The 91,279-nt window shown below is 39.1% G+C and carries 88 protein-coding genes, 1 tRNA gene, 1 other RNA gene and 3 riboswitches (1 of these 93 running past the window's edge); of the genes, 66 read left to right on the plus strand and 24 right to left on the minus strand.

Annotated elements, in window-relative coordinates; all coding sequences use genetic code 11:
- On the plus strand, positions 1-1,007 hold the 3' portion of the coding sequence (gene ychF, locus G8Y84_RS00855; RefSeq protein ID WP_037575402.1) for a redox-regulated ATPase YchF. It extends 91 nt beyond the left edge of the window; 1,007 of the gene's 1,098 nt are visible here — the last part of the coding sequence; the start codon falls outside the window, past its left edge; the stop codon is at positions 1,005-1,007.
- Between the two features lie 206 nt (positions 1,008-1,213).
- Here the strand turns inward: ychF and G8Y84_RS00860 are convergent, their stop codons facing one another.
- Positions 1,214-1,849: an NAD(P)-dependent oxidoreductase gene (locus G8Y84_RS00860; protein ID WP_105963088.1), complete on the minus strand. Its 636-nt coding sequence runs from the start codon at positions 1,847-1,849 to the stop codon at positions 1,214-1,216.
- A 313-nt stretch (positions 1,850-2,162) separates the two neighbouring features.
- On the opposite strand from G8Y84_RS00860, the gene rpsF reads away from it, so the two are divergent.
- From rpsF to G8Y84_RS11485, 5 genes are all read left to right on the plus strand, one after another.
- Positions 2,163-2,459 carry a 30S ribosomal protein S6 gene (rpsF, locus tag G8Y84_RS00865; protein ID WP_037565086.1) on the plus strand — a complete coding sequence of 99 codons (297 nt, stop codon included), beginning with the start codon at positions 2,163-2,165 and terminating at the stop codon, positions 2,457-2,459.
- 23 nt (positions 2,460-2,482) lie between these two features.
- Positions 2,483-2,986, plus strand: coding sequence for a single-stranded DNA-binding protein (gene ssb, locus G8Y84_RS00870; protein WP_037575408.1), 504 nt, complete (start codon positions 2,483-2,485; stop codon positions 2,984-2,986).
- Between the two features lie 43 nt (positions 2,987-3,029).
- Positions 3,030-3,272 (plus strand): 30S ribosomal protein S18, encoded by a 243-nt coding sequence (gene rpsR, locus G8Y84_RS00875; RefSeq protein ID WP_037565082.1) that lies wholly within the window; start codon positions 3,030-3,032, stop codon positions 3,270-3,272.
- Positions 3,273-3,420: 148 nt separating this feature from the next.
- Positions 3,421-3,582, plus strand: a complete 162-nt coding sequence (locus G8Y84_RS00880; RefSeq protein ID WP_165806050.1) for a hypothetical protein — start codon at positions 3,421-3,423, stop codon at positions 3,580-3,582.
- A gap of 8 nt (positions 3,583-3,590) precedes the next feature.
- Positions 3,591-4,094, plus strand: a complete 504-nt coding sequence (locus tag G8Y84_RS11485) for a CPBP family glutamic-type intramembrane protease (protein WP_165806051.1) — start codon at positions 3,591-3,593, stop codon at positions 4,092-4,094.
- A gap of 90 nt (positions 4,095-4,184) precedes the next feature.
- Here the strand turns inward: G8Y84_RS11485 and G8Y84_RS00890 are convergent, their stop codons facing one another.
- Complete coding sequence (locus tag G8Y84_RS00890; protein ID WP_037575414.1) at positions 4,185-4,565, minus strand: iron chaperone; 381 nt, start codon at positions 4,563-4,565, stop codon at positions 4,185-4,187.
- A gap of 161 nt (positions 4,566-4,726) precedes the next feature.
- Here G8Y84_RS00890 and G8Y84_RS00895 point away from each other — a divergent pair, with 161 nt between their 5' ends.
- From G8Y84_RS00895 to G8Y84_RS00935, 10 genes are all read left to right on the plus strand, one after another.
- Positions 4,727-5,029: a PadR family transcriptional regulator gene (locus G8Y84_RS00895; protein ID WP_165806052.1), complete on the plus strand. Its 303-nt coding sequence runs from the start codon at positions 4,727-4,729 to the stop codon at positions 5,027-5,029.
- A 10-nt stretch (positions 5,030-5,039) separates the two neighbouring features.
- A complete protein-coding gene (chrA, locus tag G8Y84_RS00900) occupies positions 5,040-6,197 on the plus strand; it encodes a chromate efflux transporter (protein ID WP_105963090.1) in 1,158 nt (385 codons plus the stop codon).
- Between the two features lie 119 nt (positions 6,198-6,316).
- Positions 6,317-7,537: a glycerate kinase family protein gene (locus tag G8Y84_RS00905; protein WP_051604979.1), complete on the plus strand. Its 1,221-nt coding sequence runs from the start codon at positions 6,317-6,319 to the stop codon at positions 7,535-7,537.
- Positions 7,527-7,847, plus strand: a complete 321-nt coding sequence (locus G8Y84_RS11315) for a hypothetical protein (RefSeq protein ID WP_246864343.1) — start codon at positions 7,527-7,529, stop codon at positions 7,845-7,847. Before G8Y84_RS00905 ends, G8Y84_RS11315 begins: the two co-directional genes overlap by 11 nt.
- Positions 7,848-7,855: 8 nt before the next feature.
- Complete coding sequence (locus G8Y84_RS00910) at positions 7,856-8,920, plus strand: SLC13 family permease (protein ID WP_246864344.1); 1,065 nt, start codon at positions 7,856-7,858, stop codon at positions 8,918-8,920.
- A gap of 9 nt (positions 8,921-8,929) precedes the next feature.
- A complete protein-coding gene (locus tag G8Y84_RS00915; protein ID WP_037575423.1) occupies positions 8,930-9,607 on the plus strand; it encodes a response regulator transcription factor in 678 nt (225 codons plus the stop codon).
- Between the two features lie 4 nt (positions 9,608-9,611).
- Positions 9,612-10,982 (plus strand): HAMP domain-containing sensor histidine kinase, encoded by a 1,371-nt coding sequence (locus G8Y84_RS00920; RefSeq protein WP_037575427.1) that lies wholly within the window; start codon positions 9,612-9,614, stop codon positions 10,980-10,982.
- Positions 10,966-11,637, plus strand: coding sequence for a PepSY domain-containing protein (locus G8Y84_RS00925; protein ID WP_051604981.1), 672 nt, complete (start codon positions 10,966-10,968; stop codon positions 11,635-11,637). The genes G8Y84_RS00920 and G8Y84_RS00925 overlap by 17 nt, the downstream gene beginning before the upstream one ends.
- Before the next feature lie 160 nt (positions 11,638-11,797).
- The gene (gene bioB / locus G8Y84_RS00930) at positions 11,798-12,790 is read left to right on the plus strand and encodes a biotin synthase BioB (RefSeq protein ID WP_037575430.1); all 993 of its coding nucleotides are present in this window, start codon (positions 11,798-11,800) and stop codon (positions 12,788-12,790) included.
- Positions 12,791-12,950: 160 nt separating this feature from the next.
- Positions 12,951-13,901 (plus strand): DUF1002 domain-containing protein, encoded by a 951-nt coding sequence (locus tag G8Y84_RS00935; RefSeq protein WP_165806053.1) that lies wholly within the window; start codon positions 12,951-12,953, stop codon positions 13,899-13,901.
- Between the two features lie 59 nt (positions 13,902-13,960).
- Here the strand turns inward: G8Y84_RS00935 and G8Y84_RS00940 are convergent, their stop codons facing one another.
- The 4 genes from G8Y84_RS00940 to G8Y84_RS00955 all read right to left on the minus strand — a co-directional run bounded on the left by G8Y84_RS00940 (position 13,961) and on the right by G8Y84_RS00955 (position 18,153).
- Complete coding sequence (locus G8Y84_RS00940) at positions 13,961-14,434, minus strand: hypothetical protein (protein WP_037575435.1); 474 nt, start codon at positions 14,432-14,434, stop codon at positions 13,961-13,963.
- Positions 14,435-14,665: 231 nt separating this feature from the next.
- Entirely contained in the window at positions 14,666-16,189 is a 1,524-nt protein-coding gene (gene ahpF / locus G8Y84_RS00945) for an alkyl hydroperoxide reductase subunit F (RefSeq protein ID WP_165806054.1), read from the minus strand.
- 246 nt (positions 16,190-16,435) lie between these two features.
- Positions 16,436-17,005 (minus strand): alkyl hydroperoxide reductase subunit C, encoded by a 570-nt coding sequence (gene ahpC, locus G8Y84_RS00950; RefSeq protein ID WP_037575442.1) that lies wholly within the window; start codon positions 17,003-17,005, stop codon positions 16,436-16,438.
- 371 nt (positions 17,006-17,376) lie between these two features.
- Positions 17,377-18,153: a 2-keto-4-pentenoate hydratase gene (locus G8Y84_RS00955; protein ID WP_103158649.1), complete on the minus strand. Its 777-nt coding sequence runs from the start codon at positions 18,151-18,153 to the stop codon at positions 17,377-17,379.
- A 143-nt stretch (positions 18,154-18,296) separates the two neighbouring features.
- On the opposite strand from G8Y84_RS00955, the gene nfsA reads away from it, so the two are divergent.
- A complete protein-coding gene (nfsA, locus tag G8Y84_RS00960) occupies positions 18,297-19,052 on the plus strand; it encodes an oxygen-insensitive NADPH nitroreductase (protein WP_103158650.1) in 756 nt (251 codons plus the stop codon).
- Positions 19,053-19,174: 122 nt separating this feature from the next.
- On the opposite strand, the gene G8Y84_RS00965 is transcribed toward nfsA, so the two are convergent.
- The 5 genes from G8Y84_RS00965 to G8Y84_RS00985 all read right to left on the minus strand — a co-directional run bounded on the left by G8Y84_RS00965 (position 19,175) and on the right by G8Y84_RS00985 (position 24,026).
- Positions 19,175-20,566 carry an L-cystine transporter gene (locus G8Y84_RS00965; protein WP_165806055.1) on the minus strand — a complete coding sequence of 464 codons (1,392 nt, stop codon included), beginning with the start codon at positions 20,564-20,566 and terminating at the stop codon, positions 19,175-19,177.
- A 74-nt stretch (positions 20,567-20,640) separates the two neighbouring features.
- Positions 20,641-21,750 (minus strand): glycine oxidase ThiO, encoded by a 1,110-nt coding sequence (gene thiO, locus G8Y84_RS00970; protein ID WP_037575452.1) that lies wholly within the window; start codon positions 21,748-21,750, stop codon positions 20,641-20,643.
- Positions 21,751-21,855: 105 nt separating this feature from the next.
- A riboswitch (TPP riboswitch) is annotated at positions 21,856-21,958 on the minus strand.
- A 21-nt stretch (positions 21,959-21,979) separates the two neighbouring features.
- Complete coding sequence (locus tag G8Y84_RS00975) at positions 21,980-22,582, minus strand: hypothetical protein (protein WP_037575455.1); 603 nt, start codon at positions 22,580-22,582, stop codon at positions 21,980-21,982.
- A 112-nt stretch (positions 22,583-22,694) separates the two neighbouring features.
- Entirely contained in the window at positions 22,695-23,369 is a 675-nt protein-coding gene (locus G8Y84_RS00980; protein WP_037575458.1) for a hypothetical protein, read from the minus strand.
- A 246-nt stretch (positions 23,370-23,615) separates the two neighbouring features.
- Positions 23,616-24,026, minus strand: a complete 411-nt coding sequence (locus tag G8Y84_RS00985; protein ID WP_037575461.1) for a general stress protein — start codon at positions 24,024-24,026, stop codon at positions 23,616-23,618.
- 243 nt (positions 24,027-24,269) lie between these two features.
- Positions 24,270-24,372: riboswitch (purine riboswitch) on the plus strand.
- Between the two features lie 246 nt (positions 24,373-24,618).
- On the opposite strand from G8Y84_RS00985, the gene xpt reads away from it, so the two are divergent.
- The 7 genes from xpt to G8Y84_RS01020 all read left to right on the plus strand — a co-directional run bounded on the left by xpt (position 24,619) and on the right by G8Y84_RS01020 (position 33,888).
- A complete protein-coding gene (gene xpt / locus G8Y84_RS00990) occupies positions 24,619-25,203 on the plus strand; it encodes a xanthine phosphoribosyltransferase (RefSeq protein WP_037575465.1) in 585 nt (194 codons plus the stop codon).
- Positions 25,200-26,468: a xanthine permease PbuX gene (pbuX, locus tag G8Y84_RS00995; RefSeq protein ID WP_037575467.1), complete on the plus strand. Its 1,269-nt coding sequence runs from the start codon at positions 25,200-25,202 to the stop codon at positions 26,466-26,468. The genes xpt and pbuX overlap by 4 nt, the downstream gene beginning before the upstream one ends.
- Before the next feature lie 35 nt (positions 26,469-26,503).
- Positions 26,504-27,970 (plus strand): IMP dehydrogenase, encoded by a 1,467-nt coding sequence (gene guaB, locus G8Y84_RS01000; RefSeq protein ID WP_037575470.1) that lies wholly within the window; start codon positions 26,504-26,506, stop codon positions 27,968-27,970.
- A gap of 22 nt (positions 27,971-27,992) precedes the next feature.
- A complete protein-coding gene (gene guaA / locus G8Y84_RS01005; protein ID WP_165806056.1) occupies positions 27,993-29,534 on the plus strand; it encodes a glutamine-hydrolyzing GMP synthase in 1,542 nt (513 codons plus the stop codon).
- 861 nt (positions 29,535-30,395) lie between these two features.
- Positions 30,396-31,370 (plus strand): LacI family DNA-binding transcriptional regulator, encoded by a 975-nt coding sequence (locus tag G8Y84_RS01010; RefSeq protein WP_105965613.1) that lies wholly within the window; start codon positions 30,396-30,398, stop codon positions 31,368-31,370.
- 108 nt (positions 31,371-31,478) lie between these two features.
- Positions 31,479-32,441, plus strand: coding sequence for a carbohydrate kinase family protein (locus tag G8Y84_RS01015; RefSeq protein ID WP_037575479.1), 963 nt, complete (start codon positions 31,479-31,481; stop codon positions 32,439-32,441).
- A gap of 28 nt (positions 32,442-32,469) precedes the next feature.
- Positions 32,470-33,888: a sucrose-specific PTS transporter subunit IIBC gene (locus G8Y84_RS01020; RefSeq protein ID WP_119513091.1), complete on the plus strand. Its 1,419-nt coding sequence runs from the start codon at positions 32,470-32,472 to the stop codon at positions 33,886-33,888.
- Between the two features lie 53 nt (positions 33,889-33,941).
- Here the strand turns inward: G8Y84_RS01020 and G8Y84_RS01025 are convergent, their stop codons facing one another.
- The gene (locus G8Y84_RS01025; protein WP_119513093.1) at positions 33,942-34,196 is read right to left on the minus strand and encodes a hypothetical protein; all 255 of its coding nucleotides are present in this window, start codon (positions 34,194-34,196) and stop codon (positions 33,942-33,944) included.
- Between the two features lie 134 nt (positions 34,197-34,330).
- Here G8Y84_RS01025 and G8Y84_RS01030 point away from each other — a divergent pair, with 134 nt between their 5' ends.
- From G8Y84_RS01030 to G8Y84_RS01045, 4 genes are all read left to right on the plus strand, one after another.
- Positions 34,331-35,674, plus strand: coding sequence for a dihydrolipoyl dehydrogenase family protein (locus G8Y84_RS01030; RefSeq protein ID WP_105963121.1), 1,344 nt, complete (start codon positions 34,331-34,333; stop codon positions 35,672-35,674).
- Positions 35,675-35,707: 33 nt separating this feature from the next.
- Positions 35,708-36,139, plus strand: coding sequence for a MarR family winged helix-turn-helix transcriptional regulator (locus G8Y84_RS01035; RefSeq protein ID WP_105963122.1), 432 nt, complete (start codon positions 35,708-35,710; stop codon positions 36,137-36,139).
- Between the two features lie 152 nt (positions 36,140-36,291).
- Entirely contained in the window at positions 36,292-36,612 is a 321-nt protein-coding gene (locus tag G8Y84_RS01040; protein WP_037575490.1) for an antibiotic biosynthesis monooxygenase, read from the plus strand.
- A 517-nt stretch (positions 36,613-37,129) separates the two neighbouring features.
- The gene (locus G8Y84_RS01045; protein ID WP_165806057.1) at positions 37,130-38,800 is read left to right on the plus strand and encodes a coagulase domain-containing protein; all 1,671 of its coding nucleotides are present in this window, start codon (positions 37,130-37,132) and stop codon (positions 38,798-38,800) included.
- 43 nt (positions 38,801-38,843) lie between these two features.
- Here the strand turns inward: G8Y84_RS01045 and G8Y84_RS01050 are convergent, their stop codons facing one another.
- The gene (locus tag G8Y84_RS01050) at positions 38,844-39,386 is read right to left on the minus strand and encodes a hypothetical protein (RefSeq protein WP_133170499.1); all 543 of its coding nucleotides are present in this window, start codon (positions 39,384-39,386) and stop codon (positions 38,844-38,846) included.
- A gap of 175 nt (positions 39,387-39,561) precedes the next feature.
- Between G8Y84_RS01050 and G8Y84_RS01055 the strand changes: the two genes are divergently transcribed.
- The gene (locus G8Y84_RS01055) at positions 39,562-40,245 is read left to right on the plus strand and encodes a YjjG family noncanonical pyrimidine nucleotidase (RefSeq protein ID WP_037575495.1); all 684 of its coding nucleotides are present in this window, start codon (positions 39,562-39,564) and stop codon (positions 40,243-40,245) included.
- A 42-nt stretch (positions 40,246-40,287) separates the two neighbouring features.
- On the opposite strand, the gene G8Y84_RS01060 is transcribed toward G8Y84_RS01055, so the two are convergent.
- The gene (locus G8Y84_RS01060; protein WP_037575497.1) at positions 40,288-40,845 is read right to left on the minus strand and encodes a hypothetical protein; all 558 of its coding nucleotides are present in this window, start codon (positions 40,843-40,845) and stop codon (positions 40,288-40,290) included.
- 251 nt (positions 40,846-41,096) lie between these two features.
- Here G8Y84_RS01060 and cntK point away from each other — a divergent pair, with 251 nt between their 5' ends.
- The 13 genes from cntK to G8Y84_RS01125 all read left to right on the plus strand — a co-directional run bounded on the left by cntK (position 41,097) and on the right by G8Y84_RS01125 (position 52,563).
- Positions 41,097-41,906, plus strand: a complete 810-nt coding sequence (gene cntK / locus G8Y84_RS01065) for a histidine racemase CntK (protein ID WP_105996855.1) — start codon at positions 41,097-41,099, stop codon at positions 41,904-41,906.
- 9 nt (positions 41,907-41,915) lie between these two features.
- Complete coding sequence (gene cntL / locus G8Y84_RS01070) at positions 41,916-42,743, plus strand: staphylopine biosynthesis enzyme CntL (protein WP_037575500.1); 828 nt, start codon at positions 41,916-41,918, stop codon at positions 42,741-42,743.
- Complete coding sequence (locus tag G8Y84_RS01075) at positions 42,740-44,032, plus strand: opine metallophore biosynthesis dehydrogenase (RefSeq protein ID WP_105996854.1); 1,293 nt, start codon at positions 42,740-42,742, stop codon at positions 44,030-44,032. Before cntL ends, G8Y84_RS01075 begins: the two co-directional genes overlap by 4 nt.
- A gap of 29 nt (positions 44,033-44,061) precedes the next feature.
- Positions 44,062-45,660, plus strand: coding sequence for a staphylopine-dependent metal ABC transporter substrate-binding lipoprotein (gene cntA, locus G8Y84_RS01080; RefSeq protein WP_105996853.1), 1,599 nt, complete (start codon positions 44,062-44,064; stop codon positions 45,658-45,660).
- A gap of 12 nt (positions 45,661-45,672) precedes the next feature.
- On the plus strand, positions 45,673-46,605 hold the full coding sequence (gene opp1B, locus G8Y84_RS01085) for a nickel/cobalt ABC transporter permease (RefSeq protein WP_037575506.1): 933 nt from the start codon (positions 45,673-45,675) through the stop codon (positions 46,603-46,605).
- Positions 46,606-47,472: a staphylopine uptake ABC transporter permease subunit CntC gene (cntC, locus tag G8Y84_RS01090; protein WP_037575508.1), complete on the plus strand. Its 867-nt coding sequence runs from the start codon at positions 46,606-46,608 to the stop codon at positions 47,470-47,472.
- On the plus strand, positions 47,469-48,287 hold the full coding sequence (gene cntD / locus G8Y84_RS01095; protein ID WP_105996852.1) for a staphylopine uptake ABC transporter ATP-binding protein CntD: 819 nt from the start codon (positions 47,469-47,471) through the stop codon (positions 48,285-48,287). The genes cntC and cntD overlap by 4 nt, the downstream gene beginning before the upstream one ends.
- Positions 48,281-49,018: an ABC transporter ATP-binding protein gene (locus tag G8Y84_RS01100; protein ID WP_165806058.1), complete on the plus strand. Its 738-nt coding sequence runs from the start codon at positions 48,281-48,283 to the stop codon at positions 49,016-49,018. Before cntD ends, G8Y84_RS01100 begins: the two co-directional genes overlap by 7 nt.
- Before the next feature lie 14 nt (positions 49,019-49,032).
- A complete protein-coding gene (gene cntE, locus G8Y84_RS01105) occupies positions 49,033-50,244 on the plus strand; it encodes a staphylopine family metallophore export MFS transporter CntE (RefSeq protein ID WP_037575515.1) in 1,212 nt (403 codons plus the stop codon).
- Positions 50,245-50,928: 684 nt separating this feature from the next.
- Positions 50,929-51,033, plus strand: a riboswitch (guanidine-I (ykkC/yxkD leader).
- A 49-nt stretch (positions 51,034-51,082) separates the two neighbouring features.
- A complete protein-coding gene (locus G8Y84_RS01110) occupies positions 51,083-51,403 on the plus strand; it encodes a DMT family transporter (protein WP_037575517.1) in 321 nt (106 codons plus the stop codon).
- On the plus strand, positions 51,404-51,718 hold the full coding sequence (locus tag G8Y84_RS01115) for a DMT family transporter (RefSeq protein WP_037575519.1): 315 nt from the start codon (positions 51,404-51,406) through the stop codon (positions 51,716-51,718). It begins immediately after the preceding gene.
- Between the two features lie 27 nt (positions 51,719-51,745).
- A complete protein-coding gene (locus G8Y84_RS01120; RefSeq protein WP_037575523.1) occupies positions 51,746-51,934 on the plus strand; it encodes a hypothetical protein in 189 nt (62 codons plus the stop codon).
- A 77-nt stretch (positions 51,935-52,011) separates the two neighbouring features.
- Entirely contained in the window at positions 52,012-52,563 is a 552-nt protein-coding gene (locus tag G8Y84_RS01125; RefSeq protein WP_037575601.1) for a hypothetical protein, read from the plus strand.
- A 23-nt stretch (positions 52,564-52,586) separates the two neighbouring features.
- Here G8Y84_RS01125 and G8Y84_RS01130 read toward each other — a convergent pair whose 3' ends face one another.
- The gene (locus G8Y84_RS01130; protein ID WP_105996851.1) at positions 52,587-53,459 is read right to left on the minus strand and encodes an oxidoreductase; all 873 of its coding nucleotides are present in this window, start codon (positions 53,457-53,459) and stop codon (positions 52,587-52,589) included.
- Between the two features lie 66 nt (positions 53,460-53,525).
- Here G8Y84_RS01130 and panB point away from each other — a divergent pair, with 66 nt between their 5' ends.
- The 4 genes from panB to G8Y84_RS11550 all read left to right on the plus strand — a co-directional run bounded on the left by panB (position 53,526) and on the right by G8Y84_RS11550 (position 56,242).
- Positions 53,526-54,338: a 3-methyl-2-oxobutanoate hydroxymethyltransferase gene (gene panB, locus G8Y84_RS01135; RefSeq protein ID WP_103158715.1), complete on the plus strand. Its 813-nt coding sequence runs from the start codon at positions 53,526-53,528 to the stop codon at positions 54,336-54,338.
- Positions 54,331-55,188 carry a pantoate--beta-alanine ligase gene (gene panC / locus G8Y84_RS01140; protein ID WP_103158714.1) on the plus strand — a complete coding sequence of 286 codons (858 nt, stop codon included), beginning with the start codon at positions 54,331-54,333 and terminating at the stop codon, positions 55,186-55,188. Before panB ends, panC begins: the two co-directional genes overlap by 8 nt.
- The gene (gene panD / locus G8Y84_RS01145) at positions 55,185-55,568 is read left to right on the plus strand and encodes an aspartate 1-decarboxylase (RefSeq protein WP_037575534.1); all 384 of its coding nucleotides are present in this window, start codon (positions 55,185-55,187) and stop codon (positions 55,566-55,568) included. Before panC ends, panD begins: the two co-directional genes overlap by 4 nt.
- A gap of 404 nt (positions 55,569-55,972) precedes the next feature.
- A complete protein-coding gene (locus tag G8Y84_RS11550) occupies positions 55,973-56,242 on the plus strand; it encodes a DUF5079 family protein (protein ID WP_411756531.1) in 270 nt (89 codons plus the stop codon).
- A 382-nt stretch (positions 56,243-56,624) separates the two neighbouring features.
- On the opposite strand, the gene G8Y84_RS01155 is transcribed toward G8Y84_RS11550, so the two are convergent.
- Positions 56,625-57,476, minus strand: a complete 852-nt coding sequence (locus tag G8Y84_RS01155; protein WP_105996850.1) for an NAD-dependent epimerase/dehydratase family protein — start codon at positions 57,474-57,476, stop codon at positions 56,625-56,627.
- Positions 57,477-57,688: 212 nt separating this feature from the next.
- On the opposite strand from G8Y84_RS01155, the gene ppdK reads away from it, so the two are divergent.
- The 3 genes from ppdK to G8Y84_RS01170 all read left to right on the plus strand — a co-directional run bounded on the left by ppdK (position 57,689) and on the right by G8Y84_RS01170 (position 62,661).
- Complete coding sequence (gene ppdK / locus G8Y84_RS01160) at positions 57,689-60,313, plus strand: pyruvate, phosphate dikinase (protein WP_105996849.1); 2,625 nt, start codon at positions 57,689-57,691, stop codon at positions 60,311-60,313.
- Between the two features lies 1 nt (position 60,314).
- The gene (locus G8Y84_RS01165; RefSeq protein WP_103158727.1) at positions 60,315-61,121 is read left to right on the plus strand and encodes a pyruvate, water dikinase regulatory protein; all 807 of its coding nucleotides are present in this window, start codon (positions 60,315-60,317) and stop codon (positions 61,119-61,121) included.
- 211 nt (positions 61,122-61,332) lie between these two features.
- A complete protein-coding gene (locus tag G8Y84_RS01170) occupies positions 61,333-62,661 on the plus strand; it encodes a sodium-dependent transporter (RefSeq protein WP_165806059.1) in 1,329 nt (442 codons plus the stop codon).
- Between the two features lie 91 nt (positions 62,662-62,752).
- On the opposite strand, the gene G8Y84_RS01175 is transcribed toward G8Y84_RS01170, so the two are convergent.
- Both G8Y84_RS01175 and G8Y84_RS01180 read right to left on the minus strand, forming a co-directional pair.
- Positions 62,753-64,090 (minus strand): carboxylesterase family protein, encoded by a 1,338-nt coding sequence (locus G8Y84_RS01175; RefSeq protein WP_165806060.1) that lies wholly within the window; start codon positions 64,088-64,090, stop codon positions 62,753-62,755.
- 11 nt (positions 64,091-64,101) lie between these two features.
- Positions 64,102-64,524, minus strand: a complete 423-nt coding sequence (locus tag G8Y84_RS01180) for a GNAT family N-acetyltransferase (protein ID WP_105967320.1) — start codon at positions 64,522-64,524, stop codon at positions 64,102-64,104.
- Positions 64,525-64,677: 153 nt separating this feature from the next.
- Between G8Y84_RS01180 and G8Y84_RS01185 the strand changes: the two genes are divergently transcribed.
- From G8Y84_RS01185 to G8Y84_RS01195, 3 genes are all read left to right on the plus strand, one after another.
- Positions 64,678-65,589, plus strand: a complete 912-nt coding sequence (locus G8Y84_RS01185) for a PLP-dependent cysteine synthase family protein (protein ID WP_105967319.1) — start codon at positions 64,678-64,680, stop codon at positions 65,587-65,589.
- Positions 65,582-66,721: a bifunctional cystathionine gamma-lyase/homocysteine desulfhydrase gene (locus G8Y84_RS01190; RefSeq protein ID WP_165806061.1), complete on the plus strand. Its 1,140-nt coding sequence runs from the start codon at positions 65,582-65,584 to the stop codon at positions 66,719-66,721. Before G8Y84_RS01185 ends, G8Y84_RS01190 begins: the two co-directional genes overlap by 8 nt.
- Before the next feature lie 294 nt (positions 66,722-67,015).
- Positions 67,016-68,017 (plus strand): LysM peptidoglycan-binding domain-containing protein, encoded by a 1,002-nt coding sequence (locus G8Y84_RS01195; protein ID WP_037575557.1) that lies wholly within the window; start codon positions 67,016-67,018, stop codon positions 68,015-68,017.
- Between the two features lie 61 nt (positions 68,018-68,078).
- On the opposite strand, the gene G8Y84_RS01200 is transcribed toward G8Y84_RS01195, so the two are convergent.
- The gene (locus G8Y84_RS01200; protein WP_157946139.1) at positions 68,079-69,326 is read right to left on the minus strand and encodes a YhgE/Pip domain-containing protein; all 1,248 of its coding nucleotides are present in this window, start codon (positions 69,324-69,326) and stop codon (positions 68,079-68,081) included.
- 144 nt (positions 69,327-69,470) lie between these two features.
- Here G8Y84_RS01200 and G8Y84_RS01205 point away from each other — a divergent pair, with 144 nt between their 5' ends.
- Complete coding sequence (locus G8Y84_RS01205) at positions 69,471-70,082, plus strand: TetR/AcrR family transcriptional regulator (RefSeq protein WP_165806062.1); 612 nt, start codon at positions 69,471-69,473, stop codon at positions 70,080-70,082.
- Positions 70,083-70,317: 235 nt separating this feature from the next.
- Here G8Y84_RS01205 and G8Y84_RS01210 read toward each other — a convergent pair whose 3' ends face one another.
- Entirely contained in the window at positions 70,318-70,590 is a 273-nt protein-coding gene (locus tag G8Y84_RS01210; protein ID WP_037575566.1) for a hypothetical protein, read from the minus strand.
- A gap of 225 nt (positions 70,591-70,815) precedes the next feature.
- Here G8Y84_RS01210 and isaB point away from each other — a divergent pair, with 225 nt between their 5' ends.
- Positions 70,816-71,325, plus strand: a complete 510-nt coding sequence (gene isaB, locus G8Y84_RS01215) for an immunodominant staphylococcal antigen IsaB family protein (RefSeq protein WP_037575569.1) — start codon at positions 70,816-70,818, stop codon at positions 71,323-71,325.
- Positions 71,326-71,389: 64 nt separating this feature from the next.
- Here isaB and G8Y84_RS01220 read toward each other — a convergent pair whose 3' ends face one another.
- From G8Y84_RS01220 to gltC, 4 genes are read right to left on the minus strand one after another with little or no spacing between them, the layout of a single operon-like run.
- On the minus strand, positions 71,390-73,651 hold the full coding sequence (locus G8Y84_RS01220) for an ATP-binding cassette domain-containing protein (RefSeq protein WP_165806063.1): 2,262 nt from the start codon (positions 73,649-73,651) through the stop codon (positions 71,390-71,392).
- A complete protein-coding gene (locus tag G8Y84_RS01225) occupies positions 73,644-74,474 on the minus strand; it encodes a YibE/F family protein (RefSeq protein ID WP_165806064.1) in 831 nt (276 codons plus the stop codon). The genes G8Y84_RS01220 and G8Y84_RS01225 overlap by 8 nt, the downstream gene beginning before the upstream one ends.
- The gene (locus G8Y84_RS01230; RefSeq protein WP_165806065.1) at positions 74,471-75,583 is read right to left on the minus strand and encodes a YibE/F family protein; all 1,113 of its coding nucleotides are present in this window, start codon (positions 75,581-75,583) and stop codon (positions 74,471-74,473) included. Before G8Y84_RS01230 ends, G8Y84_RS01225 begins: the two co-directional genes overlap by 4 nt.
- Before the next feature lie 12 nt (positions 75,584-75,595).
- Positions 75,596-76,471 carry a glutamate biosynthesis transcriptional regulator GltC gene (gene gltC, locus G8Y84_RS01235; RefSeq protein ID WP_037575577.1) on the minus strand — a complete coding sequence of 292 codons (876 nt, stop codon included), beginning with the start codon at positions 76,469-76,471 and terminating at the stop codon, positions 75,596-75,598.
- 122 nt (positions 76,472-76,593) lie between these two features.
- Between gltC and gltB the strand changes: the two genes are divergently transcribed.
- The 12 genes from gltB to recR all read left to right on the plus strand — a co-directional run bounded on the left by gltB (position 76,594) and on the right by recR (position 91,005).
- Entirely contained in the window at positions 76,594-81,099 is a 4,506-nt protein-coding gene (gltB, locus tag G8Y84_RS01240; protein WP_165806066.1) for a glutamate synthase large subunit, read from the plus strand.
- Positions 81,100-81,112: 13 nt separating this feature from the next.
- Complete coding sequence (locus G8Y84_RS01245; protein WP_165806067.1) at positions 81,113-82,570, plus strand: glutamate synthase subunit beta; 1,458 nt, start codon at positions 81,113-81,115, stop codon at positions 82,568-82,570.
- Positions 82,571-82,636: 66 nt separating this feature from the next.
- Positions 82,637-82,729, plus strand: a tRNA-Ser gene (locus G8Y84_RS01250).
- Between the two features lie 112 nt (positions 82,730-82,841).
- A complete protein-coding gene (locus G8Y84_RS01255) occupies positions 82,842-83,012 on the plus strand; it encodes a hypothetical protein (RefSeq protein ID WP_157946214.1) in 171 nt (56 codons plus the stop codon).
- A 300-nt stretch (positions 83,013-83,312) separates the two neighbouring features.
- Positions 83,313-84,749 (plus strand): PTS system trehalose-specific EIIBC component, encoded by a 1,437-nt coding sequence (treP, locus tag G8Y84_RS01260; RefSeq protein ID WP_103158698.1) that lies wholly within the window; start codon positions 83,313-83,315, stop codon positions 84,747-84,749.
- 16 nt (positions 84,750-84,765) lie between these two features.
- Positions 84,766-86,406, plus strand: coding sequence for an alpha,alpha-phosphotrehalase (locus tag G8Y84_RS01265; protein ID WP_103158697.1), 1,641 nt, complete (start codon positions 84,766-84,768; stop codon positions 86,404-86,406).
- Positions 86,407-86,421: 15 nt separating this feature from the next.
- Positions 86,422-87,147 carry a trehalose operon repressor gene (treR, locus tag G8Y84_RS01270; RefSeq protein ID WP_103158696.1) on the plus strand — a complete coding sequence of 242 codons (726 nt, stop codon included), beginning with the start codon at positions 86,422-86,424 and terminating at the stop codon, positions 87,145-87,147.
- Positions 87,148-87,240: 93 nt separating this feature from the next.
- Positions 87,241-87,510: signal recognition particle sRNA large type (gene ffs / locus G8Y84_RS01275), an RNA gene on the plus strand.
- Positions 87,511-87,689: 179 nt separating this feature from the next.
- The gene (locus G8Y84_RS01280; RefSeq protein WP_037577441.1) at positions 87,690-88,223 is read left to right on the plus strand and encodes a GNAT family N-acetyltransferase; all 534 of its coding nucleotides are present in this window, start codon (positions 87,690-87,692) and stop codon (positions 88,221-88,223) included.
- Positions 88,224-88,288: 65 nt separating this feature from the next.
- A complete protein-coding gene (gene dnaX, locus G8Y84_RS01285; RefSeq protein WP_105963615.1) occupies positions 88,289-89,977 on the plus strand; it encodes a DNA polymerase III subunit gamma/tau in 1,689 nt (562 codons plus the stop codon).
- 109 nt (positions 89,978-90,086) lie between these two features.
- Positions 90,087-90,407, plus strand: a complete 321-nt coding sequence (locus G8Y84_RS01290) for a YbaB/EbfC family nucleoid-associated protein (RefSeq protein ID WP_037564914.1) — start codon at positions 90,087-90,089, stop codon at positions 90,405-90,407.
- 1 nt (position 90,408) lies between these two features.
- Entirely contained in the window at positions 90,409-91,005 is a 597-nt protein-coding gene (recR, locus tag G8Y84_RS01295; protein ID WP_037577434.1) for a recombination mediator RecR, read from the plus strand.
- The last annotated feature ends 274 nt before the right edge of the window (positions 91,006-91,279 follow it).

Below are 91,279 nucleotides of genomic sequence, written 5' to 3' on the forward strand. Positions count from 1 at the left end.
ACTATCCGTTTGCGACAATTGATCCAAACGTTGGAATTGTTGAAGTGCCTGATACACGTTTAACGGAATTAGAAAAAATCGTCAATCCGAAAAAAACAATTCCAACCACATTTGAATTTACTGATATTGCAGGTATCGTAAAAGGAGCTTCAAAAGGAGAAGGCCTTGGTAATAAATTTTTATCTCACATCCGTGAAGTAGATGCGATTTGCCAAGTGGTGCGTGCATTTGATGATGAAAATGTGACACACGTGGCAGGACGTGTAAATCCTATCGATGATATTGAAGTCATTAATATGGAATTAGTGTTAGCCGATTTAGAATCTGTCGAAAAACGATTACCACGTTTAGAAAAATTAGCTAAACAAAAAGATAAAACAGCAGTAAATGAAGTGCGCATTTTAACACAAATTAAAGAAGTCCTTGAAAACGGTCAACCCGTACGCAGCATTGACTTTAATGAAGAGGACCAAAAATACGTCAACCAAGCGCAACTCCTTACAGCGAAAAAGATGCTTTATATCGCCAATGTGGGTGAAGACGAAATTAATGACGCTGATAATGAAAAAGTCAAAACAATAAGAGAATATGCTGAACAAGAAGGCTCTGAAGTGATTGTCATCAGTGCCAAAATTGAAGAAGAAATTGCGACATTAGACGATGAAGATAAAGAAATGTTCTTGGAAGATTTAGGAATTGAAGAACCCGGCTTGAACATATTGATTCGCAAAGCGTATGAATTACTCGGTTTAGCAACGTACTTTACAGCAGGGGTGCAAGAAGTACGTGCTTGGACATTTAAAGAAGGCATGACAGCACCACAATGTGCGGGCATCATCCATACAGACTTCGAACGTGGCTTTATTCGTGCTGAAGTCACAAGCTACGATGATTATGTAGCTTACAACGGCGAACAAGGTGCGAAAGAAGCAGGTAAAATGCGTCTTGAAGGTAAAGAGTATATTATGAAAGACGGAGACGTTGTTCATTTTAGATTTAATGTATAAAAAATAGCCATCAAAAATTTATCTGAGCATAAATTTTTGATGGCTTTCTAATGATTGGTAATCTTTATTTCCCAACTCCCTAAAGATGTCTCTCGTATGAGGAGTGTAGAAATATAAAAAAATAAAAGAACACGCACGATGTGGGGGCATCGCACGTGTCTAGGTCTAATGATATCAGTCGTTGGTGGTCTATGTGGTAATTTTGCTTAAGCTTTTTCACTGACAACTGTGATATGTTGTTTAATGAAATCTGCATTTTGAATTTCTTTAACTAATGCCAAAGCATAATCTGGGTAGCTTACGTAGCTTTCACCTTCAGAATTTGTTAAGACAACATTCATTCCTACACGGTAGTTTCCTGTACGTTGACCTTCTGGATCAAAGAAAGATGAAGGGCTAATAAATGTCCAGTTGAGTTGATTTGAAGCTTTAATATCTTCAAGGTTTTTATTTTGCGCTTTCGCAATCGGCATTGCAAAATCTGGAACCATAGATTTGTCGATTAATGTTGTTGTTTTTGAGTCATCTGAATAAAGACTACCTGCGCCACCTACAATGATAAGACGCGTATCTGTACCTTCAAGCGCTTCGATTAAAACGCGTCCAAGTTGAATATGTTGATCTAAATCATCTAATGGTGCAGCAAAGGCATTGACTACAACATCGAATTGAGATAAATCATCACGTGTTAAATCAAATGCGTTTTTTTCAATAACTGGAACATCTGAATCTAATTTTGAGGCGTTACGAACAATTGCAGTCACTTCCATGTTTTCATTTAGTGCTTCATTCATAATTAAACGACCTACTTTACCAGTAGCGCCAATAATACCTACTTTCATGAAAAGACCTCCAAACATAATTTATATAATTTTAGTATCGATATATTAAATATACCAGTATGAACCTTTAAACGTTTAAAATCTGCTCATCAAAAAAACGACGGACTTTTGAATAGGTATACGTAAATGACTTTATACGCTATGTCTTAAAAGAAGAGCGCAGACGATAGGCATAGGGTATAAGTGTTAAATTTTTCGTTGTAATAAGTTACAGCTTATGGTAGAATACTGAAATGTGAGTAATGAAAATTATTCCTTGCTTAACGTAATTCTTCGTTAAGCCGTATAGACCACAAGGAGGTGCAAATATACAATGAGAAAATATGAAGTAATGTACATCGTGCGTCCAAACATTGAAGAGGATGCAAGAAAAGCAGTTGTTGAACGTTTCAACGGAATTTTAGCTTCTGAAGGCTCTGAGGTATTAGAAACTAAGGACTGGGGTAAACGCCGCTTAGCTTATGAGATCGAAGACTTCAAAGATGGTTACTACTACATCGTACGTATCCAATCTGAAAACAACGTTGCTACTGACGAATTCCAACGTTTAGCAAAAATCAATGATGATATCATTCGTTACATTGTTGTTCGTGAAGACGAAGACAAGTAATAGAATAGAAATGAGGCGTGAATATGCTTAACAGAGTTGTATTAGTAGGTCGATTAACTAAAGATCCAGAATACAGAACGACGCCCTCAGGTGTAGGCGTAGCGACTTTCACATTAGCTGTGAATCGTACGTTTACAAACAACCAAGGGGAACGTGAAGCAGACTTTATTAACTGTGTTGTTTTTAGAAAGCAAGCAGAGAACGTGAGCAATTTCTTGTTCAAGGGAAGTCTGGCTGGCGTTGACGGTCGCTTACAATCACGCAGTTACGAAAATCAAGAAGGCCGACGTGTCTATGTGACGGAGGTCGTTTGTGACAGTGTTCAATTCCTTGAACCCAAATCACAAAACCAACGTCATTCGAATAACCAAGGCAATGACTTCCAAAGTTATGGCCAAGGATTCGGTGGACAACAACAAGGTCAAAATTCGTCATATCAAAATAACAATTCATCATCTAACAATGATAACCCATTTGCGAATGCGAATGGTCCTATCGACATTAGCGATGATGATTTACCATTTTAAAATAATGAACGTATAAAAAAATGAAGCAAGGGAGGCACAAATCATGGCAGGTGGACCAAGAAGAGGTGGTCGTCGTCGTAAAAAAGTTTGTTATTTCACAGCAAACGGTATTACACACATCGACTACAAAGACACTGAATTATTAAAACGTTTCATCTCAGAACGCGGTAAAATTTTACCACGTCGTGTGACTGGAACTTCAGCTAAATACCAACGTCAATTAACGACTGCAATCAAACGTGCACGTCATATGGCGTTATTACCATTCGTTAAAGACGAAGCGTAAAACAGGGAGCCCCGTACCGAAAAGGTAGCGGGGCTTTTTTTGTTTTAGAAAATTAATTATTATTTTATAAATTGAAATTATTAAGTTTATCACCTATAATGTGTAGTAATTTAGCAACTTTAGACCATACATAAGAGGTGATTGATTCATGAAAAAGTGGAAACAATATTTACACATTCAACCATGGGAAAAACAAGAAAGCACGCCTGGGTCCTCGATTTCTCGGCGCAAACGACTAGCTGGTTTTGGTGTGGGCATTGCGTTACTCGTAGGTTTTTTAGCATCAATACTAATTCATTTTCCATCGTAGGCGGTGTTGTGGGTCTTGTCGCATTTTTAATGGCAGCTATTTTGTGGAGAGGTGCGAAATTAAAACTATTCACCTATAAACGTCTTAAATTTTCGGATATACTACTTGCGATCGCTGCCTTTTTACTCATCGCATGTCTTGACCAATGGTTGTTTTCTTTACTTGGGACAGATGCAACCGCAAATGATCATGCAATCGATGATGCCATTCAAATGCGCTCGACGTTGTGGCTTGTCCTATTAGGGACATTTATTGGGCCCTTCATCGAAGAAGTGGTCTATCGTGGAATGGGGCTGAAGTATATGTTTCACGGTTTTCCATGGGTTGGAGTTATTATATTGTCTGCACTATTTACATATACGCACGGACCATCGAATTTCATTGAGTTTTTAATTTATTTTCAGTCTGCGGTAATCTACAGTTTAGTGTATTTAAAAACAAAACGCATAGCGTTACCTTTACTGATGCATATCGTGAATAATGCGTTTACGTTTATCCCTTTATTATTTTAGTAATGAGCGTTCCTCAAAGATGTAGAAAATTGAAAAAGGAATGGGTTTAGCGGCCCATTCCTTTTTGGATTACTTTAAACTGTCTTCAAATTACTTCTCGCGCCAAAATTTAGTGGTGTCTTTTTTATCTTCTATATTTTTATCAATCATCCGATGAAGTAAATCATAATTGACTTCTTCCGTCCATTTGATTTTCATGAACATTTTAGTCGTTTGATAGCCTGCTTTTTTTATATCTTCATCAAAATAATCTCTTGTATATTTTTCGGGTGCCACAGCAAAATGGGGTTTGGCTTTACTAAATCCTAAAATAAATGTGCCATTTTCTTTTAACAATAACATCGGCTGGTTCCATTTGATTTCTAAAGTGAGCTCAGGATAATCAGCCAATAATTTTTCAATAACGTTTTTGAATTTTTCACGATGCTCTGGTTTTTCAATGGTCTCTAAAAAATCTTCAAATGTTTCCATCATATGCCTCATTTCTAAGTTTGATTTAGAACAATCATTTTTACAGGATTTGATTAACTCTATCATATTATTAATGAAAAGATATCGCAAAACATAAAGTTTTATGGTAGGTTAAAATCGAAATCCGATATCTAATTTCGATTTTAATAGGAGGTGAGAAGTTGAAAAGTAAATTAGAGAGACGTATGTTTTTAGGATTTATCTATATTCATATTTTACATCACGCACGCCAAATGCCGATTTATGGGAGTTGGATGATTGAGGAATTGCGGACACATGGCTATGAATTAAGTGCGGGGACATTGTATCCTTTGCTTCATCGTATGGAAGATGAAGGATTACTTGAAACTGAAAAAGTGACGGTAGAAGGGCATCAACGTGTGCTTTACCGTTGTACAGATTTCGGTGTTGAAATGCTTCGTGTAAGCAAAAATAAATTATCAGAATTACTAAATGAACTATAGGAGGAAAAGGATGAAAACGTACGTACAACTATTTTTCATTGCTTTAAGGTTGGGGTGTACTTCATTTGGGGGCCCCACTGCGCATTTAGGCTATTTTTATAATGAATACGTGAAACGGAGGCGATGGTTAACGGAGACACAATACGCCCATCTCGTGGCACTTTGCCAGTTTTTACCAGGACCTGCGAGCAGTCAGGTCGGATTTGGTATCGGGGTGGCGAAAGCGGGACTCATAGGAGGAATTATTTCGTTTGTGGGGTTTACACTGCCTTCCGTCTTAATTTTAATGATATTTGCCCTAATCCTTCATAAGACAAGCATGGAGATGGGATGGGTAAATGGTTTAAAAATTGTGGCGGTGGCTATTGTCCTTCATGCCATATTAGGAATGGCGCACAAATTATTGCCTGATGTCAAAACGAAATTGTTGGCTTTATTTACACTTGTCATCACGGTACTTGTAACGCACGCTTCTGCACAAATCGTGGCCCTCGTGATTGTTGGTATAATGGGGCTGTTTTTGTTTCAAGAGGAGCGCACTGAAAGTACTGCTGTGCGTTTGTTCAATATTCGAAAGTCTGTCGGTGGGGTTGCATTAATACTCTTTTTCAGTCTTTTATTCATTTTACCGTTTTTAAATGCAGTCTCACAGTCGGCGTGGATAGCGATGATTGATCATTTTTACCGTGCAGGTGCCCTTGTTTTTGGAGGGGGACATGTCGTGCTTCCGCTCTTAAAAGAAGGGTTCGTCGCAACAAATATGATTTCAGCAAATGAGTTTATTACAGGATATGCGTTGGCACAAGCTGTTCCAGGACCGTTATTCACATTTGCGACCTATATTGGCACTGTAATGGCAGGAGGATTAGGGGGTCTCGTTGCCACTATCGCTATTTTTCTACCGGCTTTTTTATTGCTTGTAGGAGTATTGCCATTTTGGGAACAGGTGCAAAGTAATGTCAAAGTGCGTCAAATGTTAAAAGGAGTCAGTGCAGGTGTCGTCGGGATTTTAATTACTGCATTTTACGACCCTATTCTCACTTCAGCGATACACACACGCATAGATTTTGTGTTTGCGGCAATATTATTTGTGCTGTTAGCGTATTGTAAAGTGCCCTCTTGGGCCATCGTTGTTCTAGGAATTGTTGGGGGGATTGTGCTTTATTAAAAGTAGTGAACGCCTATCTTTTAATCGTTTTTTAATTTTTCTTTAAGTTAATTTCAATTTCCGCCTATTAAAGTAGACCTATACAATTTATTAGGCCGTTAATAGGGGAGTGTTAGACGATGAAATATACAATTATACCTTCAGGATTTAAAGAGAGTTTAAGTGCAGGAGAAGTCGGCTATGCGATTGAAAAAGGGATTCGCAATGTTGTGCCGAATGAGGACATTCAAGTTATCCCGATGGTTGATGGGGGCGAAGGGTTTGTCGAAACGATGATTAAGGTGAAAAAGGGCTATAAAATTGAGACAGAAGTGACAGGCCCTGTAGGCGAACCTATTTCCTCATTTTTCGGGATTTTTAAAGAGAAAGGTCAAACCATTGCAGTGATTGAAATGGCAGCGATTGCGGGACTACGACATGTCCCACAACATCAACGTAATCCGCTGTATACGACGACGTATGGGGTCGGTGAAACACTCATTAAAGCATTAGATTATGGTGTAGACCGTATTTTAATTGGTTGTGGTGATTCAGGAACTTCTGATGGAGGTATTGGGATGGCGCAAGCGATTGGCGTCAAACTGTATGATCATCAACAAAATCGTATCCATATTCAAGGTGGAGCGGATATTCATAAAATTGCAGAAATGGATTTATCTCAAATTGATTCGCGCTTGCAAGAGATGCAAATTGATGTGGCCGTCAATTGGACGAATGTCCTATGTGGAGAACACGGGGTAGCCCGTGTGTTTGGCCCTCAAAAAGGTGCAACGCCTGAAGAAGTTGAACATTTATCTATGAACTTAGAACATTTAGCGACGTTGATTGAGCGTCAAACCGGGAAAAATCTTCGTACAGTAGAAGGCTCAGGTGCATCGGGTGGCTTAGGCGCTGGATTAATGGCTTTCGCGCATGCGCAATTACACCCGCGTTTTGATATTATTATGGATTACATTGATGTGGAAGAGGCGATTGCCCAAAGTGACATCGTGATTACTGCGGAAGGTTGTATTGACTACCAAACACCGAATGGCAAAATTCCGTCTGAGGTTGCGCGTATTGCTAAAAATTACGATAAACCCGTTATTGCTTTTGCGGGAACGATTGGGACAAATGCGAAAATTAATTATCAAAGTGGTATTGATGCCTTTTCTAGTATTATTCCATGTCCAGCGACGTTAGAAAATGCGATTGAAGATGCTGAAAAATGGCTTGAAGGCAGTGCAGAAAGTGCGATTCGTTATATTTCAATAGGTATGTCCATGTCTCAATCAATACAAGATGAAGACAATGACGATGTCTTTCAAGACGAGAAAGTAGCCGTACACGATGCAAGTTAATGTGTCTTTTACCCAGCTGATTGCTTGGTTGATTTTCCTACTTACCTCTTTATATATTTTCGGCGTAATGGAATTGAGTTACCTTGGTAAAGTCAGTCTTATGTGCTTTATATTGGCACTTGGTTTATTTGTCCTATCAAAAGTTCCGGCAGGATTAGTGGGCATGTTGTGTCTAGTCATCGCAATATTATTAGGTATACCAGAAACGATGTTGTTCCAAGCGTTCGAACAACCCATTGTGTGGCTTATGATTGGTGCTTTTATTATTAGTGCCGTCATTGAAAAGAGTGGTTTATTAGAGCGCGCTTAGTCGCATGGATGGCGAGACATTGTCAGACGCAATTACGTGCTGTCCTCTTTATTATCGTGACTGTATTATGTATGACATTTACCATTCCATCGACGTCCAGTCGTGCCGCGGCTTTTATGCCTATATTTCAAGCGTTACAAGTCCAATTCCCAAAATATAAAACATTTTTTGGGATGTTGATTCCGATAATGATACTGATGCTGACGAATGCCACGTTAATAGGTGCAGGGAGTCATCTGATTGGTGTGAGTATTTTGGAAGGACAAACGGAGCAACGCATAAGCTATCTGTCATTTTTAATATGGGGATTGCCTTTTGCGTTATTAATCAGTGTGATTACCGTTATGGTGTTGTGGTGGCATATTCAACCACAGTCCATATCACCTATTCAATCTTCAACTAAGACCGTACATACAGAGAAGCGTCCTTTAACGTCGAAAGAAAAAATGGCTGCTGTTCTCATTGGGATCACGATGTTGCTTTGGCTAACAGAATCAATCCACGGTTTCGATATTGCATTTGTCACCATCGCAATGAGTTTAATCATGCTTTTACCTCAATTGAATTTAATTGGATGGAATGAAGCACTCAAAAAAGTGTCATGGAGTTTAATCTTTTTTGTAGCGAGTGCCACAGTATTAGGAGAATTGCTTGTAAAATATCAAGTCGTTGATTATTTTCAAAACCAAATGATGCATGCGATAAAAGCGTTACCCATCGCACATGAATGGTTTTTAGTTTTATTGTTGAGTACGGTCAGTGTGCTTTCCCATTTGGTGATTACGAGTCATACGACAAGAGCGGTCGTTTTAATCCCTGCCTTTATATTATTGGCACAATTACTCAGTTTAAATCCTGTTGCCATTGTGTTTATTGTGCTCATAGGGATGAATTATTGTGTGACTTTTCCAGTAAGTTCTAAGGCGCTACTTATTTTTTATGAATTAGAACCACGTCCTTATACGACGAAACAATTGGCGCAAGTCAGTTTATATTTAATGCCATTATACATTGGCTTGATGATAATCATGTATTTCGTATACTGGCAATTTATGGGATTACATTTAAAGTAGGAGGCTACTATGAATCATATTTTAATTGTAGAAGATGATGAAAAAATTGCCCGCGTATTGCAATTGGAGCTTGAATTTGCAGAATATGAAGTCTCCATTGCATATACCGGTAAAGAGGCTTTACAACAATTTGAAGACCATCAATTTGACTTGATTTTACTAGATGTGATGTTGCCTGAACTTAATGGGTTAGAAGTGCTACGTCGTATTCGCAAAAAAGATACGCAAGTGAAAGTCATCATGCTCACTGCACGAGACGCGGTAATGGATAAAGTAGGCGGATTAGATTCAGGCGCAAATGATTATATGACAAAACCCTTTGAAATAGAAGAATTACTGGCGCGTATCCGTGTACATTTGAAAGATAGAGCGCCACACATGCAAGAAACGAAGCGCGTGTTCTCGCATCGTCATATACAGGTAGACACAAGTGCACGAGAAGTCTACCGAGAAGGCACGTTGGTCAACTTGACGCCGAAAGAATATGAATTGCTCGTGTACTTATTAGAAAATAAAAATCAAGCTTTAGAGCGAGACCAAATCATCGCCAAGGTATGGGCTTATGACTATCAAGGGGATACAAATGTTGTTGATGTATATGTACGCCATCTCAGAAAAAAATTAGACCAATCCAAACCGTCCTTGATTTCGAGTGTCCGTGGTTATGGATATATGATAAAGGATTGATCGAATGCGCTTAAGAACGCGAATACAACTTTACATTACATTAATGACGGTCATCGTCGTGATTTGTGTGAACATTCTTGTTTATTTCATGTTTAAACATTATGCGCTCGCTTCTGAATTGAATCAATTGGAAAATCGTAGCATCAACATTATGGAAGAAATTAAGTCGTCGGAAAATCAAACAAATGCAGAAATTATGAATCATGGTTATATTTTATCTGATGGTTATATCAGTGTCGTAAATCAAGATAATATTGCTATCGTCAAATTTGCAACCGACGTCTCGTATAACAATATGGAACAAGATTATCAAGCGAACCAATACAAAAAGACCATCGCTTATAAAGGGCATCATTTTGCGATGGTATCGTTACCGATTGTATGGAAAAATGGTGAAGTGGTTAATCTACAATTGTATGAAAACGTAGACTTCAAGTACGAGACATTTCAAATATTGAAATGGATTTTAATCGGTTCAACATTATTCATTTTGGTTCTAATTTTTTATATTAATAATGTGATGACGCGTATTATTACTAGTCCGATTTTAAAACTGATTCAACATATTAAAGAGACGAAAGAAACGAAAGATTATCGTCCTGTCCTAGTGCATAAAAACGATTCTTATGAATTAAAGGTGTTGTCGACGGCATTTAATGAAATGATGACAAAGCTAGGAGAACATGATGAGAAACAACGGGCTTTTATCATGAATGCTTCACATGAGCTCAAAACACCGATTACAGTAATCAGTTCCTATAGCCAAATGTTAAAACGCTTCGGTAAAAAAGATGCGAAAACTCTTGATGAAAGTATTCATGCCATTCACGATGAAGCGCAAAAAATGAAATACCTGACAGAACAATTGCTTTACTTTGCGCAAATTACAGAAAATAAGACGGAAAGACGTCTAGAAAAGGTGAATGTGGCAGATATCGTGAATGAATTAGTTAAAAGAATGGCCAACGTGTATCCACAAACATTAAAATTCTATAATCAAACACATTCGAGCGAAGTCTGTCTTGATGTCCCTTCTTTTAAACAGTTATTGCATATTTTTATGGACAATGCGCATAAATATGGACGGACATGTATCGCACTAACACTGACAGAAACAAAATCAAATTTGGTGTTATCCATAGCCGATGATGGGATTGGTATCCCTGAAGAAGAGTTACCACATATTTTCACACGTTTTTATCGTGTTGATAAAGCACGCTCACGTAAAACAGGAGGATCGGGACTCGGCCTCTCTATTGCTCGAGAAATCTCACAGCAACAGCACATTGACATTCAAGTGAAGAGTCAAGTGAATGTCGGCACGACGTTTACGTTAATCATTCCAAAAGGAGGCCCTCATGAAACCATTTATTAAAATTATTATTATCGTTATTAGTCTCATACTCACCCTCTTATTAGGAATGATGATTTACGCAAATGCGCATCAAAGTTACATGAGCAAAGAGAATGCACAAAAATTAGTCGAAAAACGTTATGAGGGGAAAGTTAAAGAAATACACCCTCGAAATGGTGATTCAGAATTCGAAGTTAAATTAGTGAGTGCAGATGCTGAATATCATATTGTGATTGATCGTAAAAAAGAAGCGGTGAAAAAAATAACAAAAATCAAATCCAGCCCTTCTAAAAAGACGAAACAAGACAAAGTTAAACAATCGAAAATAAATGAAAAACAAGCCAAAGACATTGCTAAAAAACATGTGGGTGGGACGTTTGTCGCCATTAAACGCCATCAATCTAAGCAAACAGAACATTATGCGGTGACTCAACATGTGAATACAGCTGAAGGGGCGAATGTTATGGTGAATCGAATGACGGGCAAAGTCACATCGGTTTCATGGTTTACGAGAGGAGACGCTACACCACAAGAAGAAGCAACTGTATCTTCTCCACAGAACAACCCAACTACAGTCGCTCCTTCAAACGAAATGGCACCTCCTCAAAATACATTACAGCCCCCATCAACACCTACAGAAGACGATGATGACGATGACGATTGGGACGATGATTAACATCGTGACGTTAAATGAGCAACCTATGCAAATGACAACCGAAATTCTACGGTAGACATGATTTGTATAGGTTGTTTTATATTGAATGGCCTATTGTAAACTTATTTATAATTTTGTTTACAATTATGCTATACTGTCCTATAGATGAGGAGGTTTTAATATGAATTTAGCAACGCGCATTTTACAAGGCATGCCCTTATCCCCACAAGAAGCCTATGACTTATTTGTTGATGATACATTGGATACGATGGAGCTTGTGCATGAAGCCTATCAACTCCGCAAACATTATTACGGTCATAAAGTAAAACTAAACATGATTTTAAATGCTAAAAGTGGGATTTGTCCTGAAGATTGCGGTTATTGTGGTCAATCACGTGAAATGAAAGAGAAACAACGCTATGCTTTAATTCCAGAGAACCAAATTACAGAAGGAGCTAAAGTAGCAGCTGAAAATGAAATAGGGACATATTGTATTGTGATGAGTGGTAGAGGTCCAAGTGATAAAGAGGTGGATCATATCACAGCATCAGTTGAACGTATCAAAGCAGAACATCCGCAACTAAAAATTTGTGCGTGCTTAGGGCTTGCAAACGAAAAACAAGCCGCACAACTGAAAGCGGCAGGTGTTGATCGTTACAATCATAACTTAAATACGAGTGCAAATTATCACGATGAAGTCGTCACGACGCATACATATCAAGATCGGGTGGATACCATTGAGACGATGAAAGCCAACAATATTTCTCCGTGTTCAGGTGTCATTTGTGGCATGGGAGAGACGAATCAAGACATCGTGGATATGGCATTTGCTTTAAGAGATATTGATGCAGACAGTATTCCGGTGAACTTTTTACATCCTATTAAAGGGACGAAATTCGGTGAGATGGATCAACTGACACCGATGCGTTGTTTACGTATTTTGGCGCTGTTTAGACTTATTAATCCTACGAAAGAAATTCGTATTGCGGGTGGACGTGAGGTGAATTTACGCTCATTACAATCTACCGCGCTCATGGTCGCAAACTCCATTTTCGTAGGGGACTATTTGATTACAGGTGGGCAACCGAATAAGATGGATTACGATATGATTAAAGATATGGGATATGAAATCGATTATCACCATGATTCTGCTCAACCTGTGAAAACTTTATAATATGCAAAGCTAAATGATTAAACTGTCGACATGAGGAAAGGTCGACAGTTTTTTTGTGAGAAAAAATCATGCTTTAAACCAACGATGTGTTACGTCTAAGGAATGATTAAATTGCGCGAAATTCATGTTAAAATGATGTTAATGTAAAGGAAGTGAAGACATGTATAAGAAACTACTCATTAGTGGAGTTGCAGCCGCTATATTAACGACGAGCGTCATTCAAAACGCAGAAGCTGCAAATGAGTACAAACCTAAAGAAGATATTTTTATTCAAGGGGCAGATTTAAATCAAAAGCAATTAGATGAAACCAAAGATCTTCTCGGTGTGGATAACGATGTGACGAAGTATAAAGTCGATTATAATGATGTGATCCGTTATACCGGAACAGAATATGATTTTATTCATTCAAGTGCGTACATTCAGCCGAAAACGTTTGGGCGTGGGGTTGATGTAGAAATAGAGACACCGGAAAACATTACACGAATCACACGTGAGCAATATATGAACGCAGCCATTACGGCAGGGATACAAGATGCGACGATTAAAATTGCGGCCATTGACCCAGTGACGGGCGAAGGCGCATTAACAGGTATTTATAAAGCATATGAAGCGCAAGGCAACACCTTAAACCAAAAAGATATTCAACATGCGCATCAAGAAATGAATGATTTGGCCAACATTAGTGAAGCTAATGCTCAAAAAGAAGGCTATTCTGATGAAGCCTTAAATCAAGCGATTGCGGATATGAAATCACAAATTGCTGAAGCCAAACAAAATAACCAGCAAATTAATCAAACGACGGTTACAAACATTGTGAATCAGACTATTCACGAAAATCATTTAAACAAAATTTTAAGTGATAATGATATTGCAATCATTCAGAATTTGATGATGAATGTGGCTCAATCAGACGTGATTAATCAAGATCCAAAAGCGTATCAAAAACAAGCCAACGCGCTTAAAAAGGATATCCAAAAACAAGCGAGCGATAAACTCGACGAACTGAAAAAACTGAATACAGAAGAATCACGAAATTTCCTACAAAAAATTTGGGATGCGATTGTAGAGTTTTTTACAAGTTTATATCATTGGTTAGTCTCTTTTCTATAAAAAATCATACGTCAACATCATCCATTGTGTATCATTCACAGTTGATTATGTTGACGTTTTTATTTGCATAACGTTTGAATAATAGGGCGACGGCTAAGGGCAGGATAGAGCGTACTTACAACCAAAAGTGTAAAGAGGACCCCAGGCAATGCATGCGCAACGAGTAAAATCGGAGGTAAGTGTAAAAACTCTGCTAAAATAATGCGTGAAATTAAAGTGCCGGCACAACTTGCGAGACATAGACTGCGTAATGAAACACCGGATATGTATACAATGAGTATTGCGATGAGGCGAAAAACAAATGAGATAAAAAGATGTAACGGATTAGCTGCTCCAATAATTAACAAAAGAACACTAGAAATTACGCCTCCAATAAAATAACGCTTTATTCCAAAAAATGCCAAAATTAATAAAGAAACCGGCGCAGATAGTTGAAATTCTAAACCGGGAAATAGTGCCGGTAGCTTAAATAACGAAAATAGGGTAAGTAGTGCAGCAATGACACTGATTTGGGTTATAGATTTTGTTGACATAACATTCAAACCTCAATGATTTAAATTTATAATATAATTTTATATTATAATAGAATGGAATATTAGAGGCAAATATTAGTAGAAAGTTATTGCTATGCATAATCATTAGGGTTCGTTTCGGACGAAAACGATTCGTTTAGAAAAGGGGTCGTCTCAAATTTAGCTCGCAAAAGAAAATTTCGTCGAAAGTAAAAAAAGAGTTGGGACGTTGGTCTCAACTCTTTTTGTATATTAGTTACGGATAAGGTAGTCAAAGGCAGATAATGCTGCACTTGCGCCAGATCCCATTGAAATAATAATTTGTTTGTAGCGTTGATCTGTACAGTCACCAGCCGCAAAAATACCTGGGACATTTGTTTGGTTAAGTCTATCCACTTCGATTTCACCCATACGGTTACGTTGAACAGCATCGCCAATCCATTCTGTATTTGGTGAAAGTCCAATTTGAACGAACACACCGTCAAGTTCAATGTGTTTAGACTCATCATTTTTACGGTCTGTGTACGTGATGCCGTTCACACGGTCAGTACCTGTAATTTCAGAAGTTGCTGCATTTGTAATGACTGTTGTATTTGGTAATGAATGGAGACGCTCTTGAAGTACAGAATCTGCACGCATCGTATCGCCATATTCGAATAATGTGACATGTTTACAAATTCCTGCAAGGTCAATGGCAGCTTCTACACCTGAGTTACCGCCACCTACAACAGCAACATCTTTACCTTCGAATAAAGGACCATCACAGTGAGGGCAGTAAGCGACACCTTTATTTGTAAATTCGCTTTCACCTGGAACACCAAGTTGACGCCAACGGGCACCTGTAGCGATGATTAAAGATTTTGCTTTTAAAGTTGCGCCGTTATCTAATGTGATTTCAGTACCTTCGTCTGTTTTCTTAATTTCATCAGCACGAACGCCTTTCATTACGTCAACATTATAATCAGTGATATGTTGTTCTAAGTTTGTTGAAAGTTCAGGACCTGTTGTTTTCTTAACACCGATTAAGTTTTCGATGTCTGCTGTATCGTTAACTTGACCACCGATACGGTCAGCGACGATACCTGTTTTTAAGCCTTTACGTGCTGAGTAAATCGCTGCACTTGCACTTGCAGGGCCACCGCCGACAACAAGCACATCAAATGTCTCTTTACCTTCAAATTCTGAAGCATCAGGACCTTCGCCTAATTCATTTAAGATATCTGAAACTGTCATACGACCATTACCGAATGTCTCACCATTTAAGAAAATAGCTGGGACCGCCATAATGTCTTCAGCTTCTTTTTTAAATACAGCACCATCAATCATTGTATGTGTAATATTTGGGTTAAGCACTGACATTAAGTTTAAAGCTTGAACGACGTCAGGACATTTTTGACATGTTAAGCTGACGAATGTTTCAAAATGTAAAGGTTTGTCGATCGCTTTGATTTGATCGATCACTGATTGTGATTCTTTTGGTGCACGTCCACTGACTTGTAATAAAGCAAGTACGAAAGAATTGAATTCGTGACCAAGTGGGACACCTGCAAATGTAATCCCTGTGTCTTCATTTGGACGATTGATACTGAAACTTGGTGTGCGTTTTAAATCAGCATTTTCTACTGTGATGCGAGGTGACATCTCTGCAACTTCTTGAACGAGGTTGCTTAATTTTTCAGAGTGTTCATCCGTGCCAGCACTTAATTTGAACACAACGTCACCTTCCATCAAATCAAGTAGTTGTGTTAATTGCTGTTTTAACTCTTGATTTAACATAAACATGGGCCTCCTAAAATAAAAATGGATTGAGAGCGGGACAACAATCTCATCCATTGGAAATTGCTGTCCCGCCCAGGCAAGAATGAGGCGTTTGAGCACCTATATAGATGAACAAACGCTTCATTGTCTACCTAAACGATATAAGTTTGATGAGAGTATTTGGGTTAATCTATTAATCTTTTAAGGAATGAGAGTAAATAACGTTTCCGTTCATCCTCCTCATTCCGGAATAGGTGATTGAGATTAGATTTTACCTACTAAGTCTAATCCTGGTGTTAATGTGTCGTTACCTTCTTCCCATTTAGCAGGACAAACTTCACCTGGATGTTGACGTACGTATTGTGCAGCTTTGATTTTGTGTACTAATGTGCTTGCGTCACGGCCAATACCGTCAGCATTAATTTCAGCTGCTTGAACAACACCGTCAGGGTCAACGATGAATGTACCACGTTGTGCAAGACCAGAAGTTTCATCTAATACGTCAAAATTACGTGTGATTGTTTGAGATGGGTCACCAATCATTACGTATTGTAATGTGCTGATTGCATCTGAATGATCGTGCCAAGCTTTATGCACGAAATGTGTATCTGTTGAAACAGAGTAAACATTTACGCCAAGCTCTTGTAATTTAGCGTATTGGTTTTGAACGTCTTGTAATTCTGTTGGACATACGAATGAGAAGTCAGCTGGATAGAATACAACTACACTCCAGTTACCTTTTAAATCTTCGTGAGAGACCTCGATGAATTCGTCTGTTTTTGCGTTGTACGCTTGTGCTGAAAATTCTTCAATTTGTTTACCGATTAAAGACATAATGAAATTCCTCCTAATTAAATGTGAGTCATAATTATTATTGATTAGAATTGATGTCGGGTGTTTCTTTGTCATCATTCCTTATTAATAATAATTCTAATCTTGGTTCTTATTATACATGAAAACGAGATAACGTCAAACGAAAATGCTCCTTTTTTAGTTTAAATGCAAATTAAATATAGGCTAACCCATCTCTTGAAAAGTGCAGTGATCGCTTAATAAAATACGTTTTCTCTTTCAAATTAATATCAATTAAATGGTGATTTTCTCAATTAGAAATAATTTGATAGTTTAAATAAAATGAAGGAGCATGTTTTCACATATAAAAAGAGCAAATCTGATTAATCATCAGATTCACTCTAGTTATAACATTATTCAAATGTAACTTCTACATTTCCGATGTGGTTATAGTGTGCCTGGAATGTACCAACTTCTGCGGGGACAGGCGCAATAAAGGTACCAGAAGAAATCACGTCGCCTGCTTTTAGAGATTTGCCATGAGTGGCTAACTTTTCGGCGAGCCATTGTACAGCTTTGACAGGATGACCTAAAACGGCAGACGAATTTCCGTTTCCGATGGTTTTATCGTCATGGGTTAAAGTCATGGCGATATTGCCAAGCGTCTCATAATCAGGAGGAGAGACGGATGGACCCACGACAACTAAACCCGTTGCCGTATTGTCAGCTAACAAATCACCAAGTGTGAAATTAGGAAACCAATTGAGATAACGCGCATCAGGCACCTCGATGGCAGGTGCGATTTTAGATTTTTCTAAGATTTCTTCTGCACTTGGATGAGGTGAAAGTGCGTCAGTTAACTCAAAAACGAGCTCTGGTTCAATTAAGGGTGAGAACAAATCGTGAAGCGGAATGGTCGCACTTGTATCTTTAACGACATGACTCAACAATGTCCCATATGCAGGTTCATGTGTATTGGCGTAAGCTTGAGTTTCCTTGCTCGTCATGCTGACTTTATAACCGACTTGTTTTGCGCCGTGACTCGCCTGAATGCGTTCGATGAGTGCTTCTTGTACCGCGTAACCTAAAGTTTCGTCTACAGCTGCTTCAGGATTTAAAAAAGGGATCGCCTGTTGATTAAGATAGGCTTGATGAAGTGTTTTAGCTAAATATTTGGTTTGATTTGTCATAATAAAGGCCCCTTTATTCAGAAAATTGTTACAATTATGATAACGGTAAATACTAATGAATGCAAGTGGGGTCAAACACCAGTCATGCGGGGGACGTATCATTTTGATAAAATAGAAAAAAAGGACAATAAGGGGTGTCAATCATGTCTGAACATGTTTATGAGTTAGCTAAAAAACATCATTCTGTACGTAAATTTAAGCCAAATGCCATTGATCGCGATATCGTTCGAAAGTTAATTGAGGCAGGGCAAATGGCGTCGACTTCAAGTTTTCTACAAACGACTTCTGTGATTGGTGTAGAAGATCTTGAAAAGAAAGAATCTTTAAGAGAAGTATCAGGACAGCCGTATGTGGTTGAAAATGGTTATTTGCTTGTTTTTGTCATTGATTATCACCGTCACAAGCTTGTAAGCCAAAAACGGGATGCAGAGTTAGAAAGCAGTTTTGAAACAGCGGAAGGATTATTAGTCGGAACTGTAGATGCTGCTTTAATGGCGCAAAATATTGCTTTAACTGCAGAAGATATGGGGTATGGTATCGTTTATTTAGGTTCTCTCCGTAATGATGTAGAACGTGTGCGTGAGATTTTAGGTTTACCTGAGTACACATTCCCATTATTCGGCATGGCCATCGGAGAACCGGCAGAGGACGAGAATGGCGCGCCGAAACCACGTCTACCGCTTGATCATGTTTTCCATATTGATGAATATGAGCGCGAGGATCAAAAACTTGCAGAACAAATTGAAGCGTATGATGAAACGGTCTCAAACTATTATAAAACACGCACGAACGGCGAACGTACGGAAACATGGTCAGAACAAATCGCACAATTTATGGGAAGTAAACAACGCTTAGAAATGCTTGAATGGCTTCAATTATCAGGCTTCAACAAAAAATAAACGATTGAAGAGAAAGATTGAGTTCTTAAAATGGCAGAAGTGCTTTAATATTTGCGTGAAGAGCGTTTAAAGAGATAAACAAAAAAAGAGGTCGCGAACGTAATGTCGCGACCTCTTTTTAATTAATGCTCAGAAGCAAGCTCATCGTAGTGGTTAGATTTGAATTGATTTTCATCTAATTGTTTTGTCAGTTTTGCGGTACCTGTCCCTGCAAGAATGGAATCGTTGACGTTGAGTGCGGTACGGCCCATATCAATTAAAGGTTCAACAGAAATTAAGACCCCTGCGAGACCTACCGGCAAATTGAGTGCAGATAGTACAAGGATGGATGCAAATGTAGCACCGCCTCCTACACCGGCTACACCAAATGAACTCAATACGACAACAACGATAAGTGTGAGGATGAATTGCCAGTCTACTTCAACGCCTGCGACAGGTGCAACCATGATGGCAAGCATGGCTGGATAAATACCCGCACAACCGTTTTGGCCTATCGATAAGCCAAATGAACCAGAGAAGTTAGCAATCGCTGATGGGACACCAAGGCGTTGTGTTTGTGTTTGGATGTTGAGCGGTAATGCGCCTGCACTGGAGCGTGACGTGAACGCAAATAAAATTACTTCAGCGGTTTTCTTAACATATTGTAGGGGATTGATACCTAACAATACTAAAATAATCATGTGAATCAAATACATCGTAATTAATGCAGCATAAGACGCAATAACGAATTTACCTAATGTCCAAATGGCCGCAAAATCACTTGTTGCAATCGTTGTAATCATAATCGCTAAAATACCATAAGGTGTTAAGCGCAAAACAAAAGTTACAATCGCCATGACAAGTGCGTAAATGGCATCGATACCCCGTTTAAGAATATGACCTTTTTCAGGTTCTTTACGTAAAACACGTAAAAAGGCAAAACCGATAAATGCAGCAAAAATAACAACCGCGATAGTCGATGTTGCACGTACGCCTGTGAAATCTAAAAATGGATTTGCAGGTAATAATTCTAAAATTTGTGTTGGTAAAGTTGTAGCTGTCATTTCTTTCGCCTGGCTCGTAATTTCAGAACTACGTGCATTTTCAGCTTGGCCAAGGTCGATAGAAGAGGCGTCTAAGCCAAAAAGCATCGCATAAACAATGCCTACGACTGCAGCAATGGCCACAGTTCCAATTAAAAACATAAAAATGAGTCCGCCCATTTTTGCGAACTTTTCGCCGATGTCAATTTTTGTAAATGCAACGACAATTGATACAAAAACTAACGGGATTACAATCATTTTTAATAAAGAAATATAACCATCTCCGACAATACTGATCCATTCAGTTGTTTGCGTCGTGATTTTACTACTTGAACCGTATGTGAGATGTAAGATTAAACCTAAAACAATCCCTAAACCGAGTGCGAGAAAGACGCGTTTAGGGAATTTAATATGTTTTTTAGCCATCCACCAAAGCCCGATGAGTGCTAAGACGAAAACGACTAAGTTAATAATAATGAATAATGTTGACATAATGTGTACGCTTCCTTCTAATTCCGATTTATATAATAAGGATAATCGGTAAGACACTTAAAAGCAAGCTCTTTTTATTTTTGTCGAATTTGTGGTGAAAAGGGCTGGAGCTCACGTAAGGCATCTGCCTCTCCTTGAATCGCTTGCGCTATGAGTTTCCCTACAATCGGGGATAGAAGAATACCATTGCGATAGTGGCCAGTTGAAACCCATAGCGTGTCTGAAACTTTGCCCATCACGGGCCAGCCGTCTTCTGTAATCGGACGAATACCGGTCCACGTTTTAAGGGTCTGTTCATGTTTCAATTGGGGGAGCATGGCTTGGCTTTTATCATCTAACCATTTTAAATTATCGGGATGGTTTTGAGTGGACCAATTGTCTACTTCTGAAGTTGCACCTATTAAATAGCGATTCGTTTTTTTAGGAACGATATAACACCCATTCATATTAAATAAGGTTGTATTCAGAATCGGGCGGGAGGCTTGTATAAGTTTGACGTCGCCTTTTACTGGACGAGTAGGAAGGTCCACATTTAAAGATTGGAGTAATTGACCACTCCATGCGCCGGCCGCAACCACTAAGATGTTCGCATGAATGTGACATGCAGAAGTGTTTAATGTATAACCCCCTTCCACGTGTTGAGTGATGTCTAAGACTTCTGTATTTAAATGAAGAGTTGTATTTTTTTGTAAGGCTACTGCTTGTGTGAGCGCTTTTGTGTATAAATGCGCATTCACTTGGCCATCATCATGTATTTTGAATGCCGCCGTCGTCTCAGGATTAAGTTGAGGAAAATGTTGTTGAAGTGCATGGTTGTTGTACCAATGGAGACGGTGATCATCTTGTTTTAAAAATGTATACTGAGCGCGTAGAGCGTTAACATGACGCGTCTCTGTCGCAAGTTTAATGAGCCCATAGGATTGAAATTCGATATCAATGCCTGTCTCTTGATGTAAACGATAGGCAGTATTTGGCATTAATGCACGACTTTTCATCGCCAAACGATAAAGTGGACTCTCTTCGAAAAATTCATTTTGTGCCCCTAACATTCCTCCTGCTGCATAAGATGCACTCATTCTCGGTGTCGAACGATCAATAATAGAAACCTCGCAGTGAGTGTCGGCAAGGTGACGTGCAATAGAGAGTCCCATAACACCTCCACCAATAATCACAATATGTTCCATAAAAAAACCTCCTACACAATGTGCAAGAGGTCGCGCCCTAGATTCATGGTGAGAAAGAATGTAGGCCTATTTTCTATAAGTTCAGTAAAGTGTATACATTCAATTCATAAGTTAAAATAGCTTCCCTTCGTTGGTACTAACCACTTCAGGTTCAAAGAGTTAAGATGACATCTTTCTCAGCTCAATTAGAGCACCCCTAGCACATCGTATTTAATTTTATGATAAAGGCTTAGCCTCCGAATAGGCGTGCCCAAAATCCTTTTTGTTGGTGACTGTTTTTAATTGTAGTCGCCAATTCTTTTTGTTCTTTTGTTTGTGTTTCAATGCTTTCTTGTGTTTTTGTTAACTGTTCAGCTTGAAGTTTTTGATGTTCTGTCATTGCGTTTAATGATTTTGTATTTGTTTCGAGTTGATTATTGAGTTGATTATGTAATGTTTTTAATTCTTCTTGTTGTTGATGAACTTGTGAAATCATTTGTCCTAATAATTGACGTTCTTCGCGCATTTTGTTGATTTCAGCTTTTAACTCTTGCATCACTTGTGGAAATTGTTGATCTGATGGTAAGTTATCAGGATTTTCTTTTACGATGACTTGTAAAAAGTCTTTTTCTTTTTCGAGCTCTTCGAATGCGAGTTCATAACTGTTCGTACGGCCGACACGTTCAGCAATTTCTTGGAATAATTCGATATCCTCTTCTTGAAAGTCGGTCGCTTCACGGCCTCTATATTCGGTTTTTTTCAACTGGTAGCCACGTTCTTCTAGGTGCTGTACAATTTTACGCACTTGTTTTTCGCTAAGCTCTGATTTAAGTGCAAACTCTTTTGTTAGCATATGAATGAATCCTTTCTGTCAGTCTATTTAGACCCACGGTAGTCTGAGTTCAGTGACCCGTCAGCCTTACCTCTACATTATTGTAACGGCTTTAAGAAGGGATTTCAAGGACTTATGCATTCATATCTTTACTTAAATTCATTTTAATCAATAACGGATAAATCACTCGACGTGGAATACGATTGGCAAAGACATATTTTAAAATATAGCAAGACTTAACGCTTGTGCCGTAAATATCCTTTGTCAAAGGAATATTTGCCTTATTGTAAAGGTCTAGCGGTACAGGTTTCCCATTACGGTCGAGGGAAGGTTGTACGTAGTCGATTTGTGTTTGTTTTTCAAATCCATGTTCTGTTAAGAAACGGCGACGAAAAGCAATATCCTTAGCAGTTTGTTCATCGACATCTTCACTTTCGAGAGTAGATTCAAACATAAAGAAATTCACATCACGACCATGGAGTTGATGTGATAAACGGTTCACGCCTTTTTCTACCTCGTTTAATGTTTCAGCTAAATACGTTTCACAGTGATCGCCAGGCTCAGCAATTAAATAAACGATAAAACCTGTATTTGTTGTTGCTTCATAGTGTGCAGTTGAAAAACTAACCACTTTATCATTGTCAATGCCCACTAAAAAGACGTAATCGTTTTGTGTCTTTTCGGTTTTTAAAGATTGCACAAAGACCGATTCGTCCTCGGTGACAAGAGGATCAAGTTTATCCATATAAAAGTCGATGGCCGGTTCGAACCATTGATCTTTGGTCGATTTTATTTGTACAAATTTCATGTCGTTCACCTCTCTTGATTGATAACAGTATAGCATAGATGTGAAAGAACGATAGTAATGTTGAAGGGGACTATAACATAAATCATTTCATATATTTGATGATGCTTGACTATTCAATTGTTTAAGTCGGATTAAAATAGCCATCAAAATTTATCTAAGCGTAAATTTTGATGGCTATCTATTTATAGGGGGCACTATGTCCTAACCCTATCGATTCTACCATTGAACGTGGACGTTAGTTGAATTTTATTCAATATCGCCTTTATGTTCAGAAGGTTTATGATTATCTGTAGATTCATTCATATAAGCAGCATTATTTTTCGCAACTTCACCATGGTTCACTTTATCTTTTTGGGCAATGACCACAATTTTATTATTGTTAAGATCTTGCTTTAAATCTTCAGTTTGGTCTTCACCGAAATCATAGCGACTGAGTGCTGCACCTTCAGCATCTTCACCAATAAACATGCGCATAAATTTATCACTTACTGTGCCATTTGTTGATTTATGCTGAATTTGACTGTCGTTAAAACGCTTCGTTTCTAATTTTTCTTTACTAATAACCGTAAGTTCAGATTCATCATAACCATTTCTTAAATAAGCTTCTACTGCTTTAATCGCATCTTCTTCTGTACGCGCTACTTCAAATTCTGCCATAATCGACGCCTCCGTTTTTTGTTATTCATCATTTGTATTACCCATGTTTAATGTTCATTAATCGTTGGCACAGGTTGTTTGAAAATATGTTCAACTTTATCCACATTAAACAAGGATCGAGTAGATGTATTCAATCATATTATGCCCATATTTGAAACGTTTCCGCAATGAATTCACATAAATTTCTGAAAATAATGAGTTTGACGCGATGCTATTGCGAATTATGTTCAAATTTGCTATCATCATTAAATAATTTATCACACTCATATAATCTGAAGAATATGGCTTTAGAAGTTTCTACCACGTTGCCTTAAACAATGTGACTATGAGTAATTGAAAATCAATGTAATGTGACTTGAGGCCGCAAGTTACTCAAGTGGATGCCTCAATTGTGAGATGATATATGTATAAACGTTATAAGGTGTAGGTTGAACTTGTTCATCTTACTGTCTTAATTCCTTTTATATGTGTTTTCTCTTCCAAAGATGCATACGCAAACTTACAACTGTATTTCTCTTACTCGTTCCTAAAACTATATTCTGAAGTTTTGGGCTTTTTTAATATTTTGGACCAAAAACGAGGAGGAACCATAGTGGAAAGGTTAAAAAACAAAGTCATTGAAGATGGCGTTGTCATTGATGAAAAAATTTTAAAAGTGGATGGTTTTTTAAATCATCAAATTGATGCGGTACTCATGCACGAAATTGGAAAAGTATTTCATGATCAATTTGCGAAAGAAAACGTGACGAAAATTTTAACAATTGAAGCTTCAGGCATTGCACCTGCAATCATGGCGGCTTTACATTTTGATGTCCCATGTCTTTTTGCCAAAAAAGCAAAACCAAGCACGTTAACTAAAGGGTTTTATCATACAGATGTTCATTCTTTTACGAAAAATAAAACGAGTACAGTTATTATCTCAGAAGAATTTTTATCATCAGACGACCGAGTTTTAATTATTGATGACTTTTTAGCGAATGGAGAAGCGGCACTTGGACTTCATCGTCTTGTTCAACAAGCCAATGCGACTACAGTGGGTATCGGTATTTTAGTTGAAAAAAGCTTTCAACAAGGGCGTACGCGTCTAGAAGAAGCTGGGCTAAATGTTTCATCTCTATGTCAAATTGCCTCTCTTGAAGGTAATAAAATCACGCTTGTTGGAGACGAAAACGCATGAAACGATTCCTATTAAGCTTACAACATCTCCTTGCCATGTATGCCGGGGCGATTCTTGTCCCTATCATTGTAGGTTCGAGTTTAAAATTCACACCGGAACAAATTGCTTTTCTAGTCACTGTCGACATTTTTATGTGTGGTGTGGCGACGTTTTTACAAGTATATCGTGGTATCGGGATAGGCTTGCCGGTCGTGTTAGGTTGTACGTTTACGGCAGTGGCCCCAATGATTATGATTGGTCAGTCTAAAGGGGTGGACGTTTTATATGGTTCACTCTTTGTTTCAGGCCTTCTCGTAATTTTAATTGCGCCATTTTTTGCGTATCTCGTACGATTCTTCCCGCCTGTGGTCACAGGAAGTGTGGTCACGATTATCGGAATTACTTTAATGCCTGTCGCAATGAATTATATTGCAGGGGGCCAAGGCGCGAAAGATTACGGCTCACCTAAACACATTTTATTAGGTTTTGCGACGTTAATTATTATTTTAGTCGTTCAACGTTTTGCGAGTGGTTTTATTAAATCTATTGCGATTTTAATCGGTCTGATTGCTGGGACGGTTATTGCGAGTTTCTTAGGACTTGTCGATGTTGCGCAAGTCGGTCAAGCCCATTGGTTTGAACTTCCGCGTCCGTTCCGATTTGGGGGATTCTCCTTTGACTTTGGTGCCATCGTCGTCTTCTTCATTGTGGCATTAATCAGTTTGATTGAATCGACAGGTGTTTACCATGCACTTAGCCAAATTACAGGTCGTAAGCTTGAGCGCAAAGATTTTAGAAAAGGTTATATGGCCGAAGGGATTGCGATTACGTTAGGCGCCATTTTCAATGCATTTCCGTACACGGCATATTCTCAAAATGTCGGTCTTGTCTCATTGTCAGGCGCTAAGAAAAATGATGTCATTTATGGAATGGTCATCATGCTTATCATTTGCGGATGTATTCCTAAAATTGGAGCGCTAGCCAACATCATTCCTATATCTGTCCTTGGTGGCGCTATGCTTGCGATGTTTGGGATGGTCATGGCTTATGGTGTGCGCATCCTCGGTGATATTAATTTTAAAAATCAAAACAATTTATTAATCATTGCCATTTCTGTTGGCCTCGGTACAGGGATTACTGCTGTTCCAGAAGCGTTTAAAGCGCTCGGTGATCAACTAACATGGCTCACACAAAATGGTATTGTGTTAGGCACGATTTCTGCTATTATATTGAATTTATTTTTTAATGGTCTAAACTATCAACAAAATGAAGAAAATGTGAAATAATATAACTATCAATTTGAATGGAGGCTGTACGAAAAATGTGGGAAAACAAGTTTGTTAAAGAAGCATTAACATTTGATGATGTATTACTTATTCCGGCAGAATCAAATGTATTACCAAAAGAAGTCGACTTAAGTGTAAAACTTTCAGAACGTATTCAATTAAACATCCCGATTGTTTCAGCTGGTATGGACACGGTAACAGAATCAAAAATGGCGATTGCGATGGCACGTCAAGGCGGACTCGGTGTGATTCATAAAAACATGAGCATCGAACGCCAAGCGGACGAAGTTCAAAAAGTAAAACGTTCTGAAAATGGCGTTATTACTGATCCATTTTACTTAACACCAGAAGAAAGCGTTTATGAAGCAGAAGCATTAATGGGCAAATACCGTATTTCAGGTGTGCCAATTGTAGATAGCAATGAATCACGCAAACTTGTTGGAATTTTAACAAACCGTGATTTAAGATTTATTGAAGACTTCTCAATCAAAATCTCAGATGTGATGACTAAAGAAGACTTAGTCACAGCACCAGTAGGTACAACACTTGAAGAAGCTGAGAAGATTTTACAAGACCACAAAATTGAAAAACTTCCATTAGTAGAAGACGGTATTTTACAAGGCCTCATTACGATTAAAGATATCGAAAAAGTGAACGAATATCCATATGCGGCAAAAGACAGCCACGGTCGTCTTATTGTAGCGGCGGCGATTGGTATTGCAAAAGATACTGGTATTCGTGCTGAAAAACTTGTTGAAGCGGGTGTGGATGCATTAGTAATCGATACAGCCCACGGTCACTCACAAGGCGTAATTAACCAAGTGAAAGAAATTAAAGCCACATATCCTGAAGTGACATTAATCGCAGGTAACGTTGCAACAGCAGCTGCGACAAAAGCATTGTTTGAAGCGGGCGCAGATGTTGTAAAAGTAGGAATTGGACCAGGTTCAATTTGTACAACACGTGTCGTTGCAGGTGTCGGTGTCCCTCAAATTACAGCAGTTTACGATTGTGCCACAGAAGCGAAAAATCATGGTAAAACGATTATTGCTGATGGGGGGATTAAATTCTCAGGCGATATCGTAAAAGCATTAGCTGCCGGTGGACATGCGGTTATGCTAGGTAGCTTACTTGCTGGTACTGAAGAAAGCCCAGGTTTAGTTGAAATGTTCCAAGGACGTCAATATAAAGTTTACCGTGGTATGGGTTCATTAGGTGCGATGGAAAGCGGTTCAAACGATCGTTACTTCCAAGAAGATAAAGCCCCTAAAAAATACGTTCCAGAAGGTGTTGAAGGACGTATTGACTATAAAGGTCCATTACAAGATACAATTTATCAATTAATTGGTGGCGTGAAGAGCGGTATGGGTTACACAGGCTCGAAAGACTTAGAAGCGTTACGTGAAGAAGCACAATTTACTAAAATGAGTGCAGCCGGTCTAGCAGAAAGCCACCCTCATGATGTTCAAATCACAAAAGAATCACCAAACTACTCATTCTAAGGGATAAAGGAGTACACACATTATGGAAATGGCAAAAGAACAAGAGTTAATTCTTGTCCTAGACTTTGGGAGTCAATACAATCAATTAATTACACGACGCATTCGTGAAATGGGCGTTTATAGTGAATTGCACGATCACGAAATTTCGATTGAAGAAATTAAAAAAATGAATCCAAAAGGGATTATTTTATCAGGTGGACCGAACTCTGTTTATGCAGAGGATGCGTTCACAATTGATACTGAGATTTACAACCTAGGTATTCCAGTCTTAGGCATTTGTTACGGTATGCAGTTAACGACGAAATTATTAGGCGGTAAAGTTGAGCGCGCGAACGAACGTGAATACGGCAAAGCGACAATCAACGCTAAATCAGACGAGTTATTCTTCGGTTTACCAGAAGAACAAACAGTTTGGATGAGCCACTCTGATAAAGTGATTGAAATCCCAGAAGGTTTCGAAGTGATTGCCGATAGCCCGAGCACACAATACGCAGCAATCGAAGACAAATCTCGTCGTATCTACGGCGTACAGTTCCACCCAGAAGTGCGTCATACAGAGTTTGGTAACGACTTATTACGTAACTTCGTGCGTCGCGTATGTAACTGTACAGGCGAATGGACAATGGAAAACTTCATCGAAATCGAAGTGGAAAAAATTCGCGAAAAAGTTGGCGACCGTCGTGTACTTTGCGCAATGAGCGGTGGAGTAGACTCCTCTGTAGTTGCGGTATTATTACACAAAGCGATTGGCGATCAATTGACATGTATCTTCGTTGACCATGGTCTTTTACGTAAAGGTGAAGGCGACATGGTGATGGAACAATTCGGTGAAGGTTTCAACATGAATATTATTCGTGTAAACGCACAAGACCGTTTCATGTCAAAACTTGCAGGCGTATCAGATCCAGAACAAAAACGTAAAATTATCGGTAACGAATTCGTTTACGTCTTCGATGATGAAGCTTCAAAATTAAAAGGCGTAGACTTCCTTGCACAAGGTACACTCTACACAGACGTCATTGAATCAGGAACAAAAACTGCACAAACGATTAAATCTCACCATAACGTAGGTGGCTTACCAGAAGATATGGAATTCGAATTAATCGAACCTATCAACACGTTATTCAAAGATGAAGTACGCGCATTAGGGATCGAATTAGGTATTCCAGAACACCTCGTTTGGAGACAACCTTTCCCAGGTCCGGGATTAGGTATCCGCGTACTAGGCGAAATCACAGAAGACAAACTTGAAATCGTCCGTGAATCTGATGCCATCCTTCGCGATGTGATTCGTGAAGAAGGCTTAGAGCGCGACATTTGGCAATACTTCACAGTATTACCAGACATCCGCTCGGTTGGTGTTATGGGAGACTACCGTACGTATGACTACACAGTCGGTGTCCGTGCCGTAACCTCTATTGACGGTATGACAAGTGACTTCGCACGTATCGATTGGGAAGTCTTACAAAAGATCTCAACACGTATCGTAAACGAAGTGGATCACGTCAACCGCGTCGTGTATGACATCACATCAAAACCCCCAAGCACAATTGAGTGGGAATAATAGTGAGAAAAATAAACAACTCTTTAGCCGCAAATGGTTAGAGGGTTGTTTTGTGAGGTGAAGTTAGAAAAATGGGGGAGTAGTTATTGTATATTGCTTTTTGATTTTGCTTTTCAAAATACATTTTGACTTCTTTTTCGATAATATCCAACATCAACTAGTACGGCTATTTTCATCAATATTTCCCCTTCACAATAAAAACTCATAAAAAAACCCATGATTTCGCTCATCCCCTTATGGTGGGGTGTCTACTTTCATGGGTTGAGTTAACTTATTTATTGATAAATGCTAGCACCTTTAATTATAAGAGTCAACATTTTATCTTCCCATTGCTTCTAATTTACCTACCATGTCTATATTCATTTGTTCGACTACATGAAGGTATATTTGTAATGTAGTTTTATGATTTGTATGCTCTAATCGTCCGTAATTACTTTGTGGCTTAGATTGTTATTATAAGAAAGGATATGTGCCCCCTAATAATGATATGCACTCCAAAAGTTGGCCTAAAATCTAACTAGAGGGGTGTATTTTTGTTTAAGGCTAGAAAATCAATGTAAAATAAGTTAAAAAGAGGTAACGTTCAGTTCCCTCTAAATTTCTAAAAAGCTATTTTAACTTTACGTGTTCATCATCAGTTTTTTTAAATTTTAAAATATCTAGTAGATCTACTGTTGGCTCATCGTTGAAGATGTTAGGTAAATAAAGTATTTTAGATTATACATACATCATGGGTTTGGAGGCCATTTGTATACAAGAATAAGTGAACTTGAAGTTGATAGTATAAAATGCGTCATGACACTTTCTATTCTCCAATTTTATCTTATTTCTTGTGCTATGATAGTAATCGAGGTGAAGGCTATGAATATTCGTGATATCGCAAGGCTTGCGGGTGTGTCGAAAAGTACGGTATCGAGATATCTGAACGGCGGTTCGATTAGTACGAAAACGCGTCAGAAAATTGAACGTGTTGTTAAAGAAACGGGCTATAGTCCGAATCAATTTGCCCAAAGTTTAAAGGCAAAACGAACACAAATGATGGGGGTCATTGTACCGCGATTGAGTTCGTATGCTTCAAATCAAACGTTATGTGGCATTGAAACTTATTTAAGAACGCAAAATTATCAAACCATTATTGTGAATACGGATTTAGATCAACAACGGGAGATTGATGCGATATCTACGCTTGCGAAAAATAAAGTCGACGGTATTATTTTACTTGCCACGGTACTCAGTGATGCGCATTTGAAGGCAATCCAAGCGATTAATGTCCCTATTATATTAGTGGGGCAAGCATACGACGGTATTCATTCCATTATTCAAAATGATTATGAGGCAGGCCGCTTTATCGGAAATTATTTTGGTCGGGCGCATTTTCAACGTGTGGCCTATTTTGGTGTTGATGAACGTGATGAAGCGGTAGGAGTACATCGCCGTCGAGGTGTGCTTGATGGGCTTGCGGATTACGGTCAACAAGCGGATATTTACACGACATCGTTTAAGTTAAAGGATGCTCAAGCGCGTTCTAAAGCCTTTATTAAGGATTATGATGCTGTGATTTGTGCGACAGATAACATTGCGTTAGGCGTGTTAAAAGCAGCATTAGATATGAAGACCGAGGTGCCTCAAACGTTGTCTATTTCAGGTTTTGGGGGTTATGAGACCACCTCGATTGTCACGCCGATGATTACGACAATTGTCTTTCCTTATGAAGAGACGGGACGACTTGCGGCAGTATCGATGATGTCCCTATTAAATGAGGAAGAAGTCCCGTTACTACAACGCATGGATTATACCATCGATGAAAAAGAAAGCGTTGACATTTTACACAACTAAAAGTAAAATTCTCGGTGAAGAGAGTTTTACTTTTTTTTGAACTATTTTGGTACCGGTTCCAAAAATGAAAATAGAGTTTTGTCATTCCATAAAGAAAGAAGTGAAATCATGGGAAAATTATATGCGATGGGTGAAGCGTTAATTGATTTTATTCCTCAAACAAAAGGTGTAGAACTTAAAGACGTGACTGGATTTGAGCCTCAAGTGGGTGGCGCACCTACTAATGTAGCGAGTTGTGTAGCAAAACTTGGTGCCGCCTCTAGTCTTATTACGCAACTCGGTGAAGATGCCTTTGGAGATTTGATTTTAGAAACATTACAAAAGCAAGGAGTAGAGACGGCCAATATTAAAAGAACACATGAGGCAAATACAGGGCTTGCCTTTGTGAGTTTAACAGAATCTGGAGAACGTGATTTTGCTTTTTATCGGAATCCTTCTGCGGATATGTTGTTAGAACCGTCATCTCTGAATATCAATTTTCAACCCGATGATATTCTGCATTTTTGTTCAGTGGATTTGATTCCGTCACCTATGAAAAATACACATGAACATGTCATTGCCCTAATGGAAGAAGCAGAAGGAACTATTATTTTTGATCCGAATTTGAGATTTCCGTTATGGCCATCAATTGAAGCATTGAAAACGACAGTGCTTGAATTCATGCCGAAAGCACACATTTTAAAAATTGCAGATGAGGAATTGGTCTATTTAACAGGAAGTGAAGATCCAGCGTCACTCCAACAACTGTTTCAAGGTAAAACGGAATTTATTATTTATACAGAAGGCGCGAATGGCGCTTCTATTTATTCGAAAGAAGGGCGTATCGGATATTCCCCGGGTTATAAAGTCGATGTTCAAGATACGACTGGTGCTGGGGATGCGTTTGTGGGAGCAGTGATCTATCAACTATTAAAAGGTCAAAATGAATGCACTCCTATTGATTATTTGAAGAAACACGCACCAGATATTCTCGCAATGAGTAATGCGGTAGGCGCTTTAACCACAACGAAAAAAGGTGCGATTGGAAGTATACCTACATTAGAAGAGGTTCAAGAGTTAATACAAAAGTAGACGATGACGTCAGAGGAGGAGAAGCAACATGGCCATGTCAGATCAACAAATCGCAAAACAAGTCATTCAAGCGGTTGGGGGACAAGAGAATATAAAGTCGATTGCCCATTGTGCGACAAGACTACGAATTGTTCTTCATGATAAAGAAAAAATCGACCAAAACAGCATTGAAAATACAGATAAAGTGAAAGGTGCATTTTTTAATTCTGGACAGTATCAAATTATTTTTGGGACAGGAACAGTGAACAAAATTTATAAAGCCGTTGGAGACTTAGGTATTGAAGGTCAATCGACACGTGAAGTGAAGCAAGAAGCAAGTCAACAAGGCAATGCGTTCCAACGTGCGATTAGAACGTTTGGTGATGTTTTTGTTCCGATTATTCCAGTATTAGTGGCGACGGGTTTATTTATGGGACTCCGTGGCGTATTGATGAATGAACAAATCTTATCTTGGATGGGCATGACCCCAAAAGATATTTCACCCAATTTCATTCTCTTTACTCAAGTTTTAACAGATACCGCTTTTGCGTTTTTACCTGCGCTTGTGGCGTGGAGTGCCTTTAAAGTTTTTGGAGGAAGTCCAGTTCTTGGGATAGTGCTCGGTTTGATGCTCGTAAACCCTGCCTTACCGAATGCGTACCAAGTAGGGGATGGTTCAGCTGAGGCGTTGAAATTTTTCGGATTTATCCCAGTTGTAGGATATCAAGGGTCAGTATTACCTGCCTTTGTCGTGGGTTTACTTGGCGCCAAATTTGAAACATTTTTACGTAAGAGAATTCCAGATGCGATCGATTTAATCGTTACTCCATTTTTAACATTGTTGGTCATGATTACACTAGGTCTTTTCGTCATAGGGCCTGTGTTTCACGGCTTAGAAACAATCATACTCGCAGGTACAAAATGGGTACTAGACTTGCCGTTTGGTATTGCCGGCTTACTCATTGGCTTTTTCCAACAAATTATTGTGGTGACAGGGGTACATCATATTTTCAACTTTATGGAAATTCAATTATTGGAGCAGTTTAAGTACAATGAATTCAACCCTATCATTTCAGCAGCAATGACAGCACAAGGGGCAGCGACAGTTGCGGTTGGTCTTAAAACACGTCAGAAAAAGCTTAAAGCACTCGCACTACCCTCCGCATTTTCCGCATTTTTAGGAATTACAGAACCTGCCATTTTTGGTGTGAACTTGCGTTACTTTAAGCCGTTTGTATGTGGATTAATTGGAGGAGCTGTGGGAGGGTTTCTTGCCTCATTGTTCCATTTAAAAGCTTCAGGAATGGCCATTACGGTTTTACCAGGTATGTTGCTATTCATTAAAGATATTGGCCAATTGCCCCTCTATATTTTAGTATTGATTGTCTCATTCGTCGTAGGATTTGTGCTCACATGGTTCTTCGGATATAGCGATAAAATGGCTAAAGAGCTTAAAGAAGCAAAATAATCACATGATAAAACACTTCCTTAATTTACAAGAGGAAGTGTTTTTATGTGGTATTAACGTGTGTAAATGACAATATACCTTTTGGTTAAGGACTTCGGCGTTTGATTGTTAATCGTGCGCATTCCTTTATAGTAAGACGTTCTTTCAAAATGCATATTTCCTTCTATTTCAATAATGGGATGGTTTTCGACATATTCAAGTAAATATTGCTTTTTTCTAAATTCCCAAATTCGATATTTTAATCCTAAAGTGACATTTCCATTGTAAGGATTAGTAATGATTTGAAATCTAACTTTCAGTTTCCCCATTCATGAGAAATCAAAAAGTCTAAACTAATTTTTCAAATATAAGTTATATAATTTGTAATTTAAATAGAGGAATGATATGCTTTAACAAATCGCGCGCGACTTGTAAGTTGCATATAACTTTAGGAGGAAATAAAATGAAAAACTATGATGTTCTCTTTTTAGGGAGTGGGCATGCGGCATGGCACGCCGCACTGACACTCAATCAAGCGGGTAAATCTGTTGCTATCATTGAAAAAGATCGTATTGCAGGAACATGTACCAATTATGGTTGCAATGCCAAAATTTTATTAGAAAATCCATTTGAAATTTTAGAAGAAGCTTCTCATTACGGAAATATACTGAATACAGAGCACCTCGCTGTAGATTGGGAAAATCTAATGGATTACAAGCATGCGGTGATTGATCCATTAGCGGATAAGTTACAACATCTGTTTCAAGAAATAGGGATTGATATTATTAAAGGAGCGGGTAAAATTGTTGCCCCTCATACAGTTGAAGTCAATAACGAAAAAATCAATGCAGAACATATTGTGATTGCAACTGGTCAACACAGTAATCGCTTAAATATTGAAGGTAAAGAATTTGCACATGATAGTAGAGACTTTTTGTCACTTGAACATATGCCAAAACATATCACGTTTATAGGCGTTGGAATTATAAGTTTAGAATTTGCATCTATTACTGCGAAAGCGGGCGTTGAGACGCATATGATTCATGTTGATGAGGAACCCGTAAAAGGATTTTATCGACAACATGTCTATAAATTAATCGAAAAGTTAAAAGCAGATGGCGTGCATTTTCATATGAACGAAAATACTATGGCTATTAAAAAGCAAGATTCAAATTATGAGGTTGTGACAGAATCAGGCTTAAAAATTGCGACTGATTATGTTTTAGATGCGACAGGTAGAAACCCTAATGTGGAAGGTATTGGATTGGATGAAGTCGGCATTCAGTATTCAAAAAAAGGTGTAGAAGTTGATGATTATTTACGCACGAATATTCCTAACATTTATGCAAGTGGCGATGTAATTCATAAAGCCATCCCTAAATTAACGCCAACCGCAACATTCGAATCAAATTATATTGCTGCACACATTTTAGGATGGAATACACAACCTATAAAATATCCGGCAATCCCCTCTGTACTTTATACATTGCCAAGATTGTCAAACATTGGTATAAGTATTGAAGAAGCGCAAAAAAATGAGAATTATAAAGTGATTGATATTCCATTTGGTAAACAAATGCGCTTTGAATATAAAAACGAAATTGAAGCGGAAATGACGATTGTTTTAAACGAACAAAAGCAACTAGTCGGTGCAGCTGTTTATGCAGATGATGCGCCTGACTTAATCAATTTATTAACATTTATTGTTAACGGAAAACTCACAGCGAAAGAGTTGAACCAAATGATTTTCGCATTTCCTGGATCTTCCAGTGGCGTACTAGATTTGTTAAAAACAGCCATGATGTAGTAGAAGGTCGTTTCTGTAAAATGAGGTCGGGCTATGTACAATGAAGAATTAAAATTATCGAATCAACTCTGTTTTTCGGTCTATAATTTAAACCGAAGACTAAATAAATTTTATGAAAAAGAATTAAAAAACTATGAACTTACATTTTCTCAATATCTGGTATTACTTGCGCTTTGGGAAGAAAGCCCACAAACTGTCAAATCATTGGGTGAAAAACTAGATCTTTCTAGCAATACATTAACACCATTATTGAAAAGACTTGAAGTAGCAGGCTGGATACAACGAATTAAAAACAAGAAATTTTTAGAAATTCATTTAACAGATAAAGCAAAGCGACATGAAAAAGAAATATGCGATAAATTAGAAAATAGCGTACAGTCCATTATGGATGTTCAAGAATATCAACGCGTTAGAAATGAACTTATCAAAATTGAACAGACGCTTAAAAATGAATTTGATCTTTAAATTTAGGATTTAGAATTTCGAAAAACAAAAAGCATTACATTTTAAAATTTGAGCGTTTAATCATATGATGTTAATTGAGGAATAACTTAAATGAACTGATAGTCTATAAATTGCATGCAAATTAACAGAATTACACAAAGGAGTGATGACTTATGTTTATGGCAGAAAACTGTTTGAAAATAAAAAAAGGGAAATCTGAAAGTGTCGTGGAACGCTTCAAAAACAGACAAGGCATCGACACCATTGAAGGATTTAAAGATATGTTAGTGACAGTCACAAACGAAACTGAAGACTATGATGAGGTTAAAATTTTAACTATTTGGCAGTCTGAGGATGCATTTAAAAACTGGCTACATTCAGATGCATTTAAAGAGGCCCATCAAAAAGCAAGAAATAATAAAGGGAACGAAGAGAGTCCAATTATTAACAATAAAGTCACAACATACACGATTGCGTATAAATATGATGAATAAAACACCAAACCATTTGATGAAAAATTTTATCTATAAAACGAAATAAAATTAGAATTTAAAATCACAAAAGGTTAGAGGATACTAGAGATCTTCTAGCCTTTTTTATTTTACATTTTTAAATTTTATTGAGTTAAAAAATATCATAGAGTTAAGACAACTTCGTAAAAGAGTTAAAAATAAGCAGCATATTTAAAATACAAAATACGACTAAATTTTCTTAAAATTCAGTTAAAAAACCTAAATATCCTTTAAATCAGTTATTTGAAAGATATTCTTAGTGCACAATGATTTCTAAAGTGTAGAATGTAATCTCCATATGAAGATTTACTACACTTTTGAGGATTTAAAATGAAAGTGTACTACAATTTTTAGGAATGAACTATTTTAAACTATAATTAATGTTAGGTTAACCAGCACTTAATGGTTTATGTTGGACAAAGCTTATATAATCGAAAAGTTGCGTCAAATAGGAGGGAATTTGACAAGGGTTATTTTATTTAAATTAAAGGAGAACAAAATGAAAAAGAAATTATTAGTATTATCAGCAAGCGCAATTTTAGCGTCTAATTTTACATTTGATAACAATGCAAGTGCAGTGGTGAGTGAAAATGAATATAAGTCTAGTGCACTCTCAGTGGAAGGCAAGATAAATCCAGCGATATCCTTAGAAAGGTATCAAGATAATCTTGAAAGTTTAATAAACTCACTAAATGTAGAGGATTTTTCAGGTTACGACCAACCTGAGTATAAAAAAGCATATGAAAAATATCAAAAACGTTTTTTAGCTGAGCTAGATGCATTAAATAAGTTTATTGCCGAAGATACTAGAGAAGCAAAGTACATTCGTAAATATGATTCTGATAAAGTAGAGAAAAAACTAGGTTTAACTCAAGAGAGATATGAAAAAGTATATCAAAATCTAAAGCAAAATAGAGAAGATTTTGATGATGATGTAAAATCTGTCGAGAATAAAAATCAAGAGTTGAAAAGATTTAATGAATCAGACCAGGAAAATGCCAATAAAGAAATAGTGGATTTAGAAAACAAAGTACTTATGGTGGCAAAGGCATTTCCAGGTCAACATGAGGCTAGAGCTAATTTATATAATAAGTTAGATATGATTATGGCGTATGAAGAAGTAAAACCAAAAGAAATTATTTCCAAAAACATTCCTAGAAATAACAGGATGTTAGTAGATTTAAAAGAAGATTTAGAAACGATTATTGACGAATTTTTTGCAGAAATTGATTTAGCAAGACCGTCAAATATTCCTATGTTAACAGAAGATAACGAACATGATGTAAGTATAAGAAAAAAACTTAGAGAAGATGCTGAAAACGCTAAAAACAATCCAAATCTCGTTGAACCAGGCGTGCAACAACGTGCTGATAGCGCAGCTGAACGCTTAGCTAAAATGACAAAAGCCTCTAAAGAAGCAAAAGAAAATGCTGCTAAAGCAAAAGCGACTGTCAAAGCCTTACAAGCTCAAAAAGCACCAACAACGAAGAAATCCTATACAAAGAATCCAGATGCTTTTCCTCATAAACAATTAAAGCAACATCATGATTTAAAAAATGAACTTGTGATTAAAGAACCGACACAACAACTTCCGACTTATACGGTAACGACTGAAAGACAAACACAACCTGTATTAAAACAAAAACAACGTGAAGAAACATTTACTTTACCTATGGCACCCCGTCAAAGTCAACAACCTGCATTAAAAGGGATGAGTGGTGAATCAAACCATGTGACAACGGACGCTGACTCTAAACCGTCAAATCAATATGGTGGAAATGGTAACTTAATTGAATTTACCGAAGATACAACACCGAAGGCAAAGGGTGCAAACAACCAAAAACAAACAACAACTGAAGATACTACGCCCGAAGTTAAAGAAACTATTACAGAATCAAACGTTGTAGATATTGATCAATCTTCTTTCTATCAAAAATCAGGCTTTAAATATGGTTACAGTGAAAGTGATACTTCTGGTTACACTGATCGTGACAAACGAGTAATCAAGCGTAACCTTGTAAGAGAAGCAGAAGAAAAAGTGAATCAATATGTGAACTCACATTCTGCCCAAGATCTTGTGGCTGCACGTGAAAAAGTAAAAACGTTAGACCCAGCGCAACAAGCTCGCTTAAATAAACAAATTGATAAAATCTATAACGGCCAATATTAATAAGATAGCCAAAAAAGACTAGCAGATAAAAAGCTAGTCTTTTCTATTCAGGAAATGGCTCCATAGGTACGCTCGTATCGTTCGCCATTCCAGGATGCCCGGATTTTAAAGTTTCATACTCAGCATGCGCTTGATCTGCAGCGCTCCAACTTTCATTATAATTCCCTTCAGATTGTGATAAGTCTTGTGCTCTTTTAGCTTCCCATTCTCGTTGAGCCTCTGATACGTTACTGTCTTCTGTACCTGGCATGGCAAACATAGCATCTCCGTTTGGTAAAGAGGTGTGACTCGTTTCATTTGTGTTATTTGGGATAGACGTAGTTGCGTTTGAGTTATTGGGTAAAGCATTAGTTTCGTTCATATTTTGGTTCATCGTTTCACTACTTTGGTTTGTCATCGGTTCAACACTTTGAGTTTCATTCGAATAGGTTTTCTCTTGTTGTTTTTCTTTTTGCTTTTCTTTTGTGCTTTTTTCTTGTGTGATTTTAGAAGTAGATTCTTTGTTTTTCTCTTTGCTCTCGTCTTGATTACATCCAGTGAGTAATAATACACTTATGAGTGACGCAGTTCCTAAATATTTAATCAACATCATTATCCCCTTTGTTTCTTTTTCTATATTGTACAGTATACTATGAATGAGAAAAGGGGAGGATGACTTTGACTCTTGAAGACTATAATGGTGCTTTAGAGAGCAGACTTCATTTTAATACGTTTTTTCTGTTACAATAGCGCTAAATGACGAAGTAACGGGAGTGGCCATAATGAGTTACAAGGTAGTTTTACTTGATTTTGATGATACGTTGGTAGATTTTCATGATGCGGAGGTTCAAGCGTACGCTTATTTGATGGATCACTATAACGTGCCTACGCATAAAAGGGATTATGAGATGTTTAAAAAAATCAATCAAGCGCATTGGGAAGCATTCCAACGTGGAGAGATTACAAAAGCAGAAGTGTTAAGTCATCGATTTATTGAAACATTTAAGTATTATGAGATGGAGGTCGACGGGCATCAAGCGGATGTTACTTTTCGTGATGGTTTAGCGACGGCACAAATTAAGTGGCTTGACGGTGTGGAAGCGGCGCTAGATTATTTAAAGACGAAGTATACGCTAGCCATTGTGACGAATGGTGTAACAGACACGCAAAAACGGCGTATTGCCCAAACAGATTTAATGAATTATATCGCCCATTTGTTTGTTTCTGATGAGATGGGGACACAAAAGCCGAGTAAAGATTTTTTCGATATCGTTTATAAAACGATGCCAGAATTTCAAAAACAAGATTTTATCATTATCGGTGATTCTCTCACCTCTGACATTCAAGGTGGGATGAATGGAGGTATAGATACCGTTTGGTATAACCATCGCAATGTGGAGAATAACACGCCAATTACACCGACTTATACTTTGAAATCAATGAAAGATATTCAACAGATTCTGTAAAATGAAAGGCAAGAAACTCAATCAAGAGCTTCTTGCCTATTTTTAATAGCCATTTTCACGATTCATAATATCTGAGACACGATTATTATATTCTTCTTGAGGCAATCCTTGAAAATCTTTTTGATAAGTCAAATCCTCAATTTCTTTTTGAGCTTGTGGTGACATCCCTTCAGTTGTGAAATCAGTCGCAGGCATACTGTTTAAATCAATCTTACCATTAGCTTGTGTTTCTTGATTATAGTTAGATGAAGCCTGAGAGATGTCATTTTGATTTTGTTGTGGTGCTTGAGTAGACATATTATTTTGGTTACTCACCGCAGCTTCTTGAGCGCCTTGATTTGTAGTATTATCAGTAGTCTCACTAGTTTCTTGAGTGACTTGATTTGCGGAGTTATCAGTGTTAGTAGTGACTTCATTAGCTTGTGTTTTATTTTCTTCTTTTTCTTTTTTCTTATTTTCTTTAGATTTTTCCTTATGTTTATCAGAAACTTCAGTTTTTGTTTTGTCCTCTTTTTGACTTTTTTTCTCCTCTTCTGCCCCACATGCAGTGAGTGCAAAAGCCATTGTCAAAATTGAAAAAATAGATAGTGCTTTTCTCATTACGATATCCCCTTCGCTCTTTTATATTGTTCTACATTATTTTACTATGTTTTCTTTACATTGTGTCATCAAATTTTCACATTTTCTAGCTTTCTCATGATATAGAAGAAAAAGATTCGAAATTCATTTATTTGTTTAATTGATAATGATTATCACTATTGACAGAACTATTTAAAATAAGTATTATGTTCTTAAATCGTTATCATTACGATTTGTACATTGAACAATTGCTTTTCAAAGGAGATTAGTTGATGAAAGATATTGTTCATTTTTCTAAATTTAATCCGTCTGGAAATATGACGGTGTTAGTAGATTCTGAACATGATTGCACGGACTATGTGAGGATTGCGAATCAGTTAATGCGAACGTCACATGTTTGTTGTGAACAGGTGGGCTTTATTTTGAAGCCACAATCAGGAAACGATCTCTACCATTTACGTATGAGTGGCAATGAGTTTTGTGGTAATGCGACATTATCGATGTTGCATTACTTGAAAGAGCGTCAGTGGGTCGAGGAGGGTCAGTTATCCCTTCAAGTTTCAGGGGTGACAGAACCGACGACTTGCGTGATTCATGGATTAGGGGATTATGAGGCGACGTTACCGCCACCTTTAAGTTATGAATGGATCTCTGTACATTTAGGTGATGAAAATGTCGATGCGTTAAAAATTGAGTATGCCTCTTATTGTCATTTTGTTGTTCCAATAACAATTTATGATGAAAGGATGCGTCAACAAGTGGAAGCATTCGTCACCTCTGAAGTGTGGCCGAATCATTTTAAAACGGTGGGGATACTGCTGTATCACGTTTCGAAACGTCAATTGTATCCACTCATTTATGTGCCTGAACTTGGCAGTGTGATTTGGGAACAAAGTTGTGGCTCGGGCACAGGTTCTATCGGCGTATTTGAAGCCTTGCACGAAGCAAAGGGGCAAACGGATGTCATTGTACATCAACCGGGTGGGGCATTGCGCACCTATGTAACGCTTAAGGAGAAGATACACATTTCAATAAGGGGAAACGTTAAAACCGTCGCGACGGGGATGGCTTATATAGAATAGGAGAGTATTATGACACAAAATATCCAACTCGAGACAGAAATGGAACTAGAACTTGCAACGTTTTATCGGAATTTTGTGGCACATTATCAAAAAGTTGCCCTTAATTTTGAATCAATTTCAGAGCTTGAACGCGAAGTCGATGTGTTCAGTCGATACATATTAAATGAAAACAATACGACGCGTTTTCATGATTGGCAGCAGACACAAGCCCACCCACCAAGCATTGTGCCAGCCCTTGCCGATATTACAGCCAAATGTGTGAAATTAATGGAAGTTTTACGTGCGAAACGTCACATTTTAGGCGAAGCGACTGAAACGACGTATTTTCAAAACATTGAACATTGTATTCAGGAAGAATTTGGTCAATTCGCTATCACTGCGAATGATACGGTCTTGTTAGTCGGCTCCGGTGCATTTCCGATGACCCCCATTCAAATAGCGAAAGAAACGGGGGCTAAAGTGATTGGTATTGATATTGATGCAGAAGCGATTGAATATGGCCGTCAAATTGTGGCCGATTTAGCGCCGCAAGCCTCGATCGAATTGTATCAGGCGACGGTCGATCAACTGCCACAAATTCAAGAAGTGACGCACGTCATTTTTAGCTCGACCGTCCCAGTGAAATACGATATTTTAGCACAACTGTATGCACTCACAGGTCCAGAGACTGTAGTGTCAATGCGTTATGGCAATGACTTAAAATCGATTTTTAATTATCCGAAGCGAGAGACAAACGCACATCAATGGGTGTGTGTCGATGAAGTCATTCAGCCAAATCAAATTTTCGATATTGCCTTATATCAAAAAGCAGATGTAGTGAAAGGTGTGGGCGCATGAAGACGCGTATTTTAATCATGGGGACAGGCCCTGTGGCAGTACAGTTAGGGGTACTTTTTCATCGCTATCTTCAAGCTGAAGTGGCCTTTGTCAGTCGGAGCCACGTCTCTATGCGTTCAAAACAATTTGTCGATGCAGTGCGTCAGGCAGGATATGTTAAAGCAACGGTTCAAAATGAGCAACACCTCAAATTGACCGGTGAAATGACCCCAAGTAACGTTTTCCCATCGTATGAGGCGGTTGAGGGGACATTTGATTTGCTCGTGTTAGCGTGTACTGCTGATGCCTACACCGCTACATTACGACAATTGCCTGATAGCGTGTTACAACAGGTTGAAAGTGTATTGCTCGTGTCACCGACGATGGGCTCGAACTTAATTGTACGCGCCGCGCTTCAGACTATACAACCGAATGTGGAAGTCATAAGTTGTTCGACGTATTTAGGTGATACACGAGTGACGAATGCGGATCACCCGCATGAAGTGATGACGATGGGATTAAAGAAACATTTGTATCTTGGTTCTTCACAGGCGTCGTCAGCATGGATGACGTGTTTAGCGCAACTTTTCGCACAAATTGATTTGCCGATTACGTGTGTGTCGGATGCTATCGAGGCTGAATCACGCAACAGTTCGTTATATGTGCATCCAGCACTTTTTATGAACACACATGCGTTACAGGCGATATTTTACGGAACAAAGGTGCCTTTTTACGTTTACAAGTTATATCCAGAAGGCCCAATTACGATGGATTTGATTCATGAAATGAGAGAGATGTGGCAAGAGATTTCCGCCATTTTACAAGCAATGGACGTTCAACCGTTGAATTTATTGCGCTTTATGGTGGAAGAAAACTACCCCTTACGTCCTGAAACGATGGATACGTCACGTATTGCACAATTTGAATCATTTCCTGCCATTGAGCAAGAGTATTTATTGTATGTACGTTATACGGGAATATTGATTGATCCTTTTTCTACACCGGACGTGCAAGGTTTTTATGATGATTTTTCTGCCGTCCCTTTCCGGAAAATTAGTCAAAACCAAGCAGGTATATGGGAAATACCACGCATGCCGTATGAAGATTATTACCGAACAAAAATCATACAAGGCCTCGGCCGTACACTCAATATTGAAACACCGATGATTGATGTTTTACTCAGTCGCTATGAAACAGCGCTTCAACAGTTTAACTCCGAGCAACCGCATTTAAAGAAATCACAGCAATTTTTTCCACAAGCGTTTGAAGACGATATGGCCTGTATTCAACAAGGACTAAACGCGCACTAAGGAAAAAATGGAATGAAAGGAATAAGAGCATGAAACAGACATTCAAATGGTTTATTTTAGCATTAACGACACTCGTGGTATTAGCCGCTTGTGGCAATACGAAGGCACTTGAACAAAAGAAGGAAGACAAAAATATTACGTACGCCACTTCTAAAGACATTGGGGATATGAACCCCCACGTCTACGGTGGATCGATGTCAGCGCAAGGGATGGTGTACGAATCATTAGTAGATAATACACAAAAAGGCATTCAACCTCTGCTCGCAAAGTCATGGGAGGTCTCTGAAGACGGTAAAACGTACACGTTCCATTTACGTGAAAGAGTTAAATTCCATGATGGCACACCCTTTAACGCAGAAGCAGTGAAAAAGAACTTTGACGCAGTTCAAGCAAACAAGTCACTTCATTCATGGATTAAATTATCAACGATTATCGATAAAACGGAAGTCAAAGATGACCATACTTTTGTCTTAACATTAAAAGAACCTTACAACGCGACGTTAGAAGAGCTTGCGATGACACGACCTTATGTGTTTGTTTCTCCAAAAGCATTTAAAAATGGCGGGACGAAAGAGGGATTGAAAACGTTCAGTGGTACAGGTCCATACAAATTAAAAGCTCATCAAAAAGATGAAAGTGCGACATTCGAACGTAATGAGGACTATTGGGGTGGTACGCCTAAACTGAAAAGTATTGTCGCAAAAGTATTACCAGCAGGCGAAACTTCTTTCTTAGCGTTACAAAAAGGGGAAGTCAACTTTGCGTTTACGGATGACCGCGGTGCAGACAATATTGATAATGAAGCGGTAAAACAACTTACAGATTCAGGTGATTACGCATTAAAACGCAGCCAACCGATGAATACAAAAATGATTGTTGCGAACTCTGGGAAAAAAGACAGCCCAGCCCAAGACAAAGCGGTGCGTTTAGCGTTATGGCAAAGTGTGGATCAAAAGAGCATCTCAGATAAAATTTTAGATAAAACTGAAAAACCAGCACAGACGTTGTTCTCTAAAAACGTGCCTCACGCAGATATCGATTTACCTGAACGTCAATTTGATTTAAACAAAGCGGCTAAAACTTTAGATGAAGCCGGTTGGAAACAAGAGAAAAAAGGGGAGTTGCGTCAAAAAGACGGTCAAAAGTTAGAAATGAAATTATATTACGACAACAACTCGAATTCTCAAAAACAAGAAGCTGAATTTATCCAAGCGAAAGCAGAAGAAATTGGCATGAAATTACACATTGTGGGTGAAACTTCAGACAAAATTGCAGAACGCCGTACATCAGGAGATTATGATTTATTATTCAACCAAACATGGGGCTTACAATATGACCCACAAAGCACAATTTCAGCGTTTAAAGCAGACACTGGATATAAATCTGCCACATCAGGTATCGACAATAAAGAAGCGTTATACCAAAACATTGATGACGCATTAAAAACGCAAGATGCGAAAGAACAAGATAAAAAGTATCATGACATTTTAACGACAGTGCACGACGAAGCCATTTTTATCCCAATTTCACACGGGAAAATGACGGTTATTGCACCTAAAGATTTAAAAGGCATTACATTTAAACAATCACAATACGAATTACCATTTGAACAAATGGATTACAAATAGGGATGTGACACCATGGGATACAGTATCGTTAAACGGTTATTACTGACCCTGCCTTTGCTCCTTATCATCAGTTTTCTTACATTTGCTTTAACTAGGCTATCCAATGAAGATCCAGCCGTTGTTATTTTACATGCGCAAGAAGTGCCGAATATTACACAAAGCCTTATTGAGGAAACACGAGCGAAGTATGGTCTGAATGACCCTTTTCTCGTGCAATATTGGGAATGGCTAAAAGACGCGTTACAGTTCAAATTTGGACAAAGTTTTGTGACGGGTGACGAAGTGAGCACACGTGTGTGGCCTGCATTCTTCAATACGCTGAAACTGACGCTCGTTTCAAGTGCAGTGATTATTACGATGTCTCTCTTGCTTGGGACACTCACTGCCTTGTTACGTGGGACATGGTTTGACCGTGTCACACGTAGCGTGGCGTTTGTATTAACAGCGATTCCGTCTTACTGGTTAGCGGCGATGTTAATTATTTACGTCTCTGTGCGTATGAACTTATTGCCGACCTCAGGTTTAACTGGTCCAGAAAGTTATGTATTACCGGTATTAACGATTTCTCTCGGTTACATTGGCATTTATTTTAGAAATGTGAGAAGCGCAATGATTCAACAACTTGATCAAGATTATGTGTTGTATGCACGTGCGATGGGGGTTGGCTTTCCAACGATTGTCCTCCAAGTCATTCGTAATGCGATGCAAGTGGTGGTCTCTATCTTTTGTATGTCTATTCCCATTATTTTGGGAGGCTCTGTCGTGATTGAAAATATCTTTGCTTGGCCAGGCATGGGACAACTGAGCGTCAAGGCCGTGATGGAACAAGATTTTCCGATCATTCAAGCTTACGTCTTAATCATTTCTGTCTTATTCATCTTATTGAATACGTTGGCAGATATCATTAATATGTGGCTCAATCCTAAGTTAAGGGAGGGCGGTTAAATGATAGTCCTTCAACGTTTATGGCAAGATCGCGGCGCAAAATTCGCGCTCTTTGTGATTGGCTTGTATCTCGTATTAGGCATTTGTGCGCCTTTTGTAACGCCCTATACGCCTACTGCTGTCGACATTCAAAATAAATTTGCAGGGATGTCCCTTGCGCATTGGCTAGGGACGGATCATTTAGGGCGAGACATCTTAACCCGTCTGATTTATGCGATTCGCCCAAGTCTAATGTTAGTACTTGCTGCACTCCTTTGTGCCGTTTTCATCGGTATGGTGCTAGGTTTTATCGCAGGATACTTTGGCAAGTGGGTGGATACTTGTTTAATGCGTGCTTGTGATATTATGTTGTCATTTCCGACATATGTGATGACGCTCGCTTTAATTGGCGTCCTCGGTATTGGTTTAAAAAGTATTTTCGTCGCATTTATCATTACGCGTTGGGCATGGTTTTGTCGCATCATTAGAACAAGTGTCATGCAGTATCGTGACTCTGATGACGTAAAATTTGCGCGTGCCATTGGTTTATCCCATACACGCATTATTGTGACGCATATTTTACCGCTCACTTTAGCGGATATTGCCGTTATCTCTTCAAGTTCAATGGTGTCGATGATTTTACAAATTTCAGGTTTCTCATTTTTAGGGTTAGGTGTGAAAGCGCCTACTGCGGAATGGGGCATGATGATGAATGAGGCCCGCAAAGTGATGTTCAGTCATCCAGAGCTGATGTTTGCGCCTGGAATAGCCATTATTGTGATTGTCCTTGCTTTTAATTTCTTATCAGATGCCATTCAAATTGCGGTTGATCCAAAGCTATCGAAACAACAAGTAAAACAACGTGTGAAAAGAGGAGTGATGTCATGAGTTCACCGATTTTAGATGTCCAAAAATTAACGCTCATCGATGGCCATACGAACCAGGTGCTTGTGCATCACTGTTCATTCACATTGGAAAAAGGTAGAATACTGGCGATTATCGGTGAAAGTGGCAGCGGCAAATCTATTACGTGTAAAGCCCTGCTCGGATTGAATGAACCGAACATTAATATGAGTGGTAAAGCCCTTTTTAACGACATTTCTTTATTAGACCAAACTGAAGCACAATTACGGCGCATCCGTGGTCAAGAGATTGCGATGATTATGCAACAAGGCGGAACGGCCTTCAATCCATCATTTACGCTTGGTTATCAGATGCGTACGATATTAAAAAGTCATCATATTACGCAAAAAGCAGAGCAACAAGCCTTACTGAAAAAATATTTTGATATGCTTGGGTTACATGATTTCAAGCGGATTATGCAAGCGTATCCACATGAATTGTCTGGAGGTATGCTACAACGTTTGATGATTGTGGTGGCGCTTGCATTAAAGCCGGAGTTGATCATTGCAGATGAACCGACAACGGCGCTAGATGTTATTACCCAATATGAAGTGTTAAAAGAATTTCAACATATTAAAGAAGCGGTCGGGTGTGCCATGATTTTCATCTCACATGATTTAGCGGTCGTTAAACATATTGCGGATGATGTGCTCGTAATGAAAAATGGCGATGTGATTGAGTATGGACCGGTAAAAGACGTTTTAGACCACCCGCAACATGCGTATACACAATATCTTGTGAATGCCCGTCAAAAATTGACGTCGTATTTTGAAAAAGTGAGGGATGACCGTCCATGCTAAGTGTTCAAGATGTGAAAAAATCTTATCGTGATAAAGGCTTGCGTCGATACCGAGAAGTGGTGAAAGGAGTCTGTTTCTCATGTGCTAAAGGAGAAAGTATTGGCATCATTGGTGAAAGTGGCAGCGGAAAATCCACGCTTGGTCGCATGATTCTTGGCATTGAAAAACCGAATCATGGACGTGTCGAAATTAACGGTCAATGTGTTTGTCGACGGGACGTGCGACAAGGACAAATGAGTGCGGTTTTTCAAAATTACAAATCGTCATTACATCCATACTTTAATGTAGAACAAATTTTGAAAGAGCCACTCAAACAATTGAATTTATCAGCAGAAGCACGCCAAGAGGAAATGATTCGTTTACTTGAAGAGGTCGGACTCGATGAAAGTTTTCTCAAACGTTATCCTCAAATGATGTCTGGTGGAGAAGCACAACGTGTAGCGATTGCCCGGGCCATTAGCACAAAACCAGATTATTTGGTACTAGATGAAGCGATTAGTGCGTTGGATATGTCTATCCAAACGCAAATATTAGATTTATTAGTTTGTTTACGAGAAGAATATCAGCTCAGTTATATTTTCATTACCCATGATATTCAAGCAGCCACGTATTTATGTGACCGTTTACTGATTTTCAAAGAAGGTGAGGTCCAAGAAACGTTATCCAAACACCGCATTCATGAAGCACAACACGAATATACGCGGGCGTTGCTTGAAAAACAACTTATATAATAGGAGGCGACGTAATGAAAGGCGCGCTTGCTTGGCCTTTTTTAAGGCTTTATATATTAGCGCTATTTTTCTTTAGTGCAAATGCAATCCTTAATGTGATGATCCCGTTAAAGGGGCATGACTTTGGCGCGACGAATACAACGATTGGTATCGTTATGGGGGCCTACATGTTAACAGCTATGCTCTTTCGTCCGTGGGCAGGCCATGTGATTGCGAACATCGGACCTATCAAAATTTTAAGACTCATCCTAGTGATTAACGGCATTGCCCTCATCATGTATGGCTTTACGGGGTTAGAAGGTTACTTTATTTCCCGGGTAATGCAAGGGGTCTGTACGGCCTTTTTCTCTATGGCTTTACAAATTGGAATCATTGACGCCCTCCCTGAGGAAGACCGTGCGCAAGGGATTTCCTTGTATTCGCTATTTTCATACATACCAGGGGTCATCGGACCGCTTATTGCAGTGGGTATCTGGCAAATGGATAACATGAGTTATTTTGCTGTTGCGATGATTATCATTGCAGTGACGACAGGGGTATTTGGTTTTAGCGCAACGTTAGACACAAACGTTCAGGATGAGCCTCAACCCCAAAAGAAAGAGACGCTTCCTTATGGTCCTGTCTCCGTTTTTTTACAATTTTTCAAAAACGAATTTTTATTTAAAGCAGGATTAGTTATGTTAGTGGCGTCTATTGGGTTTGGTGCCGTCGCAACATTCATCGTATTATATACGCAGACATACGGTGTTGGCCACGCGGGACTTTTCCTTGCGATTCAAGCGATTACCGTCGTTTTAGCACGATTTTACTTGCGACAGTATATTCCTTCTGACGGACGTTGGCATGTAGGATTTATGGTAAAAGTGATGAGTTTACTCACACTTGCAGTATTGGGTATTGCAGTAGGGCACACGATTGGGTCACTTGTCCTCTATGTGAGTGCCGTATTAATTGGAATTGCCCAAGCCTTGATTTATCCCACACTGACCTCATTCTTAAGTTTCAAACTGCCTAAATATGGACGCAACATGTTGCTCGGTTTATTTATTGCAACAGCGGATTTAGGAGTTTCCTTAGGTTCCGCGTTAATGGGTCCGATTGCCGACCTTACAAACTATGCAGTCATGTACTTCATTTGTGGGATCATGCTACTGACAACAACCCTCTTTTGTATAGAACGCCGCGCACGATTTATCGATAAAACCGAGTCAACACGAGTTTCATAATAAAGAAATGTTCAAAAAGAAGTTTTGAGAACACCCCCTAATGAATGAAACATTTTAAATATAGAAATTTCTATGAGCAATGGTGAATATTTGTCATCATTGCTCGTTTTTATGCTACATCGTCCTTCATATTATTCGGGAAACGGAACGCATAAGTGTTTTATTAAAGAATCATTCAAAAATTCATCGATAAAAAAAGGTTATATTCAATGTATATTTTTCTTTTGCGTCACTTAAAAATCTACAAAATATGATAAATTATTAAAAAACATAGAGAAAGATTGAAAAAATGCACCTAAACAGGGTATATTAGTAAGACGAGCACACTAAAAAAGACCGGAAGTGGGGTTCCGGCCTACACTAATAGCACGTGCTAAGAGGATTATTGCTGTTAGAAATTGAAATAATTAGGATTGTCTGTATCAAAACTTGGAAAATGATAGACAGTCGAGCATTTTCAATTTCTAACATGTAATGATTATAAAACATGAACATTAGAAACAAATTAAAAATGCTCAAATTATTTAACTTTTTCTCTATATGTTCAAAAACTTTTCCAAAAAGGACAGATAGGCATCTTATATGTCTTTTTATAGGACGTGCTATTTTAGTGTTGTGTTTCACTTAGTTTACACGTGAAATGGAGTGTGTTACGCTATATAATGTTAAATAAATTGAATAGATGTTAATGTTTTCTAGGGTTCCGTATTCAGTTGAATAGTCTGGTCCGAGAGAAAACCCATGTGAAACGCTCTTCACATGACACGGAAGGACAAAAGCCTGGGAGATTTATGTATACATAAGTCTCTCAGGTTCTTTTATTGGGAGGAGATGAAACGTGAACTGGTTGAAAGTGATTGTAGGCGCGATTTTTGAAGTAGGATGGGTCGTTGGATTGACGCATGCGACCACTCCTTTAGAGTGGCTGCTGACAGTTGTTGCCATCACGCTTAGTTTTGTACTGTTACTCAATGCGACGAAACATCTTCCGGTCGGGACGGCGTATGCGACGTTTGTAGGTTTAGGAACATCGGGAGTGACCCTCATGGATTTCATAATATTTGGAGAACCGTTTAACTTCATAAAGATTTTATTGATTTTCATCCTGCTCTTAGGAGTGATTGGTTTGAAAATGGCGACGACAGAGGAGGCGAACTAAATGGCTTGGCTCATATTGATTTTAGCAGGAGCATTTGAGATGCTAGGTGTCGTTTTTATGAATATGTATGCCGTACAAAAGAAAAAGTGGGCAATTTTAGCGGTCGCGCTTACTTTTGTGCTTAGTTTTTCAACTTTGTCGTTGGCACTTCAATCTATTCCGATGAGTACGGGGTATGCTGTATGGACTGGAATTGGAGCTGTTGGAGGCGCCTTAGTCGGGATTTTGTTTTATGGTGAAAGTAAAAATGCACTCCGTTTAGCGTGTATTTTTGTCATTTTAGCGTGCACGATAGGTTTAAAATTATTAAGTTAATGAGAAGCAATAGAAAGGAAGATAAAGATGATGAAATTTATAGGATCATGGCTTATTTTGAGTGTTTTAGGATTTTTAGTGTTAACGGTATTGGCTGTTTTAGGACATGGTTTTGATTGGATGAATACCGTGATAGTTGCTGTGTTATTAGGATTACTACTAACATGGACAATGCATCCAATGATGCCGAAAGATTTTCTCGGTCAACATCGCTAAACGTTAGCGTTTGAAAAATGAACACCGTGGAATAACACAAAGGCTAACTTTTCACATGAAGGAGGTATGAGATGAGTATCATCAATATATTATCTGCCGTGGGTTCGGTTGGTACTTTTATTATGGCGTTATTCTACTTTGTTTCAGTGTCGATACAACTGTACCAAATGAAAATGAGTTTCCTACCTGCACTCGGATTTAATCAAATCCTCATGACACGTGACAGTGATGGATTGACATTGAGAAATACAACAGATCGAGATAATGAACAATTAGGCGATGACTTTTTAAAGTTATATAATATGGGGGCTGGCGCAGCAAAGGAACTGCAAATTGCGATTTATGTAGACGAAGATGATATTTTGCAAGAGAAATATGCCAGCATTTTACCGAGCAAAGAAGGGTATATGTTGCCCATCAACAAGCAAGTGTTTAAAGAGTTAGAAAGCACGATACGTCAAAATGGTTATGAATCAAATCTGAAAATTAAAATTCAGTTTAAGCATAACGCAAGTCGAAAACGCCAAACAATTTATTTAAAAGGAAAAATCGACCAATTTAACAGTTATCAAGACCGTGAAGTTTACGAACTTCAATTTATTCAAACGGTAGAAAAAGATAAAATGTAACGCAAAAAGCACAAACGTCAAAGTTAAATAGACGTTTGTGCTTTTTGATGTTCGTAATGTAAAAGTGTATAAGCCATTGCGAGATGCGGTGTGTTTAATTGATGCTTAATCGCACACTGATAAAGATACCCTTGAATATTTTCAACTTCTAAAGGGCGTTGATGCATTAAATCATAGTACATACTTGTTCCCATATCATCAGGATATCCAGCATAGATGTGCATGATGTCCTCAACTAAAGATGGCGCAAAATCAATGCCTTCTGCCTGTGCTACTTGTCGCCCTTCTTCTATTAAATGACGGCACAACTCTGTCATAGCATCATCTTGGAGTACTTTGGCGGTCTCTCTTGCTAATGCGGTGACGGAGTTAATACCTAAATTGACAAGTAATTTGTACCAGATGTGAGTGTCAATATCAGATTCAAGTCGCAAATCCAATTGGGAAGGTTTCACGATATCTTGAAGTGCTTGTGTTGAAGGATTTTGTTGGATAAGAAGGCGGTAGTCACGAAAATGGGTGACTTGTTGCGCCTCTTTTTGTCCACTAATATAAACGACGGCAGGATAGACATGAGGGTGCGAGATTTTTTGATGTTGTCCGTAGCCATTTTGCGCAAGGATAATTCGTGTATTTGGATGAATCAAACGCGTAATATCAGGTAAAATCGCATCCAGTTGTGTCGTTTTAACCGCAATCATCAGCCAATCATAACGTTTTTTCGTATTTTGAAGTGCTTTCACTTTGATGGTATGTGTTTCTGAAGTGGCGTACTCATGAAAAGTAAGTGTTTCATCGCGTCGACCTAAAAGATCAACGTCTAGCGCGCAATTTTCGAGCGCATGTGCGAGGGAGGTACCCACTGCGCCAGGACCAATAATTGCTAAAGTAGTCATATCAGTTGCTCCTTTATTTGAATCAGATATACTTATCATAAAGTATATCAAAAAAGGGTGAGTACGTTGAAAACATTAAGTCAGTTACAACAGATGAAACGAGATAAAGAAAAAATCACGATGGTGACGGCCTATGATTATCCGAGCGCTAAACAAGTGGAAGCGGCTGAAATCGATATCATTTTAGTTGGAGATTCGCTCGGTATGACGGTACTCGGCTATGAAAGTACGGTAGATGTGACATTGGAGGATATGTTGCATCATAGTCGCGCGGTGAGACGTGGGGCGCCAAACACCTTTGTTGTGGTAGACATGCCTTTTGGTTCTGTTGGAATAGACGCTGCGACAGATATCCGTCACGCGGTACGCCTCTATCAACAAAGTCATGGCAACGCTCTCAAAGTGGAAGGCGCACATTTAACCCCATTCATTCAACAAGCGACACAAATGGGGATTCCAATCGTGTCACATCTTGGATTAACACCACAAAGTGTCGGAATTTTAGGGTACAAAATGCAAGGGGCCACAAAAGCAGCTGCGACACAACTGATTGAGGACGCTAAAGCAGTAGAACAAGCAGGAGCCGTTGCACTTGTGCTTGAAGCGATTCCGAGCGATTTGGCTAAAGTCATCACAGAGCAGTTGTCGATTCCAGTGATAGGCATTGGTGCAGGGAAAAATACAGACGGCCAAGTACTCGTCTATCATGACATGTTAAATTATGGCGTTGACCGCCACGCGAAATTCGTTAAACAATATGGTGATTTTTCAACGGGCATTGATGCGTTAAAACATTATCATCAAGAAGTCAAAGCAGGCGATTTTCCATCAGATGCCTACATGTATCAAAAACAAATTATGGGTGAATTCAATGACTAAAGTAATAACAACGATTCAAGAAATGCAAAAATTAACGACTCGATTGCGTTTAGAAGGGAAAAGTATTGGCTTTGTGCCAACGATGGGGGCGCTTCATGAAGGTCACTTAACAATGATGCGTCAGTCCATTGAATATAACGATATCACGGTCATCAGTGTTTTTGTTAATCCCTTACAATTTGGTCCAAATGAAGATTTCGACGCCTATCCGAGACAAATCGATCAAGATGTGGCAGCCGCACAAAAAATCGGTGTCGATTATGTTTTTTATCCAAGTGTCGAAGAGATGTACCCTCACTCATTAGAAATTACTTTAAATGTAGGACGACTGGCTTCCGTGTTAGAAGGGGCAAAGCGACCGGGACATTTTGAGGGTGTGGTGACGGTGGTCAATAAACTCTTCAACATTGTTCAACCCCATGTAGCGTATTTCGGAAAAAAAGATGCACAACAGTTGGCCATCATTGAACAAATGGTCAAAGAAATGAACCACCCTATTGTTATTCAAGGTGTCGACATTGTACGTGAACGTGACGGACTTGCGAGAAGTTCGAGAAATGTTTATTTAACCGAAGACGAGCGCCAACAAGCCCCGCATCTATACAAAAGTTTACAACTCGCGAATACATTATATAAAGATGGAGAACGTCAAAGTGACATCATCATTGAGAAAGTGACAGAATATCTCAAAACCCATACAGATGGTGCCATTGAAGAAGTAGCAGTCTACAGTTATCCAGAGTTAGTCCAACAAACCCGTATTTCTGGTCAGATTTTCATCTCTTTAGCTGTAAAATTTTCTAAAGCACGTTTAATAGATAATATTATTATTGGAGATGAAGAAAAATGATAAGAACAATGATGAACAGTAAAATTCATCGTGCGCGCGTGACAGAATCAAACTTAAATTATGTCGGGAGCATCACGATTGATCAAGATATATTGGATGCGGTGGATATTTTGCCTAATGAAAAAGTAGCAATCGTGAACAACAATAATGGTGCGCGATTTGAAACCTATGTCATCGCTGGCAAAAGAGGTGGCGGGCAAATTTGTTTAAATGGTGCCGCGTCTCGACTGGTAGAAGTTGGAGATGTCGTAATTATTATGACGTATGTGCAACTAGATGAAAACGAGTTATTGACACATTCTCCAAAAGTCGCTGTAATGAATGAAAACAATGAAATTGAACAAATGATTACAGAAAAAGAACAAACAGTAATTGTATAAAAGAGACCCCATGGAAGGCTATGAAGCGACCCCAAAAAATGGGAACAAAATAAAAACACTTTCGTTGAATTCATATTAAAATGAATTTATTCGGAGGTGTTTTTTTCTATGAAACGAGTTGCTTATAGTGTAGAAACTAAAATGAAAGCAGTAGAAATGAAATTAGTAGGTTATTCAACATATGAATTATAATAATTTTAGAATTCAACAAAAACTAGGCTACTTATCCCCAGTCAAATTCAGAGAATTAGTAGCCTAGAAAAGGTGTTTTTATTAAGTTCCTTGCCTATGGGTTCAGTACCGATACTACTAGGCATTTTTTTTACTTTAGCAATGATGTTCACACAAGCATGGGATGAAGTGCCTATGACTATTTATGTGACACTTGGTATTTGGCTTATCTCGTGCGCCGTTATTATGAAAAAGATAGTTTCAACAATATCAAAATGAACGTACTCTCAGCGTTGAGGTACTTATTAGTTAATTTATTTGTGGGTTATATGCAATTAGTTTCTACTTCTGTGGGCTACATATTAGGCAATGCATATACACATTGGGACTTATTTGATTATTGGCTTTGGGTCCAATTAGCCATATTTATTTCATTTTTGGGTCTCGTACTTTTTGTATCAATGAGTTTCATATTATTGTCAATGATGCGAAAGCAAGTCTAAATATTTTAGCGGTTTTATTAAAGTTATTTAGTATTGGGCTAATAATATATCAGTTTAACTGCACCTAACATCGGAGACGAAAAAGTTTATTTTTGGTTAGTTATTGTAAATCTAATACCTATAGATGCAATTTTAATAAGATTATTTTTATACTATGCACTTTTCACTGATGAATTAAGAAATGGCCCGCCAGATATGGCTGTTGGAAATAACAAGACATAATTACATTCATCCCGCAATATAGGAGATAATGTCTTTATCTTTTTAAACCGTAACAACAGAATATTCAATGTGATTAAAAATAGATATACATTTAAGGGTTGGGGCATCCGCATGTCCCAACCCTTTTCTGTCTTTATGCTGACTATTGTCTCTTCGCTTTTTAGCTTAAATCGCGCATTCCGTCTTTCCATGATGGATAGCGTAAAGTGCCTTCCTGTGTTTTGTATTTTGAATTGGAGGCGCCACGTTCAAATGGTGCTGCTTCTGTGTACTCTATTTCGGGGTCGACTTTGAGTTGTTGGGAGTACCATTGTGCCCACGTTTCGCCATCTACCGGTTCATCATCGACCACATTGTAAATTCCTGATGGCATTGTCAAAGCATGAACGGCCGCTTCGACTGTATCATCGATATGAACAAATGAGGTTATACCTTTTGATTGAGTGACTTTACCTTCTTTAAATTGGTTGTAAATCATACCGTCTTTTCCAAACCATGTGCCGGGCCCATACATCATCCCGTAGCGTAGAACGACGAAATGAGGTAAACGTGCACTTTCTTCTTCGACGCCAATGACACCGTCAACAGTAATTTTACGCTCTCCCTCTGATGCTGTATCTAGAGGCGTGTTTTCGTCAGCGAGTGTTTCCCCAGGGGCATACATAAACGCTAAACTTTGGGAAATGATGTGCGTCACCCCATATTTTTCAGCCACATCTACAAGGTGACGTGTGCCTTCGATGCGTACTTTTGTATTTGCAACCATGTCCACATTTTTCAAGTCTGTAATTTGATGCATAATAACATCGGGTTGAAATCGTGAAATGGCCGCTTCAATGGTCGATTTATCAAGAATATTACCTATAAAGCCTTCAGCGCCGAGGTGTTCTAATTTTTGTCTTCCACGTTCTGACGTTGTAAAGCCGGCCACATGATGTCCCTCTTGAACTAAACGTTCGGTTAAACGGGTGCCGATGAGACCTGTTGCGCCTGTCACAAATATATTTGCCATACTATACACTCCTTTGTCTATCTTTAATTATTCCCGTTATTTTTTTCGAAATACATGGAAAATCTATAATTTATGGACAGAAAAGCGACGGTTTTGTGTCGTTGTGTCATAAATTTTATAGAATTTATATATTTTTCGTTGCGTTTTCAAAAATAATGTGACATACTCATATTTATTAGTATGACATATTAAACTATTTGAGGTGAAACAGTATGACAAAATACATTTATGCTTTTGATGAGGGTCAAAAAGACATGAAGGATTTGCTTGGAGGTAAAGGGGCGAACTTATCTGAAATGAAACGCCTAGGTTTACCTGTGCCTGACGGTTTTACGCTTACAACAGAAGCGTGTATTGAATACTTAAAACAAGGTGAGACACTTCCTGAAGCTGTCATTACCCAATTAAAAGAACAATTAACGGCTTTTTCAACACGTACAGGTAAAGCGTTCTCAGATGATCAAAATTTACTTCTTGTTTCTGTACGGAGTGGGGCTAAAATTTCTATGCCAGGGATGATGGACACGATTTTAAACTTAGGGCTCAATGACGACAACGTTGAAAAGTTAGCGCAAAAAACAAATGACGCGCGTTTTTCTTATGACTGTTATCGTCGTTTACTTCAAATGTTTGGTGAAGTTGTCTACAACATTCCAATGCATGCGTTCCAAACATATTTTGACGGCTATAAAAAAGAACATGGCTATGAGACGGACGCAGACATTCCTGCTGAAGGTCTTAAAACCATTTGTGAAAAATATAAAGATGTCTATTTAGAAGAAGTGTATAAACCGTTCCCTCAAGATCCGTTAAAACAACTAACGGAAGCTATTGAAGCGGTATTTAAGTCTTGGGATAACGATCGTGCGCGTGTGTACCGTGATTTAAATGATATTCCGCATGACATTGGGACAGCTGTGAACGTCCAAGAGATGGTATTCGGAAATAGTGGTGACCAAAGTGGGACAGGAGTTGCGTTTACACGTAATCCAGTCACTGGAGAAGCGAAACTATTTGGTGAATATTTATTAAATGCACAAGGTGAAGATGTGGTGGCGGGTATTCGTACGCCAAAAGATATTCAAACGTTAAAAGATCAAATGCCACATGTGCATCAAGAGTTTGTAGCGGTTTCTGAACAGTTAGAAGCGCATTATAAAGATATGCAAGATATTGAGTTTACTATTGAAAACGAAAAACTCTACATTTTACAAACGCGTAATGGGAAACGTACCGCGAAAGCAGCGATGAAAATTGCGGTTGATCTCGTAGAAGAGGGTGTTATTTCTAAAGAGGAAGCGATGACCAAAGTCGATGTAAAGTCGATTGATACGTTACTCCATCCGACATTTGAAGAAAAAGCACTCGCAAATGCTGAAATTGTATCGCAATCTGGTTTACCAGCAAGTCCTGGTGCCGCGGTAGGTCACATTGTGTTTACGGCAGAAGAAGCGAAAGCGCGCGCTGAACAAGGGGAAAACGTCATCTTAATGCGTCCTGAAACATCACCAGAAGATATCGAAGGCATGGTTGCGAGTGAAGCCATCGTCACAACACATGGTGGCATGACCTCTCATGCGGCGGTTGTTGCCCGTGGCATGGGAAAATGTTGTGTGACAGGCTGTTCAAATTTAGAGATTAACACAGTTGAAAAGGTAATCACATATCCAGGTGGCACATTGCACGAAGGGGATATTGTTTCTGTGGATGGTGCGAATGGTGATATTTACGCTGGAGAAGTTGAAACAACGAACGCAGAGCATAGTGACGAATTTGAACAATTTATGCGATGGGCAGAGGATATTGCGCGCCTAAATGTGCGTATGAACGCGGAGACAAAACCAGATATTGAAGCAGGTTACCAATTTAATGCGAAAGGAATTGGACTTGTGCGTACGGAGCATATGTTCTTTGGTGCTGAACGTCTCGTTGAAATGCGTCGTTTTATTCTATCTTCAGATGAAGAGACACGCATTCAAGCATTAAATCAAATACGTGAATACCAAACAGAAGATTTTGAACAAATTTTCCGTTTATCAGGCGAACGTCCTTCAATTGTGCGCTTGTTAGATCCACCGTTACACGAATTTTTACCAAAAGCAGGTGAAGAAGTCACAAATGTCGCGCAGCAATTAGGCATTTCAGAAGACAAATTAAATAAACGTATCGTAGAGCTTCATGAAACGAATCCGATGCTCGGTCACCGGGGTTGTCGTTTAGCGATTACGTATCCAGAGTTATACGTGATGCAATCAGAAGCCATCATGACAAGCGTTGCACGATTAAAAGCAGAAGGTATCGCGTGTCAACCTGAGATTATGATTCCGCTTGTGTCAACGGTGGAAGAGTTTACGACGCTAAAATCTCAAATTGTGGAAAGCATTAAAGGCATCGAAGCGCAATCAGGACAATCGTTAAACTATCTCATTGGCACAATGATTGAAACACCACGTGCTTGTATGGTCGCAGGTGCACTCGCCAAAGAATGTGACTTCTTTAGTTTCGGCACCAACGATTTAACGCAATTAACGTACGGGTTCTCACGTGACGATGCCGGTAAGTTTATTAATGACTATATTCGAGGAGGCATCTTAGAAGTTGACCCTTTCCAAACGCTTGATGTGAACGGTGTCGGCGTGATGATTCAAAATGCGGTCAATCAAGCAAAACAAGCGAAGCCAAGCATTAAAATTGGGGTGTGTGGTGAGCTTGGCGGCGACCCTAAATCGATTCACCACTTTAATGGGATGAATCTTGATTATGTGTCATGTTCCCCATTCCGTGTACCAGGTGCGATTTTAGCGACTGCTCAAAGTGTTGTTGAAAGCGGGCGATAATGTGACAGAAAAGCAACTTACCATTTTTGTGGTGTCGGACTCGATTGGAGAAACGGCACAACGCATGATTCATGCGGTCATCAGCCAGTTTCCAGATTTAACGCAAATTGAAATTAAGAAGTTTTCTTTTATCAAAAATGAAGACGAATTGTTAAATGTCTTAAAGCTTGCGGAAACAAAAGGAGCCATTGTTGTCACAACACTCGTGACGGAAGAGTACAACGCTGCAGGGCAAGCCTATGCGAAAGCGCATGGCATTCCGTACGTCGATTACATGTCCCCCCTCATGGCATTAATTGAAGAGAAAACACATTTAGAACCTGCAAAAGAAACAGGACGAATTCGTAAGCTCGATGACGATTATTTTAAACGTATCGATGCCATCGAATACTCCGTGAAGTACGATGACGGCAAACATTTTACGGACATCGGTGAAGCGGATGCGCTGATTGTTGGGGTCTCACGCACATCTAAAACCCCACTCAGCATGTACTTAGCCAATAAAGGATATAAAATCGCGAATATTCCCCTCGTGCCAGAGGTGGGCATTCCAGAAGATGTGTTTAAACATCGAAACTTAAAAGTGTTTGGTTTAACTGCCAGTCCCCAATACATCATGAATATCCGCACAGAACGCGTGAAAGTATTGGGCATGAAAGGTAAAGCCAACTACAATGATCTCGAACGTATCAAAAAAGAACTTGCTTATGCCGAGGAAGTTTTTGAAAGATTGAACGCAACCGTTATCAATACGGAATATCGTTCAATCGAAGAGTCCGCATTTTACATTGAAAAATTTCTACAATAACCTATTGCATCAACGGTCTAAGTGCCTCCACGCTTAGGCCGTTGTTTTCTATTATATGTAGAGAAATGGAGACAAACATGTGGCGTGAAAAAATGAGAAATGGCAATCTTAAATTTTTCAATAACAATTGATAATTCCATGACTTTATGGTATATTTTCAACAATTCAATTTTGAAACTTTATCGCTTTAAAGCAAAAGGGAGGTTATTCTGTGTCTAAACAGTCACAGTGGAAAACATCTACGGGGTTCATCCTTGCAAGCGCTGGGTCTGCGATTGGCCTCGGGGCTATGTGGAAGTTTCCATACATGGCAGGTATGTATGGTGGCGGAGCGTTTTTATTGATGTTTTTAATATTCACAATACTCGTTGGTTTACCATTATTAGTGATGGAATTTACAATTGGGAAGTTAGGACGTACTTATACGACCGAAATTTATGGTAAACTCACTGGCAAAAAATGGCTTAATCTTATTGGATGGAACGGAAATTTAGCGGTCTTTGTACTGTTTGGTTTTTACAGTGTTATCGGTGGTTGGATTATTATCTATATTGGGATTGTCTTACTTCAATTACTTCAAATCTTACCCTCAAGTCTGCGAGACATACAATTCGAATCCATTATTAGTAATCCGGTTTATACTCTACTCGGTCAATTTATTTTTATCGGTTTGACTTGTATTATCGTGATGTTAGGCGTTGAAAAAGGGCTAGAAAAAGCATCGAAACTGATGATGCCCTTATTATTTATCTGTTTATTGATTATTGTCATCAAAGCATTGTCTTTAGATGGCGCGATGGAAGGGGTCCGTTATTTACTACAGCCTCGTGTGGAAGACATCACAATGGAATCCATGTTGTTTGCTTTAGGTCAATCTTTTTTCGCCCTTTCATTAGGAACAACGGGGATGATTACGTATGCGAGTTATGCGCCTAAAGCCATGACGATTAAAACATCCGCTGTAACGATTGTGCTCATGAATATCTTCATTTCCGTATTGGCAGGTTTAGCGATTTTCCCTGCCTTACAGACATTTGGCTACAAACCTGAAGAAGGTCCAGGTTTATTATTTAAAGTACTGCCGCTCGTATTTGAAAGTATGCATTTAGGAATTCTGTTTTATCTTGTCTTTTTAATTTTGTTTTTATTTGCTGCATTGACCTCATCAATTTCGTTATTAGAACTCAATGTATCTAACTTTACGCGTAACGATAATCAAAAGCGTCGTCCGGTGGCCCTCATCGTGAGTATCGCAGTTTTCGTGATTAGTATTCCGGCTATGTTGTCGTTTGGAACATTAAGCCACGTAACGTTTGGGGCAGGAACGATTTTTGATAATATGGACTTTTTAGTTTCGAATTTACTCATGCCACTCGGGGCGTTGGCGACTACATTAGTCGTCGGTTACCTAATTGATTTTAACGCCCTAAAAGAAGGGTTTGGTCCCGACCATTTTAGACTTATTTATCCTTGGTATTTCTTAATTAAATTTGTATTGCCGTTCGTGATTTTGGCCGTCTTTATTTTACAACTCATTTAAAATTTGAACCCATTGGTGTAAATCATACATCAATGGGTTTTTTCATAGATTGGGGTATTTATCAATGGTGTTTTATGATCAATTTTTTCTTTTAATGATAGTGTTTTGTGCCTATCCAATTACATTTTCCAGTTTTAGCAAATGTACACATGTCTTGTATCATCTCATGACTTAACTGCCACTCTTTATCTGTTAATGTGAGGCTATGGGCGGCTAAAATTTCAAGACGCCCGAACCAAAAGGGGACGTCTAAAATGTGGTAACTACTCGCATAGTACGGATGTTCCGGGCAACACCAAGCAAATGTAGTCGACCATGTACGTGTGTAGCGTGACAGTGCTTGTGTCAAAGTATGGATGGGACGATGAAAATAATGCTTTGTAATCCAGTCCCTTTGTTCTTGCGCGGTTTGGATGTCATTGGCGTGAGGGACGTCTACATGCGTTCGTCGTGCTACTTTTTGAAATTGTTGGGGATCCAACGTACGATTTTCTGATTTAATATAAATATCGCCTTCAGATTGTGTCTGACTAATGAGTACCGGCAGTCTTAAATTTGAAAAATCGTCTTCAAATGCATCGGTTTTAATCGGGGCATATAAAAATTCAAGGCCTTTTGATTTGCCATACTTTGCTTGAAGCTTTTCCATAAGGATTAATATTTGAGACGCACTTAACGCTAACCATGGGATGTTGGGATACAATGTTTTTTTTATGCTTTTGAACTCTTGAGCTTTCACGCTTGCTTCTTGAGGGGGCATCCACTGGAGCGCACCACTCAATAAAATGGCGCGATGTATCATTTTCCGAGAAGTCGGATGTAACAGAAGCGCTTGTACACTCATCGCTCCGGCAGACTGGCCCATCGCCGTGATGCAATGAGGGTCTCCGCCAAAGTCAGTGATGTGATGCGTGACCCATTGGAGCGCACAACGTTGATCAGAGAGGCCTAAGTTATTTTCCCAATCTGGATGTAAAGTAGACCAATCTAAAAATCCAAGCGCGCCTAAACGGTAATTCAATGTCACGACAATGACACGTTGTTGTGACACAATCGACGCAGGATCATACAAATCGAGTGCGCTATGGCCATTGACGAAACTGCCCCCATAAAAATAGACAATGACAGGGAGTCGATCTGACGCTGTAGTTTGTTTAGGACGCCAAATGTTTAAGGTTAAGCAATCTTCATCTTGGTTGTAATGTGTTGTCTGGACATTAAAAAAACTTTCTAAACTGTTAGGGGGTTGAATAGGGGCAGCGCTGAATTTCACAGCTTCAAAGCCCTCTAAACTTTGAGCGAAAGGCTGGGCTTTCTTAAAACGGTACTCACCGATAGGAGGCGCTGCATATGGAATCCCTTTAAAGGCTTCATAATGCTCATTAGCAACGCCTTTAATTGTGCCCAAGTCAGTGTGAACATAAACCAAATCAATCACCTCTACTCTAAATATTGTGATGCGAGCTCAGGGTTTTGATATATCGCCATCCCAGTGGTTAATTTTTTAAAGCCACAATGTGTATAAAATGTTTCATTACCTAATGTGCTAATTAAATGAATACAAGATAAAGGACCAAGAACCTCGACAAGTTGATGAACAAGGCGCTGTCCAATGCCTTGATTTTGATATGAAGGACGGACTACAATGTCATAAATCGCCGCATTGAAGACGCCATCAGATAAAGCACGTCCGCAACCAATAATTTGATGGTCGTCATATGCTAAGACGATATGTGTACTTCGATGATAAATCAATGCGATGTTTTCAGGCGTATGTCTCCTCCAGCCGACTGAGTGGTATACGTGCGCAAGTGCGATAGCTTCGTCATTCGTAAGGTCTGTTTTAAATTGAAGATGAATCATGGCGCTCCCTCCTTATAAATAGTATAACGTAATGAAAGACGTTTTATTATCAGAATAGTTTGAATATGAAAGAAATGATTTATAACGATTGAATCAAATGGCTGTATATAATATAATTCATATTTGAAAACTAAGAATTAGGGATGAACATGTATGAAGTTACGGCAATTGGATTTAATCGGAAATACACCGTTAGTACATTTATCGCATTATAGTACGGACGATGTGCAAATTTATGCGAAATTAGAAATGTATAATCCTGGCGGAAGCGTTAAAGACCGTTTAGGAAAATATTTAATCGAACAGGCGTTAAACAGAGGGGATTTACTTGAAGGGGGAACAGTCGTAGAGGCGACTGCAGGCAATACGGGCATTGGTTTACTTATGGCTGCAATCCCTTATCATATCGACTGTGTCATTTTCGCTCCAGAAGGTTTTGCGGAAGAGAAAATGGCAACGATGCGTGCTTTAGGGGCAACCATCTATCGGACACCTCGAGAAGAGGGGATGGTGGGTGCGCGACAACAAGCACAGGCTTACGCACAAACGCATCATGCGTTTTATACGAATCAATTTGAAACGATAGATAATCCAAAAGCGTATCAACATACATTAGCTTCAGAAATTCTTACCGATTTACCGGACATCGATTGTTTTGTGGCTGGTGCGGGTTCAGGTGGCACTTTTTCAGGTGTCGCTGAACGTTTTGTCAGTCAAGGCATTCGATGTGTCGTTGTTGAACCTAGGGGGTCGATTTTAAGTGGTAATGAGAAAGGGCGACACGACACTGAAGGTATTGGCGTGGAAACGTGGCCGACGTTTTTAAAACGAGAGTGGATTGATGCTGTCGAAGTGGTTTCCGATGCCAAAGCTTTCCAACATGTGAAAGATTTGGCGCGCTATGAAGGATTACTCGTAGGCAGTTCTTCAGGAGCGGCACTAGAGGGGGCACTTCAAACAGCGAAACGACTCGAAAAAGGAAAGATTGTCGTTGTTTTTCCAGATGGAAGCGACCGTTACTTATCTAAAAATATTTTTACGTATGGAGGAATGCAAGATGAATAAAAAGACGCTATTAATTCATGGGGGCCAAACAACAGATCCTTATACAGGAGCGGTAACGACGCCGATATATCAGACGAGCACTTATGAACAAGATGCGATTGGTGATTTGCGTCAAGGGTATGAATATTCTCGTTCAGCAAACCCAACACGTACTTCTCTTGAATCTGTGATTGCGGCACTTGAACATGGGACGCACGGTTTTGCGTTTGGATCAGGCATGGCAGCCATCAGTGCAGTCATTATGTTGTTAGATCAAGGTGATCACATTATTGTCGGTTCTGATGTGTACGGGGGAACGTATCGTGTTATGACGAAAGTGTTCAACCGTTATGGGATTGAATTTGATTTCGTAAATACGACAGACATTGATAATATTAAAGCTAAAATCAAAGAGAATACGAAAATGTTATTTATCGAGACACCCTCTAATCCTTTATTACGTGTGACAGATATTAAAGCGGTGAGTGAACTTGGAAAGCAACACGAGTTAATTACTGTCGTTGATAATACTTTTATGACCCCTTATTACCAAACACCGTTAACATTAGGTGCGGATATTGTAGTTCATTCAGCAACAAAATATTTAGGGGGCCATAGTGATGTTGTTGCAGGACTCGTGGTGGTTCAAGACGATGCGTTGGCAGAGCGCATTGGTTTTATCCAAAACTCAACAGGTGGCGTTTTAGGACCGCAAGACAGTTATCTTCTCGTTAGAGGAATGAAAACGTTAGGTTTACGTCTTGATCAAATTCAACGTAACGCCTTAGCAATCGTTGAGCTTTTAAAACAACATGAGGCTGTTGTCAAAGTGTATCACCCAAGTCTTGAGGAACATTTGAATGCAGATATTCATCAGCAACAAGCTGAAGGTATGCCAGGGATTGTGTCATTTGAAGTCAAAGATGTAGAAACAGCTAAAAAATTAGTTACAAAAACGAAATATTTTACATTAGCTGAAAGTTTAGGTGCTGTTGAAAGCTTAATTTCAGTTCCAAGTTTAATGACGCATGCTTCTATTCCAGCAGACGTTCGCGCAAAAGAAGGGATTGCCGACGGTCTCGTACGTTTGTCACTTGGCATTGAAGATACAGAGGATTTAGTGAAAGATTTAGAACAAGCATTAAACGCTTAACATTGGTATGAATAGCGCTTTGCGTGGCCCTACAAAGATGGAAAAAGATGGTCGTCTTTGTAGGGCCTTTTTTATGACACGATTTACCCGAAATTTAAAATTAAAGAAAATCCTGTTAAACCCTATTAGAATATAATACGAAATGACAATATTGATTAATTGCGTAAATTAGGTAGAAGTATTTGTAATAAGAATGTTATATAACGGACATATGTTTTTCGCATAAGTCTGTGTATAATAAGTTTGTATAACTATAAAGCATAACGCAACTACACTATTTAGGAGGGGAAGCGCGTGCGTAAAAAATTAATTGCAGCGGTGATTGGGACATCAGCTGTTACCGCAGTGGCTGCACATGATGCAGAAGCTGCAACGTACCGTGTTCAAGCAGGCGATTCATTATGGTCAATTGCGAACAAATTCAATATTTCAATCGCTCAACTTAAGTCATACAATGGCTTAAATTCAAACTTAATTTTCCCAGATCAAGTATTAAAAGTATCTGGAGGAAGAACATCAACGACAACACAAAACAATCGTACAACGGGGACAGCGTCGGGTTCGACGTATACAGTGCGTAGTGGAGATACATTATCCTCTATTGCCGCACGTTATGGAACATCTTACACGAATATTATGCGTTTAAACGGCCTATCAAGTACAATGATTTATCCAGGCCAAACGTTGAAAGTGAGTGGTCGTGCAACAACAACGTCACCTTCAAGACCCGCACCTACACGTCCTATATCAGGTGCGCAGTCTACATATACTGTGCAAGCGGGTGACTCATTGTCCTCGATTGCCGCACGTTATGGGACAACGTATCAAAATATTATGAACCTAAATGGTCTAACATCATTTTTAATTTTCCCAGGCCAAACGTTAAAAGTGAGTGGGAGTACGACACCAACATCAACTTCTACACCGACACCAACAAACTCTGGATATTATTCTCCAGTGTTCAATCATTCAAATCTGTATGACTGGGGTCAATGTACTTGGCACGTTTTCAACAAACGCCAAGCTGCTGGTAAAGGGATTAGTACCTACTGGTGGAATGCGAATGCATGGGATGATAATGCCGCACGTGATGGTTACACAATTAACAATCGTCCTGCAGTGGGCTCTATTTTACAAACAGATGTCGGCTATTATGGTCACGTGGCTTATGTTGAACGTGTGAATGCGGACGGAAGTATTTTAGTTTCAGAAATGAACTACAGTGCAAGCCCAGGAATTATGACTTATCGTACGATTCCTGCTTACAGCGTTGCACAATTTAAATATATTCATTAGTGAACGAAAAACGGTGATGCGTAAATGGAAAAATTCCATATCAACGCAATCACCGTTTTTATTATGATTTAAATTTTTTGAATGTGTAGGCTATGAAAATGGAGAAAGCTCCGAAGAGAATAAAAGCGATAAATATGAAAATGCTCGTATTCCAACTCAATGATGGATTGACATAAATTAAATGCGCTATATCACGTGTATAGTATTTAAATGGGTTCCACGGAAGAATGTACTGTTGATAAAATTTTGGCACCATAGCGTACGGTAACATGACCGCCTGCATTGAGAAAAAAACGAACAGTAAAAAGAGAGGTGCAATCAAAATACCGACCCATACCATACATCCTAAGATGAGCAGTGAAAATCCAGCGACAGCAAGACTAACAAATAAGGCTGTTACGAATGGATTTGGAAAATCAAAGTGAAGAACACCATGTAAGAAATAAACATAAGCAAAACCACCGATGAGACTGGCACAAAAGTCAATGAGCATCGTTAAACTAGCCAAAGCGAGGCGAGAATGTGGGTGTTCGGATGTTTTGTTGCGTTTATAGTTAAAATACAATAGCACCGCCGTAATCATAGAGGCTAACCATACAGGCATAAATAAAACCATACTTGCATTTCCGTTAGCTTGATTGTCTTTGATAGGATGATACGCTTTCGATAGTGTTTTGACAGGTTGTATCACAGCATCGAGTTGGTCTACCGGAATGGATACATGATTTTGAGCTAATGCTTTGCGGTTTTGTTGACTAATTGTGGTATTGATTCCTTGTGTCATTTGATCGAGTGCTTGTTTGACAACGCGACCAAGTTGACCTTGTGCTCCTTCATTATAATAAGTGTTGATTTGAGCTTTACTCATTTTTACAGGTTTTGGTGCCTGTTGTTGTAATTGTTGTATCACTTGAGGAGGAAGTTCACCAGTTGCAACTTTCTCCTGCATTTCTTGTGTTTTATCTTTCATAATGAGTGATTGTGCGGGGCTGAACGCATGTGCACTAAAATCTTTTTCAATAACGATAGCGCCCGCATAGGTGCCGTTTTGTACCTTTTGTGTAGCCACATCTTTGTCTTTCAATGTCGTCCAGTTAAAGGTTTTTTGGTCACTTTCTGTCATTTTCTTTTCAATGTTTTGACCGATATTGATTTTTTTACCTTGGACTTGTGTTCCTGTATCTAAATTGACGATGGCCATAGGGACCTCTTTAGGTTTTGGGTTATATGCTGGATAAAATGCCGTTGCAAGAAGCACTAAAATGAGCATTGTCATGATAGGAATGATCCAAATTTGTTTGTTTTTCAATTGAAACATCTCTTTTTTACAACATAGTGTTGTTTATTTGTCATAGTGTTATTATAATGAGTTCATAAAGAGAAACAATACGCAAATTTTTAACATCTATTGTATAAACAACATCATCAAATAAATTGTTGGGAAAGTGATAACATGACAGACCGTCGAGTAAGAAAAACGCAAAAAGCGATTAAAGGCGCACTCATTCAATTATTAAAACAACATCCATTCGAACAAATCACCATTCAGCATATTGCAGATGAAGCAGATATTAATAGAGCCACCTTTTATCAACATTATTTAGATAAATATGATTTATTAGATCAAATAGAAGATGAAGTGCTATTTCAAATACAGCGGAATTTTCAGCAAAATGCGCAAAAAGTTTTATCAGAATCAGATGAACAAGAAAGAAAAGTGTTGTTATCCGTGATTCCAGAAGGGGTACTTCACATCATTTCAGAAGATTTGGAACGGTTCCAAATTTTACTCAATGTCCAACGAAATGGAGAAATGGAACGAAAAATAGGAGAGGCCATTTCCAGTAATTTGAAAAGCTTGTTCCCAGGAGCAGAGGTCATTAATGGAGTGCCGTTTCGTTATTTTCATGCCTTTGTTGTAGGGAGTATGTTTTCAGTTATTAAAACGTGGATTTTAGATGAGCATCGACCGTCAATAGAGCAACAAGCCGCATACATCTCGCAATTGATGTATCAAGGACCATGGAGCAATATTATCGAAGAAAGTCACAAGTACGACATATAAGTGAGGTAGATGTCCCCACGCCGAAATTTAATAAAGAAAGAGATAGAAATCAGGAAGGCCACGAGGGAGGTCTTTCGTTTAAGATAGATTAAAATCGCCATCAAATTCACTTTAACGTCAATTCTGATGGCGATGATCATAATTCATATTTTAGATTAATGACAAACATTCGGGTGTGAAAGTGTCAACCTTGATGAGGTCTCAACCCGAGTTTTATGGGTGTTTACGCTTTGAATTAAGAAGCTTTAATGGTTTTGTAACGTTCTAAAGATGCTTTTAATTGGCGTCCTAATGAAAGCAATGACCAAGCTTTCGCAATGCCACTTTTAGCGCCGAATGTTAAATAGAAGTCAAGTAACATATCGCTAACACCGATACCTAATGATAAATAGTTTAATTGTTTGTTTTTGTTGTTAAACTGAGATTCGTTATATGAGTCAATCGCCACTGTTGCACTTGATAGGACGAATGACACTGCACTTAATGTTGAATTGTCTTTTTTAGCCATAAATACTCTCCTTACACTTACGTAGTCTTTGTAATAGTATAACATTTCATATGGAAATGTCATCTTTAACGGAAGTCCGTCTCTAGTAGTATACCCACATACAGCTAAAATATGATGTGAAAATAGATGATATTTTCATAACGTTTTGTTAGAATGAAACACATAATAATAAGGGAATGTTTTTATAACGAAACAAAATTATAAAAACAAAAGGAGTAATTGAAAATGAAAAACATCTCAAAAACACTATTAGCGACTGGATTATCTGTAGGTGTCTTAGTGGGTGCAACAAGTGTGACTGGTCAAGGATTTGATCAAGCCCATGCAGCGACAGCTCAGCAACAAACACCTTATTATACGTACAAAGGTCTTTTTAATATCCCTAATAACAATGCCTTAGAAGACAACAATTTTTATGCGGGACTTAAAGCGGATCAATTTATATTTAACGGTTTAAAAGTCGGAGAATCTACGAAAGCGGATGTTTTTAAAGCCCTAGGTTCTGACTTTAAAAAATATTATGGTAAAAAAGAATTAACGTTTTACGAAAAAAATGGCGTGATTGTCGGTTTTGACCATAACGATAAACTTGTAAATTTAACATTACGTATTAATCATATTAAAAATAGTGATAAATCTATTGAAAAACACGTGAAAAAAGGCGAAATTTATAATGCGAAAACAACACAAGTAGCCTTCTATCCAGGAAACTCCATCGTCATAAAAGCAAAATAAAGATAAAAAAGAAAAGCCGTACATGCAATCTTAAAGAGTTGCATGTACGGCTTTTTGTGTTAAGTTAAGGGGTCGTATAGCGCGCAAGATGCTTAGCGGTAACGGACGAAGTGACTTTAAGCAAGTCTTTGGGAGGCCCGCTATATAAAATACGACCGCCTTGTGTGCCTGCGCCAGGACCGACATCAATGATCCAATCCGCTTGTGTCATCATGGTTAAGTTATGTTCGATAAGAATCACAGTATTTCCATCTTGAATGAGCTGTTCAAAGCGTGATTGTAAAATTGGGATATCGTCTTCGTGTAATCCTGTTGTCGGCTCATCAAAAATGAAAATTTTATTTGTGACTGTGTCTGTGAGGTAACGGCTCAGCTTGACTCGTTGAATCTCTCCCCCAGACAGGGTATCAAGGGATTGACCGAGCGTCATATAATCAAGACCTGTTGATTTTAATGCTTCTAGCCGTGAGACAATCGTTGGTTCATTTTTAAATAAAGTGATAGCTTCTTCGACGGTTAGCGCTAAAACATCTGCGATTGATTGGCCGTCGACTTTTGCTTCTAGCACTTCTTTTTTATAACGTGTGCCCCCGCAAACTTCACAAACTTGCGAAAAATCAGGCATAAAAGCAAGTTCGGTTTTTAGCACCCCTTTGCCGTGACAGTTTGGGCAGGCACCTTCTGAGTTATAGCTAAACATGCTTTTTTTAAGGCCTGTCGCTTTACTAAAAAATGACCGTACGTCATCAAACACATCCATATAAGTTAACAAGTTTGAACGGTGAGAAGCATGCACCGGTTTCTGATCAATAAAAATCGCATCTTCATGGGTTTCGAATCCGGCTTTGATTAAGGAACTTTTACCCGAACCCGCGACGCCTGTCAGTACAGTTAAGGCGTGCTGTGGTAATTGTACCGTCACATCTTGTAAATTGTTACGAGAAATATTCGAAAGAGTGAACATGTCGTCATAATGCTTGGGCACGTTTTGTTTAAGTTGGTGATGTCGCGTTAAGGCTTTTCCAGTATCTGTTGATGAAGACAATAGCGCTTCATACGTGCCTTCAAAAGCGATATTTCCACCGTTTTTACCTGCACCAGGTCCGATATCGATGACATGATCTGCAATTTTAATGACATCTGGGTCGTGCTCCACAATAATCACACTGTTGCCTTTATCTCGAATATTTAACATAATTTGATTGATTTTTTCAATATCTTCAGGATGTAATCCAACACTAGGTTCATCGATTATATAAACTAAATCCGTTAAAGGACTGTTTAAATGGCGAATAAGTTTGATCCTTTGTGATTCTCCGCCTGAAAGCGTGGTCGTTTCACGTCCGAGTGTTAAATAATTTAAACCGATATCATTTAATGCTTCTAATTGTTGTAATAGAGGCTCAATGATATAGTTCGCTTTCGCGCTATCAATGTGCTTTAAAAATGGAATCGCTTCTTCAATAGTCAGTGATGTAAAATCTGAAATATTGAGTCCGTTAATTTTACAACTGAGTACTTTTTGATTCAGGCGTTGGCCGTGACATGTCGGACATTGATGCGTCGTCACAACACGTTTCACATCTTTTAAAAAGCGTTTCTTCTCAAAATTATCGTTAATGAGAAATGAGCGTCTGAACCGATGAATCAAACCTTCAAATTTGGCTGTTCTTGGCCAGTTTGAAGGAGGATTTTTAAGTGTTTTCGGCTCTGTATATAAAAAGATGTTCATTTCTTCTTCAGTATAATCTTTCAATTTTTTATCGTTATCAAATAATCCAGAATAACGGTACCGTTTTCCACGCCAACTGTCGGGTTTAAAGGAAGGGAAATTGATGGCCCCCTCGTTGAGTGACTTATCATAATTTAATAGTTCGTTTAAATCTATATCTTCAACGTAGCCGAGACCTTGACACGTTTCGCACATACCATTCGGATTATTAAATGAAAAAACATCTGAATATCCCACAAAGGGGGCCCCGATACGAGACCATAAAAGTCTGACAGAAGCGTAAATATCTGAGATGGTACCGACAGTGGAACGTGAATTACCGCCGAGACGTTTTTGATTAATAATCATGGCCACAGGCAAATTTTCAATGGCATCGACATCAGGCTTATCATATTGTGTAAGTTGATGCTGAATATAACTAGAATAAGTTTCATTCAGTAAACGTTCAGATTCAGCCGCTACTGTGTTAAAGATGAGGGAAGATTTACCTGAACCTGAGCGTCCTGTCACTACTGTGAGTTGATGTTTCGGTATATCGATATTAATATTTTTTAAATTGTTTTGACGCGCGCCGCGTATACGTATATTAGTCATGACGTTCACCTCGTTGTTCCTTTACCCTAAAGTCGTCATCTAATGTATGGACTTTTAAGTCGAAAGGTAAACGATGATGATGTTGAATAAGCCAAGTAGTGAGTGCGGCGGTAATCGGAATACATATCGCGATGGCAATACCGCCTAAGATGATTGTAATCATCTCTTGAACGAACAGTTTGGCATTGATTAAATGACCAAAACGATAGTGCAAGTTGAAAAACCAAAAGACGAGTGTCATCGAGCCTCCGAGAAACGCGAGATAAATAGTATTCGCTGAAGTTGCTAAAATTTCACGGCCGACACGTATCCCTGAATTGAAAAGTGTACGCGCAGACAGTTTCGGATTAGTCGCATATAACTCATACATAGGTGAGCTGATCGTAATCGCTAAATCTATGACCGCAGCAATCACAGCGAGAATGACCACAAAAATCATAAATTGTTCCATATCCATGCCAATATTCATTGAAAAAATGTATGTTTCATCTTGTTCTTCTTGGGTGAACCCTTGTAAGTGACCGAGATGTACAGATAAATAAATCGCGACAAGCATAATGACTGTTGTGACGATACTTGAAATAAAAGCGGCAAAGGTTTTAATGTTAAAACTGTTTAACGCAAATAAATTGATGGCTGCTACGACAATACAGAACAGTAAAGTGACAATATAAATAGGAATCCCGAATATCATCAAAATGATGGCGATGACGAGAAAAATAAAATTGAGAAATAATGTCCCAAATGCAATTGCGCCAGATTTACCACCGAAGATTAGCATAAGTAAAAATAAAATTAACCCGAGAAGGACTACAGCGTTCATTGTTGACGTCCTCCTTCCCATTGATACCAAAGTTGCATCAATGCAATGGTGATCGGGATAGTAAGTACGATGCCTATGCTGCCTGTAATGGCACGCGCAATTTCTAATGACCAATTCATAGAAATACTATAAGTGAGCGTATTTGCATTTTTCAAATACAGGAGTAGCATCGGAAGGCCGCCTGCTAAATACGAAAACAACAATATATTGGTCATCGTCCCCATAATGTCACTTCCGATATTACGGCCCGCTTTAATCCAACGCGCACGCGTGATGTGGGGCGACCGTTGGATGATTTCGTGCATACCACTAGAAATGGTAATGGCCACATCCATCACTGCGCCAAGTGTTCCCACCATCACAGACGCTAAAAATACCGTATGAGCAGGTAACGTTAAAAAGCTCATCGTTTCATATTTAATGCCTTGGGCGTGGGTCAACATGATGACGCCCCAAGAAATACCTACACAAAGCCATGTCCCGATAAGGGTGCTCAAAATTGTAATCACTGTCCGCTTCGTCCATCCAATCACAAGCCATAGGGTAATGGTGGTGGCGAGGCACACAGCAAGGCTCATCACTAAAAATAAATTGAGCTGTGTATGCGCATTGTAAATGCCAATAGCGCTTAAAATCGCTGCGGTATTGATTATTAAAGACAAGATAGATTGAATACCGACACGATGACCAATAATAAGAAGTGACAAAAAGAACAAACTGAGCATGGTTACAATCAATGTATCACGTTTCTTTTCTTGGATAAAATGGTCATTGGTACTTTTTCCGATATGTAATAATACTTGGTCGCCGGGATGATACGCTTGCTCTTCAGATTTCGATTGATTATAGGAATGGTGCACCGTTATCGTTCGACCGGCATCTTTTGTGTTGAGTAATTGAACTTTTAATGTATCGTTATATTTTTTATCTTTATTATGATGTTCATCGATGGATGATTCTACATGATGCTTCGTAATTTCAGTCACTTTTCCAATAGGAGACGCATAAAATCGCGCATTGAAAAAAGTGAAAGTAATGCCGGCAATGGCGATGAAAATCGCCACGAGTAGTGTCACCAAAAATGAACGGCTCATGTTAAAACGACTCATAAAGCCCTCCTTTTAATGATAGGTTGTATGTTGTTGTAAATGCGCCTGTAATAAGGCAACAACTTGTTGGACAGAATGATCACTTTCTCTAGGATAGGCGAGTGAAATCGTCTTTTTAAAATCAATATGAGAAAGCGAAATTTTAGACCATTGTTGTGTATGACTATATAGATTTATATAAGACGGTGCAACGACAAACCCTTTTTCGCGTTTTAATATAAATCGTGCTAAAGGTGTTTGATTACACCGATAAACAGGGCGATTGGCATGTGTTTCGATGTAGGCAGCAAAGTCAGGTGCCACCGGTTCATGAATATAAAGTTGGTGCTCTAAAATATGTGACAAAGGTGGGTTAGGTACAGTCATTAAAGGGTGGTGCGGTGGCCCATAGAGCATATAGATTTCTTCAAATAAGGGTTGCATGACATAATGAGGGTCTTCAATGGGTTCATTAGTAATCGCGATATCAATATCATTGTTGATCAGTGATGAATTTAAAGTATCAGTATCCAGAAGAAGAGGCACCACTGCGATGTCCAGTTCGGATTCGATTTTCTCTAACACTTGAGGCAAAATTTGCCCCACGGCTCCATCCACATATCCAATCATCATCATACTTGCGCGTGCTTCTTGATGCATTTGAAAAAAAGCTACAGTTTGATTGACTTGCTCTAAAATAGGCAAAGCCGTTTGTAGCAAATGTTTCCCCTCAGTCGTTAAAACAACATTACGTCCTTTTCTATGAAAAAGAGCGGTGCCCAATTCGTCTTCTAAATTACGAATATGACGACTCACCGCCGACTGTGCCACATCAAGTTCGAGTGCTGCTTCTGATATATGTTCACGTTTTGCCACTTCTACAAAGTATTTTAATTGTTTCAGTTCCAAATTCAGTCCCCCATTCCTCTTTATATTATCTCAATTTGAGATTGATTTCATCTCAATTATTTATTGATGTGATGAGTGTACTTCTATATAGTAGATTGTATTACTGAAGAGAGGTGTCAGAAATGTCTAACAATTTAACGTATGCTCAAAATGGACTCTATGATGCGCGTGAGGAGCATGACGCGTGTGGTATAGGCTTTTATGCCAATATGGATAACAAACGGTCTCACCATATTGTTGAAAAATCGTTAGAGATGCTGCGTCGTCTTGATCATCGTGGAGGTATTGGTGCAGACGGAATCACTGGAGATGGCGCCGGTATTATGACAGAAATTCCGTACGCTTATTTTGACGCACAAGTCGCATTTGAATTACCGCAAGAAGGGGACTATGCGGTAGGCATGTACTTTGTGAATCAAGACCTTTCTGATGCAACTCTCGGTCAACAAGTGGCAAACATTTTCAAGTCGGAAGGATTACAATTGCTTGGTTTTCGTCAAGTGCCGGTCGATACGTCTTGTTTAGCTGAACACGTGGCACAGACGATGCCTATCATCCAACAAATGTTTGTGGGAAACGTGAGTGCGAACAATTTTGATCGTGCATTGTATCTCGCGCGAAAACAAATTGAACAGCTAAGTGCTAAAGAAGGATGGGATCTTTATTTCACGAGCTTATCAAGACGAACAATCGTCTATAAAGGGTGGTTACGTTCAGACCAAATCAAAAAATTGTACCAAGACTTACAACATGAAGATTATGTTTCTAAATTTGGCTCTGTACACTCTCGTTTTAGTACGAATACCTTTCCAAGTTGGAAACGGGCGCACCCGAATCGTTTATTAATGCATAATGGGGAAATTAATACGATTCAAGGGAATGTGAATTGGATGCGCGCACGTCAACAACGCTTGATTAAAACGGTATTTGGGGACGAAGCTCGTAAAGTGCAACATATTCTCGATGAAACGGGAAGTGATTCGGCAATTGTAGACAATGCCCTGGAATTTTTAAGCTTAGCGATGCCGCCTGAACAAGCGGCGATGTTATTGATTCCTGAGCCATGGCTATATAACGAAAGCAATGACCCCAATGTCCGTGCCTTTTATGAGTTTTATAGTTATTTAATGGAACCTTGGGATGGCCCGACGATGATTTCATTCTGTGATGGTGATAAATTAGGGGCATTAACAGATCGGAATGGCCTACGTCCAGGGCGCTACACTATTACGACAAACAATGAAATTATCTTCTCATCTGAAGTAGGTGTGGTAGACGTCGATGAAACTGATGTGGTTTATAAGGGGCAACTTAATCCAGGAAAATTATTGCTCGTCGATTTCAATCAAAATAAAGTCATTGGCAATGAAGCCTTAAAGCAACAAATCGCGTGTCAGCATCCTTATCAAGCGTGGTTGACAGAACAACGCCCTTCATTAGACTTAGCATCGGTTGAATACACAGACTTAGAGATGTCTAAAGATGAGGTATTCCGCCAACAACAACGGTTCGGTTATACGAAAGAAGAAATCGATAAATATTTAACGGAGCTGATGACAGGGGGTAAAGACCCGATTGGTGCGATGGGGTATGATGCGCCACTTGCAGTTTTAAATGAACAACCTGAGTCTTTGTTCAATTATTTCAAACAATTATTCGCACAAGTGACGAATCCGCCAATTGATGCGTATCGTGAAAAAATCGTGACCAGTGAAATGACTTATTTAGGCGGAGAAGGTAATTTACTGAAGCCGGGTCCTGACGCGTTACAACGCATCCAACTCAAGCACCCAGTACTTACGGCACAACAACTGGAACATATTGCGACACATGCATTAAAAACAGCTTATTTTTCAACAGGTTATACCCATAACTTAAAAGAGGCGCTAAACAAATTAGGGGAAGCGGTCACAGAAGCCGTTCAACAAGGGGTAGAAGTCATCGTTTTAGAAGATCAATCCGTGCGAGATGAAACACAATATGCGATGCCTATGTTGCTTGCAGTCAGTCATATTCATCAATTGTTGATTCGTAAGCAATTACGGATGCAAACGAGTCTTGTGGCGATGTCCGGAGAGATGCGTGAAGTCCATCACTTGGCTTGTCTCATTGGCTATGGGGCGAATGCAACAGTGCCTTATCTTGCACAAAAAACTATCGCTGATTTAACGACAGCTGGGCGCTTACAAGGGGATGTCACGGCTAACGTTGAAAAACTTAATACAATTTTTTCTGAAGGGCTCATTAAAGTGATGGCTAAAATGGGAATTTCAACGGTGCAAAGCTATCATGGCGCGCAAATATTTGAAGCGGTCGGTCTTGGAGATGAAGTGATTCAATCTTATTTCCCAGGCACACCTTCAAAATTATCGGGAATTTCTATTGAAACGATAGATGCCGAAAACAAACGGCGTCAAACGGTGGATAGTCCTTATCTTGCTCCGGGAAGTACGTTCCAGTGGCGTCAACAAGGACAATACCATACGTTTAATCCGATGACGATTCAATTGTTGCAACATGCGTGTCGAGATAATGACTATGCTCAGTTTAAACGTTTTTCAGAGGTCGCAAATACACATACCACAAGTCATTTACGTGATTTATTTGACTTCAAAGCACAAGTAGCGATTCCTTTAAATGAAGTTGAACCCGTGGAAAAAATTGTGACACGTTTTAAAACTGGGGCGATGAGTTACGGCTCTATTTCACAAGAAGCACATCAAACACTCGCAGAAGCCATGAACCGTTTAGGGGGTAAAAGCAATAGTGGTGAAGGCGGAGAAGCACTTGAGCGCTATGAAGTTCAAGACAACGGCGCGGACTATAAGAGTGCCATCAAACAAGTTGCTTCGGGTCGTTTTGGGGTGACGAGCCACTATTTGCAACATGCTAAAGAAATTCAAATCAAAGTTGCACAAGGGGCTAAACCAGGGGAAGGCGGTCAATTGTCTGGCACAAAAGTATATCCTTGGATTGCAGAAGTCAGAGGTTCCACTCCAGGCATTGGATTAATTTCACCTCCACCGCATCACGACATCTATTCGATTGAAGATTTAGCACAGTTAATTCACGATTTGAAAAATGTGAATCGTCAGGCCGATATTACAGTGAAGTTAGTTTCTAAATCAGGTGTTGGCACGATTGCAGCAGGTGTGGCCAAAGCCTTTGCAGACAAAATTGTGATTTCAGGTTATGACGGAGGTACTGGAGCTTCACCTAAAACGAGTATTCAACATGCAGGTTTGCCATGGGAGTTAGGACTCGCAGAAACGCATCAAACGTTAATGTTAAATGGTTTACGTTCACGTGTGCGTCTAGAGACAGACGGTAAGTTGCTGACAGGCCGTGATGTGGCCTATGCCGCCATCCTCGGAGCTGAAGAGTTTGGCTTTGCCACAGCGCCACTTGTCGTTTTAGGTTGTATCATGATGCGAGTATGTCATAAGGACACGTGCCCCGTTGGCATTGCAACGCAAAATGGTGATTTACGTGCCTTGTTCACTGGTAAAGCTGACCATGTGGTGAATTATATGCACTTTGTTGCAGAGGAGTTACGTGAGATTTTAGCAGAACTCGGACTGCGTTCAGTTGATGAACTTGTCGGTCGTACAGATTTACTACGCCCCTCACATAAAGCACACAAACATCCGAAAGCGCGTGAGTTAAACCTTCAAGCCTTGTTGCACCAAAATGAAGGTGACCGAACAAAACAGATCGCGCAACAACACGGACTGGAACATGGGTTTGACTTAACGGAACTCTTACCAGCAACGCAACAGGCGATAGCGAACGGGACATCATTTTCAGGCACATTTAAAATCGGCAACGAACAACGAAATGTCGGCGTGATTACAGGTAGTGAAATTACCCAACATTATGGCTTAGCAGGTTTGACTGCTGACACTATTAAAGCTTATACCACTGGGCATGCGGGTCAAAGCTTAGGCGCTTGGATGCCTCGAGGTCTGATGATACATCATACAGGAGATGCCAACGATTACGTCGGTAAAGGCTTGTCAGGAGGTAAAATCATCGTCAATGCCCCAAATGTTGAGCGAGAAGATGAGATTATTGTAGGCAATGTATGTTTTTACGGAGCTACAAGCGGAACAGCCTATATTAATGGCCGTGCAGGTGAACGTTTTTGCATCCGAAATAGTGGTGCACATGTGGTCGTAGAAGGCGTTGGTGACCACGGCTTAGAGTACATGACAGGAGGGCGCGTCGTGATTTTAGGCGACGTCGGTAAAAACTTCGGACAAGGCATGAGTGGTGGTGTGAGTTATATTTTCCCAACAGATGTGGCCGCGTTCAAAGAAATACATGCATTAGAAACGTTAGATTTTGATACTGTGACAGATTTGAAGGAACAAGACATGTTAAAGCAGATGTTATTAAAACATGTTAAACAGACACAAAGTCAAAAAGCACGTCGTATTTTAGATGATTTTGACGCACAGTTAGCACAATGTATTAAAGTGATTCCGAAAGATTACAAGCATATGATGCAAAAAATTTATCATTTTGAGCAAGAATATGAGCGCCAAGAGGCATGGTTGGCAGCATTTAATGATCAGACGGACGTCGCGCATTCAGGAGAACACGCGTCAACGATTTCGGTGTATTAAAGGAGGGCATAGCATGGGTGAATTTAAAGGGTTTATGAAATATTCAAAACAAAAACTTGATGAGTTACCTTTGAAAGACCGCATTTCAAATTTTGACCCCTACCAATCTCGATTTACTAATGAAGACGCAGCGCAACAAGGCGCACGCTGTATGGATTGTGGGACGCCGTTTTGTCAAACAGGGGTCCAAATCGAACGTGAAACTTTAGGGTGTCCCTTAGTCAACTATATCCCGGAATGGAATGATTTGGTCTATCGTGGGGATTTTAAAACTGCTTATGAACGGCTTTCAGAGACGAATAACTTTCCAGACTTCACGGGGTATGTCTGTCCTGCCCCTTGTGAAGCCTCTTGTGTAATGAAAATTAATCGCGAATCAGTGGCGATTAAAGGCATTGAACGTACGATTATTGATGAAGCCTTTGACAAGGGGTGGGTAAAGCCACGGCGACCAAAAGTGCGTTTCAACCAAAAAGTCGCTGTTATTGGGAGTGGTCCAGCCGGGCTCGCTGCAGCAGAAGAACTGAATGTCCTTGGTTATACGGTAGATGTATTTGAAAAACAAGCGCAACCCGGAGGATTATTAACTTATGGCATCCCGAACATGAAATTAGATAAAAAGACCGTTTTACGTCGCGTGAAATTAATGGAAGAAGCGGGCGTGCGTTTTCACTGTAATGTTGAAATCGGTAAAGAAATGACTAAAGCAGAACTCGATGACACATATGATGCCATCGTCGTCTGCACAGGTGCTGAAAAACCTCGGGATCTTCCGCTAGAAGGACGAATGGGTCAAGGGATTCATTTTGCGATGGATTATTTAACAGAACAAACACAACTTTTGATGGGCGAAACTACAAAACAAACGATTTCTGCCAAAGGAAAAAATGTAGTCGTGATTGGCGACGGAGACACAGGAGCAGATTGTGTGGCAACAGCACTGCGTGATGGATGTAAATCCGTTGTACAATTTAACCGTAAAGCCAAAAAACCAGAAAGTTTTGAGATGAATGAGCATTGGCCATTTCCTGAACCGATTTTGAAAAAGGATTATGCCCACCAAGAATATGAAGCCGTCTTTGGTGTAGAACCCAGAGCATACGGAATTCAAACGATGCGGTTCGATGTGGATGAGATGTTTCAAGTACGTGGCATTTATGCACAAGTCCAACGCGATCAAGCGGACGGTTCACTTGTAGGAGATGATCGAGAGATTTTAATTCCTGCAGATTTGGTATTGCTTGCGATTGGCTTTGAAGGTGTAACGTCTCAACTAACACAAGCATTAAATTTAAAAGTGAACCGTCAAAAAATTATGGCAGATACGTCAGATTACAAAACAAATCAGCCTAAATATTTCGCAGCTGGGGATGCACGTAGAGGTCAAAGTCTCGTAGTCTGGGCCATCAAAGAAGGGCGTGAAGTCGCAGCTTCCGTACATTCACACTTAAGCGCTAAAACTTTTGTTTAATTTTTGTAAAATTTTTATTGACATTGTGTGCGGGCTATAATAATATATTTATTGTGCTCGTAACACGGAGGAATACCCAAGTCCGGCTGAAGGGATCGGTCTTGAAAACCGACAGGGGCTTAACGGCCCGCGGGGGTTCGAATCCCTCTTCCTCCGCCATTATAAGTAAAATCCAAGACTAATAGATATAAAAGCCAAATGTTTAACATGATTAAACATTTGGCTTTTTTACGTTATCATAAAGTAACCCCGTGGATAAGGAGCGGATAGTTTGATGTCATTCAAAGTTTTAATCGGCGTGATGATTATATTTACCCTTCTCAGTATCGTGACCGTCCCGTGGCTCTATTTTCAAGGAGAAGTGCTTACACCGACACTTTCACTCATCTCATTAATTAGCGCTTGGATGGTCTTCTATATCACTTATCGACAACAAAAGTAAAATATTGATGAAAAAGAAGCAAACTATTGTGCGCGTTTGAAAGCGAATGATAGTTTGTTTTTTAATGCCTTACTTAAGAGATTTGGTGTATATATGCGTTTATTAGCCGTATCGATATATTTCTTCATTATATGGAAGAAAGGGTGTCTACTAGCGTCTCCAAAATGAAAAAGCAGAAGGTCACCATTTTTTATAAGTTATTTATGGACATTTGACCAAACATTCATGAAAGCCTTTACAAAACTTGTCTATACAAATTATAATCTGTATAGACAAGTCAAATATGAGGGAGTGAATGGGATGGCTGTGAAAAAGTCAGATGTGCGCGATATTATCGATGCCATAGGAGGAAAAGAAAACCTCCAAACAGCAACACATTGTGTGACGCGTTTACGTTTAGTTTTAGATGATGATACAAAAGTGGATAAAGAAAAATTGGCGGAAAACCCGCTTGTAAAAGGACAGTTTAAAGCAGACAATCAATACCAAATTGTGATTGGACCGGGAACTGTTGATGAAGCTTACAAAGTGTTAGTCAACGAAACAGGAACATCAGAAGCGTCGAAAGATGAAGCGAAAGCCATGGCTGCGAAGAAAGGGAATCCTTTACAGCGGCTCATTAAATTACTAGGAGATATTTTTATTCCGATTTTGCCTGCCATTGTGACGGCCGGTTTATTACTAGGGATTAACAACGTATTAACGATGCCCCTCATCAATCAATCACCATCGATTGTCGAGCGTGTGCCTCAAATTGCAGATTTTGCGAATATTATTAATGTGATAGCCACAACGGCATTTATTTTCTTACCCGCCCTTGTTGGTTGGAGTGCAATGCGTGTCTTTGGTGGAAATCCAGTACTTGGTTTAGTTCTTGGGCTCGTGCTTATGCATCCACAATTATTATCACAATATGACATTGGAAAGGTAGATAAAATTCCAGCTTGGCATATTTTCGGTTTGAAAATCGAACAGTTAAATTATCAAGGACAAGTTTTACCTGTATTACTTGCGGCATATGTCCTTGCGAAAATAGAAAAAGCGTTAAATAAAGTCGTTCATGACTCTGTGAAATTGTTAGTCGTTGGGCCGATTGCGTTATTAGTAACGGGCTTTTTAGCATTTCTGATTATTGGACCTCTTGCATTAATCGTAGGTAAAGGCATCACTGGTGCGGTGACGTTCTTATTCCAAAATGCGGGATGGCTTGGCGGTGCTATTTATGGTTTACTCTATGCGCCACTTGTGATTACAGGATTACATCATATGTTTTTAGCTGTCGACTTCCAATTAATGGGTAGTAGCGTAGGCGGAACGTATTTATGGCCAATTGTCGCAATGTCAAATATTGCCCAAGGTTCTGCAGCTTTTGGGGCATGGTACATTTATAAAAAACGTAAATTAGAAAAAGAACAAAGTTTAGCCATCACTTCAGGTGTTTCTGGCTTTTTAGGGGTCACTGAACCGGCGATGTTTGGTGTCAACTTACCGCTGAAATATCCATTCATTGCTGCGATTGTGACTTCAATGTTTGTAGGTGCATTTATCGGTGCAGCGGGCGTGATTGGTAATGTTGGTGTTGGTGGTGTACCAGCGATCCTTTCTATTAAACAACAATTTTGGGGCGTGTATATTATTGGAACACTCGTTTCAATGATTGTGCCTTTTATATTAACGATTATTTTCTCAAGATTTAGTCGTGAAAAAGCGAAAAAAATGGTCGATGAAACGATTTAATTAAGGTGGGATTGAATTGTCACAACAAGATTGGAAAAAGTCTGTCGTGTATCAAATTTATGTGAAATCATTTAATGATACTACCGGAAGTGGTGAAGGGGATTTACAAGGTATCATTGAAAAGTTAGATTACCTAGCTTATTTAGGGGTGGATTATTTATGGTTAACGCCTATTTATGATTCGCCAATGAATGACAATGGTTATGATATCCGCGACTATTTCAAAATTAACGAACGTTTTGGGAATGAGGAGGATTTAAAAACGCTCATTCAAGAAGCGCATGCGAGAAATCTTAAAATTATGCTTGATATCGTGGTCAATCATACGTCGACAGAGCATCAATGGTTTCAAGAAGCCTTAACGTCAAAGGCGAGTCCTTATCGTGATTTTTATTTCTTCAAACCGAGCGAAGACGGTCCGCCAACCAATTGGGAATCCAAATTCGGAGGCAATGCATGGGAATACGATGAGGCTTCAGATGAATATTACTTACATCTTTTTGATGTCACTCAAGCGGATTTGAACTGGGACAACCCTCGCGTGCGTGATGAAGTGTATAAAATTGTGAATCATTGGATAGCTTTAGGTGTTGATGGATTTCGTTTTGATGTGATTAATCTCATTTCTAAAGGAGAATTTAAAAATTCAGAAGCGATAGGGAAAGAGTTTTATACTGATGGGCCTCGTGTCCATGAGTTTTTACATGAACTTAATCGCAACACATTCGGTGATAAAGAGATGATGACGGTGGGGGAAATGTCGTCTACTACGCTCGAGCATTGTATTCAATACACACGTGAAGACCGACAAGAATTGAGCAGTGTGTTTAATTTTCATCATTTAAAAGTAGACTACAAAGACGGTGAAAAGTGGTCCAATCAAAAATTTGATTTACAACAGTTGAAATCTATATTAATGGATTGGCAACGCGGAATATACGATGGCGGAGGATGGAATGCGATATTTTGGTGTAACCATGATCAACCTCGGGTCGTATCACGATTTGGAAGTGATGAAAATGAAGCGCTCAGACAAACAAGTGCGAAAACCCTTGCGATCGTGTTGCATATGCTTCAAGGGACACCTTACATTTACCAAGGGGAAGAAATCGGCATGACAGATCCTCATTTTACTTCCATTGGGCAATACCGCGATGTGGAATCCTTAAATGCCTATGAAATGATGCAAGAAAAAGGTTATACAGAAGCTGAAATTTTAACTATTCTTGGTCAAAAATCACGTGATAACTCTCGAACACCGATGCAGTGGGATAAGACGTCACATGCAGGTTTTACAACTGGAACGCCTTGGATAGAAGTCGCGCATAATTATACGACGATTAATGCTGAAGACGCCATCGCAGATAAAAATTCTATTTTTCACACTTACCGGGAATTGATACGATTGCGTCATGAATATGATATTATCACGTATGGAGATATTATACCGCGGTTGATGGATCACCCTTCACTTTTTGTGTATGAACGACACTATCACGGGGAGATATGGACGATTGTGGCTAACATGACAAAAGATACGGTGACTTTACCCGAGACATTGAATATTGAAGGGCGACCTGTGATTGAAAATGGTAAAGTGGATAAGCATGAAATTGGACCTTACGGAGCGATTGTCGTCGCAAAAGAAAAAGAATAAAAGGCGGAACTGAACATGAAACAAAACAAATTCAAACTCATATACGAGCAAATGCGACACGACATCTTAGAGGGGAACTATCATTATGGTGATCAACTCCCCTCTGAACATCAACTGGTAGAAAATTACAACGTGTCACGTGAAACAGTCCGTAAAAGTTTGAATATGCTTGTTGCGGACGGGATGATTCAAAAAATTCGAGGTAAAGGATCTGTTGTGATCTATCAAGGGGTCACAGAGTTTCCGTTTGCGGACTTAATGAGCTTTAAAGAAGTTAAGAGCGCTTTGCACTTACAACATCAAACCGTTGTCCATACGTTTGAAAAGGTACAAGCTAGTGAAGTGCCACACGTGAAAGAAGCCCTTCGCATAGCTTTAGATACGCCTTTGTGGCATTTTGTGCGCTATCGCCAAGTAGAAGGCGTGACCAAAATCATAGATGAAGATTATGTGCTCTTTGAATTGTTCCCGGATTTAACTGAGAAGGTCGTTCAAAACTCTCTCTATGATTACATTGAGAATGAAAAAGGCTTTGAAATTAGTTTTTCAAGTAAGTCGATTACTTTCGAACCCTTTGGAGATGCCGAACGTGAAGCATTTGGCACAATGTCACCAGAATATACGGCGACCGTTCGTGGGATTGTTCATTTGAAAGATACAACGAAATTTCAATATAACGTCTCTAAACATATTGCGACGGAGTTTAAGTTTATAGATTTTTCAAGACGGCATAAAATTTAAAGATGTCTATTTGTCGCTTGTTCAAAGGATTGTCAAAGATAGAATGAGTTAGGACTTGCATTTGCCTTATAGGATATAGTAATATTAATTTTACCGTGCTAAGCGGGGAGGTAGCGGTTCCCTGTTCTCGAAAACCGCTTTATGCGAGGCTGAATTCCTTTGTCGCGGATGTGTATTTGTGAAGTCTGCCCAAAGCACGAGGTGTTTGAAGATTTCGGTCCCATGCAATATGAACCCATGAACCATGTCAGGTCCTGACGGAAGCAGCATTAAGTGGATTCTCATATGTGCCGTGGGGTAGCCGAGATTTAGCTATCGACTTTGGTAACGTTTGTGATGCACATACAACACAAAGGTGCGCGGTTTTTTTAAAGGAAATGATATTAACTATATAAATAGATGATGAGGGTTGAGACAATTTATGTTTCAACCCCTTTATTGTATTCTGTGATGTCTGAGCCAGTGAGAAACAGATGAGGTTTGTCTAAACTTTGTTATAATATGTATAGGATATTGTACGTATAGAAATAAGGAGGGATGAGATGTCGATTTATATTAGCACGTTAACTGAAAATGATTATGAGCCTTCTCTTAATATGATTCGTGAGGCTTTTAAAGAGATGCCTGAGTCAGATCATCAAGAGCAAGCGTTGGTTCGAAAATTGCGTCTTGAACCTGGGTATCACTATGAACTTGAAGTGATAGCGAAAGATGAAGCGGGAGAAATTATTGGTCATGCGCTATGTTCCCCTATCCAAATCAAAAGTCACGAGGAAACTTTTGATGCATTAGCTTTGGCTCCGGTTGCAGTGAAAAAGCCTTATCGTCAAAAAGGGATTGGTAAAGCGCTCATTCATGCCTTAGAAGAGCGAGCACAAGAGCTAGAATATACAACAATTGTCGTGCTTGGGCATCCGGATTATTATAAAGCTTTAGGGTACGAGTTAGCTTCAGAGCATGGGATTAAAACTTCCTTCGAAGTGCCGGAGAGTTATGTGAGAGTGAAATTTTTATGGGATACATTAGAAAATCCGCCTCATGGAGAGGTCATTTATTCAGCACCCTTTTTTGATTGAGCATGCACATACTTTTTAGAGTGAACATGCTATAATGAGACTATTGTAAAATCGGAGGTGCCAAATTGAATTACCAAGCATTGTACCGGATGTATCGACCGCAAAGTTTTGAAGACGTCGTCGGTCAAACGCATGTCACAAAAACATTAAAAAATGCGATTGCGAAAAACAAACAATCCCATGCCTATATTTTTAGTGGCCCAAGAGGCACAGGAAAAACGAGTATTGCCAAAATATTTGCAAAAGCGATGAATTGTGAAACACGTTCAGATGGAGAACCCTGTAATGAATGTGCCAGTTGTGTGGGGATTACACAGGGGACCAATTCAGACGTTATTGAAATCGATGCTGCAAGTAACAATGGTGTAGATGAAATCCGAAATATACGGGATAAAGTTAAATATGCACCAAGTCAATCTAAGTATAAAGTTTACATTATTGATGAGGTACATATGCTTACAACAGGAGCGTTCAATGCATTGTTGAAAACATTAGAGGAACCCCCTGCCCATGCGATTTTTATTTTGGCAACCACGGAGCCGCATAAAATACCGCCAACGATTATTTCACGTGCGCAACGTTTTGATTTTAAAGCCATCAATACAAATCATATTATAGAACGATTACGTTATGTTGCGGAATCTCAAAATATTGCTTATGACGAAGAAGCGCTCGCTTTCATTGCCAAAGTGTCTGAAGGCGGCATGCGGGATGCTTTAAGTATTATGGACCAAGCGATTGCCTTTGGAGATGAACGGTTGACTTTAAAAGATGCATTGGACGTCACAGGGAGTTTAGATGAATCAGATTTAAATGCGTTATTTAACGATGTCGTACAGGGAGATGTTCACGCAGCTTTTGAACGTTATCACGGATTTGTCAGCGAAGGTAAAGAAGTGAATCGTTTAATTAACGATATGATTTATTTTGTGCGTGATACGATTATGGTTAAAACGACAGGGGAGACGCCCACGTTTGATGCGCTCGTAGCATTTGATTTAGAAGTACTCTATAAGATGATAGATATCATAAATGACACCCTTGTTTCTATTCGTTTTAGCGTCAACCAAAATGTTCATTTCGAAGTATTGCTCGTGAAACTTTCTGAAATGGTAAAAGAAGTGCCACAAACAGGAGAAGTCGTCGTTAATCACGCACCGTCTGAAACAAACGATGCTATGATGAGACGGATGGAAGCCCTCGAATCAGAACTTCGTACATTAAAAAGTCAAGGCGTGACTGCACCGAGTGCCCCTTCTAAGCCAAAACCGTCTATGCGACGAGGTGGCCATGCGACGTATTCTGTTGAACAAATTGCAAAAGTATTAGATAAAGCGAATAAAGAGGATATTGCACGAATTAAAGAGCGTTGGGCAGATGTGATTCAATATGCTAAAGATCGTGATCAAAAATCTTTAGTGAGCTTACTACAAAATTCAGAACCTGTAGCAGCGAGCGAAGACAAAGTACTGGTGAAATTTGAAGAAGAAATCCACTGTGAAATTTTAAAGAAAGATAACGAAAAGAAAGCGAGCGTTGAAAATGTCGTTCGAGACATTATTAATAAATCTGTAGAAGTTGTGGGCGTGCCTGCGGATAAATGGATGCAAGTGCGTAGTGATTATATTGACCAACGTAAACAAGGGCACTCAAAATCGGCAACAACCACGCAACCTCAACAAGACAATGTGGTTCAAAAGGCGAAAGATTTGTTCGGTGAAGAAACCGTTCATATTATCGAAGACGAAACATGACAATCGCCATAAAGGTATGTATAATTGTAAACGAATCTTAGAGGGAGCCCCCCTCACTATTAAAAGACGTTAAATGTCTGAATAAGGAATTATCGAGGAGGAAATTACTATGCGCGGTGGCGGAAATATGCAACAAATGATGAAACAAATGCAAAAAATGCAAAAGAAAATGGCAGATGAGCAAGAAAAATTAAAAGAAGAAAAAGTCGAAGGTACTGCGGGTGGCGGTATGGTGAAAGTAATCGTATCTGGTCATAAAGAAGTGGTCGACGTTCAAATTAATGAAGAAGTGGTAGACCCTGAAGATGTAGAAATGTTACAAGACCTTGTATTAGCTGCAACAAATGAAGCAATGTCTAAAGCGGACGACTTAACAGCTGAACGTTTAGGTAAACATACTAAAGGGCTTAACATCCCAGGAATGATGTAAGATGCATTATCCAGCACCTATTTCTAAACTGATTGACAGTTTTATGAAACTGCCAGGCATTGGCCCGAAAACGGCGCAACGTCTGGCTTTTCATGTATTAGATATGAAAGAAGATGACGTCGTTCAATTTGCCAAAGCACTCGTTGACGTTAAACGTGAACTGACCTATTGCAGTACATGCGGCCACATTACAGAGCAAGATCCATGTTATATATGTGAAGACAAACAACGTGATCGCTCAATTATTTGTGTTGTAGAAGATGATAAAGATGTGATTGCGATGGAAAAAATGAAAGAATACAAAGGGTTATATCATGTTTTACATGGTACGATTTCTCCGATGGACGGGATTGGTCCAGAAGATATCAACATCCCTGGGCTTATCGAACGTTTAAAAGATGAAGAAGTCCAAGAATTAATATTAGCGATGAATCCTAATTTAGAAGGAGAATCGACTTCAATGTATATTTCGAGATTGGTGAAGCCACTAGGGATACGTGTGACACGATTAGCACAAGGACTTTCAGTCGGTGGCGATTTAGAATATGCAGACGAAGTGACTTTATCTAAAGCAATATCTGGAAGAACAGAGATGTAGAGATAAAATAAAGGCACTGAGATTGTAGTCTATAAGGTCGGCAATCTCAGTTTTCTTTTAAAAGTTTATGTAAAAAAGGTGTTTTGTTTTCAAAAGGAGTTATAGAGTGTAATTTTTAGTGTTGTGTTTGTGGCAAAATGGCTGTATAGTTATATCTTGTTGAGCGGCACTGAGGTGCTTGCAAAACAACTTAAAAAAATAATTTTAAAAAGTTGTTGACTTGAGAATCGAAAGTGTGTATAATTAATTCTTGTCGAGTCAAAAGAAAACGACG

The sequence above is a fragment of the Staphylococcus sp. 11511212 genome, from assembly GCF_011394755.1.
Taxonomy (GTDB): domain Bacteria; phylum Bacillota; class Bacilli; order Staphylococcales; family Staphylococcaceae; genus Staphylococcus; species Staphylococcus chromogenes.

Coding starts and splice junctions, on each gene's coding strand:
- G8Y84_RS00860 (WP_105963088.1), bottom strand. CDS start 1,849: ATGAAAGTAGGTATTATTGGCGCTACTGGTAAAGTAGGTCGTTTAATT.
- rpsF (WP_037565086.1), top strand. CDS start 2,163: ATGAGAAAATATGAAGTAATGTACATCGTGCGTCCAAACATTGAAGAG.
- ssb (WP_037575408.1), top strand. CDS start 2,483: ATGCTTAACAGAGTTGTATTAGTAGGTCGATTAACTAAAGATCCAGAA.
- rpsR (WP_037565082.1), top strand. CDS start 3,030: ATGGCAGGTGGACCAAGAAGAGGTGGTCGTCGTCGTAAAAAAGTTTGT.
- G8Y84_RS00880 (WP_165806050.1), top strand. CDS start 3,421: ATGAAAAAGTGGAAACAATATTTACACATTCAACCATGGGAAAAACAA.
- G8Y84_RS00890 (WP_037575414.1), bottom strand. CDS start 4,565: ATGGAAACATTTGAAGATTTTTTAGAGACCATTGAAAAACCAGAGCAT.
- chrA (WP_105963090.1), top strand. CDS start 5,040: ATGAAAACGTACGTACAACTATTTTTCATTGCTTTAAGGTTGGGGTGT.
- G8Y84_RS00905 (WP_051604979.1), top strand. CDS start 6,317: ATGAAATATACAATTATACCTTCAGGATTTAAAGAGAGTTTAAGTGCA.
- G8Y84_RS11315 (WP_246864343.1), top strand. CDS start 7,527: ATGCAAGTTAATGTGTCTTTTACCCAGCTGATTGCTTGGTTGATTTTC.
- G8Y84_RS00910 (WP_246864344.1), top strand. CDS start 7,856: ATGGCGAGACATTGTCAGACGCAATTACGTGCTGTCCTCTTTATTATC.
- G8Y84_RS00915 (WP_037575423.1), top strand. CDS start 8,930: ATGAATCATATTTTAATTGTAGAAGATGATGAAAAAATTGCCCGCGTA.
- G8Y84_RS00920 (WP_037575427.1), top strand. CDS start 9,612: ATGCGCTTAAGAACGCGAATACAACTTTACATTACATTAATGACGGTC.
- G8Y84_RS00925 (WP_051604981.1), top strand. CDS start 10,966: ATGAAACCATTTATTAAAATTATTATTATCGTTATTAGTCTCATACTC.
- bioB (WP_037575430.1), top strand. CDS start 11,798: ATGAATTTAGCAACGCGCATTTTACAAGGCATGCCCTTATCCCCACAA.
- G8Y84_RS00935 (WP_165806053.1), top strand. CDS start 12,951: ATGTATAAGAAACTACTCATTAGTGGAGTTGCAGCCGCTATATTAACG.
- G8Y84_RS00940 (WP_037575435.1), bottom strand. CDS start 14,434: ATGTCAACAAAATCTATAACCCAAATCAGTGTCATTGCTGCACTACTT.
- ahpF (WP_165806054.1), bottom strand. CDS start 16,189: ATGTTAAATCAAGAGTTAAAACAGCAATTAACACAACTACTTGATTTG.
- ahpC (WP_037575442.1), bottom strand. CDS start 17,005: ATGTCTTTAATCGGTAAACAAATTGAAGAATTTTCAGCACAAGCGTAC.
- G8Y84_RS00955 (WP_103158649.1), bottom strand. CDS start 18,153: ATGACAAATCAAACCAAATATTTAGCTAAAACACTTCATCAAGCCTAT.
- nfsA (WP_103158650.1), top strand. CDS start 18,297: ATGTCTGAACATGTTTATGAGTTAGCTAAAAAACATCATTCTGTACGT.
- G8Y84_RS00965 (WP_165806055.1), bottom strand. CDS start 20,566: ATGTCAACATTATTCATTATTATTAACTTAGTCGTTTTCGTCTTAGCA.
- thiO (WP_037575452.1), bottom strand. CDS start 21,750: ATGGAACATATTGTGATTATTGGTGGAGGTGTTATGGGACTCTCTATT.
- G8Y84_RS00975 (WP_037575455.1), bottom strand. CDS start 22,582: ATGCTAACAAAAGAGTTTGCACTTAAATCAGAGCTTAGCGAAAAACAA.
- G8Y84_RS00980 (WP_037575458.1), bottom strand. CDS start 23,369: ATGAAATTTGTACAAATAAAATCGACCAAAGATCAATGGTTCGAACCG.
- G8Y84_RS00985 (WP_037575461.1), bottom strand. CDS start 24,026: ATGGCAGAATTTGAAGTAGCGCGTACAGAAGAAGATGCGATTAAAGCA.
- pbuX (WP_037575467.1), top strand. CDS start 25,200: ATGAAACGATTCCTATTAAGCTTACAACATCTCCTTGCCATGTATGCC.
- guaB (WP_037575470.1), top strand. CDS start 26,504: ATGTGGGAAAACAAGTTTGTTAAAGAAGCATTAACATTTGATGATGTA.
- guaA (WP_165806056.1), top strand. CDS start 27,993: ATGGAAATGGCAAAAGAACAAGAGTTAATTCTTGTCCTAGACTTTGGG.
- G8Y84_RS01010 (WP_105965613.1), top strand. CDS start 30,396: ATGAATATTCGTGATATCGCAAGGCTTGCGGGTGTGTCGAAAAGTACG.
- G8Y84_RS01015 (WP_037575479.1), top strand. CDS start 31,479: ATGGGAAAATTATATGCGATGGGTGAAGCGTTAATTGATTTTATTCCT.
- G8Y84_RS01020 (WP_119513091.1), top strand. CDS start 32,470: ATGGCCATGTCAGATCAACAAATCGCAAAACAAGTCATTCAAGCGGTT.
- G8Y84_RS01025 (WP_119513093.1), bottom strand. CDS start 34,196: ATGGGGAAACTGAAAGTTAGATTTCAAATCATTACTAATCCTTACAAT.
- G8Y84_RS01030 (WP_105963121.1), top strand. CDS start 34,331: ATGAAAAACTATGATGTTCTCTTTTTAGGGAGTGGGCATGCGGCATGG.
- G8Y84_RS01035 (WP_105963122.1), top strand. CDS start 35,708: ATGTACAATGAAGAATTAAAATTATCGAATCAACTCTGTTTTTCGGTC.
- G8Y84_RS01040 (WP_037575490.1), top strand. CDS start 36,292: ATGTTTATGGCAGAAAACTGTTTGAAAATAAAAAAAGGGAAATCTGAA.
- G8Y84_RS01045 (WP_165806057.1), top strand. CDS start 37,130: ATGAAAAAGAAATTATTAGTATTATCAGCAAGCGCAATTTTAGCGTCT.
- G8Y84_RS01055 (WP_037575495.1), top strand. CDS start 39,562: ATGAGTTACAAGGTAGTTTTACTTGATTTTGATGATACGTTGGTAGAT.
- G8Y84_RS01060 (WP_037575497.1), bottom strand. CDS start 40,845: ATGAGAAAAGCACTATCTATTTTTTCAATTTTGACAATGGCTTTTGCA.
- cntK (WP_105996855.1), top strand. CDS start 41,097: ATGAAAGATATTGTTCATTTTTCTAAATTTAATCCGTCTGGAAATATG.
- cntL (WP_037575500.1), top strand. CDS start 41,916: ATGACACAAAATATCCAACTCGAGACAGAAATGGAACTAGAACTTGCA.
- G8Y84_RS01075 (WP_105996854.1), top strand. CDS start 42,740: ATGAAGACGCGTATTTTAATCATGGGGACAGGCCCTGTGGCAGTACAG.
- cntA (WP_105996853.1), top strand. CDS start 44,062: ATGAAACAGACATTCAAATGGTTTATTTTAGCATTAACGACACTCGTG.
- opp1B (WP_037575506.1), top strand. CDS start 45,673: ATGGGATACAGTATCGTTAAACGGTTATTACTGACCCTGCCTTTGCTC.
- cntC (WP_037575508.1), top strand. CDS start 46,606: ATGATAGTCCTTCAACGTTTATGGCAAGATCGCGGCGCAAAATTCGCG.
- cntD (WP_105996852.1), top strand. CDS start 47,469: ATGAGTTCACCGATTTTAGATGTCCAAAAATTAACGCTCATCGATGGC.
- G8Y84_RS01100 (WP_165806058.1), top strand. CDS start 48,281: ATGCTAAGTGTTCAAGATGTGAAAAAATCTTATCGTGATAAAGGCTTG.
- cntE (WP_037575515.1), top strand. CDS start 49,033: ATGAAAGGCGCGCTTGCTTGGCCTTTTTTAAGGCTTTATATATTAGCG.
- G8Y84_RS01115 (WP_037575519.1), top strand. CDS start 51,404: ATGGCTTGGCTCATATTGATTTTAGCAGGAGCATTTGAGATGCTAGGT.
- G8Y84_RS01120 (WP_037575523.1), top strand. CDS start 51,746: ATGATGAAATTTATAGGATCATGGCTTATTTTGAGTGTTTTAGGATTT.
- G8Y84_RS01130 (WP_105996851.1), bottom strand. CDS start 53,459: ATGACTACTTTAGCAATTATTGGTCCTGGCGCAGTGGGTACCTCCCTC.
- panC (WP_103158714.1), top strand. CDS start 54,331: ATGACTAAAGTAATAACAACGATTCAAGAAATGCAAAAATTAACGACT.
- panD (WP_037575534.1), top strand. CDS start 55,185: ATGATAAGAACAATGATGAACAGTAAAATTCATCGTGCGCGCGTGACA.
- G8Y84_RS01155 (WP_105996850.1), bottom strand. CDS start 57,476: ATGGCAAATATATTTGTGACAGGCGCAACAGGTCTCATCGGCACCCGT.
- ppdK (WP_105996849.1), top strand. CDS start 57,689: ATGACAAAATACATTTATGCTTTTGATGAGGGTCAAAAAGACATGAAG.
- G8Y84_RS01180 (WP_105967320.1), bottom strand. CDS start 64,524: ATGATTCATCTTCAATTTAAAACAGACCTTACGAATGACGAAGCTATC.
- G8Y84_RS01185 (WP_105967319.1), top strand. CDS start 64,678: ATGAAGTTACGGCAATTGGATTTAATCGGAAATACACCGTTAGTACAT.
- G8Y84_RS01190 (WP_165806061.1), top strand. CDS start 65,582: ATGAATAAAAAGACGCTATTAATTCATGGGGGCCAAACAACAGATCCT.
- G8Y84_RS01205 (WP_165806062.1), top strand. CDS start 69,471: ATGACAGACCGTCGAGTAAGAAAAACGCAAAAAGCGATTAAAGGCGCA.
- G8Y84_RS01210 (WP_037575566.1), bottom strand. CDS start 70,590: ATGGCTAAAAAAGACAATTCAACATTAAGTGCAGTGTCATTCGTCCTA.
- isaB (WP_037575569.1), top strand. CDS start 70,816: ATGAAAAACATCTCAAAAACACTATTAGCGACTGGATTATCTGTAGGT.
- G8Y84_RS01220 (WP_165806063.1), bottom strand. CDS start 73,651: ATGACTAATATACGTATACGCGGCGCGCGTCAAAACAATTTAAAAAAT.
- G8Y84_RS01225 (WP_165806064.1), bottom strand. CDS start 74,474: ATGAACGCTGTAGTCCTTCTCGGGTTAATTTTATTTTTACTTATGCTA.
- G8Y84_RS01230 (WP_165806065.1), bottom strand. CDS start 75,583: ATGAGTCGTTTTAACATGAGCCGTTCATTTTTGGTGACACTACTCGTG.
- gltB (WP_165806066.1), top strand. CDS start 76,594: ATGTCTAACAATTTAACGTATGCTCAAAATGGACTCTATGATGCGCGT.
- G8Y84_RS01245 (WP_165806067.1), top strand. CDS start 81,113: ATGGGTGAATTTAAAGGGTTTATGAAATATTCAAAACAAAAACTTGAT.
- treP (WP_103158698.1), top strand. CDS start 83,313: ATGGCTGTGAAAAAGTCAGATGTGCGCGATATTATCGATGCCATAGGA.
- treR (WP_103158696.1), top strand. CDS start 86,422: ATGAAACAAAACAAATTCAAACTCATATACGAGCAAATGCGACACGAC.
- G8Y84_RS01280 (WP_037577441.1), top strand. CDS start 87,690: ATGTCGATTTATATTAGCACGTTAACTGAAAATGATTATGAGCCTTCT.
- G8Y84_RS01290 (WP_037564914.1), top strand. CDS start 90,087: ATGCGCGGTGGCGGAAATATGCAACAAATGATGAAACAAATGCAAAAA.
- recR (WP_037577434.1), top strand. CDS start 90,409: ATGCATTATCCAGCACCTATTTCTAAACTGATTGACAGTTTTATGAAA.